104 protein-coding genes and 1 pseudogene (1 of these 105 cut by a window edge) are annotated in these 113,808 nt (G+C 69.7%); 63 read left to right on the top strand and 42 right to left on the bottom strand.

What is annotated here, in order from left to right:
- The 4 genes from MRBLWO14_RS07250 to MRBLWO14_RS07235 all read left to right on the top strand — a co-directional run.
- A protein-coding gene (locus MRBLWO14_RS07250) for a hypothetical protein (protein WP_341935782.1) crosses the window boundary here: on the top strand, positions 1-430 show its 3' portion. 14 nt of this gene lie to the left of the window's left edge; only the last 430 of its 444 coding nucleotides appear in the window; its start codon lies off the left edge, out of view; its stop codon occupies positions 428-430.
- Positions 427-1,107, top strand: coding sequence for a polysaccharide deacetylase family protein (locus MRBLWO14_RS07245; RefSeq protein ID WP_341935781.1), 681 nt, complete (start codon positions 427-429; stop codon positions 1,105-1,107). Before MRBLWO14_RS07250 ends, MRBLWO14_RS07245 begins: the two co-directional genes overlap by 4 nt.
- A 138-nt stretch (positions 1,108-1,245) precedes the next feature.
- Positions 1,246-1,557 carry a hypothetical protein gene (locus MRBLWO14_RS07240; RefSeq protein WP_341935780.1) on the top strand — a complete coding sequence of 104 codons (312 nt, stop codon included), beginning with the start codon at positions 1,246-1,248 and terminating at the stop codon, positions 1,555-1,557.
- Positions 1,550-2,146, top strand: coding sequence for a DUF559 domain-containing protein (locus tag MRBLWO14_RS07235; RefSeq protein ID WP_341935779.1), 597 nt, complete (start codon positions 1,550-1,552; stop codon positions 2,144-2,146). Before MRBLWO14_RS07240 ends, MRBLWO14_RS07235 begins: the two co-directional genes overlap by 8 nt.
- Positions 2,147-2,216: 70 nt before the next feature.
- Here the strand turns inward: MRBLWO14_RS07235 and MRBLWO14_RS07230 are convergent, their stop codons facing one another.
- On the bottom strand, positions 2,217-2,894 hold the full coding sequence (locus MRBLWO14_RS07230; RefSeq protein ID WP_341935778.1) for a hypothetical protein: 678 nt from the start codon (positions 2,892-2,894) through the stop codon (positions 2,217-2,219).
- 70 nt (positions 2,895-2,964) lie between these two features.
- Here MRBLWO14_RS07230 and MRBLWO14_RS07225 point away from each other — a divergent pair, with 70 nt between their 5' ends.
- From MRBLWO14_RS07225 to MRBLWO14_RS07205, 5 genes are read left to right on the top strand one after another with little or no spacing between them, the layout of a single operon-like run.
- On the top strand, positions 2,965-3,804 hold the full coding sequence (locus tag MRBLWO14_RS07225) for a fumarylacetoacetate hydrolase family protein (RefSeq protein WP_341935777.1): 840 nt from the start codon (positions 2,965-2,967) through the stop codon (positions 3,802-3,804).
- A 25-nt stretch (positions 3,805-3,829) separates the two neighbouring features.
- The gene (locus MRBLWO14_RS07220) at positions 3,830-5,200 is read left to right on the top strand and encodes a hypothetical protein (protein WP_341935776.1); all 1,371 of its coding nucleotides are present in this window, start codon (positions 3,830-3,832) and stop codon (positions 5,198-5,200) included.
- Positions 5,197-7,014, top strand: a complete 1,818-nt coding sequence (locus tag MRBLWO14_RS07215; RefSeq protein ID WP_341935775.1) for an IlvD/Edd family dehydratase — start codon at positions 5,197-5,199, stop codon at positions 7,012-7,014. The genes MRBLWO14_RS07220 and MRBLWO14_RS07215 overlap by 4 nt, the downstream gene beginning before the upstream one ends.
- Before the next feature lie 10 nt (positions 7,015-7,024).
- Positions 7,025-7,492, top strand: coding sequence for a hypothetical protein (locus MRBLWO14_RS07210; RefSeq protein WP_341935774.1), 468 nt, complete (start codon positions 7,025-7,027; stop codon positions 7,490-7,492).
- Positions 7,474-8,403 carry a PfkB family carbohydrate kinase gene (locus MRBLWO14_RS07205; protein WP_341935773.1) on the top strand — a complete coding sequence of 310 codons (930 nt, stop codon included), beginning with the start codon at positions 7,474-7,476 and terminating at the stop codon, positions 8,401-8,403. The genes MRBLWO14_RS07210 and MRBLWO14_RS07205 overlap by 19 nt, the downstream gene beginning before the upstream one ends.
- Here the strand turns inward: MRBLWO14_RS07205 and MRBLWO14_RS07200 are convergent.
- Both MRBLWO14_RS07200 and MRBLWO14_RS07195 read right to left on the bottom strand, forming a co-directional pair.
- Positions 8,372-9,586 (bottom strand): amidohydrolase, encoded by a 1,215-nt coding sequence (locus MRBLWO14_RS07200; protein WP_341935772.1) that lies wholly within the window; start codon positions 9,584-9,586, stop codon positions 8,372-8,374. The two genes, MRBLWO14_RS07205 and MRBLWO14_RS07200, sit on opposite strands and share 32 nt — an antisense overlap.
- A gap of 40 nt (positions 9,587-9,626) precedes the next feature.
- Positions 9,627-10,277 carry a TetR/AcrR family transcriptional regulator gene (locus MRBLWO14_RS07195; protein WP_341935771.1) on the bottom strand — a complete coding sequence of 217 codons (651 nt, stop codon included), beginning with the start codon at positions 10,275-10,277 and terminating at the stop codon, positions 9,627-9,629.
- 152 nt (positions 10,278-10,429) lie between these two features.
- Here MRBLWO14_RS07195 and MRBLWO14_RS07190 point away from each other — a divergent pair, with 152 nt between their 5' ends.
- The 6 genes from MRBLWO14_RS07190 (at position 10,430) to MRBLWO14_RS07165 (ending at position 18,330) form a co-directional block, all read left to right on the top strand.
- Positions 10,430-12,094 carry an ABC transporter substrate-binding protein gene (locus tag MRBLWO14_RS07190; RefSeq protein ID WP_341935770.1) on the top strand — a complete coding sequence of 555 codons (1,665 nt, stop codon included), beginning with the start codon at positions 10,430-10,432 and terminating at the stop codon, positions 12,092-12,094.
- 154 nt (positions 12,095-12,248) lie between these two features.
- Entirely contained in the window at positions 12,249-13,073 is an 825-nt protein-coding gene (locus tag MRBLWO14_RS07185) for an ABC transporter ATP-binding protein (protein WP_341935769.1), read from the top strand.
- Positions 13,070-13,891 carry an ATP-binding cassette domain-containing protein gene (locus tag MRBLWO14_RS07180; protein ID WP_341935768.1) on the top strand — a complete coding sequence of 274 codons (822 nt, stop codon included), beginning with the start codon at positions 13,070-13,072 and terminating at the stop codon, positions 13,889-13,891. Before MRBLWO14_RS07185 ends, MRBLWO14_RS07180 begins: the two co-directional genes overlap by 4 nt.
- Entirely contained in the window at positions 13,888-14,988 is a 1,101-nt protein-coding gene (locus tag MRBLWO14_RS07175) for an ABC transporter permease (RefSeq protein ID WP_341935767.1), read from the top strand. Before MRBLWO14_RS07180 ends, MRBLWO14_RS07175 begins: the two co-directional genes overlap by 4 nt.
- 1 nt (position 14,989) lies before the next feature.
- The gene (locus MRBLWO14_RS07170; RefSeq protein WP_341935766.1) at positions 14,990-16,084 is read left to right on the top strand and encodes an ABC transporter permease; all 1,095 of its coding nucleotides are present in this window, start codon (positions 14,990-14,992) and stop codon (positions 16,082-16,084) included.
- Positions 16,084-18,330, top strand: coding sequence for a glycoside hydrolase family 3 N-terminal domain-containing protein (locus MRBLWO14_RS07165; RefSeq protein WP_341935765.1), 2,247 nt, complete (start codon positions 16,084-16,086; stop codon positions 18,328-18,330). The genes MRBLWO14_RS07170 and MRBLWO14_RS07165 overlap by 1 nt, the downstream gene beginning before the upstream one ends.
- A gap of 255 nt (positions 18,331-18,585) precedes the next feature.
- Here the strand turns inward: MRBLWO14_RS07165 and soxR are convergent, their stop codons facing one another.
- Entirely contained in the window at positions 18,586-19,059 is a 474-nt protein-coding gene (soxR, locus tag MRBLWO14_RS07160) for a redox-sensitive transcriptional activator SoxR (RefSeq protein WP_341935764.1), read from the bottom strand.
- 74 nt (positions 19,060-19,133) lie between these two features.
- On the opposite strand from soxR, the gene fdxA reads away from it, so the two are divergent.
- The 3 genes from fdxA to MRBLWO14_RS07145 are packed head-to-tail and all read left to right on the top strand — an operon-like array spanning position 19,134 to position 20,640.
- Positions 19,134-19,460: a ferredoxin gene (fdxA, locus tag MRBLWO14_RS07155; protein WP_341935763.1), complete on the top strand. Its 327-nt coding sequence runs from the start codon at positions 19,134-19,136 to the stop codon at positions 19,458-19,460.
- Positions 19,457-19,975 (top strand): flavin reductase family protein, encoded by a 519-nt coding sequence (locus MRBLWO14_RS07150; protein WP_341935762.1) that lies wholly within the window; start codon positions 19,457-19,459, stop codon positions 19,973-19,975. The genes fdxA and MRBLWO14_RS07150 overlap by 4 nt, the downstream gene beginning before the upstream one ends.
- A 38-nt stretch (positions 19,976-20,013) precedes the next feature.
- Positions 20,014-20,640, top strand: a complete 627-nt coding sequence (locus MRBLWO14_RS07145; RefSeq protein WP_341935761.1) for a superoxide dismutase — start codon at positions 20,014-20,016, stop codon at positions 20,638-20,640.
- Between the two features lie 132 nt (positions 20,641-20,772).
- On the opposite strand, the gene MRBLWO14_RS07140 is transcribed toward MRBLWO14_RS07145, so the two are convergent.
- Positions 20,773-21,177: an arsenate reductase ArsC gene (locus tag MRBLWO14_RS07140; RefSeq protein ID WP_341935760.1), complete on the bottom strand. Its 405-nt coding sequence runs from the start codon at positions 21,175-21,177 to the stop codon at positions 20,773-20,775.
- 206 nt (positions 21,178-21,383) lie between these two features.
- On the bottom strand, positions 21,384-23,045 hold the full coding sequence (locus MRBLWO14_RS07135; protein ID WP_341935759.1) for a glycoside hydrolase family 13 protein: 1,662 nt from the start codon (positions 23,043-23,045) through the stop codon (positions 21,384-21,386).
- Between the two features lie 430 nt (positions 23,046-23,475).
- On the opposite strand from MRBLWO14_RS07135, the gene MRBLWO14_RS07130 reads away from it, so the two are divergent.
- Positions 23,476-24,711, top strand: a complete 1,236-nt coding sequence (locus tag MRBLWO14_RS07130; protein ID WP_341935758.1) for a hypothetical protein — start codon at positions 23,476-23,478, stop codon at positions 24,709-24,711.
- Between the two features lie 449 nt (positions 24,712-25,160).
- Positions 25,161-25,520, top strand: a pseudogene (locus tag MRBLWO14_RS07125) (ROK family transcriptional regulator); the annotation flags it as partial.
- Between the two features lie 178 nt (positions 25,521-25,698).
- Here the strand turns inward: MRBLWO14_RS07125 and purQ are convergent.
- The 3 genes from purQ to MRBLWO14_RS07110 form a co-directional block, all read right to left on the bottom strand.
- Positions 25,699-26,406 (bottom strand): phosphoribosylformylglycinamidine synthase subunit PurQ, encoded by a 708-nt coding sequence (gene purQ / locus MRBLWO14_RS07120; protein WP_341935757.1) that lies wholly within the window; start codon positions 26,404-26,406, stop codon positions 25,699-25,701.
- Positions 26,403-26,651, bottom strand: a complete 249-nt coding sequence (purS, locus tag MRBLWO14_RS07115) for a phosphoribosylformylglycinamidine synthase subunit PurS (protein WP_341935756.1) — start codon at positions 26,649-26,651, stop codon at positions 26,403-26,405. Before purS ends, purQ begins: the two co-directional genes overlap by 4 nt.
- Positions 26,652-26,731: 80 nt before the next feature.
- Entirely contained in the window at positions 26,732-27,262 is a 531-nt protein-coding gene (locus tag MRBLWO14_RS07110) for an adenine phosphoribosyltransferase (RefSeq protein WP_341935755.1), read from the bottom strand.
- Positions 27,263-27,503: 241 nt separating this feature from the next.
- Here MRBLWO14_RS07110 and MRBLWO14_RS07105 point away from each other — a divergent pair, with 241 nt between their 5' ends.
- The 6 genes from MRBLWO14_RS07105 (at position 27,504) to MRBLWO14_RS07080 (ending at position 34,139) form a co-directional block, all read left to right on the top strand.
- Complete coding sequence (locus MRBLWO14_RS07105) at positions 27,504-28,811, top strand: ABC transporter substrate-binding protein (protein WP_341935754.1); 1,308 nt, start codon at positions 27,504-27,506, stop codon at positions 28,809-28,811.
- 76 nt (positions 28,812-28,887) lie between these two features.
- Positions 28,888-29,925, top strand: coding sequence for a sugar ABC transporter permease (locus MRBLWO14_RS07100; protein ID WP_341935753.1), 1,038 nt, complete (start codon positions 28,888-28,890; stop codon positions 29,923-29,925).
- Complete coding sequence (locus MRBLWO14_RS07095; RefSeq protein ID WP_341935752.1) at positions 29,922-30,809, top strand: carbohydrate ABC transporter permease; 888 nt, start codon at positions 29,922-29,924, stop codon at positions 30,807-30,809. Before MRBLWO14_RS07100 ends, MRBLWO14_RS07095 begins: the two co-directional genes overlap by 4 nt.
- A 5-nt stretch (positions 30,810-30,814) precedes the next feature.
- Positions 30,815-32,245 carry a GH1 family beta-glucosidase gene (locus MRBLWO14_RS07090; protein ID WP_341935751.1) on the top strand — a complete coding sequence of 477 codons (1,431 nt, stop codon included), beginning with the start codon at positions 30,815-30,817 and terminating at the stop codon, positions 32,243-32,245.
- A gap of 56 nt (positions 32,246-32,301) precedes the next feature.
- Positions 32,302-33,297, top strand: a complete 996-nt coding sequence (locus MRBLWO14_RS07085; protein WP_341935750.1) for a LacI family DNA-binding transcriptional regulator — start codon at positions 32,302-32,304, stop codon at positions 33,295-33,297.
- Between the two features lie 179 nt (positions 33,298-33,476).
- Positions 33,477-34,139, top strand: a complete 663-nt coding sequence (locus MRBLWO14_RS07080) for a TetR family transcriptional regulator (RefSeq protein ID WP_341936176.1) — start codon at positions 33,477-33,479, stop codon at positions 34,137-34,139.
- Positions 34,140-34,218: 79 nt separating this feature from the next.
- Here the strand turns inward: MRBLWO14_RS07080 and MRBLWO14_RS07075 are convergent, their stop codons facing one another.
- Together MRBLWO14_RS07075 and MRBLWO14_RS07070 are read right to left on the bottom strand one after the other, a co-directional pair.
- Complete coding sequence (locus MRBLWO14_RS07075) at positions 34,219-35,574, bottom strand: solute carrier family 23 protein (protein ID WP_341935749.1); 1,356 nt, start codon at positions 35,572-35,574, stop codon at positions 34,219-34,221.
- A 198-nt stretch (positions 35,575-35,772) separates the two neighbouring features.
- The gene (locus MRBLWO14_RS07070) at positions 35,773-36,663 is read right to left on the bottom strand and encodes a phosphoribosylaminoimidazolesuccinocarboxamide synthase (protein WP_341935748.1); all 891 of its coding nucleotides are present in this window, start codon (positions 36,661-36,663) and stop codon (positions 35,773-35,775) included.
- 101 nt (positions 36,664-36,764) lie between these two features.
- Here MRBLWO14_RS07070 and MRBLWO14_RS07065 point away from each other — a divergent pair, with 101 nt between their 5' ends.
- The 3 genes from MRBLWO14_RS07065 to MRBLWO14_RS07055 all read left to right on the top strand — a co-directional run bounded on the left by MRBLWO14_RS07065 (position 36,765) and on the right by MRBLWO14_RS07055 (position 39,229).
- Entirely contained in the window at positions 36,765-36,980 is a 216-nt protein-coding gene (locus tag MRBLWO14_RS07065; protein ID WP_341935747.1) for a DUF2945 domain-containing protein, read from the top strand.
- 66 nt (positions 36,981-37,046) lie between these two features.
- Positions 37,047-37,670, top strand: a complete 624-nt coding sequence (locus tag MRBLWO14_RS07060; protein WP_341935746.1) for a PadR family transcriptional regulator — start codon at positions 37,047-37,049, stop codon at positions 37,668-37,670.
- The gene (locus tag MRBLWO14_RS07055; protein WP_341935745.1) at positions 37,667-39,229 is read left to right on the top strand and encodes an MFS transporter; all 1,563 of its coding nucleotides are present in this window, start codon (positions 37,667-37,669) and stop codon (positions 39,227-39,229) included. Before MRBLWO14_RS07060 ends, MRBLWO14_RS07055 begins: the two co-directional genes overlap by 4 nt.
- A 21-nt stretch (positions 39,230-39,250) precedes the next feature.
- Here the strand turns inward: MRBLWO14_RS07055 and MRBLWO14_RS07050 are convergent, their stop codons facing one another.
- Together MRBLWO14_RS07050 and MRBLWO14_RS07045 are read right to left on the bottom strand one after the other, a co-directional pair.
- Positions 39,251-39,505 carry a hypothetical protein gene (locus tag MRBLWO14_RS07050; protein WP_341935744.1) on the bottom strand — a complete coding sequence of 85 codons (255 nt, stop codon included), beginning with the start codon at positions 39,503-39,505 and terminating at the stop codon, positions 39,251-39,253.
- 870 nt (positions 39,506-40,375) lie between these two features.
- Positions 40,376-41,317: a helix-turn-helix domain-containing protein gene (locus MRBLWO14_RS07045; protein WP_341935743.1), complete on the bottom strand. Its 942-nt coding sequence runs from the start codon at positions 41,315-41,317 to the stop codon at positions 40,376-40,378.
- Between the two features lie 107 nt (positions 41,318-41,424).
- On the opposite strand from MRBLWO14_RS07045, the gene MRBLWO14_RS07040 reads away from it, so the two are divergent.
- The 4 genes from MRBLWO14_RS07040 to MRBLWO14_RS07025 all read left to right on the top strand — a co-directional run bounded on the left by MRBLWO14_RS07040 (position 41,425) and on the right by MRBLWO14_RS07025 (position 44,896).
- Positions 41,425-41,736 (top strand): antibiotic biosynthesis monooxygenase, encoded by a 312-nt coding sequence (locus MRBLWO14_RS07040; protein ID WP_341935742.1) that lies wholly within the window; start codon positions 41,425-41,427, stop codon positions 41,734-41,736.
- Positions 41,737-42,071: 335 nt separating this feature from the next.
- Positions 42,072-42,626 carry a GNAT family N-acetyltransferase gene (locus tag MRBLWO14_RS07035; protein ID WP_341935741.1) on the top strand — a complete coding sequence of 185 codons (555 nt, stop codon included), beginning with the start codon at positions 42,072-42,074 and terminating at the stop codon, positions 42,624-42,626.
- Between the two features lie 54 nt (positions 42,627-42,680).
- Complete coding sequence (locus tag MRBLWO14_RS07030; protein ID WP_341935740.1) at positions 42,681-44,171, top strand: amino acid ABC transporter substrate-binding protein/permease; 1,491 nt, start codon at positions 42,681-42,683, stop codon at positions 44,169-44,171.
- On the top strand, positions 44,168-44,896 hold the full coding sequence (locus MRBLWO14_RS07025) for an amino acid ABC transporter ATP-binding protein (protein WP_341935739.1): 729 nt from the start codon (positions 44,168-44,170) through the stop codon (positions 44,894-44,896). The genes MRBLWO14_RS07030 and MRBLWO14_RS07025 overlap by 4 nt, the downstream gene beginning before the upstream one ends.
- A gap of 158 nt (positions 44,897-45,054) precedes the next feature.
- On the opposite strand, the gene MRBLWO14_RS07020 is transcribed toward MRBLWO14_RS07025, so the two are convergent.
- From MRBLWO14_RS07020 to MRBLWO14_RS07005, 4 genes are all read right to left on the bottom strand, one after another.
- Positions 45,055-46,365 carry an MFS transporter gene (locus MRBLWO14_RS07020; protein WP_341935738.1) on the bottom strand — a complete coding sequence of 437 codons (1,311 nt, stop codon included), beginning with the start codon at positions 46,363-46,365 and terminating at the stop codon, positions 45,055-45,057.
- Positions 46,362-46,829 (bottom strand): helix-turn-helix domain-containing protein, encoded by a 468-nt coding sequence (locus tag MRBLWO14_RS07015; protein ID WP_341935737.1) that lies wholly within the window; start codon positions 46,827-46,829, stop codon positions 46,362-46,364. Before MRBLWO14_RS07015 ends, MRBLWO14_RS07020 begins: the two co-directional genes overlap by 4 nt.
- Positions 46,830-46,980: 151 nt before the next feature.
- On the bottom strand, positions 46,981-48,258 hold the full coding sequence (gene purD / locus MRBLWO14_RS07010) for a phosphoribosylamine--glycine ligase (protein WP_341935736.1): 1,278 nt from the start codon (positions 48,256-48,258) through the stop codon (positions 46,981-46,983).
- Positions 48,259-48,308: 50 nt separating this feature from the next.
- Positions 48,309-48,989, bottom strand: a complete 681-nt coding sequence (locus MRBLWO14_RS07005) for a CoA pyrophosphatase (protein ID WP_341935735.1) — start codon at positions 48,987-48,989, stop codon at positions 48,309-48,311.
- A 151-nt stretch (positions 48,990-49,140) separates the two neighbouring features.
- Between MRBLWO14_RS07005 and MRBLWO14_RS07000 the strand changes: the two genes are divergently transcribed.
- A complete protein-coding gene (locus MRBLWO14_RS07000; protein WP_341935734.1) occupies positions 49,141-49,512 on the top strand; it encodes a sterol carrier family protein in 372 nt (123 codons plus the stop codon).
- Between the two features lie 86 nt (positions 49,513-49,598).
- Here the strand turns inward: MRBLWO14_RS07000 and MRBLWO14_RS06995 are convergent, their stop codons facing one another.
- The 3 genes from MRBLWO14_RS06995 to MRBLWO14_RS06985 are packed head-to-tail and all read right to left on the bottom strand — an operon-like array spanning position 49,599 to position 52,569.
- The gene (locus MRBLWO14_RS06995; protein WP_341935733.1) at positions 49,599-50,387 is read right to left on the bottom strand and encodes a heme ABC transporter ATP-binding protein; all 789 of its coding nucleotides are present in this window, start codon (positions 50,385-50,387) and stop codon (positions 49,599-49,601) included.
- Positions 50,384-51,457: an iron ABC transporter permease gene (locus MRBLWO14_RS06990; RefSeq protein ID WP_341935732.1), complete on the bottom strand. Its 1,074-nt coding sequence runs from the start codon at positions 51,455-51,457 to the stop codon at positions 50,384-50,386. The genes MRBLWO14_RS06995 and MRBLWO14_RS06990 overlap by 4 nt, the downstream gene beginning before the upstream one ends.
- Complete coding sequence (locus MRBLWO14_RS06985; RefSeq protein WP_341935731.1) at positions 51,454-52,569, bottom strand: ABC transporter substrate-binding protein; 1,116 nt, start codon at positions 52,567-52,569, stop codon at positions 51,454-51,456. Before MRBLWO14_RS06985 ends, MRBLWO14_RS06990 begins: the two co-directional genes overlap by 4 nt.
- 161 nt (positions 52,570-52,730) lie before the next feature.
- On the opposite strand from MRBLWO14_RS06985, the gene MRBLWO14_RS06980 reads away from it, so the two are divergent.
- Together MRBLWO14_RS06980 and MRBLWO14_RS06975 are read left to right on the top strand one after the other, a co-directional pair.
- Complete coding sequence (locus MRBLWO14_RS06980) at positions 52,731-56,603, top strand: HtaA domain-containing protein (protein ID WP_341935730.1); 3,873 nt, start codon at positions 52,731-52,733, stop codon at positions 56,601-56,603.
- A gap of 95 nt (positions 56,604-56,698) precedes the next feature.
- On the top strand, positions 56,699-57,013 hold the full coding sequence (locus MRBLWO14_RS06975) for a potassium transporter Trk (protein ID WP_341935729.1): 315 nt from the start codon (positions 56,699-56,701) through the stop codon (positions 57,011-57,013).
- 27 nt (positions 57,014-57,040) lie between these two features.
- Here MRBLWO14_RS06975 and MRBLWO14_RS06970 read toward each other — a convergent pair whose 3' ends face one another.
- The 3 genes from MRBLWO14_RS06970 to MRBLWO14_RS06960 are packed head-to-tail and all read right to left on the bottom strand — an operon-like array spanning position 57,041 to position 59,736.
- Positions 57,041-57,673, bottom strand: coding sequence for a zinc-binding alcohol dehydrogenase (locus MRBLWO14_RS06970; RefSeq protein WP_341935728.1), 633 nt, complete (start codon positions 57,671-57,673; stop codon positions 57,041-57,043).
- A gap of 48 nt (positions 57,674-57,721) precedes the next feature.
- Positions 57,722-58,066 (bottom strand): UBP-type zinc finger domain-containing protein, encoded by a 345-nt coding sequence (locus MRBLWO14_RS06965; RefSeq protein WP_341935727.1) that lies wholly within the window; start codon positions 58,064-58,066, stop codon positions 57,722-57,724.
- Between the two features lie 23 nt (positions 58,067-58,089).
- Positions 58,090-59,736 (bottom strand): FAD-dependent oxidoreductase, encoded by a 1,647-nt coding sequence (locus tag MRBLWO14_RS06960; protein WP_341935726.1) that lies wholly within the window; start codon positions 59,734-59,736, stop codon positions 58,090-58,092.
- 144 nt (positions 59,737-59,880) lie between these two features.
- Here MRBLWO14_RS06960 and purM point away from each other — a divergent pair, with 144 nt between their 5' ends.
- Genes purM through MRBLWO14_RS06945 form a run of 3 tightly spaced genes read left to right on the top strand, consistent with a single transcriptional unit; the run spans position 59,881 to position 63,829 of the window.
- Entirely contained in the window at positions 59,881-61,008 is a 1,128-nt protein-coding gene (purM, locus tag MRBLWO14_RS06955; RefSeq protein WP_341935725.1) for a phosphoribosylformylglycinamidine cyclo-ligase, read from the top strand.
- A 6-nt stretch (positions 61,009-61,014) separates the two neighbouring features.
- Positions 61,015-62,487 carry an amidophosphoribosyltransferase gene (gene purF / locus MRBLWO14_RS06950; RefSeq protein ID WP_341935724.1) on the top strand — a complete coding sequence of 491 codons (1,473 nt, stop codon included), beginning with the start codon at positions 61,015-61,017 and terminating at the stop codon, positions 62,485-62,487.
- Between the two features lie 40 nt (positions 62,488-62,527).
- Positions 62,528-63,829, top strand: coding sequence for an MFS transporter (locus MRBLWO14_RS06945; RefSeq protein WP_341935723.1), 1,302 nt, complete (start codon positions 62,528-62,530; stop codon positions 63,827-63,829).
- Positions 63,830-63,941: 112 nt separating this feature from the next.
- On the opposite strand, the gene MRBLWO14_RS06940 is transcribed toward MRBLWO14_RS06945, so the two are convergent.
- Entirely contained in the window at positions 63,942-64,130 is a 189-nt protein-coding gene (locus MRBLWO14_RS06940) for a DUF3073 domain-containing protein (RefSeq protein WP_096716204.1), read from the bottom strand.
- A 150-nt stretch (positions 64,131-64,280) separates the two neighbouring features.
- On the opposite strand from MRBLWO14_RS06940, the gene MRBLWO14_RS06935 reads away from it, so the two are divergent.
- Positions 64,281-64,823, top strand: a complete 543-nt coding sequence (locus MRBLWO14_RS06935) for a universal stress protein (protein WP_341935722.1) — start codon at positions 64,281-64,283, stop codon at positions 64,821-64,823.
- A gap of 214 nt (positions 64,824-65,037) precedes the next feature.
- On the opposite strand, the gene MRBLWO14_RS06930 is transcribed toward MRBLWO14_RS06935, so the two are convergent.
- The 7 genes from MRBLWO14_RS06930 to MRBLWO14_RS06900 form a co-directional block, all read right to left on the bottom strand.
- On the bottom strand, positions 65,038-65,664 hold the full coding sequence (locus tag MRBLWO14_RS06930) for a PadR family transcriptional regulator (protein WP_341935721.1): 627 nt from the start codon (positions 65,662-65,664) through the stop codon (positions 65,038-65,040).
- Positions 65,661-66,503 (bottom strand): DUF4097 family beta strand repeat-containing protein, encoded by an 843-nt coding sequence (locus MRBLWO14_RS06925; protein ID WP_341935720.1) that lies wholly within the window; start codon positions 66,501-66,503, stop codon positions 65,661-65,663. The genes MRBLWO14_RS06930 and MRBLWO14_RS06925 overlap by 4 nt, the downstream gene beginning before the upstream one ends.
- Before the next feature lie 75 nt (positions 66,504-66,578).
- Entirely contained in the window at positions 66,579-67,004 is a 426-nt protein-coding gene (locus MRBLWO14_RS06920; protein WP_341935719.1) for a hypothetical protein, read from the bottom strand.
- A gap of 97 nt (positions 67,005-67,101) precedes the next feature.
- Entirely contained in the window at positions 67,102-67,356 is a 255-nt protein-coding gene (locus tag MRBLWO14_RS06915) for a hypothetical protein (protein WP_341935718.1), read from the bottom strand.
- Positions 67,307-68,818: a hypothetical protein gene (locus tag MRBLWO14_RS06910; RefSeq protein ID WP_341935717.1), complete on the bottom strand. Its 1,512-nt coding sequence runs from the start codon at positions 68,816-68,818 to the stop codon at positions 67,307-67,309. The genes MRBLWO14_RS06915 and MRBLWO14_RS06910 overlap by 50 nt, the downstream gene beginning before the upstream one ends.
- Positions 68,815-69,537 (bottom strand): ABC transporter ATP-binding protein, encoded by a 723-nt coding sequence (locus MRBLWO14_RS06905; protein WP_341935716.1) that lies wholly within the window; start codon positions 69,535-69,537, stop codon positions 68,815-68,817. Before MRBLWO14_RS06905 ends, MRBLWO14_RS06910 begins: the two co-directional genes overlap by 4 nt.
- A gap of 65 nt (positions 69,538-69,602) precedes the next feature.
- Positions 69,603-69,845 carry a hypothetical protein gene (locus MRBLWO14_RS06900; protein ID WP_341935715.1) on the bottom strand — a complete coding sequence of 81 codons (243 nt, stop codon included), beginning with the start codon at positions 69,843-69,845 and terminating at the stop codon, positions 69,603-69,605.
- Between the two features lie 196 nt (positions 69,846-70,041).
- Here MRBLWO14_RS06900 and MRBLWO14_RS06895 point away from each other — a divergent pair, with 196 nt between their 5' ends.
- From MRBLWO14_RS06895 to MRBLWO14_RS06885, 3 genes are all read left to right on the top strand, one after another.
- Positions 70,042-70,830 (top strand): MerR family transcriptional regulator, encoded by a 789-nt coding sequence (locus tag MRBLWO14_RS06895; protein WP_341935714.1) that lies wholly within the window; start codon positions 70,042-70,044, stop codon positions 70,828-70,830.
- A gap of 118 nt (positions 70,831-70,948) precedes the next feature.
- On the top strand, positions 70,949-71,323 hold the full coding sequence (locus MRBLWO14_RS06890; RefSeq protein ID WP_341935713.1) for a hypothetical protein: 375 nt from the start codon (positions 70,949-70,951) through the stop codon (positions 71,321-71,323).
- A 4-nt stretch (positions 71,324-71,327) separates the two neighbouring features.
- Complete coding sequence (locus MRBLWO14_RS06885; protein ID WP_341935712.1) at positions 71,328-72,143, top strand: nitroreductase family protein; 816 nt, start codon at positions 71,328-71,330, stop codon at positions 72,141-72,143.
- Between the two features lie 5 nt (positions 72,144-72,148).
- Here the strand turns inward: MRBLWO14_RS06885 and MRBLWO14_RS06880 are convergent, their stop codons facing one another.
- Entirely contained in the window at positions 72,149-73,675 is a 1,527-nt protein-coding gene (locus MRBLWO14_RS06880; protein WP_341935711.1) for an FAD-dependent oxidoreductase, read from the bottom strand.
- 110 nt (positions 73,676-73,785) lie between these two features.
- On the opposite strand from MRBLWO14_RS06880, the gene MRBLWO14_RS06875 reads away from it, so the two are divergent.
- From MRBLWO14_RS06875 to MRBLWO14_RS06840, 8 genes are all read left to right on the top strand, one after another.
- A complete protein-coding gene (locus tag MRBLWO14_RS06875) occupies positions 73,786-74,175 on the top strand; it encodes a CrcB family protein (protein WP_341935710.1) in 390 nt (129 codons plus the stop codon).
- Positions 74,172-74,531, top strand: a complete 360-nt coding sequence (locus MRBLWO14_RS06870; RefSeq protein ID WP_341935709.1) for a CrcB family protein — start codon at positions 74,172-74,174, stop codon at positions 74,529-74,531. The genes MRBLWO14_RS06875 and MRBLWO14_RS06870 overlap by 4 nt, the downstream gene beginning before the upstream one ends.
- 98 nt (positions 74,532-74,629) lie before the next feature.
- The gene (locus MRBLWO14_RS06865) at positions 74,630-75,901 is read left to right on the top strand and encodes a sugar ABC transporter substrate-binding protein (RefSeq protein ID WP_341935708.1); all 1,272 of its coding nucleotides are present in this window, start codon (positions 74,630-74,632) and stop codon (positions 75,899-75,901) included.
- Between the two features lie 4 nt (positions 75,902-75,905).
- Complete coding sequence (locus MRBLWO14_RS06860; protein WP_341935707.1) at positions 75,906-76,865, top strand: sugar ABC transporter permease; 960 nt, start codon at positions 75,906-75,908, stop codon at positions 76,863-76,865.
- Positions 76,858-77,751, top strand: coding sequence for a carbohydrate ABC transporter permease (locus MRBLWO14_RS06855; protein ID WP_341935706.1), 894 nt, complete (start codon positions 76,858-76,860; stop codon positions 77,749-77,751). Before MRBLWO14_RS06860 ends, MRBLWO14_RS06855 begins: the two co-directional genes overlap by 8 nt.
- A 3-nt stretch (positions 77,752-77,754) precedes the next feature.
- Positions 77,755-78,816 (top strand): LacI family DNA-binding transcriptional regulator, encoded by a 1,062-nt coding sequence (locus MRBLWO14_RS06850; RefSeq protein WP_341935705.1) that lies wholly within the window; start codon positions 77,755-77,757, stop codon positions 78,814-78,816.
- Between the two features lie 44 nt (positions 78,817-78,860).
- Positions 78,861-80,042 (top strand): Gfo/Idh/MocA family oxidoreductase, encoded by a 1,182-nt coding sequence (locus MRBLWO14_RS06845; RefSeq protein WP_341935704.1) that lies wholly within the window; start codon positions 78,861-78,863, stop codon positions 80,040-80,042.
- Positions 80,043-80,135: 93 nt separating this feature from the next.
- Complete coding sequence (locus tag MRBLWO14_RS06840) at positions 80,136-81,137, top strand: IS481 family transposase (protein ID WP_341933284.1); 1,002 nt, start codon at positions 80,136-80,138, stop codon at positions 81,135-81,137.
- A gap of 3 nt (positions 81,138-81,140) precedes the next feature.
- On the opposite strand, the gene MRBLWO14_RS06835 is transcribed toward MRBLWO14_RS06840, so the two are convergent.
- Complete coding sequence (locus MRBLWO14_RS06835; protein WP_341935703.1) at positions 81,141-82,535, bottom strand: FtsX-like permease family protein; 1,395 nt, start codon at positions 82,533-82,535, stop codon at positions 81,141-81,143.
- A gap of 2 nt (positions 82,536-82,537) precedes the next feature.
- A complete protein-coding gene (locus MRBLWO14_RS06830; RefSeq protein WP_341935702.1) occupies positions 82,538-83,275 on the bottom strand; it encodes an ABC transporter ATP-binding protein in 738 nt (245 codons plus the stop codon).
- 176 nt (positions 83,276-83,451) lie between these two features.
- On the opposite strand from MRBLWO14_RS06830, the gene MRBLWO14_RS06825 reads away from it, so the two are divergent.
- Both MRBLWO14_RS06825 and MRBLWO14_RS06820 read left to right on the top strand, forming a co-directional pair.
- The gene (locus MRBLWO14_RS06825; protein WP_341935701.1) at positions 83,452-84,048 is read left to right on the top strand and encodes a TetR family transcriptional regulator; all 597 of its coding nucleotides are present in this window, start codon (positions 83,452-83,454) and stop codon (positions 84,046-84,048) included.
- Between the two features lie 19 nt (positions 84,049-84,067).
- Complete coding sequence (locus tag MRBLWO14_RS06820; protein ID WP_341935700.1) at positions 84,068-87,238, top strand: efflux RND transporter permease subunit; 3,171 nt, start codon at positions 84,068-84,070, stop codon at positions 87,236-87,238.
- A gap of 16 nt (positions 87,239-87,254) precedes the next feature.
- Here MRBLWO14_RS06820 and MRBLWO14_RS06815 read toward each other — a convergent pair whose 3' ends face one another.
- Complete coding sequence (locus MRBLWO14_RS06815; protein ID WP_341935699.1) at positions 87,255-88,151, bottom strand: aldose 1-epimerase family protein; 897 nt, start codon at positions 88,149-88,151, stop codon at positions 87,255-87,257.
- A gap of 273 nt (positions 88,152-88,424) precedes the next feature.
- On the opposite strand from MRBLWO14_RS06815, the gene MRBLWO14_RS06810 reads away from it, so the two are divergent.
- Entirely contained in the window at positions 88,425-90,623 is a 2,199-nt protein-coding gene (locus MRBLWO14_RS06810) for a DEAD/DEAH box helicase (RefSeq protein ID WP_341935698.1), read from the top strand.
- A gap of 224 nt (positions 90,624-90,847) precedes the next feature.
- Here MRBLWO14_RS06810 and MRBLWO14_RS06805 read toward each other — a convergent pair whose 3' ends face one another.
- Together MRBLWO14_RS06805 and MRBLWO14_RS06800 are read right to left on the bottom strand one after the other, a co-directional pair.
- Entirely contained in the window at positions 90,848-91,387 is a 540-nt protein-coding gene (locus MRBLWO14_RS06805) for a YaeQ family protein (RefSeq protein WP_341936175.1), read from the bottom strand.
- Positions 91,388-91,448: 61 nt separating this feature from the next.
- Positions 91,449-92,567 (bottom strand): Rv2578c family radical SAM protein, encoded by a 1,119-nt coding sequence (locus MRBLWO14_RS06800; protein WP_341935697.1) that lies wholly within the window; start codon positions 92,565-92,567, stop codon positions 91,449-91,451.
- Positions 92,568-92,649: 82 nt separating this feature from the next.
- Between MRBLWO14_RS06800 and MRBLWO14_RS06795 the strand changes: the two genes are divergently transcribed.
- Positions 92,650-93,585 (top strand): M15 family metallopeptidase, encoded by a 936-nt coding sequence (locus tag MRBLWO14_RS06795; protein ID WP_341935696.1) that lies wholly within the window; start codon positions 92,650-92,652, stop codon positions 93,583-93,585.
- A 151-nt stretch (positions 93,586-93,736) separates the two neighbouring features.
- Complete coding sequence (locus MRBLWO14_RS06790) at positions 93,737-94,900, top strand: acyl-CoA dehydrogenase family protein (protein ID WP_341935695.1); 1,164 nt, start codon at positions 93,737-93,739, stop codon at positions 94,898-94,900.
- 108 nt (positions 94,901-95,008) lie between these two features.
- Here MRBLWO14_RS06790 and MRBLWO14_RS06785 read toward each other — a convergent pair whose 3' ends face one another.
- The 5 genes from MRBLWO14_RS06785 to MRBLWO14_RS06765 all read right to left on the bottom strand — a co-directional run bounded on the left by MRBLWO14_RS06785 (position 95,009) and on the right by MRBLWO14_RS06765 (position 99,964).
- Positions 95,009-95,665, bottom strand: a complete 657-nt coding sequence (locus MRBLWO14_RS06785; RefSeq protein WP_341935694.1) for an ECF transporter S component — start codon at positions 95,663-95,665, stop codon at positions 95,009-95,011.
- The gene (locus tag MRBLWO14_RS06780) at positions 95,662-96,537 is read right to left on the bottom strand and encodes a siderophore-interacting protein (RefSeq protein ID WP_341935693.1); all 876 of its coding nucleotides are present in this window, start codon (positions 96,535-96,537) and stop codon (positions 95,662-95,664) included. Before MRBLWO14_RS06780 ends, MRBLWO14_RS06785 begins: the two co-directional genes overlap by 4 nt.
- Before the next feature lie 11 nt (positions 96,538-96,548).
- Entirely contained in the window at positions 96,549-97,364 is an 816-nt protein-coding gene (locus MRBLWO14_RS06775; RefSeq protein WP_341935692.1) for an energy-coupling factor transporter transmembrane component T, read from the bottom strand.
- The gene (locus tag MRBLWO14_RS06770; RefSeq protein ID WP_341935691.1) at positions 97,361-99,121 is read right to left on the bottom strand and encodes an ABC transporter ATP-binding protein; all 1,761 of its coding nucleotides are present in this window, start codon (positions 99,119-99,121) and stop codon (positions 97,361-97,363) included. Before MRBLWO14_RS06770 ends, MRBLWO14_RS06775 begins: the two co-directional genes overlap by 4 nt.
- Before the next feature lie 300 nt (positions 99,122-99,421).
- Positions 99,422-99,964, bottom strand: a complete 543-nt coding sequence (locus MRBLWO14_RS06765; RefSeq protein WP_341935690.1) for an ECF transporter S component — start codon at positions 99,962-99,964, stop codon at positions 99,422-99,424.
- A 196-nt stretch (positions 99,965-100,160) separates the two neighbouring features.
- On the opposite strand from MRBLWO14_RS06765, the gene MRBLWO14_RS06760 reads away from it, so the two are divergent.
- From MRBLWO14_RS06760 to MRBLWO14_RS06730, 7 genes are all read left to right on the top strand, one after another.
- On the top strand, positions 100,161-102,443 hold the full coding sequence (locus tag MRBLWO14_RS06760; RefSeq protein WP_341935689.1) for a carbon starvation CstA family protein: 2,283 nt from the start codon (positions 100,161-100,163) through the stop codon (positions 102,441-102,443).
- A 14-nt stretch (positions 102,444-102,457) separates the two neighbouring features.
- Positions 102,458-102,703 carry a YbdD/YjiX family protein gene (locus MRBLWO14_RS06755; RefSeq protein WP_341935688.1) on the top strand — a complete coding sequence of 82 codons (246 nt, stop codon included), beginning with the start codon at positions 102,458-102,460 and terminating at the stop codon, positions 102,701-102,703.
- A gap of 286 nt (positions 102,704-102,989) precedes the next feature.
- The gene (locus MRBLWO14_RS06750) at positions 102,990-104,174 is read left to right on the top strand and encodes a histidine kinase (protein ID WP_341935687.1); all 1,185 of its coding nucleotides are present in this window, start codon (positions 102,990-102,992) and stop codon (positions 104,172-104,174) included.
- Positions 104,175-104,199: 25 nt separating this feature from the next.
- Positions 104,200-104,916 carry a LytTR family DNA-binding domain-containing protein gene (locus MRBLWO14_RS06745; protein ID WP_341936174.1) on the top strand — a complete coding sequence of 239 codons (717 nt, stop codon included), beginning with the start codon at positions 104,200-104,202 and terminating at the stop codon, positions 104,914-104,916.
- The gene (locus MRBLWO14_RS06740; RefSeq protein WP_341935686.1) at positions 104,913-105,287 is read left to right on the top strand and encodes a heavy metal transporter; all 375 of its coding nucleotides are present in this window, start codon (positions 104,913-104,915) and stop codon (positions 105,285-105,287) included. Before MRBLWO14_RS06745 ends, MRBLWO14_RS06740 begins: the two co-directional genes overlap by 4 nt.
- A complete protein-coding gene (locus MRBLWO14_RS06735) occupies positions 105,284-106,741 on the top strand; it encodes a cation acetate symporter (protein WP_341935685.1) in 1,458 nt (485 codons plus the stop codon). Before MRBLWO14_RS06740 ends, MRBLWO14_RS06735 begins: the two co-directional genes overlap by 4 nt.
- Before the next feature lie 188 nt (positions 106,742-106,929).
- A complete protein-coding gene (locus tag MRBLWO14_RS06730; RefSeq protein ID WP_341935684.1) occupies positions 106,930-113,715 on the top strand; it encodes a PA14 domain-containing protein in 6,786 nt (2,261 codons plus the stop codon).
- Positions 113,716-113,808 lie beyond the last annotated feature (93 nt).

Here is a 113,808-nt window from a genome sequence, read left to right as displayed (position 1 = left end):
GCAGGGGCCGTCGTCGCACGACGGCGAGCCCAGCGCCGCCGCACTGCTGGAGGCCGGCGACATCGTCGGGCTCATGCGTGCCTGTCACGACCGTCGCCTCGAACGAGAGGGCATCCCCATGGTGCTCGGCCTCGCCGACGAGCGCGGCACCCCGATCCCGGTCGCGGGGAGCGCCGCCCAGAGGGCGGAGGGCCGGGACTTCCTCGCCGTGCTGGACCGCTACCGCGACGCCCTCGTGCCGTGGGCCCGCGACGAGGACGAGGGGGCCGTGATCACGGCGATGCAGGTGCTCGCGTATACGCATTTCGCCGCGGGCGCTGAGCCGTTGCGGGATGCTCCGTCCGGTGCCGCCGATGCGGCATCCGTCGCCGCCGACGCGGCATCCGCTCCGCTCGATCCGGTCTCGACCGGGGAAGGACGACTCTCATGACCACTCCCTCCTTCACGGCGCAGCGGCAGCAGCTCGCGGACGGGCATTTCATCCGCGTCGTGAACTACCACTCGACCCCGCGCGCCGCACGCGACGAGCTCGCCCGCGAGCTGGCGGGATTCGCGAAGGACTACGCCCCTGTGACGCTCGACGACCTTGACCGCCTCTTCGAGACCGGGACCTGGCACAAGGACCGGCCGGGCCTCATCCCGGTGTTCTACGAGGGGTACCGCAATTCGATCTCGGTCGCGGCGCCCCTGTGCGACGAACTCGGGCTCACGGGGTGGTTCCCGATCGCGACGTCCTTCGTCGACTGCGATCCCGAGCATCAGGAAGCCTTCGCGCGCGCGCACTGGATCTCCCTCGTCGAGGAGGACACCAGGGGCGGGCGCATCGCGATGAGCTGGGACGAGGTCGCCGAAGTGTCCCGCCGCCATGTCGTGTTCCCGCACACCGCGCACCACGAGGGCTTCGACACGGTGCTGTCCGACGAGGACATCCGTCGCGAGGTCGTGGAGTCGAAGGCGCAGCTCGAGGCGGTCACCGGTCAGGAGGCTCCCGTGTTCGTGTGGCTGCACGGCTCCTCGTACGGGCAGAATCCCCGGCATGACCGGGCCGTCAAGGAGGCCGGCTACCGGTACCAGTTCGCCAACACGATGATCCATCGCGTGAACTGAGTCTCGGCCGTCTCGCAGAACGACACGGATCTCGCACGTTTCTCGGCGAAACCTGCGAGATCCGTGTCGTTCTGCGAGCTTGTTCCTTCCTCCCCAATGGGTCCGCAGCGGGGCTCCTCCACAGATCGTGGACAGCGGATGCCGGGACGGCCTCCCCTCCCCTCCGACGCGGGATGCTCGGGCGATGCCGCCCCGCACCCCCCCGTCCGACAGACCATCCACGCCGTCGTGCGGGAGCGTGGCGGTGTCGTCCGCGTCCGCGACCTCGCGGAGCTCGGCTTCCGCCGGGCGGCGACCGAGTCGGCTCTGCGTGAGGCCCGGCTGCTGCGGGTGCGTCCCGGATGGGTGGCCGTGCCGGACGCGGATCCTCTGCTGGTCGACGCCGCCCGCCACGGGGTCGTCCTGTCCTGTCTGACGCAGGCCCGACGGCTCGGCCTTGTGGGTGCATGACGAGCGACCCGGCATCCATGTCGCCGTCACGCCGGGGAGCGCGGGCGGCCGGTCGACCGGCATCCGCGTGCACTGGGCGAAGCCCCTGATCCCGAGACCGCCCGGGCTTCTCGTCGATCCGATCGAGAACGTCCTCGCCCTCGTCGCCGAGTGCGAGCCGCACGAGCAGGCGCTCGCGACGTGGGAGTCGGCGCTCAACCGAAGACAGGTGGAGCGCGACGTCCTGAGCAACCTTCCGCTGCGTCCGCGTGCGCGTCGGCTGCTCGACGAGGCGTCTCCGTTCGCGGATGCGGGACTCGAGACGTACGTGCGGATCCGGCTGCGGTGGCTCCGGCTGCCGATCCGCGCGCAGATCTGGATCGCCGGGCATCGCGTCGACATCCTCGTCGGCGAGCGGCTGGTGATCCAGATCGACGGCGGTCACCACGTCGGGGCGCAGCGGGCCGAGGACATCCGGCACGATGCGCAGCTGCGGCTCATGGGCTACCACGTGATCCGGGTCGGCTATCACCAGGTGATGCAGGAGTGGGCCCTGGTGCAGGATCTCGTCATGCGGGCCGTCGCGCAGGGGCTTCACCGGGCGCGCTGATCTCGCAGAACGACACGCATCTCGCAGGATCTCGCACGGAACCTGCGAGATCCGTGTCGTTCTGCGAGATTCAGTCGGGGATGCCGAGGTGGCGGATGCCGCCGTCGGCGTCGCGCCACGTGAGCTCGGTCGTGCCGCCGTCGCGTGACGACCTCGCAGATCGGACGGTTCCGGGCTGGGCGTCGCGGATGCCGTGCGCCGCCAGCATCCCGGCGGCGTCGTCGTCGAGGGGTGCCGCACCGTCGCACGCGCTCCAGAACCGCTCGGGGTACCCGATCGCGGGCGAGACGATCAGCGACCGCCCGCCGTCGAGGCTCTCGACCGCGACCTCCAGCTCGCCGTCGCGATGCGTCAGCCGGAACGCCCGGATGCCGTCGGCGACGACAGGGGCGCGCCGCTGGAACCCCGGACCGGGTGACCAGTACCAGCTCTCCAGGACGCCCCCGGCCGTGAGGGCGACGACCTCGAGGTGGTCGGGACCGAGCGTCGACTGCACGATCTGGGCGTCGACGTAGCGGGACCCGTCCGCGAAGCCGAGCCCACTGCTCCATGCCCCGGGCGGCACGTCGGGGGTGGTGAGGGGGTCGTCGGCGGAGTCGGCGTTGAACCAGAAGACCCAGAGGCCCTCGGCGGCGTCGCAGGCCACGAGTTCGAGGTTGCCGCGGGTGCCGTACACGCCCTGGGTGAGGCCGGCGGGTCCCCACGTGTCTCGGTCGCGGCCGACGAGGATGATGTTCCGTGAATGCATTTGCTTATTCTTGCTCATTCGTGGAAGTTTGTGACAGCATGTGTGCGACGGATCTTTTCGAAGGAGAACAATGAGAATCGCCAGAACCCTCATCGACGGACGGCCCCGCATCGTGGTGATCGACGCCGATGCCGCGCACCTCGCGCCCGTCGAGCACGCGGACGACGCCCTCGTCGCGATCGCATCGGGGCGTTCCGGCGAGCACTCGACCTGGCCCCTGATCGACCTCGACGCGTATGAGCTCCTCGCACCCGTCGCGACGGCGGGCAAGATCATCGCGGTCGGACTCAACTACGTCGACCACACCGCGGAGACCGGCTTCGCACAGCCGGAGCGGCCACTCACGTTCGCGAAGTACACGACCTCGCTCACCGGCCCCTACAGCGACGTCGTGATCCCCGACCACATCGCACAGGGCGTCGACTTCGAGGCGGAGCTCGCACTCGTCATCGGTCGCCGATGCGGCGGCGACACCCCGGCCACGCTCGACGACGTCGCGGCCTACACGGTCGCGAACGACGTCTCCGCCCGTGACGTGCAGTTCGGCGACGTGCAGTGGACGCGCGGCAAGTCCTTCGACACCTTCACCCCGCTCGGGCCGTGGCTCGTGACGCCCGAGGAGTTCGGCGAGCCCGGCGGACACCGCATCCATGCCTCCGTCGACGGCGAGCTGCTGCAGGAGGACGACACGGCCGAGATGATCTTCGACGTCCCGACGATCCTCGCGTTCGTCAGCGACGGCGTCACCCTCGAGCCGGGCGACCTCATCCTCACCGGCACCCCCGCCGGCGCGGGCGGGTTCCGCACCCCGCCGCGCTACCTTCAGCACGAGCAGGTCGTCGAGGCGGGCGTCGAGGGCATCGGCGTCCTGCGCAACCGCTTCGTGCACCGCTCCCGGCTCTCCGCCTGATCCTCCCCGCAGATCGGAACGAACCATGAACACCACCGACCGTCGAGTCCTCGTCCTCATCGGCGCCGGCTCCGCCGTCTTCACCCGCGGTCTGCTCGCCGACCTCATCGGCGCGGAGGATCTCGGCGCCTGGGAGATCCGCCTCGTCGACGTCGACACCGTCGCCCTCGACGTCGCCGCCGACCTCGCCGAGGCGATGGTCGCCTCGCGCGGCGTCGGCGACAGCATCCGCGTCGTCCGTTCCTCGGACCGCCGCGCCGTACTCCCCGGAGCCGACTTCATCGTGACCTGCGTGGGCGTCGGCGGTCGTCCCGCGTGGCAGCTCGACCACGAGATCGTCCAGCGCCACGGAGTGCACCAGCCGGTCGGCGACTCCATCATGCCGGGCGGGATCTCGCGACTGCTGCGCACGACCCCTGTGCTCGTGGAGGTCGCGCAAGACATCGCCGACCTCGCGCCCGACGCCTTTTTCTTCAACTACTCGAACCCGATGACGGCGAACATCCAGGCCATCCACCAGCAGACCGGTCTCGACGTCGTCGGTCTCTGCCACGGCATGCACCACATCCAACGCGAACTCGCGCAGCTCATCGATGCCCCGTTCAAGGAGACGTCGACGCTGTACGCCGGCATCAACCACCTCACGTTCATCTACGACTTCCGCTGGAACGGGCGCGACGCGTGGCCGCTGATCCGCGAGCGCGTCCACCGCGAACTGGCTCAGGCACCGGACCCCGCCGACATCGGGAACATCTTCTACGAGACGCCGACCGCATGGCACAACCCGTTCGCGTGGGAGCTGTTCGACCGCTACGGCGCCTTCGCGGCCGCGGGCGACCGCCACGTCGTCGAATTCTTCCCCGAGCGATTCGCCACCGGCGACTACTACGGCAAGAAGCTCGGCATCGATGCGTTCAGCCTTCCCGAGATCCTGGAATGGGGCGAGAACCGCTACCAGGGGATGAAGCGCCAGGCGACGGGCGAGGATCCGCTCGACCAGTCGATCTTCGAACGCTCCGGAGGCGAGCAGGAGCAGCTGATCGCGATCATCCGCTCGATCACGTTTGACTCGCGCGAGATGTTCAGCTGCAACGTCGTGAACGGCGGCGCGGTGCCCGGGCTGCCGGAGTGGTCGGCCGTGGAGATCCCCGGTGTGGCCACCGCCCGCGGCATCCGACCGGTCGTCGTCCCCGACCTCGGGAAGCCGCTGACCGCGATCCTCGCCCGGCGGCTCACCTCGGTCGACCTCGCGGTCGAGGCCGCCCTGACCGGCGACCGGGGACTCGTCGTCGAGGCGATGATCGCCGACGGTGCGGTCGTCGACGCCGATCGCGCCGCGGCGCTCGCCGACGACCTCATCGCCGCGCAGGCGACGCATCTTCCGAGGTTCTCATGAGCGCCGAGAATCTCGGCTCGACCTCGGAGCCGTTCGACCCCGCCGTGCCGCACGCGCCGTTCGACCGCTTCGCCCCCGACGGTGAGCACGACTGGGGCACGGGTCTGCGCAGTCAGAAGTGGTTCGGCGCCGAGGGCAAGACGGGCTTCATGCACCGCTCCTGGCTGCGCAGCGAGGGGCTACCGGACGACTCCTTCCGCGGTCGGCCGATCATCGGCATCGCGAACTCGTGGAGCGAGCTCACGAGCTGCAACATCCACCTCCGCGCCCTGGCCGAGCACGTCAAACGCGGCATCTGGCAGGCCGGCGGAGTCCCGTTCGAGTTCCCGACGACCTCCGCGGGCGAACCGCTCGTGCGTCCGACGGCGATGCTCCTGCGCAACCTCATGGCGATGGACCTCGAGGAGACCCTGCGCGCCAACCCCCTCGACGGCGTCGTGCTGCTCGCCGGGTGCGACAAGACCACGCCCGCGTACCTCATGGGCGCGGCGTCGGTCGACCTGCCCGCCCTGCTCATCACGGGCGGCCCGATGCTGAACGGCAAGCACCGCGGCGAGGACATCGGCTCCGGCACGTCGGTGTGGAGGTTCACCGAGGCGTACCGGGCGGGGCTCATCGACGAGACCGCCATCACCGAGGCCGAGGGCTGCATGGCCCGCAGCCAGGGGCACTGCCAGACGATGGGCACCGCGTCGACGCTCGCGAGCGTGTTCGAGCTCATGGGCATGCAGCTGCCCGGCTCGTCGTCGCTCCCGGCGAACGACTCGCGCCGCGCTGTCGCCGCGCATCTCGCCGGTCGCCGCATCGTCGAGATGGTCGCCGAGGATCTGCGCCCGTCGACGATCCTCACGCGCGAGGCGTTCGAGAACGGCGTGCGGGCGAATGCCGCGCTCGGAGGATCGACCAATGCCGTGATCCATCTCCTCGCTCTCGCGCGACGGGTGGGAGTCGAGCTCACCCTCGACGACTTCGATGCGCTGGTGCGGGACGTGCCGGTCATCGCCGACCTGATGCCGAGCGGCCGCTTCCTCATGGAGGACTTCGAGTACGCGGGCGGCATCGCCGGATTCGCCGAGACGCTCGGCGACCTCCTGAACCGTAACACGCTCACGGTCACCGGTCGCAGCCTGGGCGAGAACTACACCGGGGCCGAGGTGTTCGACCGCGAGGTCATCCGTCCGCTCGACAACCCCGTCAAGCCGGTCGGATCGGGCATCGCCGTGCTCACGGGCAACCTCGCTCCGCGCGGCGCCGTGATCAAGCAATCGGCCGCCGCTCCCGAGCTCATGCAGCACACCGGGCGGGCTCTCGTGTGGGACTCGCTCGAGGACTATCTCGCCGACGCGGAGGACCCGGCCCTCGACGTGCACCCCGAGGACATCCTCGTCGTGCGCTACGTGGGCCCGAAGGGCTACCCGGGCATGCCCGAGGTGGGCAACCTGGCCCTGCCCCGGAAGATCCTCGAGTCGGGCGTGACCGACATGGTGAGGATCTCGGACGCCCGTATGAGCGGCACCTCCTACGGCACCGTCGTGCTGCATGTCGTCCCCGAGGCCGCGGCAGGCGGTCCGCTCGCGTTCATCCGCACGGGCGACACGGTCACGGTCGACGTGGCGGGGCGCTCGCTGCACCTCCACGTCGACGACGAGGAGCTCGAGACACGACGCGCCGGCTGGGTCGCCCCGGTCGTGCCGGGCAGCGACCGCGGGTGGACGCGTCTGTACGTCGAGCACGTCACGCAGGCCGACGAGGGCCTGGACCTCGACTTCCTGCAGGGACGCTCGGGCGCCGCCGTCGGGCCGAAGGCCTTCTAGGGTGGACCCCATGGACGCCGTTCTGATCGTCGGCGCCGGCGGCATCCTCGCTCCCGCTGCGGCCGCTCTCGTGGCCCGCGGGGCCGCGGTGACCGGCGTCGGCCGCTCCAGGGCGATGCCGCAGGGGGTTCTCCCCGTGTTCGTCGACGCGCAGGTGTCCGAGGATCTCGATCGCGCGCTCGGCCGCCGCCGTTGGTCGGCCGCGATCGTCTACCTGCCCGCCGTGTCGGATGCGTCGGCGGCTCGGATCGCGGAGGCCGTCGACGGTCGCCTCGTGCGCGTGCGGATGAGTGCGGCAGCAGATCCCGCGTCCGGCGAATTCACGCTGCCCGCCGACACGCTGCAGCTCGGCTGGACCGACGAGACCCGGCCCCGCTGGCACACTCCGGACGAGGTCTCGGCAGCGGCGCTCGCCGTGTTCGAAGACGGCGCCTCCCGGGTGCTCGGCGCGGTGCGTCCGTGGGAGAGGCGCCCGTGATCGCGGTGCTCGCACTGTCGCCCGCGGTCGACGTGACCTACGACGTCGACCGGCTCCGAGCGGGCGAGATCAACCGTCCCCTCGCCACCACGGTGGTCGCCGGCGGCAAGGCGCTGAACATGGCGCGCGTGGCGTCCGCGCTCGATGCCGAGGTGCACGTCACGGTCGCGCTCGGCGGTGCGAACGGGGAGCGGGTGGCCGCGCGCCTCGTCGAGACGCCGATCGCCACGACCGTCATCCGTCTCGCCGCCGAGACCCGCAGCTGTCTGGCGATCGTCGAGGGCCTCGGGAGTGCGACGAGCACCGACCTGTACGAATCGGCGGCCCCGCTGACACCCGCGGAATGGGCCGGGTTCGCGGATGCCGTGGCCCGCGGGCCCGCGTCGCAGTGGCTCGCCGTCTCCGGCTCGCTGCCTGAGGGTGTGCCCGCTGAGGAGCTCGCCGAGGTGCTCGCCGTGCGACGCTCGAGGGGCTCCCGCGTCGCGGTCGATGTCGCGGGCGAGGCGCTCGTGGCGCTGATCGCCGTCGCCGACCTCGTGAAGGTCAACCGGCAGGAGGCCGCCGAGGTGCTGGGCCGCGACCTCGACGACGCGGCCCACGCATGCCGCGCCCTGCACGAGCGGTTCGGGGTCGACAGCGTCGTCACCGACGGGGTGCACGGAGCCGCGGCCCTCGTCGAGGGGCGGATGCTGCCGGTCGCCGCTCCACGGACGCACGGCCGTTACCCCGCGGGCAGCGGCGACGCGTTCTTCGGCGGACTGCTCGCCGGGCTCGACGGGAGTCTGCCGTTCGCCGAGGCCCTGGATCTCGGCCGTCACGCCGCGGAACGCAACGCGCGGAGGCCGGGCCAGGGTCTCCTTGCGGAGGAGCCGGCCGTCGTCAGTCGAGGAACTCGCGCGCGGCGGCCGTGAGCGCCGTGACGCCGACCTCGATCGTCGGGTGGATCTCGGGCGCGAAGAACGGCGAGTGGTTGGTGGGGATGTCCTTGTCGAGCGTGCCCGCCGCCATCGCCGCCTGGAACTTCGCGGCGTCGATGCCGCCCCAGAACCAGAACACGAGCGGGGTGCCGGTGTCGCGCGCGAACCACGACACGTCCTCACTGCCTGTGAACATGCCCGGGTCGATCACCGACGTCTCGCCGAGGGCGCGCTGCAGCGCCGCGGTCACGCGCGCCGTGGCATCCTCGTCGTTGATCGTGGGCGGGAGCGTGTGGTCGGTGCGGATCTCGGGCTCGCGCTCGGCGCCGGATGCCGCGGCCTCGGCGCGCACGATCCGCTCGACGCTCGCGAGCACCTTGTCGCGCATCTCGTCGGTGGGGTAGCGCAGGCTCAGCTCGAGCTTCGCCTCGGCCGGGATGATGTTGTTCTTGAGCCCGGCGTGGATGGAGCCGACGGTCACGACGGCGACGTCGCGCGGGTCGACCTCGCGGGAGGTGACGGTCTGGAGGCGCATCACGGTCGCCGCGGCCATCACGACGGGGTCTATCGTCGCGTGCGGACGCGAACCGTGCCCGCCGCGGCCGTGCAGCGTGACGGTGAGCCCGTCGGATGCCGCCATCTGCGTGCCGGGTCGCACGCCGATCGTGCCGGCGGGCAGCGGGGTCACGTGCTGGCCGAGCACGATGTCGGGACGCGGCACGATGTCGAGCAGGCCGTCGTCGAGCATCGCCCTCGCGCCCGCGCCGTATTCCTCGGCCGGCTGGATCAGCACGACCAGCGTGCCCGACCAGTCGCCCCGGTCGGCGACGAGCTTCTCGACGGCGCCGATCATCGCGGTGACGTGCATGTCGTGGCCGCACGCGTGCATGACGGGCACGGTGTTGCCGCCGGGGTCGATGCCCGTGGCGGTGCTGGCGTAGGCGAGGCCGGTCTCCTCGCCGACGGGCAGCGCGTCCATGTCGGCGCGCACCCAGACGACGGGGCCGTCGCCGTTCTCGAGCACGCCGACGACGCCCGTGACGCCGACTCCTTCGCGCACCTCGAGCCCGAGGTCGCGCAGGTGGCCGGCGGCGATGCCCGCGGTGCGCGTCTCCTGGAACGAGAGCTCAGGATGCTGGTGCAGGTCGATGTACAGCGCTTCGAGGTCGATCGTCATGGCCCCGAGCCTACTCGCGCGCCGCCGCGCGGCATCCCGGTCAGGGGGCGTGGCTGTACGAGGAGAGCGACGGGCCGGGATGCAGCACGCCGTTCACGATCGCGCGGATCGCGAACTCGCTCGCCTCGCCCAGGTCGAACACGTCGCGGTGGAGGAGCCACTGCAGCTGCAGTCCGTCCATGACGGCGAGGATGCTGGCCGCCGCCGTCGCGATCGTGTCGGGCTCGGTCACGCCCTCCTGGGCGCACAGTTCGCGGAACGCCTCGGTGACCTCGCGGCGGAGCGTGGTGTAGCGCTCCTCGAAGTACTCGCGTCCCGGATGGTTGTCGGTGACCGACTCCGAGGAGAGCACGGTGTACGCCTGCACGATCCCGGGTCGGCGCTCGTTGGCGATGGCCGTGCGCACGAGGTGCAGGAAGAGCTCGGGTCCGCCCGGGATGTGCTTCTCGGCGAGGTTCTGCACGTCGGCCTGGTCGCGGTAGGCGAGCACCTCGAGCAGCAGCTTCTGCTTCGATCCGAAGTGGTGGAGCACTCCGGCATGCGTGATGCCGACCTGCTCGGCGACGTCGGCGAGGGTGCCGTTCGTGGAGCCCTTGTTGCCGAAGATCTCGACGGCGGCCTTGAGGATCTGCTCGCGCTTCTCACGCGTGGCAGGGCGGACGGGCGCTTTCGCGACGGCATCCTTCGGCATGGCTCCTCCTCTCGTGCACGACCCTACTTGCCAACCTTACTTACTAACGAGTAACCTCGCACCAGCTTACTTTCTCGCCAGTAAGCAAAACAGGAGCGGATGCCCGAGCATCCGTCGCCCACAGCACAACGACCCGTGCCCAAGGAGAAGCAATGAAGCTCAGAAAGTCCCTCATCGCCGCGCTCGCGGTCGGCGCCCTCGGCGCCACGGTCCTCGCAGGATGCTCGTCGGACGGAGGGTCCGGCGACGACTCCGACGGCGGCGCCGCCCTCACGATCGCGAAGCCCGACGGCGCGATCACCACCGAGTCGAACAACCCCTTCGTCGGCGACTCGTCGGCGTCGAAGTACGGCTACGGCAAGGTCATCTTCGAGACCCTCGGCCTCGTCAACCAGACCGGCGACCGCGGCGTCACCCCCTGGCTCGCCGAGAGCATCGAGTGGAACGACGACTACACCGCGCTGACCGTCGTCCCCCGCAAGGACGTCACCTGGAGCGACGGCGAGCCCTTCACCGCCGACGACATCGTCTACACCTACGAGCTCGTCTCGACGCCCGCGCTCGACACCGCCGGCCTGAAGTTCGAGAGCGCCACCGTCGACGGAGACGCCGTGACCCTCACCTTCGGCGAGTCGAAGTTCGTGAACCAGGCGCGCGTGCTGCACGTGCCGATCGTTCCCAAGCACATCTGGGAGAACCTCGACGACCCGGCCACCGACCCCGTCAAGGGCGACGACCTGGTCGGCACCGGACCCTACGCGCTCTCGAACTGGTCGACCGAGTCGGTCACCCTCGAGGCTCGCGACGATTACTGGGGCGGCGACCTGGCCGTGCCCGAGCTGCACTACGTCTCGTACGGCGACAACACGGCGCTGACGACCGCGCTGTCGCAGGGCGAGGCTGATTGGGCGCAGGCGTTCATCCCGCAGATCCAGGAGCAGTTCCTCGACGCCGACCCCGAGCACAACAAGTTCTGGGCGGCCCCGACGACGGGTTCCGCGACCCTGTTCATGAACCTGCAGCAGAAGCCGTTCGACGACGTCGTCTTCCGCCAGGCGCTCGCCTGGGTCATCGACCGCGACGCCTACGTCGACATCGCCCGCGAGGGTGCGAGCGAGCCCGTGTGGTCGGTCACCGGTCTGTCGTCGATCCTCGACGACGAGATCCAGCCGGAGTTCCAGGGCCAGGACTACTCGGTGGATGCCGAGAAGGCGCGCGATCTGCTCGAGTCCGCCGGCTACACGTGGAAGGACGACGCGCTGATCGACCCCGACGGCACCCCCGTCTCGTTCACCCTCTCCGTGCCCTCCGGCTGGAGCGACTGGAACACCGCCCAGGAGCTCATCGCCGAGGACGTCAAGGAGGGCATCGGCGCCGAGGTCAAGATCGACATGCCCGACTGGGGCGGCTGGGCCGACCCGCGCGACAACGGCACGTTCTCGGCCATCATCCACTGGCTGGAGGACAGCGGCACGGCCTACGGCCTCTACACGTCGACCATGGACCCGCGCTGGATCTCGCCCGAGGGCGTCGCCGGCTTCAACTTCGGCCGCTTCGACGACCCCGCCGCGACCGAGGCGCTGAACGCCTACGCCAACGCGTCGTCCGACGAGGAGCGCACCGCCGCCCTCGACATCCTGCAGAAGACGTTCGTCGCACAGGTGCCGGCGATCCCGCTCGGAGCCCACCCGCTGCTCGGCGAGTTCAACACCCGCAACTACGTGGGGTGGCCCTCGGAGGAGGACCCGTACGCGTCGGCCGACCCGACGCAGCAGAACATCGTGCAGATCCTCACGAAGCTGAAGCCGGCCGAGTAAGAAGCAGCCTCACCCGGTCGTTGAGCGAGGACCGAAGGACCGAGAGGAAACGCGTCCGCCCCGGTGCGGAACGTCGCACGCAGGCGCAGCGCGTCTCGTCTCGCTCCGCTCGCTCAACGACCGGGTGTTCAGCACCCGACGAAGGACACCACTCATGTCAGAACCCCTGCTCAGCGTGCGCGACTTCTCGGTCGTGTACGACGTCGATCCACCCGTCGAGGCGGTGAGGAACGTCACGCTCGAACTGCAGCGCGGCGAGATCCTCGGCCTCGCCGGAGAGAGCGGATGCGGCAAGACCACCCTCGCGTACGGCGTGCAGCGTCTGCTGCGGGCACCGGCCGTGATCGCCGGAGGCAGCGTGACGTTCCACGATGCATCCGGGGTCGACGTCGACGTGAACGCGCTCGACGTCGAGGCGATGCAGCGTTTCCGCTGGGACAAGGTGTCGATGGTGTTCCAGGGCGCGATGAACGCCCTGAACCCCGTGGCGACGATCGGATCGCAGCTCGAGGACGTCTTCGAGATCCACCGCCCCGACATGACCAGGCGCCAGCGGCGCGCAGAGGCCGAGGACCTGCTCGAGATCGTCAAGGTCGGCCGTCAGCGCATCGCCTCGTTCCCGCATGAGCTGTCGGGCGGCATGCGGCAGCGCGTGATGATCGCGATGGCGCTCGCGCTGCGTCCGCAGCTCATGGTCATGGACGAGCCGACCACCGCGCTCGACGTGCTCGTGCAGCGGGAGATCCTCAAGCAGATCTCGCAGCTGCGGCACGAGTTCGGCTTCTCGGTCATCTTCATCACCCACGACCTGCCGTTGCTGCTGGAGATCAGCGACCGCATCGCGATCATGCGGGCGGGCGAGATCGTCGAGCTGGCGCCGGCCGAGCAGATCTGGACCGACCCGCAGCACGAGTACACGAGGACGCTGCTGTCGTCGTTCCCGCGGCTGACGGGCGAGAGAGGAGTGCTGACGCGATGACCACCCTCGAATTCGCGAACGTCACGAAGGTCTACAACGTCCGAGGAGCCGGGCAGCTCAGGGCCCTCGACGACGTCAGCTTCACCCTCACCTCCGGCCGCACGATCGGACTCGTCGGGCAGTCGGGCAGCGGCAAGTCGACGATCGCGAAGATCCTGACCCAGCTCGAGACGCCGACCAGCGGAGAGGTGCGCCTCGACGGCAAGCCGATCCCGCGGCGCGGCAAGGGCCTGCGCGCCTACCGTCAGCAGCTGCGCATGGTCTTCCAGGATCCGTTCGCCTCGCTCAACCCGTACCACTCCATCCGGTACCACCTGGAGCGCCCCATCCGCCTCGACGACGTCGTGCCGAAGAAGGAGACCGAGGCCGAGGTGCGCCGCCTCCTCGAGCGCGTGCGCCTCGACGCGGATGCCGTGATCGACCGCCGTCCGCACGAGCTGTCCGGCGGTCAGCGTCAGCGGGTCGCTATCGCGCGCGCCCTGGCATCCCGCCCGACACTGCTCGTCGCCGACGAGCCCGTGTCGATGCTCGACGTGTCGATCCGCCTCGGGGTGCTCACGCTGCTCGCCGACCTGCAGCGCGAGGAGGGGCTCGGGGTGCTGTACATCACGCACGACCTCGCGACGGCCCGTCACTTCAGTGACGAGATCATGGTGCTGAACCAGGGTCGCGTCGTCGAGTACGGCGACGCCGACGACGTCATCCTCGACCCGCAGGACCCGTACACCCGCGAGCTGCGGGCGGCATCGCCCGATCCCGAGAAGCACTTCGCCTCGGCCGGACACCACGGCGTCGGCAACCCAGGAGGAGCCCAGTGACCACCGCATCGCCCGAGCTCGGGCAGACCGGGTTGAATCCCGAGGACGGCAGGCCGGACGCGCTGGAGGTCGGCACCACGGCGACCGCCGCCCGGAAGGGCCGCAAGATCGTGCCGTGGCGCTTCTTCGTGGGGCGCGCCGGCTTCTACCTGTTCACCCTGTGGGCGGCCATCACGATCAACTTCTTCCTGCCGCGGTTCATGAAGGGCGACGCGGTCAGCTCGTACCTCGCCCGCAACCGCAACGTCAGTCCCGAGGCGGCGGAATCCCTCCGCATCCTGCTCGGCATCGACTCCGACAAGTCGCTGTGGCAGCAGTACGTCGAGTACTGGGCCACCCTGCTCCGCGGCGACCTCGGCATCTCGACGCTGCACGGCCTGCGGCCCGTGGCCGAGGTGCTCGGTGCCGCGCTGCCGTGGACCCTCGGCCTCGTCGGCCTCGCGACGATCATCTCGTTCGCGCTGGGCACGGTGGGCGGCGCGATCGTCGGGTGGAAGCGGGGGAGCCGGCTCGACGCCCTCATCCCGATCACGACGTTCTTCAACACCATCCCGTACTTCTGGCTCGGTCTCATCGCGATCGCGGTGTTCTCGTCGACCCTGAAGTGGTTCCCGTCGTCGCACGCCTACGACAAGGGGCAGTCGCCGGAGTGGAGCCTCGACTTCATCGGCCAGGTCATCGTGCATGGCACGCTGCCCGCGGTCACCATCATCATCGCCTCGCTCGGCGGCTGGATGCTGGGCATGCGCAACATGATGCTGACCGTGCTCGACGAGGACTACATCACCGTCGCGCAGGCCAAGGGCATGCCGAACCGCCGGGTGCTGTGGGCCTACGCCGCCCGCAACGCGGTGCTGCCGCAGATCCAGAGCTTCGCGCTGTCGATCGGCTTCATCGTCGGCGGCACCATCGTCATGGAGATGGTGTTCAGCTACCCCGGCGTCGGCAAGCTGCTGCTCGACGCCACCAACGCGAAGGACTTCGCTCTCATGCAGGGCGTGTTCCTCGTGATAACCCTGTCGGTGCTGATCGCCAACATCCTCGCCGACATCGTCTACGCATACCTCGACCCGCGCACGCGCCAGACGGAGGCCTGACATGAGCGTCCCCACCCAGTCGGACACCACCGCACCCGACGGCAGCGCCCTCGCCACCGGGATGCCGGAGACGGCGACCTTCCGCACGGCCGGCGCCGACCAGCCCCCGCGCAAGACGTTCTGGTCGCAGTTGGCGCAGGCGTTCGCGATGTTCCGCAACCGCAAGTCCATCGCCGGCCTGATCATCCTCGGGGTGTTCGTGCTCGTGGCGATCTTCGCTCCGCTCATCGCGCCGTACGGGGCGACGCAGAAGGACCGCACGGCTCTGCGCCAGCCGCCCTCGTTCGAGCACTGGCTCGGCACCACCCACATGGGAGAGGACGTGCTCAGCCAGATCATCTTCGGCACCCGCGGCGTGGTCGTGGTCGGCTTCCTGTCGGCGATCATCGCGACCCTCATCGCCATCACGATCGGCGTGATCGCCGGATACGTGCGCGGGTGGAAGAGCGAGTCGCTGTCGGCGCTGACCAACGTGTTCCTCGTGATCCCCGGCATCCCGCTGATCATCATCGTCGCGTCGCAGTTCGAGAACCCACCGCTCATCGTGATCGCCGCCGTGCTCGGGCTCACCGGCTGGGCATGGGGCGCGCGCGTGCTGCGCGCGCAGACCATGTCGCTGCGCAACCGGGACTTCATCCAGGCGGCCCGTGCGAACGGCGAGCCGCTGCGGCGCATCATCACGGTCGAGATGCTGCCGAACCTCATGGCGCTCATCGCGTCGAGCTTCGTCGGCACCGTCACCGCCGCGATCCTCGGCCTCACCACGCTCGCCTTCATCGGCGTGATCCCCGTGAGCAACCTCAACTGGGGCACGATCCTCTTCTGGGCGCAGCAGAACGGCGCCTTCCCGCGGCTGTGGTGGTGGTACGTGCCGGCCGGACTCTGCATCGCGATCATCGGCGTCGCGCTCTCGCTCATCAACTTCGGCATCGACGAGTACGTCAACCCGCGACTGCGCTCCGCGGGCGAGCGGGCCCGAGCCATGAAGAAGAAGGGCTTGAACGTGAACGACCCGGTGACGGCGGTGCGCAGCATCCCGACCCCGGCGTCCGCGCCGCCCGCCCCGAACGACCCGCACACCGAGAACCCCAAGTGATGACCTCTCCCACCCTGACCGAATCCCTGCCCTACCTCGACCCCGAACTGCCCATCGCGGCCCGCGTCGCCGATCTCCTCGACCGCATGACGGTCGAGGAGAAGGTCGGGCAGATGCTGCAGCTCGACGCCCGCGACGATCTCGACGACCACGTCCTGCGTCGTCATGTCGGGTCGATCCTGCACACCTCGCCCGAGCGGCTGATCCGCGCGAACGAGCTGACGGCGCAGACGCGGCTGCGCATCCCGCTGCTCGTCGGCGAGGACTGCATCCACGGGCACTCGTTCTGGCCGGGCGCCACGATCTACCCGACCCAGCTGGGCATGGCGGCGTCGTGGGATGCCGAGCTCGTCGAGAGAGTGGCTCGCGCCACCGCGGTCGAGGTCGCCGCGACCGGCATCCACTGGACCTTCTCGCCGGTGCTGTGCATCGCCCGCGATCTGCGCTGGGGTCGCGTCGACGAGACGTTCGGAGAGGACCCGTTCCTCATCGGCGAGCTCGCCTCGGCCATGGTGCGGGGGTACCAGGGCGATGGTCTCGACGACCCGACCGCGATCCTCGCGACCGCCAAGCACTTCGCCGGATACTCCGAGACGCAGGGCGGACGCGACGCGAGCGAGGCCGACATCTCGCGGCGCAAGCTGCGCTCGTGGTTCCTTCCGCCGTTCGAGCGCGTCGCGCGCGAGGGATGCCGCACCTTCATGCTCGGCTACCAGACCACCGACGGCGTGCCGATCACCGTCAACGACTGGCTGCTCAGCGACGTGCTGCGCGGCGAGTGGGGGTACACCGGCACGCTCATCACCGACTGGGACAACGTCGGCCGCATGGTGTGGGAGCAGCAGGTGCAGCCCGATTACACGCACGCCGCCGCCGCGGCGGTGAAGGCCGGCAACGACATGGTCATGACGACGCCGGGGTTCTTCGAGGGGGCGCTCGACGCGGTCGCCCGGGGGATGCTGTCGTCCAGCGACTTCGACACCGCGGTCGCCCGCATCCTCACGCTCAAGTTCGAGCTCGGCCTGTTCGAAGATCCGCGGCTGCCGCAGGACGGACGGGATGCCGTCGTCGGCAGCCCCGCGCATGCCGACCTGAACCTCGAGATCGCCCGGCGCTCGCTCGTGCTGCTCGAGAACGACGGCACACTGCCGCTCTCGCCCGCCGCCCCGCTGTCTGTGGCGGTGGTCGGTCCGCTCGCCGACGACGCGCAGACGCAGCTCGGCGACTGGGCGGGAGGGTCCGGCCAGGCAGGGTGGCTCGACGGCCAGCCCCGCGACATGATCACCACCGTGCTCGACGGCCTCTCCGGCGTCGAGGGCTGGACCGTGACGCACGCGCGCGGCGCCGACATCCTCACGCTCGAGGAGGACCCCCGCGGGTCGACGTTCCCCGACGGGCAGCCGCGCCCTCCGGTCGTCGTGCCCGCCACACCCGACGAGGCGCTGATCGCCGAGGCGGTCGCCGCAGCCTCGGCATCCGATGTCGTCGTCGCCGTCGTGGGAGACCGCATCGAGCTCGTGGGAGAGGGCCGCTCGACCGCGACGCTCGAGCTGATCGGGGGGCAGAACGCCCTGCTCGACGCGTTGATCGCGACCGGGAAGCCCGTCGTCGTCGTGCTGCTGGCGTCGAAGCCGCTCGTGCTTCCCGCATCCGTCTCGCAGGCCGCAGCCGTCATCTGGGCGGCGAATCCCGGCATGCAGGGCGGCAGGGCGCTCGCGGAGATCGTCACGGGAGCCGTCGAGCCGTCTGGACGCCTGCCGATCTCGTTCGCGCGTCACGTGGGACAGCAGCCGACGTACTACAACCAGATCCGCGGGCAGCACGGCGACCGGTACGCCGACCTCACGCAGTCGCCCGCCTGGGCGTTCGGCGAGGGGCTGTCGTACTCGACCGTGGCGTACTCGGATCTCGTGGTGTCGGAGGGGCCGCTCGCGCTCGGCGACACCGTGGTGGCGGAGGTCACCGTGACGAACACCGGATCGCGTCCGGTGCGCGAGACCGTGCAGGTGTACGTGCGCGACGTCGTGACGAGCGTCAGCTGGACCGACCGCGAGCTCAAGGCCTACCGACAGGTCGACCTCGCGCCGGGGGAGAGCCGCATCGTGCGGGTAGACCTGCCCGTGGCCGAGTGCTCGATCGTCGACGCGGCCGGTGTGCGCCTCGTGGAGCCGGGGGAGTTCGCCCTGCTCGTCGGACCGAGTTCGCGCGAGCAGTCGCTGCTGTCCGCGTCGTTCACGGTGGTGTAGCCCGGCGCCGGGGCCCACCGCCCCCGCGTCGAGGCCCACCACTCCCGTCGAGGCCCACCACTCCCGCCGAGGCCCACCGCCCGCGACGAGTGGCGTGGTGGGCCTCGACGCGCAAGGTGGGTTTCGGCGACCGGGGCCCACCGCCCCGCCGAGGCCCACCCTTCCCGCCGAGGCCCACCACCCGCGACGAGTGGCGTGGTGGGCCTCGACGCGCGAGGTGGGTTTCGACGGCGCGGGCGGGAGGGCCGACCCGCCTCAGTCCTGCAGGCGCTGAGGCCCCGCGCCCTGGCTGCCGAGCGCGTCGTCGGGGTTGAGCAGGCCGCACGCCTTCATCGACAGGCAGCCACAGCCGATGCATCCGGTCAGCTCGCGTTCGAGGCGCTCGATGCCCTCCCGGCGCTTCTCGAGCTCGCGCTTCCACCGGCGCGATGCGCGCTGCCAGTCGTCGTGGCTCGGGGTCTGCGTGAGGGGGACGTCGGCGAACGCCTCCTGCACGTCGGAGAGGGGGATGCCGAGGCGCTTCGCGACCGTGATGAGCGACACCCGGCGCAGCATGTGCCTGGCGTACCGGCGCTGGTTGCCCGGCGTGCGGGTCGAGGCGATGAGGCCCAGACTCTCGTAGAAGTGCAGGGCCGAGGAGGCGACGCCGGTGCGCCGGCTCATCTCGCCGATCGTGAGCGGCTCGTCGGCGGCGTGCGGCGCGCGGTCGGGATCGCTGTGCGCTGTCAAGGGGTCTCCATGATTTGACCTCAAGTGTACTTGAGGTCTTACGGTGGAACCGTGCCTCGGAGGAAGACCACTCGATGACCTACGTGATCGCGCTGCCCTGCGTCGACGTCAAAGACCGCGCCTGCATCGACGAATGCCCAGTCGACTGCATCTACGAGGGCGAGCGCTCGCTCTACATCCACCCCGACGAATGCGTCGACTGCGGAGCGTGCGAACCGGTCTGCCCCGTCGAGGCGATCTTCTACGAAGACGATCTGCCCCCAGAATGGCAGGACTACTACAAGGCGAACGTCGAGTTCTTCGACGACATCGGATCCCCCGGTGGCGCCGCCAAGGTCGGCATGATCGAGCACGACCACCCGATCATCGCCGCACTCCCGCCGCAGGAGGCACACGAATGACCACCACACCGCCGCCCGCACCGGTGCCCTCGCCCGTCGGCGAAGGACTCAAGGCCGCGTTCCGACAGCATCCCGCCGGCGTCGCCATCATCACGGCGACGACCCCCGACGGACCGGTGGGGCTCACGGCATCCAGCGTTGCGTCCGTCGCGGTCGACCCCGCGGCGATCGTGTTCTCGGTGACCCGCGCCACCGGCAGCGCCGGGGCGATCCTGTCGTCCGACAGCTTCGTCGTGCACCTGATCGACGACGAGCACTCCGACCTCGCGCAGAGCTTCGCGATCAGCGGCGCAGAGCGCTTCACCGACGCGCAGGGCTGGAGCGCCCTGCCCACCGGCGAGCCGTACCTGCGCGAGGCGCGCGTCGCTATGCGCTGCCACCCGATGACCACGGTGGCCGTCGGATCGTCGACCGTCGTCATCGCCGAGGTCGACGAGGTGCTGCTCGGCCGCCCCGGTCGCCCGCTCGTCTACATCGACCGCCGCTTCCACTCGCTGCCGGGCGCGCAGGACTGACCGGCTCCGTCTCCAGACCATCGAAGGAAGGAATCACCATGTCCACTCCGTACACCCTCCCCGAGCTGCCGTACGACTACTCGGCGCTCGCCCCGCACATCTCCGGCAAGATCATGGAGCTGCACCACTCGAAGCACCACCAGGCCTATGTCACCGGTGCGAACACGGCGCTCGAGCAGCTGGCGGCCGCGCGCGACGCGGGCGACCTCGCCGCCGTGAACAAGCTCGAGAAGGACCTCGCGTTCAACCTCGGCGGGCACATCAACCACTCGGTGTTCTGGCAGAACCTGTCGCCGGAGGGTGGCGGCAACCCCGAGGGCGAGCTGTCGGCGGCGCTCGACGACGCGTTCGGCTCGATCGACGCGTTCCGCGAGCACTTCACCGCCACGGCGCTCGGCGTGCAGGGATCCGGCTGGGCCGTGCTCGCCTGGGACTCGGTCGGCGCCCGCCCCGTGATCTTCCAGCTGTTCGACCAGCAGGGCAACGCTCCTCTCGGCGTCACCCCGCTGCTGCAGCTCGACGTGTGGGAGCACGCCTACTACCTCGACTACCTCAACGTGCGCGCCGACTACGTGAAGGCGTTCTGGGAGATCGTGAACTGGGAGGACGTGCAGCGTCGGTTCCAGCTCGCGCAGGAGAAGACCGAGGGACTCATCGTCCCCTGACCCCCGTCGTCACCGGTCGCCGCGCGCTCGCCGAGCCACCCCGTTATCGCCGAACCCCCCCCCGGTACGTACCGCACGTATCGGGGGGTTTCGGCACGAAAGGGGTGGCTCGGCGGAGGAGATCAAGAAGAGTCAGGCGAGCAGCTCGGCGGCCAGCGTCTCGATCCGATGGCGGATGTCGTCGCGGATCGGCCGCACGGCGTCGATGCCCTGCCCGGCGGGATCGTCGAGCTCCCAATCCTCGTAGCGCTTCCCCGGGAAGAACGGGCACGCGTCCCCGCATCCCATCGTGATCACCACGTCGGATGCCTGCACGGCATCCGTCGTCAGCACCTTCGGGGACTGCGCGGTGATGTCGATGCCTAGCTCCGCCATCGCCTCGACCGCGACCGGGTTGATGTGCTCGGCGGGCAGCGATCCGGCCGAGCGCACGTCGATGCGGTCGCCCGCGACGGCGCGCAGGAAGCCGGCCGCCATCTGCGAGCGGCCCGCGTTGTGCACGCACACGAACAGGACGGAGGGGATGCCGGGCGCCATGCGTCCAGCATCCCACGCCGCGTCCGTCGATTCCCGCCCCCGCCCCGCCCCCGCTTCCCGCCCCCGTCCGCGTCCCCGCTTCCCGCCCTCCTTGCGTCGAAACCCACCTCGCGCGTCCAGGCCCACCACCCCGTACGGGGCTGCTGATGGGTCTCGACGCGGGTGGTGGGTCTCGACGAGAGAGGCGGGAAGAGAGCGGATGCGGGTCAGGCCGTCGTGTACCAGACGGCCGTGTCGACGGGCAGCGCGTCGCCGTCGAACGGCTGACTCGCGACGATCACCGTGGCGCCGGCGGGCAGGTCGAGCGGCTCCGTGCCGAGGTTCGCGACGACGTGCACGGCCCCGCGGCGGAAGGCGACGGCATCCGGCCCCGCGTCCTCCCAGACGAGCGAGCCCGAACCGAAGCCGTTCTCACGGCGCACCGCGAGCAGCTGCGTGTAGAGGGCGAGGGTCGACGTCTCGTCGCCCTTCTCGACGTCGCGCGCGTAGGTCGCCCACTCCGCGGGCTGCGGCAGCCACGAGGCGCCGGTCTCGTTGAAGCCGAACGCCGGGGCGTCGGCCTCCCACGGGATCGGCACGCGGCATCCGTCCCGCCCGTAGCGCTCGCCGTTGGTGCGGAACCAGGTCGGGTCCTGGCGGAACGCGTCGGGGATCTCCATCGCCTCGGGCAGCCCGAGCTCCTCGCCCTGGTAGATGTACGCGGACCCGGGCAGTGCGAGCATCAGGGTCGTCGCGGCGCGGCCCCGGGCGAGACCGATCGCGGTGTCGGGCTTGTTCGGGGTGTTCGGGCCGATGCCGTCGCCCTGCGGGTTCTCCTCGGTGAGGGCGAGGCGCGTCGCGTGGCGCACGACATCGTGGTTCGACAGCACCCAGGTGCTGGGAGCCCCGACGGCGCCGAACTCCTCGAGTGATTCGCGGATGACGTCGCGCAGCGCCTCGGCATCCCACTCGGTCATGAGGTACGGGAAGTTGAACGTCTGGTGCATCTCGTCGGGGCGCACCCAGAGCGCGGTCTGCTTCAGCGTCGGCATCCACGCCTCGCCGCACAGCGCACGGTCGCCGTCGTACTCGGCCAGCACGCGGTGCCAGTCGCGGTAGATGTCGTGCACACCGTCCTGGCCCCAGTAGGGGACGTCGGCCTCGCCGCCGCCCATCGAGTCGGCGTCGGCCGGCGGGGTGTAGTCGGGCAGGCCGTCGGCCTTGATCATGCCGTGCGCCACGTCGACGCGGAAGCCGTCGACCCCGCGGTCGAGCCAGAAGCGGAGGATCGAGCGGAACTCCTCGCGGACCTCCTCGTTCGTCCAGTCGAAGTCGGGCTGCGTGGGGTCGAAGATGTGCAGGTACCACTGGCCGGGCGTGCCGTCGGCCTCGGTCACGCGCTCCCACATGCCGCCGCCGAACACCGACTCCCAGTTGTTGGGCGGGAGCTCGCCGTTCTCGCCCTTGCCGTCGCGGAAGATGTAGCGCGCGCGCTCGGGGCTGCCCGGCGCCGCCCGCAGCGCGGCCTGGAACCAGGCGTGCTGCGCGGAGGAGTGGTTCGGCACGAGGTCGACGACGACGCGGATGCCGCGGCGGTGCGCCTCGTTCAGCATGGTGTCGAAGTCGTCGAGGGTGCCGAACAGCGGGTCGACGTCGCGGTAGTCGGCGACGTCATAGCCGGCGTCGCGCTGCGGGCTCGTCATGAACGGGCTCAGCCAGATCGCGTCGACGCCGAGCTCCTTGAGCGAGTCGAGTCGGCTCGTGATGCCGGGCAGGTCGCCGATGCCGTCGCCCGATGCGTCGGCGAACGAACGGGGATAGATCTGGTAGATGACCGCGCTGCGCCACCACTCGGAACCGGGGGCTGCGATCTGCTCAAGCTGTGCCATGCGATCAGGCTATTGCACACGTCGTCGCCAACACCACGCGGGGATCGAATCGTTTCGGGACTGACACGTTCCGGGCTGTCGCGTGCGTGCCCCGCGCCCGGACCCACCACCCGCGCCCAGCGTGTGCATCCTGCCCGCCGAGCGTGCGCCCAGCCCGCCGAGACCCACCCAGCCCGCCGAGACCCACCACCCGCGCCGAGACCCACCACCCGCGACGTCGGCGAGAGTGGGTCTCGGCGCGCGGGGTGGGCCTCGGCACCGTGCGAGTCCAGACGAATGGATGCAGAGACATAGACCTTCGCCACTACTGCGCCCCCATCCGGAATGCCAAGATTCTGCCGTGACCTGCAGGTCGCCCGCGCTGTCGCATCGCGCGGTTCCGACCGAGGGGGTCATGATGTCCGGTACCGCGCGCCGTCCCGTGAGACGGATGGTCGCTGCGATGGTCGTCGCGACGACCGTGCTCGCCGGTGCCGCGACCGTCATCTCCACCGCCGTCGCCTCGGCCGACGATCCGACCCCCGACGGCAGCGCACCCGACCCGAGCCTCTCGGTCGCGCGGGCGTACGAGTTCCTCGACGGACGCGTCGACGAGTTCTGCGACGGGGCGGGCATGTGCCTGCCGCGCAGCTACCAGGGCGGATTCTTCACAGATCTCCCGACCTGGGACTTCACGCCCTCGTTCGTCTACGACGACGCCCTGGTCATCATCGCGTACACCGCACGCGGCCTCCCCGACGACCTTCGCCGCGCGCAGGCCGTCGGAGACACGCTCCTCTTCGTGCAGGAGAACGACCCGATCGGCGACGGACGGGTGCGCACCTCGTACGAGCCGCACGGCATCCGTCAGGGGCGGATGGAGATCACCGGTCCCGGCACGTTCACCGGCAACCAGGCCTGGGTCGGGATGGCGCTCGCGCGTCTGTTCCACGCGACGGGCGAGCAGAAGTACCTCGACGGCGCTCTCGATATCGCGCAGTGGATCCAGACGAACACCGCCGACATTACCCGTGCCCCGTACGGCTACACGGGCGGGCAGCTCGAGGACGGCACTTCGCTGGTCTGGAAGTCCACCGAGCACAACAGCGACATCGCGGGCTTCTTCGGCCAGCTCGCCCAGCTCACCGGCGACCCGCTGTGGGCGCAGCGCGCGGATGTCGCTGCGGACTTCGTCGCGGCCATGCAGGCGGCCGACGGCCACGTCGACACCGGCACCCTGCTCGACGGCAGCACCGTCAACACCCACCCCAAGCCGCTCGATGCCCAGACCTGGAGCTACCTCGGCACCGGCGACGCCCGCTTCGGCACCGCCCTCGACTGGACCCTCTCGAACCTCATCGCCACCGACGGCCCGTACAGCGGTCCGTCGATCAGCGACGTGGACGTGTCGAAGGTGTGGTTCGAGGGGGCAGGGCACCTGGCGCTCTCGTTGAGACTGCGCGACGGGGCCGGTGATGCGGATGCCGCGGAGTCGCTGCTCAGCAGCATCCGCCTCGCGCAGCGGGATGCGCCGAACGGCGACGGCAAGGGTATCGTCGCGACGTCAACGGACGGCCTCGACTCCGGATTCGGCGACCTGTACTACGCGAGTCTGCACACGGGTACGACGGCCTGGTACCTGCTCGCCGCCGCCGGCGACAACCCGTTCGCGCTCCCCGCGCCCTGACCCGTCCCCGCCCGGCCCCGCCCCCGCCTTCCATCCGCGAGCCACCCCTTTCGCGCCGAACCACCCCCGCATGTGCCGTACTCACGGGGGTGGCTCGGCGCTAGAGGGGTGGCTCGGCGCTAAGGGGGTGGCTCGACGGTAAGGGGAGGCGGGCTCGCGCGGGGATGCCCGCGCCGCTCAGCCGATGTTGGCGGTGATGCGGGCGAGGTGCGCGGCCGCCTCCTCGACCGACCGCGTCCGTCCGCTGACGCCCGGACGCTCCTGCCACGGACGCGGCCCGTCGGCGTGCCGGTACTCGACGCCCGCGGCGGCCAGACGTGCGAGGTGCTCGGCCAGGCGCGGTGCGAACTCCTCGTAGTCGCGGCCGCCGGTGGGGCCACCGCGCCTCGGCGACGGCTGAGAGGCGGGGGAACGCGCGGTAGTCGAGGCCGCTCGTCGACGAGGGCGGCGAGGTGTGCCGCTGCGGTCGGCGCGGATGCCTCGAGGTCGTCGCGGCGACCCCGTTCCTGCGCCGCCGACTGGCGGATGCCGGAGACGGCACCGACGCCGTGCTCGCTGCCGCCGGTCAGGCGCTCGGACGGGTGCTCACGCCGGTCGTGGCCGCTCTCGGTCTCGAGCAGGTCGTGCTGTCGGGACCTCCGGACGTGGTCGGCGACGTGTTCCTCGAGGCGGCGAAGGCGGCGATCGAGCACGAGGCGCTGGCAATCGTGACCGACGACTTCGAGATCCGCGTGGCCGTGCGCGGCGACGACATCGTGCTGCTCGGCGGCACTGCCCTCGTAGTCGCCGAGGAGCTCGGCATCCGCTGACGAGTCACGCTCTCGTCCCGCCCCGCGCCCCCGTCTGCCCCCCGCCCCCCGCGCCCCTGCGCCGAACCACCCTTCTCGCGCCGAGCCACCCCCGTTTGCACCGTACGCACGGGGGTGGCTCGGGCGAAAAGGGGTGGCTCGCGTGGGAGGGGTGGGGCCGGGGCGGTTCGCGCCGGCGTCAGGCGGCGGCGCGGGCGACTGCCGCGACGGCGCTCGTGAAGAAGTCGAGGCCGTCGACACCGCTGCGCATCGCGGCGGTCGTGTCGGGGCCGAAGCCCGGCTCGGTGGCGTGCTCGGGGTGCGGCATGAGACCCACGACGTTGCCCGCCTCGTTCGTCAGACCCGCGATGTCGCGCAGTGACCCGTTGGGGTTGACGCCCGCGTAGCGGAACGCCACGAGCCCTTCGGCCTCGATGCGGTCGAGCGTCTCGTCGTCGGCGATGTAGCCGCCGTCGGCGTTCTTCAGCGGGATGACGATCTCCTGGCCGGTGCGGAACCGGTTGGTCCACGCGGTGTCGGAGTTCTCGACGACGAGCCTCTGGTCGCGACGCACGAAGTGCTGGTGGTCGTTGCGGATCAGGCCGCCGGGCAGCAGGTGCGCCTCGACGAGCATCTGGAACCCGTTGCAGATGCCGAGCACGGGCATGCCCTTCGCCGCGGCATCCTTCACCTCGGCCATGATCGGCGAGAGCGCGGCGATCGCGCCGGCGCGCAGATAGTCGCCGTAGCTGAAGCCACCGGGCAGCACGAGCGCGTCGACGCCTTCGAGGTCGTGCGATCCGTGCCACAGGGCGACGGGCTCGGCTCCGGCGATGCGGACGGCGCGCTGCGCGTCGCGGTCGTCGAGCGAACCGGGGAACGTGATGACCCCGATGCGCGTGGTCATTCGGCGACCTCGATGCCGACCACGTCCTCGATCACGGAGTTCGACAGCACGTCGTCGGCGATGCGACGGGCCTCGGCGAGCACCTCTTCGGTGACCTCGCCCTCGACGGTGAGCTCGAAGCGCTTGCCGATGCGGACGTCGGTGAAGCCCTCGACGCCGAGGCGCGCGAACGCTCCGGAGACGGCCTTCCCCTGCGGGTCGAGCAGTTCGGGCTTGGGCATGACGTCGACGACGATGGTGGGCATGACGGCTCCAAGAGTCGCGGGCGGACGGGCACCGTCAGTCTACCGGCTCGCCGGCGCGTCGATTCGCGAGCGGGCGCGGGTCAGGCGTGGAAGACGGTGTGCAGGTCGCCGATCGCCTCGCGTCCGCCCAGGCCGTCGATCTCGAACAGCACCGAGATGCCGACGACGTGGCTGCCGAGGCGCTCCACGAGCTCGCGTCCGGCCGCGAGCGTGCCGCCTGTCGCGAGCACGTCGTCGATCAGCAGCACGCGTGACCCCACGGGCAGGTCGTCGTGCATCTCGATCGTCGCCGTGCCGTACTCGAGGGCGTAGTCGACGGATGCCGCGGGGCGCGGCAGCTTCCCCGCCTTGCGGATCGGGATGAGGCCGACACCCGCAGCGATGGCCGCGGCGCCGGCGAGGATGAACCCGCGTGCCTCGATGCCGGCGACCACGTCGAACTGACCGGCGAACGGCTCGACGATCGCGTCGGTCGTGGCCTTCAGCGCCTCGGCATCCGCCAGCAGCGGCGTGATGTCGCGGAAGATGATGCCCGGTTCCGGGTAGTCCGGGATGCTGCGGATCAGCGACTCGGCGCGGGTGAGGGCGGGGGAGAGTTCGGTGTCGGGCACCGGTCAAGGGTACGCCGTCTCCGCACCGTCGAGAATTTCGGACGGGAGCGCCTTCTGCGGCCTGGAACCCCAGTGTCGGGCCGCAAAAGGTGGCGATGGCCGCAGAAGTTCGCACCAGGCCCGCGCTTGACATTCGTGGGAGCGCTCCCATAGAGTCGCCACCACTGCCCGTGGGAGCGCTCCCACAGCATCCACGACCTTGCACCACCCCACCGCACGACCCACCACGAAGGAGTGACCTGTGAACACACGTGCCCGCACCCGGATCCTGACGGCGACAGCCGCGGCATCCGTCTCCGCCCTCGCCCTCGCCGGCTGCGCAGCGACCGGATCCGGCGACGCCGAAGGAGGCGACGGCGACATCACGCTCACCGTCACCACGTTCGGCACCTTCGGCTACGACGACCTCTACGACGAGTACGAGAAGGCGCACCCGAACATCACGATCGAGGCGACCAACATCGACACCGGCGGCAACGCCCGCACCGACGCGTTCACCAAGATCGCCGCCGGCTCCGGCCTCAGCGACATCGTCGCGATCGAGGAGGGGTGGCTCGGCGCCATCATGGACGTGTCCGACACCTTCGTCGACCTGCGCGACTACGGCATCGAGGACCGCAAGGGCGACTGGGTCGACTGGAAGTACGGACAGGCGACGGATGCCGAGGGCCGCGTCATCGGCTACGGCACCGACATCGGCCCGAGCGGCATCTGCTACAACGGCGCCGCGTTCGAAGCAGCGGGCCTGCCGAGCGACCGCGAGTCGGTCGCCCAGCTGCTCGACGGCGACTGGGAGAACTACTTCGCCGTCGGCGCCGACTACACCGCCAAGACCGGCAAGGCCTGGTACGACCACTCCGGCTTCGTGTGGAACGCCATGGTGAACCAGCTCGACGAGGGCTACTACACCGCCGACGGCGAGCTCAACGTCGAGGGCAACGCCGAGCTGCAGGAGCGCTTCGAGCTGCTCGGCGCGGCGACCGAGGGCGGACAGTCGGCCGCGCAGACCGCGTGGGACTGGAACGGGGGCAAGTCGTTCGTCGACGGCACCTTCGCCACGTTCGTCTGCCCGGGCTGGATGCTGGGCGTCGTGCAGGGGCAGGTCGAGGCAGGCGGCGGCGACGCGACCACCGGCTGGGACTTCGCCGACGTCTTCCCCGGCGGCGCGGCCAACTGGGGCGGTGCGTTCCTGTCGATCCCGGAGTCGTCGCAGCACAAGGAGGCGGCGGCCGAGCTCGCCGACTGGCTGACGCAGCCCGAGCAGCAGGTCAAGCAGTCTGCGGCAGCGGGCAACTTCCCGTCGACCGTGAAGGCACAGGAGACGCTCGCCGCGGATGCCACACCCAACGCGTTCTTCAACGACGCCCCGACCGGTGCGATCCTCGCCGAGCGTGCCAAGGGCGTGGTCGCGCAGTTCAAGGGCGCCGACGACTCCGTCATCCAGGAGAACGTGTTCGGGCCCGCACTCAGCGCACTCGACCGCGGTGAGACCGACACCCAGGGCGCCTGGGAGCAGGCGATCGGTCTGCTGAACGAGCTCGTCGGCTGACCCGAGACCACCCTTCGACAGGCTCAGGGACCCATGGGTTGCTGAGCCTGTCGAAGCCTCTGGAGAAGGAACCCCCATGACTCTGACCGAAGAGCGTCCGGCGACGGCATCCGTCGCGTCGAAGGCGGATGCCGTGCCACCGCGCTCCTGGCGCCATCGCCTCTCGCGGTTCGACCAGAACGCCTCGCCGTACTTCTACATCTCGCCGTTCTTCCTGCTGTTCGGCCTCGTGGGGCTCTTCCCGCTGCTGTACACGGTGTGGGTGGCGGTGCACGAGTGGGATCTGCTCAAGGGGCAGGGCGAGTTCGTCGGCGCAGGCAACTTCGCCGAGATCCTCGCCGACGGCATGTTCTGGAACTCGGTCGGCAACACCCTGAGCATCTTCGTGCTCTCGGCCGTCCCGCAGCTGGCCGTTGCTCTGCTGATCGCCTACCTCCTCGACCGGGGTCTGCGGGCGCCCACGTTCTGGCGCATGAGCGTGCTGATCCCGTTCGTGGTGACGCCGGTCGCGGTGGCGATCATCTTCTCGAGCATCTTCAACGAGGCCGACGGCCTCGCGAACAACCTCCTCAACCTCATCGGGGTCGCCGACCAGCAGTGGAAGCACGACACGTTCCTGTCGCACATCGCGATCGCGGTGATGGTGAACTTCCGCTGGACGGGCTACAACGCGCTGATCCTCCTCGCGGCGATGCAGGCCGTGCCCCGAGACCTGTACGAGTCGGCGGCGCTGGATGGCGCGGGAGCGGCTCGGCGGTTCTTCTCGATCACGATCCCGACGATCCGGCCGACGCTGATCTTCGTGATCATCACGGCCACGATCGGCGGCCTGCAGATCTTCGCCGAGCCGCGGCTGTTCGACGTGTCGACGGCCGGCGGCATCGGCGGCAGCGACCGGCAGTTCCAGACGACCGTGCTGTTCCTGTGGGAGATGGCGTTCTTCCGCCGCGACCTCGGCGAGGCGTCGGCGGTCGCCATCCTGCTGTTCCTGCTGATCGTCGGCATCGGTGTAATCAACTTCCTGATCTCGCGACGGATCTCGACGGGGGACGGACCACGGACCCGCTCGGCACGACGACGCGCTCGCACCACGACCTCGGAGGACGCACGATGACCGCCACGCAGGCACTCAGCGTGCCCGAGAAGATCCGTCGGCGCCGGGCCGCCGGCGGCAACGCGGGCATCGGCAGCCGTCCCGGCTTCCTCACCTACGGGCTGCTCGCGGCATTCATCATCGGCAGCGTGTACCCGCTGTGGTGGTCGATCGTCGTGGCCAGCGGCACCAACGCGACGCGCGGCGAGACGCTGCCGCTCGTCCCCGGCGGCAACTTCTTCGCCAATGCCGCGAAGGTGCTCGACGCCATCCCGTTCTGGCTCGCGCTCGGCAACTCCTTCCTCATCTCCGCGATCATCACGCTCTCGGTCGTGACGTTCTCGACGCTCGCCGGCTACGCGTTCGCGAAGCTCCGGTTCCGCGGCAGGGACGGGCTGATGGTCTTCGTGATCGCGACCATGGCGATCCCCACGCAACTCGGCATCATCCCGCTCTTCATGCTCATGCGCGAGCTGGGCTGGACCGGGTCGATCGGCGCCGTGATCGTGCCGACCCTGGTGACGGCGTTCGGCGTCTTCTTCATGCGGCAGTACCTGGTCGACGTGATCCCCGACGAGCTCATCGAGGCGGCGCGGGTCGACGGCGCCAACCAGTTCCGCACGTTCCTCACGGTGGGCGTGCCGGCGGCTCGTCCGGCCATGGCCATTCTCGGACTGTTCACGTTCATGACCGCCTGGACCGACTATCTCTGGCCGCTGATCGTGCTGTCGCCGCAGAACCCGACCCTGCAGACCGCGCTCAGTCAGCTGCAGTCTGGCTACTACATCGACTACTCGATCGTGCTCGCGGGTGCCGTGCTCGCGACGCTCCCGCTGCTCGCGCTGTTCGTCGTCGCGGGGCGCCAGCTGGTGAGTGGCATCATGGCCGGCGCGGTGAAAGGATGACGTCCATGACCCGAGCCTTCCCCGAGGACTTCCTGTTCGGAGCCGCCACGGCGGCCTATCAGATCGAGGGGGCGGCGTTCGAAGACGGCCGGACGGCGTCGATCTGGGACGCGTTCAGCAGGGAGCCCGGTGCCGTGGTGCGCGGCGACAACGGCGACGTGGCCTGCGACCACTACCACCGCTACCCGCAGGACGTCGCGCTGATGAAGGAGCTCGGGCTGCAGACCTACCGCTTCTCGACCTCGTGGTCGCGGGTGCGTCCGGACGGGGGCGCCGTGAACCCGCAGGGCGTCGACTTCTACGACAGGCTCGTCGACGAGCTGCTCGGCGCCGGCATCCTGCCCTGGCTGACGCTGTACCACTGGGACATGCCGCAGGCGCTGCAGGAGTCGGGCGGCTGGACGAATCGCGACACCGTGGGGCGGTTCCTCGAGTACGCGGGCACGATGCACGACGCGCTCGGCGACCGCGTGAACGTGTGGACGACGCTCAACGAGCCGTGGTGCTCGTCGTTCCTGTCGTACACGGGAGGGGAGCACGCACCCGGCCACACGAGCATCGCCGAGGGGCTGCTCGCCTCGCACCACCTGCTGCTCGCGCACGGCGAGACGGTGCGCGAGCTGCGCGGGCGCGACGCGAGCCTCAACCTCGGCATCACGCTCAACCACACGGTCGCGGATCCGGCCGACCCCGCGAACCCGGCCGACGTCGACGCCGCGCGGCGGGTCGACGGGCAGTTCAACCGCTGGTTCCTCGATCCCATCTACCTGGCGCAGTATCCCGCCGACATCGTCGAGGACATCCGTGCGGTCGACGCCGGGGCGGTGGACCGCTTCGAGGATGCCGTGCACGACGGCGACCTCGCGACCATCGCGCAGCGCATCGACACGCAGGGCGTGAACTACTACCACGGAGACCTCGTGGCAGGAGAGCCGCAGGCCGTGCCGCCGCAGGTCAGTGGACCGGCGACCGACCGGCCCGGCCGCAGCCCGTACCCGTCGAGCGCCGGCATCCACCCGGTGGAGCGCGGTCTGCCGCGCACGGCGCAGGATTGGGAGGTGCAGCCCGAGGGTCTCACGCGTCTGCTGCAGCGTTTGTGGACGGAGTACGCCGAGCCCGCCGGCACCGTCCTCTCCGTCACGGAGAACGGCGCCGCCTACGACGACGTCGCCGTGATCGAGGACGGCGAGACCCGCGTGCACGACGAGGACCGCGCGGAGTTCCTCCGCCTGCACCTGGATGCCGTGCTCGACGCGGCGGACGCCGGGGTCGACGTGCGCGGTTTCTTCTACTGGTCGCTGTTCGACAACTTCGAGTGGGCCTGGGGCTACGACAAGCGCTTCGGCATCGTACGGGTCGACTACGACACGCAGGAGCGCAGTGTGAAGGACTCGGGCCGGGAGTACGCTCGGATCATCGCCGCCCGAGCGCTCTGACGCCGGGTCGGCGGATCTGGGAAGACCCGACCGTCGGCCGGGTGGAGGGGAGAGCCGTGACGACTCGCGCGACCATCGAAGAGGTGGCCTCGGCGGCCGGGGTGTCCCGATCGACGGTGTCCCGTGTGGTGAACGGCTCGACCGCGGTGAGCCCCGAGGCGCTCGACGCCGTGCAGCGTGCCATCGCCGAGCTCAACTACGTGCCCAACCGTGCGGCGCGATCGCTCGCGTCGCGGCAGACGCACGCGATCGCCCTGATCGTGCCCGAGGACACGACGACGTTCTTCGGCGACCCCTTCTTCGCGGCGATCGTCGCCGGCATCACGGGCGCGCTGCGCGGTTCGGACTACCTGCTCAACCTGCTCATCGCGACCGACGACCCCGGCGACAAGATGGCCAGCTTCGTGCGCAACGGCGGGGTCGACGGCGCGCTGATCGTCTCGCACCACACGAGCGACGCGTTCATCGAGCGCGTGGCAGACGCCGTGCCCGTGGTGTGGGGCGGTCGCCCGATGCAGCGCCGCGACGGCGACTTCGTGGTCGACGTCGACAACGTCGCGGGCGCCCGCACCGCGACGCAGCATCTGCTCAGCACCGGTCGCCGTCGCATCGCGACGATCACGGGTCCGCTCACCATGGTGTCGTCGGGGGACCGCCTGCAGGGCTTCCGCGACGCGCTGGCGGATGCCGGGCTCGCGCCCTTCGCGGAGGAGGCCGGCGACTACAGCGAGGCCAGCGGGGCGGATGCCGCGCGCCGCATCCTCGCGACGGGCACCCCCGACGCGATCTTCGTGGCGAGCGACCTCATGGCGAGGGGGGCGCTGACGGCGCTCCGCGCCACCGGCATCCGCGTGCCCGACGACGTGGCGCTCGTCGGATACGACGACTCGTCGGTCGCCCTGACGACCGATCCGCAGCTGACGACCGTCCGGCAGCCGATGTACGCGCAGGGCGAGGCGATGGCGGGCGTGCTGCTGTCGAACCTCGCCGGTGAGGCGCCCGAGACGACGACCATCCTGCCCACCGAACTGGTCGTGCGCGGCTCCGCCTGACCCGAGCGGGAGATACACGGGTGCGGACCCGACGCCCCTCCAAGGGGGCCCGCACCCGTGTGGCGTGCGCGGGCGGACTGACATATGACCGAACGCGAAACGCTGAATGCTCGTTCAAAGATTAGTATAGAGGTTTGGCGTCGATTTCGATGTCGTCCGATCCTGGGGAAGTGGACACCATGGCCCGTTCCGACGAGCAGAACAGGCAAGCCCGTGAGCGGGCGCGCGAGAAGATCCTCCTCGCGGCGATAGAACTCTTCGGGGAGAAGGGCGTCGCGGGCGCCAGCATCTCCGACATCACCCGCCGCGCCGGCGTCGCGCAGGGACTCGCCAACTACCACTTCGGCGGCAAGGACCAGCTGATCTCCGCCGTCATCGACCGGTGGTTCGAGACGCTGTTCGGCATCCCGCAGGTTCCCGGCACCCCCGACGAGCGTCTCGCCGGCATCATCGACGGCGTCTTCATGGCGACAGGTTTCGCGATGCCCGTGCAGCGTGCCGTGCTGTCGATGCAGCAGCAGCCGGTCACGCACCGCCTCTTCGCGGAGTCCGAGCAGCGCTTCGGACAGCAGGCCACGGAGTCCGAGAACATCGTGCGCGAGCTCTTCCGCGAACGCGGCGCCGACGACCCCGCTCTCGAAGAGGTCATGCTGCGCAGCACCCTCGAGGGCGCGATCATCAAGTACGCCGTGTACGGCGAGTCGTTCCCGCTCGAAGACGCCCGGCGCTGGATGCACCGGCTCTACGGACTCCCCGAGCCCGCGGCACCGCTCGCCCTCGACCTGCCCCCGCGCGATGAGGACCTGCGCATCCGCGCGATCCGCGCCGTGCGCAGCTGCTGAGGAACGGACGACGGCTCGGACTCCGGATGCCGCTGCGCGCAGCATCCGGAGTTCGAGCCATCGTCTGTGTCCCGAGTCGTCAGGCGGGGTCGCCGCCGAGCGGTCCGACCGCCTCGAGGGGCTTCGGGTCGTCGGCGCCCGTCTTGCGCGCCCGGGCGATGAGGTTGCCCAGGTGGTAGATGAGCAGAGCGGCGACCGTGCCGAGTACGATGCCGCCGAACGCGAAGTCGCCGAGGTTCATCGAGAAGCCGGCGATGCCGATCACGAGCGACACCGCGGCCGTGTACTGGTTCACGGGGCGTGAGAAATCGACCTTGCTGTCGACCCAGATCTTGATGCCGATGATGCCGATCAGGCCGTAGAGCGCGGTCGTCGCTCCGCCCAGCACGCCCGCCGGGATCGAGTTGAACACCTCGCCGACCTTCGGCGAGAACGCCAGCAGGATCGCGAAGAGGCCGGCCACCCAGTACACCGCTGTCGAGTAGACGCGGGTCGCGGCCATCACGCCGATGTTCTCGCCGTACGTCGTGGTGCCCGAGCCGCCGAAGCCGCCGGCGATGGTCGTCGCGACGCCGTCGGCGATCAGCGCGCGGCCGGTCTGCTTGTTGATCGACGCGTCCTCGGTCATGGTCGCGACGCCGCGCACGTGGCCGACGTTCTCGGCGATGAGCACGAGCACGACGGGCAGGAACATCGCGATCGTCGACCAGGTGCCCGGCTCGACGAAGTCGGGGAGCTGGAAGTCGGGGAGGCCGACCCAGGGGGCGTCGGCGATGAGCTCGGCGGGAGTCTTGCCGTCGCGGAGCGCGTTCGGCACGTCGAACGACCCGTTGAACGCGGCCCAGACGAAACCGACCGCGACGCCGAGGAAGATCGAGATGCGGCCGAGGAACCCGCGGAACAGCACTGCGAACAGGATGATCGCGACGAGCGTGATGGTCGCGGTCACCGGGTCGAGCTGGAAGTTGTTCCACGCCGTCGGCGCGAGGTTGAAGCCGATCAGCGCGACGATCGCGCCGGCGACGACCGGGGGCATCAGCGCGTCGACCCAGCGCAGGCCGGCGAACTGCACGACCAGGCCGACGACCGCGAGCAGGATGCCGACGGCGACCACGCCCGCGAGGGCCGACCCCGTACCGCCGGCGGCGACCGCGGCGGTGATCGGCGCGATGAACGCGAACGACGAGCCGAGGTAGCTGGGCAGCTGGTTCTTCGTGATCAGCAGGAAGATGAGGGTGCCGAGACCGCTGAACAGCAGGGTCGTCGAGACGGGGAATCCGGTGAGCGTCGGCACGAGGAACGTGGCGCCGAACATGGCGACGACGTGCTGGGCGCCGATCGCGATCGTGGCGGGCCAGTTCAGGCGCTCACCCGGGGTGACGACGGCGCCTGGTTCGACCGTGCGGCCGTTTCCGTGGATCTTCCACAGGGGCATGCGGGCTCCTCAGTGATCGGGGGGTGTGGGAGTGCTGGAGCAACCCTATCGATTCCTGAGTGTTCCCTGGGTGCGGGCGGCCGCTCGACCGCTCGCACGTGATGAAGGAGATCTCTCGTATCGAAGGACCGAAACCGGGAGCGGGTCCTTCGTTGCGTGAGATCTCCTTCGCAGCGTGTGAGCGAAGACGGGCGCGCGTCAGGCTCCCAGGCGGTCGATCAGCTCGCGGTAGCGGTCGGCGGTGCGCTCCACGACATCCTCGGGGAGCACCGGCGGCTCGCCCTGCTTGTCCCAGTTCGCGGCGAGCCAGTCGCGCACGATCTGCTTGTCGAAGCTGGCCATGCGCTCGCTCGGGGTCGTCCCGGTGCGCCAGGCCTCGGCATCCCAGTACCGCGACGAGTCGCTGGTGAGCACTTCGTCGGCCAGACGCAGCACGCCGTCGACGTCGGTGCCGAACTCGAACTTCGTGTCGGCGAGGATGAGGCCGTGCTCCTCGGCGATGGCCGCGGCGCGGGCGTAGATCGCGAGGGACGCGTCGCGCAGCTCGGCGGCGCGCTCGGAGCCGACGAGCTCCTCGACCTTCTCGAAGGTGATGTTCTCGTCGTGCTCGCCCATCGGAGCCTTGTACGCCGGCGTGAACAGGGGCTCGGGCAGGCGATCGCCGTTCTGCAGACCCTCGGGAAGGGGGATGCCGCAGACGGTGCCGCTCTCGGTGTACTCCGCCCATCCGGAGCCGGTGATGTATCCGCGCACGACGCACTCGATCGGCAGCATCTCGAGCGACTGGGCGAGCATGGCGCGGTCGGCGACCGACGCGGGCACGTCGCCCTCGGCGAGGTGGTTCGGCACCTCGAGGCGGTCGAACCACCAGCGGCTCAGCCGCGTCAGCAGGGCGCCCTTCTGCGGAATGCCGGGCGACAGCACGACGTCGAACGCGCTGACACGGTCGGACGCCACGACGAGGATGCGTGTGTCTCCCGGGTCGGCGGAGGCGTACAGGTCGCGGACCTTGCCCGAGTAGAGGTGACGCCAGCCGGGGATCGTCTGCGCCGCGCCGTCGGAACCGGTGCTGTCGGAAGGTGTGCTCACCCGCCCATTATCGCGGGTCGTCGAGCGGCCGTCGGCCCCGTGTCAAGGGCTGGTGTCGGCATCCGCTGTCCGCGACGCTCGAAGGGACGAGCGGAGGAATCATGTCGAAGAACCTGTCCAAGGGCGACCGGGTGAGCTGGAACACCTCGCAGGGCCGCACCCGCGGCACCGTGCAGCAGAAGAAGACCGCCGACTTCGAGTTCGCGGGGCAGCATTTCACGGCATCCGCCGACGAGCCGGCGTACATCGTGAAGTCGGAGAAGAGCGGCGATGAGGCGGCGCACAAGGGGTCGGCGCTGCGCAAGCTCGCGAGCTGACGCAGGTTGTGATCCATCCTCGATCAGGCGTATAGTCCACGTGGACTAGTCGAGATGGAGGATGCGGTGAAGAGCCCGGTCGACACACTCACGCCCATGGGGGTCATGGTGCTCGCGCTGCTGCGCGAGAGCGACATGCACCCCTATGAGATGGTGCGTCTGCTGCGCGCCCGCCACGACGACCGCCTCATCGCCATCACCAACGGGACGCTGTACCACACCGTCTCCCGGCTGCAGAAGAACGGGCTGATCGACGAGATCGGCATCGACCGCGACGGCAACCGCCCCGAGCGCACCACCTACACGCTAACGGATGCCGGGCGCGACACCGTCATCGCGTGGGTGCGCCGCGAGCTGCCGCGCGTCGATCGGGAGACCGACTTCCGCATCGCGCTCGCTGAATCCCACAACCTCGAACGAGACGACGTGCGCGCGCTGCTGCGGGAGCGTCGCGCCGCACTCGTCGAGACCCACGACATGCACCGCCACGGCCTCGACAAGGCCAGGGCGAAGGGCGTCCCCGCCCAGGTGCTCGTCGAGATCGAGAGGGAGGAGATCCTGCTCGGCGCCGAACTGCGCTGGCTCGACTCGCTCCTCGCCCGACTCGACGGCGACGACCTCCCCTGGGGGCCGACCGCCTTCACCGACACAGATCGCTACCTCGCTCAGCGGAAGGCTGCACAGCAATGACCGAATCCCGTCAGGCGACAGGACCCGACACCGGGACCTTCGCCGCCGGACAGCGCCCCTCGAGCCCCTGGCCCGCCCTGTGGGCGCTCGTCATCGGCTTCTTCATGATCCTCGTCGACACGACGATCGTCTCGGTCGCGAACCCGGCGATCAAGGCCGCGCTCGACCCGAACACCAACAACCTCGACAACGTCGTGTGGGTCACCAGCGCCTACCTGCTCACCTACGCCGTGCCGCTGCTCATCACCGGACGCCTCGGCGACCGCTTCGGCCCGAAGAACATCTACCTCATCGGCCTCGCGATCTTCACGCTCGCGTCGCTCTGGTGCGGTCTGTCCACCTCGCTCGAGGGGCTGATCGTGGCGCGCGCCGCGCAGGGACTCGGCGCGGCGTTCATGACGCCGCAGACGATGGCGGTCATCACGCGCACGTTCCCGCCGAACCGCCGGGGCGCCGCCATGGGCCTCTGGGGTGCGACCGCCGGTGTCGCGACGCTCGTCGGCCCGCTGCTCGGCGGCGTCCTCGTCGACGGCCTCGGCTGGGAGTGGATCTTCTTCGTGAACCTCCCCGTCGGCGTCATCGCGTTCATCGCCGCGTGGATCCTCGTACCCAAGCTGCAGACGCACCCGCACCGCTTCGACATCCTCGGCGTCCTGCTCAGCGCGGCCGCCATCTTCCTCGTCGTCTTCGGACTGCAGGAGGGCGAGAAGTACGACTGGGGCGTCATCTGGGGCCCGATCTCGGTATGGGGCCTGATCATCGCGGGCATCGTCGTGATGGGACTGTTCATCCTGCAGCAGTGGAAGACGAAGAGCGAGGCGCTCGTGCCCCTCGAACTCTTCCGCGACCGCAACTTCTCGGGCGCCAACATCGCGATCGCCACCGTCGGCTTCGCCGTGACGAGCATGTCGCTGCCGCTGATGTTCTTCCTGCAGATCGCGCGCGGACTCGCGCCGACCCAGGCGGCGCTGCTGATGATCCCGATGGCCGTGTTCTCGGGCGTGCTCGCTCCACTGGCCGGGAAGATCCTCGACCGCACCGACCCGCGGTTCATCCTCATCCCCGGTCTCGTCATCTTCGCGTCGGCGCTCGCCTGGTACTCCTCGCTCGTGCGCATGGACACCGAGATCTGGATGTTCCTGTTCCCGTCGGCGCTGCTCGGCATCGGCAGCGCGGGCATGTGGGGGCCGCTCGCCACCACGGCCACGCGTCGCCTCCCGATGCGTCAAGCAGGGGCCGGCGCCGGCATCTACAACACGACCCGCACGATCGGCTCGGTCATCGGATCGGCCGCGATCGCGACGTTCATGCAGGCGCGGCTCGAGGCGAACCTGCCCGGCATGGGCGATTCCGCCGGGTCGATCAGCTCGGGTGGCACCCTGCCCCCGCAGGTCGCCGACGGGTTCGCCGCGGCCATGTCGCAGGCGATCCTGCTCCCGGCGAGCGTGATCGTCATCGGATTGATCGCGGCGTTCTTCCTGCGCGGAGCGCCCAAGGCGACGGATGCCGGTGCGCCCGCCGCATCCGCTCCTGCCGCCGACCCCGCGCCGACGGCCTGACGGGGAGCGGCCTGCAGCGCGTCATCTGTCGCGGAGAGCCGCCTCCCGCAACAAATCCGGGTAGGCATCCGCCACTTCGTCGGAGTCGATTGACGTGATCATCCACGGCAGTTCGTCGTAGGGTTCTGCCTCCAATAGTCTCGCGAGCTCACGCTTCAATCTTCCTGTTATCTCAGAATCTGCGATGAGCGCGATTCGAAACTCCACGACATGGGCTTCAGATGAATTCGCCATAATGCGCCTCTTCTCAGAATCGACGTCCGCCAGGACGACCACTGCGTGAAGACACATCGACTTGGCAGTGGCGCTTGTACTGCCCAGTCTCAATCCGAGTATCGACGTCCTTCAGCGCGGCCGAACGGGCGTTCAGTTCGCTGTTACCCTCACCGTAGCCTTCGACGTAGCCCAAGACGCTATGAGGCTTGATCTGCACCACCTGGCATTTCGCGGTTGCCTTGCACGGCAGCTTCCGCAGCCGTGGGAAGGCTGAACCCGAGAAAGGCAACCAGTGCGAGGCTAAGAAGAGCTATGCGCCGCTTGGTTTTTGGGGACATGTTGAACTCCTTGTCGTCTGAATCACGCGAGCCTCAGTCGCTCGCGTCACCAGTGAAATGGAGAGCAAAGGTCCCGAAAAGAGGATGAGACCGCTCTATACCGAGATAGCGACATCCTCGGTGCCTCTTTACCTCTAACGAGGAGTCGCTCATCCCGCCCTACCTGCACACGGCGTCTGACCGGATGACAAGACGGCTCGGCACGTTTCGTGGCTCTTCCCAGATGAAGGTGTAGGTCGGTCCGCAGATAGACGTCGAGGTCTCCCGACGATGGAGGTTCCTACGCCATCCATCCGAAAGACCTCGACGTGCCCGACGCTACCCCGCCGGCCGGCTTCGGCCGCCCTGACCTAACCGCCTTCGCGGCTCATCCCAATCGGCTCTGATCGGGTCTGCTGACCCTCTCGACGAGAACGCAGCGACATCACAGCCACCCAACCCCGACCGTCCGGGAAGCCGGGGCACGTCACATGGGCTGTGCTGCGGGCGTGTCGAGTGGGTAGTCCAGGGGCGACGCAGGAGCGTCGACGCGACGTGCTGAGAGGTGGTTCCAACCGAGCGCTAGGACACAAGCTGCAGGCATGGCGATAGGTCAGGAACGGCGTCGCTCCCTGCGCAGGAGGGAGCGCAGAGTCTCGGCGTTTGCGTAGCCGACCCGTAGCGCGATCTCGGCGGAGGTGAGGTCCGTGGTTGCTGAGAGGTGTCGAGCTCGTTCGGTGCGAAGCCGTTGGACGAAGCCGAGCGGAGTGAGGTTGAGCGCCGCACGGACTCGTCGTTCGAGGGTGCGCCGGCTGGTGCCGAGCGACTGCGCGACGAAGGCGACGTTGAATGGTTCGTCCAGGCGGGCGCGCACGAAGCGTTCGAACTCGACGACGATCGGGTCCTCGTGCCGGAGATGTTCGTAGGCGACGAAGGCCGCCTGCGACGGGCGCTCGTCGATGATGAGGAGCTTGGCGACATGTTGGGCCAGGTCGGGGCTGATCGATCGCACGAGTGAGAGCGCGAGGTCGATGTGGGCGAACGCGGCGCCGGCGGTGACGAGGTTCCCGTCGACCACGACCATGCTGTCGAGATCGAGGGCGACGGTCGGATAGCGCTTCAGGAACTCCGGCCCCAGGAACCAGCTGGTCGTCGCCCTCCGATGATGCATCCGTCCGGTCTCGGCGACAGCGAACACGCCGGTGCACGCCGCGGCGATCCGGGTGGTCGCCTCGTCGAGGCGCTCGAGCGAGGCGATGACCGAACGAGCATCTCGACTCTGGAGGGCGTCGTGGGTCGCGGCGGCCGTGAGGGTTCCAAGCGCAGGGACGACGACCACGTCGAACTCCCCGGACTCCGGCAGCGGGTGGTCCACCGACAGGGTCATCGATGCCGTCGTGGTCACTCGCCGTTTCGGTCCGAGGATGGCGAGTTCGATCGGATCGATCCGCGGGTCGACATCGCCGCGGACTCCGTCGGCCACCCGCACGATGTCGATGATCGACGCGACCGCCGAACCGAAGCAGCCGTCGATCGCGATCAGTCCGATACGCATGACGTAAACAATAGCAATACTGCCGTATACGCCACTCCCCACCGGCCCTCGCTCGTCATACGCTGAACTCGTCCCACGAAGAACCCCGACGTCAAGGAGAACCACTCATGTCCACACCCGCATCACTTCCGTATGCCTTCGTCGCCAAGATCGTCGCGGCCGATGGACAGCACGACGCGGTCGCCGATCTGCTCGCCGGCGCTGTCGCACTCGCCAACGAAGAAGTAGGAACGATTGTCTGGTTCGCGGTCAGGACTCACGCCGACACCTTCTGGATCTTCGATGCATTCCCCGACGAAGCCGCTCGCGACACCCACGCCAACGGCGCCATCGTCGCAGCCCTGACGGCCAACCAGCATCTCCTCGGCGCAGCACCCGAGATCCTGCCGGCCGACGTCCTCGCGTCCAAGCTCCCGTAGTCCGCCCGCGCACGTTCGCAACGCGAAGCACAACACGAGCGCTGTCGGTCACAAACTCAACAGGTAAACCAACGGGCGGCTCTGGAGCGGCTCGCGATCAACGGCCGGCTCGAACACCTCCGCGGCTCAGCCCTCGGGTTCCGCAACCTCACCAACTACATCGCCAGGTCCCTGCTCGAGACCGGCGGCTTCAGACCGCGACTACACCCTGGAATCGGATGAGCCCGTTTCGTCTCGCTTCGCTCGCTCAACGACCGGCGGGATGCTGCTCATCCGACGCCAGCCGTCGCGGCGCGCGGTTTGGCGGGCGGGACGGGGTGTGATTGCATCGGGCGATGAGCGTCGAACTCGTCCGCCCCACGTCCGCCCTCTTCGACTCCTGGGCCTCGGCCGTCGCCGAGTTCGGTGAGGGTCACATCGACGGATCGGGTCTCCACGCGCCGGTCACGCCCGACCGGGCCACGCTCGATGCCCTCATCGCGAAGTCCGAACTGCTGGCGGACACGTCGGCCGAACTGCCCGCCGACTCCGTGCACAACGACCTGTACTGGATCGTCGATGACGGCGAGGTCGTCGGGTTCGTCTCGTTCCGGCACGAGCTCAACGAATGGCTGCGCGAGGTCGGCGGCCACATCGGGTACGCGGTGCGCGCATCGCGGCGCCGCGAGGGGTACGCCTCGGCGGGCCTCGCGCTCGCACTGGATCGCGCCCGCGAACTCGGCCTCGATCGGGTGCTCGTCACCTGCGACGACGACAACGTGGGGTCGTACCGCACGATCGAGCGGGCGGGCGGGGTGCTGCAGGACGTGACGGACCAGAGCGCTCGCGGCCACTCGATGCTGCGCCGGTACTGGATCGACGTCGCGGAGCCGCAGGCGCGCGCCAAGTAGGGTGGAACCTCGGCGGCTGTCCGGTCGCAACATCCGATCCGAGGAGCATCCGTCGTGATCCCGAATCCCTTCCCCGCGACCGCGCGCCTGCGCCGACTCGGTCGCACCGTCGGCGCGATGGCGCTGACGGCGTTCGTCGCCGCGGGCGCCCTGCTCGGCGGCGCGACCGCCGCCACGGCCGACACCACCGGCGAGACCTACGTCATCGGCACCGACACCACGTTCGCGCCGTTCGAGTTCACCTCGCCCGAGGGCGACCTCGTCGGCATCGACATGGACCTGCTCCGCGCGATCGCGGAGGACCAGGGGTTCGAGGTCGAGATCCGCCAGCTCGGCTTCGACGCCGCGGTCCAGGCGCTTCAGGCCAACCAGGTCGACGCGGTCATGGCCGGCATGTCGATCACCGACGAGCGCAAGCAGACCTTCGACTTCAGCGACCCGTACTTCACCAGCGGCATCCAGCTCGGTGTGCTCGACTCCAGCGACATCCAGTCGCTGGACGACCTCGACGGCAAGGCCGTGGCGGTCAAGACTGGCACGCAGGGTCAGACGTTCGCCGAGGAGAACCAGGACGAGTACGGCTTCCGCATCACGCCGTATCAGGACACGACCGACATGGTGGATGCCGTGAAGGCCGGCCAGGCCGTCGGATACTTCGAGGACTTCCCGGTGCTCGCGTACGGCATCCAGCAGGGCTCGGGCTTCCGCCTGGTCGGCGACCCGGAGCTCGGCGGCGAGTACGGCTTCGCCGTGAACAAGGGGATGAACCCCGAGCTCATCGAGATGTTCAACGCGGGGCTCAAGAACCTGCAGGACTCGGGCGAGTACGACGAGATCGTCGACCGCTACCTCGGCGACGCGGAGGCCGGCGAGGGCGGACAGGCCCAGGCCACCGACATCATCTCGGTCGCCGTGAAGTACTGGCCAGCGCTCATGCAGGGCCTGTGGCTCACGATCCTCGCGACGCTCGTGGCGATCGTGGCGGCCTTCATCCTCGGGCTCGTCTTCGGGTTCGGGCGCATCTCGCGCATCGCGCCGTTCCGCTGGATCGCCACGGCGTACGTCTTCGTGTTCCGCGGCACCCCGATCCTCGTGCAGGCGTTCTTCGTGTTCTTCGCCATCCCGCAGCTGATCCCTGGCCTCACGTTCGACCCGTTCGTCGCGGGGGCGATCACCCTCTCGCTGAACACCGGCGCGTACATGACCGAGATCATCCGCGGCGGCATCCAGGCCGTCGACCCCGGCCAGAACGAGGCGTCGCGGTCGCTGGGCCTCAGCCACTGGAAGACGATGCGCAAGGTCGTGCTGCCGCAGGCGTTCCGCATCATGATCCCGTCGTTCGTGAACCAGGGCATCATCACCCTCAAGGACACGTCGCTCATCAGCGTCATCGGTCTCGCGGAGCTCACGTTCCAGTCGCGGCAGATCATCGCCTCGACCTACCTGTCGGCCCAGGTGCTGACGATCGTCGCCATCATCTACTTCGTCGTGATCACGCTGCTGACGCTGCTCGCGAACCGCCTGGAGAGGACGTTCAACGCATGAGCAAGATCGAGGTCAAGGACCTGCACAAGTCCTTCGGCGACAACGAGGTGCTCAAGGGCATCGACCTGACCATCGAAGACGGCGAGGTCATCGCGGTGATCGGCCCGTCGGGCTCGGGCAAGTCGACGCTGCTGCGCTGCCTCAACAAGCTGGAGGAGCCCACGTCGGGACACGTCGTCATCGACGGCGTCGACCTCACCGACAGGAGCGTCAAGCTCGACGAGGTGCGGCAGCGCATCGGGATGGTGTTCCAGCACTTCAACCTCTTCCCGCACATGACGGTGCTCGAGAACATCACGCTCGCGCCGGTCGAGACGGGGCAGATGACGAAGGCGGAGGCCCGCGAGCGCGCCCTCGCGCTGCTCGACCGGGTCGGTCTCTCGGAGAAGGCCGGTGCGAAGCCGGCATCCCTCTCCGGCGGTCAGAAGCAGCGTGTGGCGATCGCCCGCGCGCTCGCGATGGACCCCGAGATCATGCTCTTCGACGAGGCGACCAGCGCACTCGACCCCGAGATGGTCGGAGAGGTGCTGCAGGTCATCCGCGACCTCGCGTCCGGTGGCATGACCATGGTGCTCGTCACCCACGAGATGGGCTTCGCGCGCGAGGTCTCGGGCCGCACGGTGTTCATGGACGGCGGTGTCGTCGTCGAGCAGGCGCCTCCCGCCGAGCTGTTCGGAGCCCCCAAGAACGAGCGTCTGAAGGACTTCCTCTCGAAGGTGCTCTGACTCGCCCCTCCTTCCCTTCCCGCGAACCACCCCTTTCGCGTCGAACCACCCCCTCGCGCACCGTTTGCGAGGGGGTGGTTCGGTGAGAAGGGGGTGGCTCGGCGTGGTGGCGCGGGCGGGGGCGGGGGCGGGCGGGCGCCGGCGCGCGCGCGGGCGCGTCAGGGGAGCGGGGTGGGGGCGGGATGCCGGCGGATCGTCGCGCTGACCAGCGCAGCGACCGCGCAGAGCCCGGCGGCGGCGAACCAGGCGATCGTGTACTGGCCGGTCTGGTCGCGCACGATGCCCGCGAGCACCGAGGCGATGCCGGCCCCGATCTGGTGCGCGGCGAACACCCATCCGAAGACGAGCGGTCCGCGGTCGCCGAACACCTCGCGGCACAGCGCGATCGTCGGCGGCACGGTCGCCACCCAGTCGAGGCCGTAGATCACGATGAACACGACGATGCTCGGCTGCACCTCGGCCGACAGCAGGTTCGGCAGGAACAGCAGGCTCACACCGCGCAGTGCGTAGTACGCCGCGAGCAGGATGCGGGGGTTCACCCGGTCGGTGAGCCAGCCCGAGAACACGGTTCCGACGATGTCGAAGATCCCGACCACGGCGAGGAGCCCGGCGGCGGTGGTCGTCGGCATCCCGTGGTCGTGGGCGCTGGGGATGAAGTGCGTGCCGATGAGTCCGTTGGTCGAGGCGCCGCAGATCGCGAAGCCGATCGCGAGGGCCCAGAACGTCTTCGTGCGTGCGGCGTCGCGCAGCGTCGTCACGGCGAGGCGGGCCGCACCCCAGGCGTTGCCGCGCGGTCTCGGCGCGGCCGGAGTCGTCGGAGCCGCCTCGCCGTAGCGTCCGACGCCGAGATCGCTCGGGCGGTTGCGCAGGAAGATCCAGACGAGCGGCACGACCGCGAGCGCGCCGCCGGCGATGATGAGGGAGGCGCCCCGCCATCCGATCTGCTCGGCCGACGTCGCGATCACGGGCAGGAAGATGAGCTGACCGGTCGCGCTCCCGGCGGTGAGCACACCCGACACGAGTCCGCGGCGGGTGGCGAACCACGTGTCGGTGATGGTCGCGGCGAACACGAGGGCCATCGACCCGGTGCCGAGTCCGATCAGCACGCCCCAGGTGAGGATCAGCTGCGCGGGCGTCGCGACGAACACGCTCAGCGCTGCGCCCGCGCCGATCACGAACAGCGCCGTCACGGTGACCGCCCTGATGCCGAAGCGCTGCATGAGCGCTGCCGCGAAGGGAGCGGTGAGCCCGAACAGCAGCAGGTTGACGGTCACGGCGAGCGACAGCTCGGCGGTGGTCCAGCCGAACTCGTCCTGCAGCGGGAGCATGAGCACGCCCGGCGCGGCGCGGAACCCGGCGGCGCCGATCAGTGCGATGAGGGCGACGAGCGCGACGATCCACGCCGGATGCACACGACGCGGGCGGGATGCCGAGGTGCCGGCGGGCTCCTCGACCGATTCGGCGGTCACGCGGGAACTCCTGTGACCAGCGCGAACGGCTCGCCGCCCATGCTGCGCCGCGCCCACCGGGTCGACGCCGCGTCGAGCGGGGCCGCGCAGTGCGTGCACCAGTCGACGGATGCCGCGGCGCGGCCGCACCGGGCGCACGAGGTCTGCAGACCCCAGGGGCCATCGGGGTCGGTCACGCGGGAGAAGCGCGCGAACGCGTGGAGGATCGGAAGCGTCTCGCGTCCGGCATCCGTCAGCGCGTAGCCGCGCTCGGCGTCGCGGGCGAGGAGCCCGGCCTCGGCCATCGCGCTGAGGCGACGGGCGAGCACGGAGTCGGCGGCGCCGGTGGCGTCGCGCAGCTCGTCGAAACGGGAACGCCCGGAGAAGAGCTCGCGCAGGATCAGCAGGACCCAGGGGTCGGCGAGCACATCGGCGGAACGGGCGATCGGGCACGTGGCGGTCGACCAGTCGGAGCGGAGCGGCATCCTCATACTTTCTTGAAGAAAGTGGATGCTGTCAAGCGCGCGCCCCCGCCACTTCGCCGAACCACCCCTCTCTGCGCGAACCACCCCCCTGCGAACGCGTCGCAGAGGGGTGGGTCGAACGCAGAGGGGTGGTTCGGCGGAGAGGAGAGCGTTACTCCGCGACGCGCGCGGCGATGTCGGTGCGGTGGTGCGAGCCCTCGAGGCGGATGCGTCCAATGGCCTCGTACGCGCGGTCGCGCGCGGTGCGGAAATCGGATGCCGTCGCCACGACGTTCAGCACACGTCCGCCCGTCGCGACGAGCGAGCCGCCAGGAGCGTCGGGACTCGCGGTCGCCGCGTGCACGAGACGGACACCCTCGACCGACGCCGCCTCGGCCAGACCCTCGATCGGGCGGCCGGTCTGCGGCGCCTCGGGGTAGCCCTCGCTCGCCACCACGACCGTGATCGCGACGTCGTCGCGGAACTCCGGGTCGGGCTGATCCTCGAGGGTGCCGGATGCCGCGGCCAGCAGCAGCTCCGACAGCGGCGTCACGAGGCGCGGCAGCACGACCTGCGTCTCGGGGTCGCCGAAGCGGGCGTTGAACTCGATCACGCGCACGCCGGCCGGCGTGAGGATGAGCCCCGCGTAGAGCAGACCGATGAACGGGGTGCCCTCGCCGTCGAGCTGACGGATCACGGGCAGCGCCACGTCGCGCGTGACCTCATCGACGAACGCCTGCTCGCTGCCGAACTGCTCGGCGAGCCAGGGCAGCGGCGAGTACGCGCCCATGCCCCCCGTGTTGGGCCCTTCGTCGCCGTCGAGCGCACGCTTGAAATCCTGCGCGGGGCTGAGCGCGCGCACCGTGTCGCCGTCGCTGAGGAAGAAGAGCGAGACCTCGGGGCCCGACAGGAACTCCTCGACGAGCACCGGACCCGACGGCAGATACTGCTCGGCGTGGGCGAGGGCCTCGGCGCGATCGGAGGTCACGATGACGCCCTTGCCTGCCGCGAGGCCGTCGGCCTTCACCACGTGCGGGGCGCCGAGATCGTCGAAGGCCGCCTCGACCTCGGCGGTCGTCGCGGCGCGCACGGCGCGGCCGGTGGGCACGCCCGCGGCATCCATGATCCGCTTCGCGAAAGACTTCGATCCTTCGAGCTGTGCGGCCGCCCTGCCAGGACCGAACACCGGGATGCCGCGCTCGCGCAGCACATCGGCGACACCCGCGACGAGTGGCGCCTCCGGGCCGACGACCACGAGGTCGACGGCGTTCTCGTTGGCGAACTCCGTGATCGCCGCGCCGTCGAGCGGGTCGAGGCTCACCGGGGTGGCATCCTGGGCGATGCCCGCGTTGCCGGGGGCGACGAAGATCTCGTGCTCCGTCTGCTCCGCCCGCAGGCCGAGGATGATCGCGTGCTCACGGGCACCGGAACCGAGGACGAGGATCTTCACCCGACCAGCCTACCGACGCGGTGCGCGGCGTTTCGGTCGGATCCGCCGCCTCAGAGGTCGATCGGGCGCTCGACGGAGCGGTCCCAGTCCTGCGTCCACCCCGCCGCGTCGAACAGCGCGTCGAGCACCATGGCCGTGAATCCCCACACGACCGTGCCGTCGACGTCGAAGGCGGGGCCGCGCCAGGTGCGGCCGAACCGGTGCAGACGGGACGTGAAGCGGGTCTCCGGATCGAGCAGCTGCGCGACGGGTACGCGGAACACCTCGACCGTCTCGGCGTGGTCGACCGCCGCGACGCGCGACGGAGACCGCCACCAGGCCAGCACGGGCGTGACGACGTGGTTGCTCGCGGCGAGGGGCAGCTCGCCGAGCGTGGCGAGCACCTCGACGCCCGCGGGGTCGAGGCCGGTCTCCTCCTGCGCCTCGCGCAGCGCGGTGGCGACGGCGTCGGCATCCTGCTCCTCCCGGCGTCCGCCGGGGAACGACACCTGTCCGGGATGCGACGACAGCGTCGCGGCACGTCGCTGCAGCAGCACGTCGAGGTCGGCGGCGACCGTGGCCTCGTCGGTCCGCGCGGGGGTGCTGTCGAGGCGTCCGAACAGCACGAGCACGGATGCCGGATGCGCGTCGCCCACGAGCGGCGGGAACGGCTTCGCCCACCCGTCCGCACGCTGCGCCGCGGCGATCAGCTCGGCCCGCGCGCCGTGCAGGGTCTCGGGGTTCTCGGTCATCGTCTCGAGCCTATGCCCGCGGCGAGCCCGGGCGGCGTGCGCCCTGGTCGCAGAAACGCGCCCGCGTCGCACGGACAAGCCTGATTCCTGCGACACGGGCGCGATTCTGCGACGGGAGAGGGATGCCGAGGCGCGGCGTACCCTGGATCCCATGCCCCCTCGCAAGATCGACATCATCGACGGACGCACCGCGCTCGACGCCGTGCGGGCTGCGGAGTCGGCGGGGGAGAAGCCGGCCAGGAACGACCTCGCCACCGCCGTGCGCTACCTGCTGCAGCTGCTCGACGAGAAGGCGCCGGGCAACAGCGTCGAGGTGCGCGTCCCGCCGTTCGGGGCCGTGCAGGTCATCCAGGGTCCGCGCCACACCCGCGGCACTCCTCCGAACGTCGTCGAGATGGATGCCGCGACCTGGATCGCCGTCGCCACGGGCGTCGAGCACTGGACGGATGCCGAGACCGCCGGCCGCATCCACGCCTCCGGCACGCGGGCCGACCTGCTCGACGTGCTGCCGCTGCGTCCCTGACCCCCCCCCGGGGTTTCAGATCGCTTGATTTACCGTTGTGGCGGCGTCGGAGTTGCACATCAAGCGATTCGAAACCGCCCGGAGGGTCACCGCCGGGCGACGACGAGAGGCACGCCCGTGACAGGATGCGGGAAGACGTCGACCGGCTGACCGTAGACGGCCTGGATCCGCTCGGCGGTCAGCACCTCGGCCGGGGTGCCCGTGGCGGCGACGCGTCCGTCGGCGAGCAGGGTGACCCGGTCGGCGTGCGCGAGCGCCGCGTTGAGATCGTGCAGCACGAGGGCGACGGCGTCGCCGGCATCCGCCTGTCCGCGCACGAGTCGCATGACGTCTTCGTGATGCTTGAGGTCGAGTGCGGCGGTCGGCTCGTCGAGCAGCAGGATGCCGGTGCTCTGAGCGATCACCCTGGCGAGCGCCACGCGGGCGCGCTCTCCGCCCGACAGCGAGGTCACCGGGCGCGTCGCGAGCGCCGTGACCTCGGTCGCGGCCATCGCGGCGGCCACGCGCTGATCGTCGTCCTCTGCGGCGTCGGTGCGCGCCCACGGCGCCCGTCCCATGCGCACGACCTGCTCGGCGGTGAACGGGAACGAGACCGCGTTCTCCTGCAGCAGCACCGCGCGGGCGCGGGCGAGGTCGGGCGAGCGGATGCCGGCGAGCGGCGTCCCGTCGAGGAGCACGTCTCCCGCGAGCGGGACGAGGTCGCCGGCGAGCACACCGAACAGCGTCGACTTGCCGGCTCCGTTGGGTCCGACGAGGGCATGGATCTCGCCCGCCCTGACGTCGATCGACGCATCGTCGAGGATGGCGCGCGCTCCTCCGATGCGCATCGTCACACCGCGAGCCTGCAGCCGCACGGCGCCCTCTGTCGCGTTCACGCCCAGCCGCCCGAGCGACGGCGCGTTCGTACGAGCAGCCAGAGGAAGAACGGCCCGCCGACCAGCGAGGTGATCATGCCGATCGGTAAGTCTGCCAGCGGCACCGCGGTGCGGGCGACGAGGTCGGCGAGCGCGATCAGCAACGCCCCGCCGAGCGCCGACGAGATCACGAGCGGCAGGTGGGCCGGACCGATCAGCATCCGCATGAGATGGGGGACGACGAGCCCCGCGAACCCGATGATGCCCGCGAAGGCGACCGCCGCGCACACGAGCACCGCCACCGTCACGATGACCACCATCCGCAGAGCCTCGACGTTCACGCCGAGGTGCCGTGCGGTGCGCTCGCCGAGGGCGAAGAGGTCGAGGCGCCCGGCGACGAGCAGCGCCACGATCACCCCGACCGCGACCAGGGGGGCGACGAGCGCGGCGTTCGACCAGAGGGCGCCGTTGAGCGAGCCGAGCTGCCAGAACACGATCTGCTCGCGTGTCGACGTGGTGCCCAGGAACGTGAGGAAGGCCATGCCGGCTCCGGCGATCGCGTTGATGGCGATGCCGGTGAGCAGCAGCGTGACGACTTCGGTCCGTCCGCCGGATCGGCTGATGAAGTAGACGGCGAGCACCGCGGCGAGCCCGCCGAGGAACGCGAACACGGGCGTCGTCCACATGCCGAACGACGCGAGTCCGAGGGTGATGCTCGCCGCCGCTCCCAGTGCCGCGCCGGAGGAGACTCCGACCACTCCGGCATCCGCCAGCGGGTTGCCGAAGATCGCTTGCATGAGCACGCCGGAGACGGCGAGGGCGGCCCCGACGAGGATGCCGAGTGCGAGCCGCGGCAGTCGGAGGTTGTAGATGACTCCGTAGTCGGCGGCCGAGGTCGGCGCCCACGCGGTGTCGATGCCCACGCCCTTGAGGAGTACGCCCAGGAGGTCGGTGGGGGAGAGGGCGTACTGACCGCTCGTGATCGAGGCGATGCAGGTGACGACGAGGGCTGCGACGAGTCCGACGACGACGAGGGTGAAACGCAGACCCCGATGGGTGGCCGGGGTGCGGGTGACGACTTCGCCGGTCACTTCGCGGACTCGGCGGCATCGGGAGCGTAGAGCGCGCGAGCGATCGCGCCGATCACCTCGGCCGACCGCGGTCCGAAGCTGAGGATCTCGCTGTCTGCCATGTCGATCACGCGACGGTTCGCGCCGGCTGGAGTCTGCGCGATCGCAGGGATGCGCTCCAGGAGCCCGTCGACGCCGCCGACGGATTCGAGCCCGTCGGTCATCATCACCAGCACATCGGGCTGGGCGGCGACGAGCGCCTCGGCGGTCATGGGCTTCATGCCCTGCCAGCCGATCTCACCGGCCACGTCGACTCCGCCGACCGCGTCGATGAGCGAGTCGGCACCGGAGTCCTCGCCGAAGATGTAGTACACGTTCGCGCTCCCGCGCACGTAGAGGAACAGCATCCGTGCGCGGTCGTCGACCGATGCGGGGACCACCTCGGCGATCTCGGCGAGGGACGCCTCGAGATCGGCATCCAGCCGTTCGATGAGGGCCTCGCCTCGCGACGGCACTCCGAGCGCTGCGGCGATCTCGGTGACGAGCTCGTCGGTGGTGTCGAGGCGTCGATCGCCGGAGATGACGACGACCGCGATGCCCGCGTCGCGCAGCTGCTGGCGAACCTCCTTGGGGCCGATCGTGGTGTCGGTGAGGATGACGGTGGGGGCGAGCTCGAGGATCGCCTCGGCGTTGAGCGTGTGACCGGTCTTCGTCACGACCGGAAGGTCCTCCGTGCCGGCGAACTGCGTCGACGAGTCGCGTCCGACGACCTGGTCGCCGAGTCCGAGGGCGAACACGGTCGACGCGATCGTGCCCGAGATGTCTATCGGCAGGATGCGGTCGACCTCGCTGATCTCGACCTCGCGCCCCTCGGCGTCCGTGACCGTGACCGGCAGGGCGGGCGCGGTGTCGTCGGCGACCGGCTCGATCGCGTGACTGGAGAGGCAGGCGGTCGAGACGCCGGTCGCGGAGCGCACGTCGTCGACGAGGTCGAGGGACGAGAGCGGTGCGGATGCCTGGGGGCAGGCGTCGACCTCTTCCGCGTGCTGCGGCGTCGCGGGTCCGGGCGTCGCGCAGGAGGCGAGACCGAGGGCGAGCGCGGCAGCGAGGAGGACGGCAGGGATGCGGCGCATTAGGCAAGGCTATCCTAAAACTTGACGGGATCTCATCGCCGCCTCTAGTCTCGGGACCAGCGCTTACTTAGCTAAGCCTAACCAACAATCACCCTTCGCTCGACTGCACAGCGGCACCGCTGGCGCGTACCCCCTTTCGCGCGCCCGGCGCCTGGAGAACCGTGAACGACACAGCCATCGCATCCCCGGGGAGCAGCCGCATCCGCGTGCTTCTCGCCGCCCTCGTCTCCTTCCTCCTGATAGCCGCCGGCGCGGTGATCGTGCCCCCGGCGCACGCCGCGAGCGGGTCGGTCGCGGCCTCCGTCACCTCCGCCGGCACGAGCGGCCTGACCGTGCAGGTCGAGGCGAGCGGACTCCCCGACGTCGCCAGCGTCTACGCCGCCCTCATCGTCAAGGGCACGGAGAGCGGACTGTCGGGCCCTGGTGGCGGCTACGCCGCATTCGCGACGCCGTTCCCCGCGGTCGACGCCGGCGCGAGCTCCTTCACGCTGACCGCTCCGGCCGACAAGCTCGACCGCACGCAGGTCTACGAGGTGCTCGTCTGGCAGCAGCACTCCGTGCCGAACGCCGACACCATTTACGCCCGCGGCGACGTCGCGATCTCGGGCTCGCAGTGGGATGCCGTGTTCCCGCCCGCGACGCCCGCCCCCGGGACGGAACCGGGCACCGATCCCGGGACGGACCCGGGCACCGACCCCGGGACGGACCCGGGCACCGATCCCGGCACGGACCCGGGCACCGATCCCGGGACGGACCCGGGCACCGATCCCGGCACGACTCCCGAGCCGGCCGCTCCCTCGATCGCGGTGTTCCTCGCCGACGGCACGACGCCTGTGGGCACCGCGGCGCTGAAGACGGGTGACACCGTGGTCGTGAAGGGGTCGGGTTACGACCCGATGGCGAACGTCGGCGGCCGGGGCGTTCCGATCCCCGCGACGCTTCCGCAGGGCACCTATGTCGTGTTCGGCAACTTCGCGTCGCAGTGGCAGCCCTCGACGGGCGCGGCGTCGTCGACCCGTTCGGTGGGTTCGCAGGCGTGGGCGCTCGCCGAGTCTGTGCTCGACCAGGTTCCTGCGCAGTACCAGGCCGCGATCCGCGGGCAGTGGGTCGACATCGCCGCGGACGGCACCTTCCAGGCCACTCTGACGCTCCACGACACCAAGACCACCCCCGGCGCCTACGGCATCTACACGTACGGCGCAGGTGGCGTCACGAATGCCGCGCAGGAGCGCAGCGTCGCCCTGAACTACTCGGTCGCCCCGAAGATCACCGCCGCAGCCGCGCTCGCGACAGGCGATCCCGGCGTCACCACGACCGTGACCGGTTCGGGCTTCGGCAGCGTCACCGGCGTGTACGCGGCGGTCATCGAGACCGGCACCGAGGCTCAGGTCACCGCGGGCGGGGGCTTCGCGGCCATGCAGTACGTCCGCTCGGTCTCGGGCGGCGCGTTCACCGTCGACCTCACGGCGAAGGCGGCCTCCCTCGACCGCACGAAGACCTACGAGGTCATCGTCTGGCAGCAGCACACCATGCCGAACGCGCAGACGATCCTCGCCCGCACTCCGGTCGCGATCAGCGACGCGATCTGGAACACGATCGCCCCCGCGGAGCCAGCGATCACGGTGTTCCTCGCCGACGGCACGACGCCGGCGGGCACCACGGCGCTGAAGGCCGGCGACACCGTGGTCGTGAAGGGCACCGGCTACGACCCGACGGCGAACGTCGGCGGCCGCGGTGTCCCGATCCCCTCGAACCTCCCGCAGGGCACCTACGTCGTGTTCGGCAACTTCGCGTCGCAGTGGCAGCCCTCGACCGGCGCAGCCGGCTCCACCCGCTCCGTCGGAGCACAGGCCTGGGCGCTCGCCGAGTCGGTGCTCGACCAGGTGCCGGCCCAGTACCAGGCCGCGATCCGCGGACAGTGGGTCGACATCGCCGCCGACGGCACCTTCCAGGCCACTCTGACGCTGAAGGACGCCGCAGCCGCCCCCGGCGCGTACGGCGTGTACACCTACGGAGCAGGCGGCGTGGTCAACGCGGCGCAGGAGCGCAGCGTGCCGCTGAACTACGGCACCGCGCCGACGATCACCTCGACCGTCACCTCGGCGACCGCCGCGGGCGGACTCGTCGTCCACGCGACGGGCTCTCGGCTCGGCGCCGCCACCGGCGCCTACGTCGCACTCATCGAGACCGGCACCGAGGCCGACGTCACCGCCGGCGGCGGCTTCGCGGCCATGCAATACGTGCGGCCGATCACCGGCGGCGAGTTCTCGGTCGACCTCACGGCCGCCGCGAAGCTGCTCGACCGCGCCAAGACCTACGAGGTCATCGCCTGGCAGCAGCACACCATGCCGACCGCGCAGACCATCTACGGACGCAGCGCCGTGACCATCACGCCGCAGCAGTGGGACGCCCTGCTCGGACCGATCGTCGAGGTGCCGCCGACGACCCCGCCGACGACGCAGCCCACGGCGCCCGGCGTGCCCGTGCCCGGCGGGTCGCTGCGGTGGGCGATCTCGTCGTCGTTCACGAGCTACGTCACAGGCGGGATCGCCAAGGGCGCGATCGAGGTCTCCGGCGGGGCGACCCGATCGGGCGGGATGTTCCAGTTCGGACAGACGGTCGGCGGCGACTACAGCGCCGCCAGCGGGCTCGGCAGCGTCGTCTACCAGGGCGCGGTGCGCTTCACCGGTCACGGCGGCGTGCTCGACGTCACGGTCTCCAACCCGCAGATCACCGTGACCTCGGCGACCGCGGCGACGCTGTCGGTGACGCACGCCGGCGCCCAGGTGCCGTTCGCGACGCTCGATCTGTCGCGCGCCGTCGTCGTGACCGCGAACGGTGCGGTCACCTACTCCGGCGCTCCCGCGACGCTCACGGCCCAGGGGCGTGACCGCGTGCTCTCGGGCTACTCGACCTCTCTCGACCCGGTGACGTTCACGATCGGCTCGGTCGCGGCAGCCCCGGCGGGGACCACGGGCACCGTCGCGGCGGCGGTCACCAAAGCCAAGACCGCGATCCCCGCGACGCCTCCGGCGACCACCGGCATCCAGATCGACGAGGCGAACCTCGCGGCGCTGCAGTCCGGCGGGGCGGCCACGATCTCGGCATCCGGGTTCCGTCCGAACGAGACGGGCATCCAGGTCGTGGTCTATTCGACGCCCGTGCTGCTGGGGTCCGTCGACGCCGATTCCTCGGGCGTCGCGACCTGGTCGGGCTCACTGCCGGCGACGCTCGAGGACGGGGCGCACACGCTGACGCTCCAGGGCTCGGTCTCGCACGGGCTCGAGTTCACGCTCACCCGTGCGACGGCCGCGATCGGGCAGTGCACGGTCGAGGGCGCGACGCTGCAGTGGGGCTTCAAGGAGTCCTTCCGCACGTACATCGAGGGCATCGCCGCCGGCGGCTGGACCCTCACCGACGTCGACTACCGCTACCCCGAGTACGTCTGGGAGAACGGCACCGGCTCGTTCGACGACCAGACGCTCACCGGACTCGTCGGGTTCGGGGGGAGCATCGCGTTCACGGGGCACGGCGGCGCCCTGAACACGACGCTGTCGAACGCGCGCCTCGAACTGGCCGGAGACACCGGCTACCTGGTGTTCGACGTGCTCGGCACCACCCAGGACGGGCAGGGGGTCGATCAGCAGGGCGTCCGCTTCGCGGAGTTCGCGCTCGGCGACTCCGCGGTCGTCGACGGGATGCTGTCGCTCACCGCGCTGCCGGCCACGCTCACCGAGGCAGGGGCCGCCGCCTTCGGCACATACGGCGCCGGCGAGGAGCTCGACCCGGTGACGGCGTCGATCCCGGTCCCCGCGGCGTGCGGCGTCGCGGCGGAGGACGAGCCGGAGGAGGAGTCGCAGGGCACCGCAGCCGCGGCATCCGTCACCGCCGTCGCCGACGTGGAGGGCGCACCGGTATGGCCGTGGATCGTGGGCGGTCTCGTGATCGTCGCCCTCGGTGCCGGCGCCGGCGTGCTCATCGCCCGACGCAACCGGGCGAACGCGGAGGGCGCGGACGCCACGACGGGAGCCTGACCAGCAGACCGCACCGCCCTTCCCGCAGCGGACGCGGGGAGGGCGGTGCTCTGCATCCGGTGCCGCTGCACAGCCGACGGTGGGACAATGGACGCATGGCATCCCAGCACTCCCCCGAGACGGTCGAGGCGACTGTCCGTCGCGTACCGCGCTACGGCGTGTTCATGGGGATCGGCGTCGTCGTCGGCATCATCGTGGCCGGCATCCTCACGCTCATCGGCAGTTACGAGCCGTCCGACGCCGTGAACGTCGTCTACCCGCCCGGCCAGGTCTTCGGGTTCCTGCTGCTGTGGACCGTCCCGATCGGACTCGCCCTCGGCGGTGTCGTCGGTCTGATCTTCGAGCGGATGTCCCGTCGCCACGACCGCGTCGTGCGCGTCGAGCACGAGACCATCGTCACGAACGACTGACCGCGCGCCGCATCGCCGGAGCACCCGTCAGGCGAGCTCGGCGATGATCGGCCTGATCGCCGAGTCGAACGACACGACGTCGCGGCGCAGCCCGTCGGTCACGGCCACGGTGAGCGCCCCGATCCACCAGATGCCGCGCTGCGAGAACGGCAGCACCTGCACGTTCAGCTCGAACGAGTGCGCCCGTCGCCCGATGTCGCGCTCGAACTCCGCGATCGCGCTGGCGTAGGCGCGGTAGGACTCTCCGTTCGCCGTGCCCCCGGCCGTGCGGGTGCCCACCGAGCTGCGGATCGACGACAGGTAGCGGTCGTGCGCGACCCGGGCGAAGTGCAGGGCGGATGCCGCGTGCGGCCCGATCGCGTCGACCAGCTCCTCCGCGCCCGATGCGGGGAGGGCGACGAGCGTGTCGAACCCGTCGACGAGTTCCAGCGGAACGCCGGACGGATGCGCGCGCGGCTCGACCGTCATGTCCCAGTAGTCACGCCACTGCTTCTCGAGAGCGGGGGTCACATCGGTCGCGTCGGGAGCCCGCACCGGCAGGTCGCGGAGGCTGGGCAGATCGTCGGGGGCGCGGATGCCGAGGGCCTGACGCAGTGCGAGCGCGACCAGCACGGGGACGCTCGCGTCCTCGCGGATCAGCCACTGCGGCTTGTCGGCCATGGCCCCATCGTAGGCGGCGCTCGGCGCCGCGCGGCAGTCCCGGGTCGGTCAGGTGTGGATGAGCTCGCGCCAGTTGACGGGCACGCGGCCGGCGGGTCCGGGGGAGGGCTGGTCCTGCGGCCTGCTGGTCGGTGCCGCGAGCTCCGGCCCGTCGACGACTGTCTCGTCGGTGTAGTCCCAGTACCAGTCCTCGCCCGGCTCGAAGCTCTGGATGAGCGGGTGGCCGGTCTCCCGGAAGTGCGCCGTCGCATGCTGACCGGGGGAGGTGTCGCAGCATCCCACGTGCCCGCACGCCGCGCAGCGGCGCAGATGCACCCAGAAGCCGTCCTGTCGGTCGCACTCGACGCATCCGGTGCCGGACGGTGCGACGTTCACATCGATGTCGGTGCTCATCTCTCTCCTCGGTAGACCGGTCCTCAGTAGGCCAGCGCGCGGTGGACGGACGCCACCGCGCTCGATCCCTCGCCGACCGCCGCGGCGACGCGCTTCATCGATCCCCTGCGCACATCGCCGGCCGCGAACACGCGCGGCGCCGACGTCTCGAAGGGGAGCGGTTCGCGACCCAGGCCCTGCCACTGCGCGAGGGTCTGCACGGCGACGTCGGTGCCGGTGCGGATGAAGCCCTCGGGGTCACGGTCGAGCGCCGGCAGCCAGGAGGTGGCCGGCGTCGCGCCGATGAAGCAGAACAGGCCGCGGGCGTCGACGTCGCCCACGGTGTCGATCCTCACCGATTCGAGCGTGTCGTCGCCGTCGAGTCCGACGACGTTCGACGAGGTGTGCACGCGCACCCGCGGGTCGTCGGCGAGCCGGTCGGCGAGGTAGCTCGACATCCGGGTGCCCAGCTGCTCCCCGCGGACGACGAGGTGCACGGGGGATCCGTGGGCCGACAGGTAGAGCGCCGCCTGGCCGGCGGAGTTCGCGCCGCCGACCACCACGACGGGCTTGCCCTGCACCTGACGCAGCTCGAGCGGCGTCGCGGCGTAGTAGACGCCGGAGCGCTCGAAGTCCTGCCAGCGGTCGAGGTCGAGGCGGCGGTACGCGGCACCCGACGTGACGATCACACTGCGCGCGCGGATGAGGCGACCGTCCGAGAGGGCGACGTCGAGCAGGTCGGGGGTGATCCGCGTCAAGCCCGTCGCCTCGCACGGCGCGTACACGCGCACGCCGAACTTCAGCGCCTGCAGGATCGCCTGCCCGATGAGGTCGCCGCCGCTCACGCCGAACGGGAAGCCCAGGAAGTTCTCGATCCGCGAGGTCGCGGCGGCCTGACCGCCGGGCGCGACGGCGTCGAGCAGCACGGTGCTGAGCCCCTCCGAGGCACCGTAGATGGCGCCCGCGAGACCGGCCGGGCCTCCGCCGACGACGACGATCTCGTCGGCCTGCGCCTGATAGCTCAGCCCGAGCTGCTCGGCCACGAGACCGGGGGTGGCGCGCAGCAGCGGCTCGCCCTGGATGAACGCGACCGGCAGATCGTCGACCGTGATCTCGTGGGTGTCGAGGGTCCCGAGATCCCCGGGAGGCAACGCCACGGCCTTGTGCACGAGATCGAGGCGCTCGGCGAAACGGCGCAGCGCCAGGAAGTCGTTCGAGGAGCCCGTGCCGACGAACTTCAGTGTCATGGCCGCAGGGCCCGTGCGCAGCGACTCGCGCCTCGCCCACAGCGCGTGCAGGATCAGGTCGCACAGCTCGTCGTCCTCGTTCATGAGGGCGCGCAGCTGCGCTCGCGTCACACGGTGGACGCGGCCCGGCTTCGTCACCCGAGCGGACAGGAAGGCGCCCTGACCGTTGAGCAGACCGAGCTCCCCGGCGAAGGTGCGCGGACCCATCGTCGTGATGACGACCTCGCTGACCCAGCGCAGCGCGTCGCGGACGACTTCGACCTCCCCCGACTCGATGACGATCAGGTCGTACCCCGACTCCCCGGTGCGGAACACGTAATCGCCGACCGCGACGTCCTCCGGGGTGCCGGCGGCCACCAGGCGGTCCCACTGCTCGTCGCTCAGCGTCGGCGACATCACAGCATCCATCTCCACGGCGTCGACCTGCTCCTCCGCTGCTCCCACCTGGTCTCCCTCCGGGCGTATCGGATGCCAGTCTCGCCCGTGGCGGCGGTTCTGTCCATGGATGATCCGTCGGTCGCGCCGGCAGCGCCCGAGCGAGCTTCCGCCCCGGCGATCCAGGGCCTCGACGGGCGGTAGTCTTGACGGGTGGCTGCCTCCCCCACCAACCCCTATTCCGAAGCCGGCGTCGACACCGCTGCCGGTGATCTCGCGGTCGAACTCATGAAGTCGTCGGTCCGTGCGACGCACGGGCCGGAAGTGCTCGGCGGCGTCGGCGGATTCGCCGGCCTGTTCGACGCCAGCGCCCTGCGCGACTTCCGTCGTCCGCTGCTCGCGACCAGCACCGACGGCGTCGGCACGAAGGTCGCGATCGCGCAGGCGATCGACAAGCACGACACGATCGGCCAGGACCTGGTCGGCATGGTCGTCGACGACATCGTCGTCATGGGAGCGAAGCCGCTCTTCATGACCGACTACATCGCCTGCGGCAAGGTCTTCCCCGAGCGCATCGCCGACATCGTCCGCGGCATCGCAGAGGCCTGCGCCGCGACAGGCACCGCTCTCGTCGGCGGCGAGACCGCCGAGCACCCCGGCCTCCTCGGCCCGCGCGACTACGACGTGGCGGGAGCAGCGACGGGTGTCGTCGAGGCCGACCGCATCCTCGGCGCCGAGCGCGTGCAGGACGGCGACGTCGTGCTCGCGATCGCCTCGAGCGGTCTGCACTCCAACGGCTACTCGTTGGTGCGCCACATCGTCACGAACGCCGGCATCGGCTACGGCGACAACGCCGCCGACTTCGGCACGACGTGGGGCGAGGCCCTGCTCGAGCCCACCCGCCTGTACACGTCGCCGCTGCTGCGTCTCATCGATCGGCTCGGTTCCTCGACGAGCTCGGGCGTGCACGCTCTCAGCCACGTGACCGGCGGCGGCATCGCGGCGAACCTCGCACGCGTCCTTCCGCAGGGCAGCTGGGCGGAGGTCGACCGCAGCACGTGGTCGCCGAGCCCCGTCTTCCGCGTGCTGAGCGACATCGCCGGATCGACGCTGGAGTCGGCGGAGGGCACCTGGAATCTCGGGATCGGATTCCTCGCGGTCGTCGCGGCGGACGAGAAGGATGCCGCGATCGCGGCGCTCGACGCAGAGGGTCTGCCCGCGTGGCAGGTCGGCACGGTCGGCTTCGGGCAGCGCCCGAGCGGCGAATTCGAACAGGGCGCCAAGGGCGTCGACGGCGGAGCGGTGCGCCTGGTCGGCGCCTACGCGGACGGAGCGAAGTAACCACCCATGTGCGGCATCGTCGGAATGGTCGGGACGGCCCCGGTCAATCAGGACATCTACGACGCTCTCCTCCTGCTGCAGCACCGCGGCCAGGATGCGACGGGCATCGCCACCGCCGAGGCGAACGGCGTCATGCACAACGCGAAGGCGCAGGGCATGGTGCGCGAAGCGTTCCGCACCCGCGACATGCGCGGACTGCTCGGCAACGTCGGCCTCGGGCACGTGCGCTACGCCACCAAGGGCACGGCCTCGAGCGAGGAGGAGATGCAGCCGTTCTACGTGAACGCGCCCTACGGCATCATCCTCATCCACAACGGCAACCTCACCAACACGCGTGAGCTCACCGCCGACATGGCGAAGCGCGACCGCCGCCACCTGAACTCGTCGAGCGACACCGAGCTGCTGCTCAACGTGCTGGCGGGCGAGCTGCAGAACACCACCTCGACCGTCGACCTCGACCCGGAGCGCGTGTTCGAGGCCGTCGCCCGCACGCACGAGCGCATCGAGGGCGCGTACGCGGTCATCGCGGTGATCGCCGGATACGGTCTGCTCGCGTTCCGCGACCCGTTCGGCATCCGACCCCTCATCCTCGGGCGTCGCCCGTCGACCGTCGCCGGCGCAGAGGGCAAGGACGAGTGGGTCGTCGCGAGCGAGTCGCTCGTGCTCGAGAACGGCGACTACGACATCGTGCGCGAGGTCGAGCCCGGCGAGGCCGTGTTCATCACCAACGACGGCGAGCTGCACACCAAGCAGTGCGCGACCGACGCGACGCTCGCGCCGTGCGCGTTCGAGTACGTCTACCTCGCTCGCCCCGACTCCGTCATGAACGGCATCTCGGTGTACGAGTCCCGCCTGCGCATGGGCGACCGTCTCGCTGACACGATCGCCAAGCACGTGCCGATGGACAAGATCGACGTCGTCATGCCCATCCCCGACTCCGCGCGGCCTGCGGCCATGGAGGTCGCCCGCAAGCTCGGGATCGAGTACCGCGAGGGGTTCTACAAGAACCGCTACGTCGGCCGGACGTTCATCATGCCCGGTCAGGCGGTGCGCAAGAAGAGCGTGCGGCAGAAGCTGAACGCCATGTCGACGGAGTTCCAGGGCAAGAACGTGCTGCTGATCGACGACTCGATCGTGCGCGGCACGACCTCGAAGCAGATCATCCAGATGGCTCGGGATGCCGGCGCGACCTCGGTCACGTTCGCCTCCGCGGCGCCGCCCGTGCGGCATCCGCACGTCTACGGAATCAACATGCCCTCGCGGCACGAGCTCATCGCGCACGGCCGCACGATCCCCGAGATCGCGGAGGAGCTGGGCTGCGACCACCTCGTGTATCAGGAGGTCCACGACCTCAAGGCCGCGATCACCGAGGGATCGGTGCTGACCGACCTCGACATGAGCTGCTTCGACGGCCGCTACGTGACCGGCACGGTCTCCGACGAGTACCTCGCGTGGGTGGAGGGGTCGCAGACCTCGTGACGGCGGGGTCCCTGCCCTTCGACGGGCACAGGAACCGCTCATGAGCAGTCAGCCGCTGTGGCGGGGGCGGGCCCTCGCGCTGATCGGCATCGTGCTGGTCGCATTCTCGCTGCGCTCCGCCGTGGCATCCCTCTCGCCGGTCATCGACCACATCGCTGAGGACTTCCCGGTCTCGCCCGTCGTGGTCGGACTCATCGGCGCCGCGCCTCCGGTGTGCTTCGCCGTCTTCGGGCTCGTGACCCCGCTTGTCGAGCGGCGGTTCGGGCTCGAGCGCGTCGCGGTCGCTGCGCTGGCGCTCATGTCGCTCGGTCTGCTGCTGCGCGGTTTCGCCGCGGACTCGACGAGCCTGCTCGCCGCCACCGTCGTCGTGTTCGCGGGGGTCGGTGCGGGCAACGTGCTGCTGCCGCCGCTGGTCAAGAAGTACTTCGCCGACCGACTCGGCGTGATGATGACCCTCTATTCGACGACGCTGTCGATCTCGACGTTCGTGCCGCCGCTCGTGGCCGTCCCGCTCGCGGACTCCCTGGGCTGGCGGGTCTCGCTGGGTCTGTGGGGCCTGTTCTCGGTGCTCGCACTGCTGCCCTGGATCGGAGTGCTGATCGGCGATCGACGACGCCCTGCCGCTCCGGCTGTCGCCGCGCCCCCGCTGCCCGACCACGAGCCCGTCGACGAGCGCCTCGACGCGGCCGTCGTCGGCACCGGCCCGATCACGACGGTGCCCGCGAACCCCCGGGTGTTCGGGCGGCTGTGGCGTCTTCCCCTCGCGTGGGCACTCGCCCTCGTGTTCGGCACGTCGTCGACCGTGGCGTACGTCGCGTTCGCCTGGCTGCCGACCCTGCTCGTCGACATCGCCGGGGTCACCCCCGCATCGGGCGGCTTCCTGCTGTCACTGTTCGCGCTCGCCGGTCTGCCGTGCGGACTGCTCGTGCCCGTGCTCGTCGTGCGGTTCCAGGCGACGCGGCCGCTGTACCTGTTCGCGGTGGCGGCGGGCATCGCCGGTCTTCTCGGACTGCTGTTCGCGCCGACCGCCGCCCCCGCGCTCTGGGTGCTGATCTACGGCCTCACGGCCATCCTGTTCCCGCTCAGCCTCGTGCTGCTGAGCGTCCGCGCACGTACTCCCGAGAGCGCCGTCGCACTCAGCGGGTTCGTGCAGAGCATCGGCTACGCCATCGCGGCGGTGTTCCCGCTGCTCATCGGCCTGCTGCACGAGACCACCGGCGGCTGGACGGTGCCGATCCTCGTCGTGATCGCCGTGCTCGTGCTGTCGATCCCGGCAGGTCTCGTCGCCGGACGGCGCCGCACGATCGAAGAGGACTGGGAACGCCGCTACGGCCGGTGGTGAGTGATCGCCGGCCGTGCAGGAGCGCGGTGACCACTCACGGACACTGCAGCGCGCCCGGACACGACGAAACCCCCGTGCGGTGCACGGGGGAGACGACGAGACGAGAGGGCGGTCAGGCCTTCTCTAGTTCGTCCTCGTCTTCGTCGGCGTACTCGTCAGCCCACTTGTCGACGTACTCGTCTTCCGAGTCGCTCGGGTGACCGAGCTCTCGTTCGAGCGCCGAGTAGTTGACGGACGGACTGAATGACTTCAGTTCGCGGGCGATTTTGGTGTGCTTCGCCTTCTGACGGCCACGGCCCATGCCAGAGACCCCCTCACGAGTTGAGCTGCGGGCTAGCTGGGGCCCGATGCATTCACGACACCGGCTCGAGGCCGGTAAGAGTAGCATTCAGAATAGCACGCGGGTAGACCGCACTGCCTGATAGCCAGGCTGGTGAAGGGAGCGATCTCGATGACCGACAACACCTCTTCTCCCTCGGACGAGGCCGTCCAGAACGCGACGCTGCAGAAGGCGGTGATCGTCGGCATCCAGCCGGGTCAGAGTCCTCGCGTCATCCAGGAGGCGTCGCGGTTTGCGCGCCTGCTGCGGGTGCCGCTCGTCGTCGTGCACGTCGACGTCACGCGCTTCGTGACCTACGAGGATCCGGACGGCTACGTGCACTCGGCGCCCATCGACATCAACTTCGACGCGGGCACCGCGGAGTTTGAAGCCGTGCAGGCCGAGGCCGCTCAGGCCCTCGACGGCACGGGCCTGACCTGGACCGCACGCCAGCTCGTCGGTGACCCGGCACTCGCGATCAAAGCCCTCGCGAACAAGCTCGACGCCCAGCTGATCGTGGTGGGCACCCGCAAGCGCGGCATCGGGGAGTCGATCCGGGAGTTCTTCACCGGATCGGTGGCCGCGCGCCTCGCTCACCGGCAGCACCGGTCTGTGCTCGTCGTGCCGCTGGAGGAGCCGGTTCCCGACTCGCAGCCCGAGATCTGGACGGAGTAGCGTCGCGCGTCGTTCGGCGCGTTTCGTCTCGCTTCGCTCGCTCAACGACCCGGTGGGGCTTTGCTCGCGCGGTGACCCGGTGGGTCTCCGGTCGTTGAGCGAGGACGGCGGAGCCGACCGAGACGAAACGCGGTGACCCGGTGGGGCTTTGCTAGCGCGGTGAAACGCGTCGACCCCCGCGGAAGGTTCCGCGGGGGTCGACGCGTCGGGCGAATCAGCGCGACAGCGCGGCGAGGGCCGTCGTGATGCCGCGGGCCGCGGCATCCAGTCCGTCCTCCAGCTCCGAGACGACGGAGGCCGGGAGCACGCCGCCCCTCGCGACGTGCGTGCGGAGGTCGGTGCGGATGCGGGCACGGAATGCGTTGATCACGGCGTCCGCCCGGTGGAGCTCCTCGCGGCTGACGATGCGCTCGTCGTCACCCGGCGTGCGCGGGCGGGACTTGGATGCTGCGCGGTCGTCCTTCTCGGCGGTGGCGAAGTCGGCCCTCAGGCTCTTCATCGCCTCCTTGACGCTCTGGCGCACCTCGTTCGCGATCAGGCGCACTGAATCGGTGAGCCCCGCCTCGATGCCCGCGAGGTCGCCCTCACGGGACGACAGCTCGGCGCGTCCGGCATCGGTGATCGCGTAGATCGTGGTGCGGCCGTCGACGGTCTTCGAGACGAGGCCCTCCTCTTCGAGCTTCGCGAGTCGCGGGTAGATGGTGCCGGCGCTCGGCGTGTACGTGCCGCCGGTGCGGTCGGTGAGCGCCTGGATGATGCCGTACCCGTGCTGGGGGGATTCGGCCAGCAGCGAGAGCAGGTAGAGGCGCAGGTCTCCGTGGGAGAAGACGGCGGGACTCATGCTTCCTCCCATTCGGCGTCGTTCTCGATCGATGCGGGCGTGCGGCGCAGCACCGTCACGCCGCCCGAGACGGAGTTGGCGCGCAGGTCGACGAATCGTCCGGCGAGCTCGCCCGTGGAGCCGGTGTAGTTGTTGATGCCGGAGGAACCGCGCTCGACGCCGTCGATGAGAAGTCGTCCGCTCAGCGAGCGGATCACGTAGTTCGCGGCCAGCGACTCGTCGAGCCGCACGGTGGTGCCGCCCGAGACCGAGTTGATGTTGATGGTGTTGACGTCGCCCGCGGCGTCGACGAGGGTCGATCCCGAGACGATGTCGACGGTCGCCTTGCGCACGGTGCCGGTGACGGCGACGTCGCCCGAGACGCTGTTCGCGGTGATGGAGCCGGTCAGTCCGCGCACCTGCACGTCGCCCGACACCGAGTTCACGGTGAGGTCGCCGATGAGCGTGTCGACGATGATGTCGCCCGAGACCGTGTTCAGACGGGCGTCGTTGCGGATGCCGGAGACGAGGGCGCCGGCGCTGACGACGCCCAGGGTGAGGGCGATCGCGCGGGGCACGGCGATGCTGACCTCGGCCTTGGGGCCGCCCGAGCCGAAGTTCCGGAACACCTCGAGGAAGTTGTCCCATCCCAGCTGCGGGTGGTCGATCTCGACCTCGCCGTCATGGGATTCGATACGGAGGTCCTTGGTGGTGACGCCGTGCACCTCGATGCGGATGCCGGGTTCGTCGTGGGCGATCACGTCGACCTGCCCGCCGACCAGACCGACCTTCAGCCTGCTGACGTTCTCGATGTCGATGACGCGTTCCTCGCCCGGGGCGATGAGCCACTTCTCGGTCATGTCTGCTTCTCCTGTGTTGAGACGGATCACGATATATCGTGTTGCGACAGAGTAACACGATATATCTCGATCGTGTCAAGGGGTGATCTCGCCGAGGCGTCGATCCCACCGTCGCGCGCCCGAGATCAGCGCGCGTCCGTCGCCGAAGACGGGCAGCAGGAACACCGCATGCGCGAAGAACCACACGTGAAGCAGGGCGTGCGGGCAGGCAAGCAGAAGGATGCCGCCGGCGACCGCGCATCCGCCCGGTCCGGCCAACGCCGCGAGGAAGGCGTCCCGGCCCCGAATCGCGCCGGTCGCCCTGACCGAGATGCGCCAGGCCGTGCGTTCGAGCGTCACGCTCGTGCCACCGTCTGCGCGGAGGAGCACGAGCGCATGACCGAGCTCATGCAGCGCGAATGAGCCGCAGAGTCCGACGATGTAGTGCAGGCACAGCGTCAGCAGCGCGGTGACGACGGCGGACTGGGACGTGATGATCGCGAAAACCCCCGTGGCCGACACGCACACCGCGAATGCCAGATGGCCCGGCCACCCTGCGGGGAGAAGCCAACGGGCGGTCGCTCCCGCGGTCAGTCTGTCGACCGTCGCCGCCCACACGTCAGTCGGTGCCGGAGAGCAACTGGCGGCGCCTCTCGAGCAGCACGTCGTAGACGGCGAACACCGCCAGCAGCAGCACGACGATGATCACTCCCGTGACGACGAGGGGCAGCGGGTCGTGCAACCCGACCCCGAGTCCGGCCGAGCCGTCGACCCGCTGGTCGACCTCGACGAAGAGCGAGCCGAACCAGCCGAGTCGCCGTCCCTCAGTCGACCCGGCCGAGAACATGAGCCACACGAACGTCGTCACCACCACCCCGGCGAGGATCACGACCGCGCCGACCGCGCTTCCGAGCACTCTGAACAACCACTTCATGACGTTCCGTCCTTTCGATTCTCTGCATTCCGACAAGCGACAGGGCGGCGGCGCCGACCCCGATGACGATGAGCGCGGTGATGCTCGCCCAGGCGGGGAGTCCGAGCAGGTTCGTGCCGAGCAGCAGCGCCCCGGTCGCGAGACCCGTCGTCACCACGCCGACGACCACCGAGAACGGATTGCCCTTCTCGGGCGGGAACGTGATGCCGGCCAGCGTCAGCACCACGATGTTGACGACCCCGAAGCCCACGACCGCGAGGATCGACACGATGTCGATTCCGGTGACCGCCGACATCACGCCGGTCGGCACAGCGCACAGCAGGAACGCCACGAGCTGCGGCCCGAGCAGCAGCAGGTACCGCACGAGCGGGTCGTGCCGTCGCGGACCGCAGGCTCGCAGCGGCTCGGTCGACACGTAGGCGTACACCGACTGCACGGTCACCGCGAGCAGCAGGAAGGGTGGCAGGGCGATGTCCAGCAGCAGCAGGGCGTAGGAGCCGGCCAAGGCGAGCCCGTAGACCGTCATGGTCTCGATGGCGCGCAGGTGGGCGTCGAAGTAGGCGCCGAACTCCGAGCCGCCCAGGAGCCGCGGGGCGGCGGCGAAGCGTCGCGTCGGCTCGAACGAGCGCGGATTGACGACGAGCACGATCGCCGCGGCGAGGACGACCGCAGCGAGCCAGCAGAGTGTCGCGAGGAGCAGCCCCTGCGCCTCGGCGATATCGGCGAACACGAGCGGCAGGGCGAAATGCGTGCCCTGTCCGACCGAGGCGAAGAGCACCGCCTCGGACTGCGACGACACCCACGCGTACAGGGCGACGAGCGTCGCCGCGAGCACGATCGGCACGAGGAACGAGCGCAGGCGGGCGAGGCGTAGTCTCATCAGCATCCGCTCGAGCGCGAGGTAGTAGGCGCTCGCGAGCAGGTAGGCGACCACCGCCGGCATCAGGAGACAGGTCGTGATGTCGTCGAGGACGCCGGGGCCTCCGATCGACAGGGATCCGCAGATCAGGGCGCCGAGGATCAGCACCAGCCCGCCGCCGACGAGGAGCGCCTCGAACAGCATGAATCCCAGCATCCGCGCCCGGTTCGTGATCGGCAGGCAGTACGTCAGCTCCACGAGATCGCCGGATTTCAGGAAGAGGATCCTGACCAGGGTGAAGAGCGCGACCACCCACAGCGGCACGGCTGCTCCCGCCACGCGGAGCAGGGGCCGCAGCATCTCGGGATCGACGATCAGCTGGCGCAGGGTGACCACGCCGAAGGCGAACAGCGCGACGACCGCCATGACGATCACTACGACCAGGGTCCATCGCACGAGGGGCACCTGCAGGGCTCCACGGCGCAGGACTCGGCGGACGAGGAAGAGCGTGAGGAAGCGCGCGAGCGTCAGCGAGGGAGTCATGATCGCGAGGATGCCGAGGAGTCGCCTGTCGTCTGCTTCACCAGGGCGTCGACGGACCCGAAGCGCGCCAGCACCTCGTCGAGCGACAGGTCGTGGCGGAGTCGACCGTCCAACAGCACGATGACCCGGTCGCAGGTCGCCTGGATCAGCCGGAAGTCATGGCTGCAGAAGAGGAGCGCGGTGTCGTCCGTGAGAGTCCGCGCATCCTCGGTGAAGGCACGGAGGGCATCGGCATCCACTCCGTTGAGGGTCTCGTCGACGATCGTCAGCGGCCGCCGGACCAGCAGGCTGGAGATGACCTGCACCTTCTTGCGCATGCCGTGCGAATAGTCCTCGATGAGATCGGACTCCCGTGAGGCCATCTGATAGCGCGCGAACGCCTGCGCCACCTGATTCTCGTCGGCCCTGAGTCCGTACAGCCGGTGCATCAGGCCGACGTACTCGGCGCCGGTGAGGAACTGGGGGAGGAAGTCGTTGCTGGCGACGTACGCCACGCTCTGCCTGGCATCACGATCCTGATGCGAGCGCCCGTCGACGCGGATGCTGCCGCCGCGAAGCTGCAGCAGATCGGCCAGCAGACGGATCAGCGTCGATTTGCCCGAGCCGTTGGGGCCGACGAGCGCGACCCGCTCGCCGCGGTCGATCGCGAACGACACGTCTCGGAGGACGGGAGCCCGCTTCGCGTACGCGAAGGAGACGGAGGAGACCTGGAGGAGCATGCTGCGCCTTTCACTTCACTGCGGGTCCCTCGGCGCCGGGAGGCGACGCCGAGGGACGTTGTTCATCAGATGCACTCGATCCAGACGGATACGCCGCTCTTTCCCCACTTCCAGTTGCCGCTGAAACGGCGTCCGCCGTTGGAGAAGAAGCACCACAGCGCGAGCGCTGCGAGGAACGCGACGCCGAACACGATCAGCGCGGCGATGAGCACCAGCCACCAGCCGTCGAGGCGCACGAGCGCGTCGTCGAGTGCATCGCTCACCCGTCGACGCATGAGCGTCGGTTCCATGAGAGTCATCACAGACATGAATCACCTCCTTTCGTCGATTCGTCCCGATGCTCGCAGTCCGCACGTCGACAGAACAAGTCATTCGACTCTTTAATGCCGTCATATGAGTCGTATATGCCGGATCGACTACCTCGGACAGAGGGTTTGACCTTGACGCAACGTCAACCTCTACCGTGGAGATATCACCCGGACGACGTGGCTGAAGGAGGAGGAGATGGCACGGAGGGACTGGTCGATCCAGGAGATCGCACGCCTCGCCGGCACGACCAGCAGGACGCTTCGCCACTACGGCGACATCGGATTGCTGCCGCCCTCGCGCATCGCCGGCAACGGGTACCGGCACTACGACGAGGCGGCTCTGATGCGTCTGCAGCGGATCCTGCTGCTGCGCGAGCTCGGACTCGGGCTCCCGCAGATCGCGGAGGTGCTGCGCGCCGGTGCGCAGGGGAGCACGGAAGAGGCGGCCCTGGAGACCCATCTCGCGGTGCTGCGCGAGGAGCAGGACAGGCTGGCGCGGCAGATCGCGTCGGTGGAGAAGACCATAACTGCATTGAGAGGAGGTGAACAACTCATGGCAGAGGACATGTTCGACGGCTTCGACCACACCCGGTACAAGGACGAGGTCGAGCAGCGCTGGGGCAGTCAGGCCTACGCCGACGGCGACCGCTGGTGGCGCGGGATGACCGAGGCCGAGCGCGCCGACTGGCAGCAGCGCGTGTCCGACCTCGGACGCGACTGGATCGCCGCCGCCGAGAGCGGCAGCGACCCGGCATCCGCAGAAGCGCAGCAGCTCGCCCGCCGTCACGTCGACTGGCTCACCGGTGTGCCAGGCACCCCGGCGTCGGCGCCGGGCGGAGACGTCAAGGCCTACGTGATCGGTCTCGGCGAGATGTACGTGGCCGACCCGCGCTTCGGTGCGAACTACGCGACATCGTCGGGCGGGACGCACGGGGCGGAGTTCGTGCGCGACGCGCTTCGCGTGTACGCGGAGGCGAACCTCTAACGACCCCGCCGACACACCCCCTTGGGTGCGAGCCACCCCCTTGTGGCTCCTATCCAAAGGGGTGTTTCGCGCGCAAGGGGGTGGCTCGGCAGAGGGTGTCCGGGCGTAGTGTCGTGCCATGGCCCCCCGTCGGAAGCGCACGAACGCGGCTCCGCTGTTCGTCGCGGCCGCCGTCGCATATGCCGCGAACGCCGCGCTGGGCACCGCCGTCGCGACGAAGACGATCGACACGAGCGGGTGCCGCTGGCTCCACCACGCGCTCTACATCGCCACGTTCGCCGCGACCGGAGCCGCGGTCAGCGCCGCGTTCTGGGCCCGACCGAGGATGGCGAGTCGTCGGGCCGCGGCATCCCTCGTCCCCGCCGTCGTGCCCCTCGCGGCGATCCCGTATCTCGGCACGCACACGCGTCGGCATCCGCTGGTCGCGCTCGCCGCAGCCCCCTTCCTCGTCGCGGGCCTGGTGTGCTCGCGCATCCCCTCCGACCGGAAGTGAACGCATGGAACTGCTCGATGTCATCCGCCGCCGCAAGACCACGAACGGGCCGTTCCTGCCCGACCCCGTGTCGGAGGAGCATCAGCGCATCCTGCTGGAGGCGGCGGGCCGTGCGCCCTCGCAGCTGAACAGCCAGCCCTGGCGGTTCGTCGTGATCGAGAACCGCGAGACGATCGACAGGATCGCGCAGATCTCGGGCGAGAGCATGACGGAGGCGATGTCGAATGGCACGTTCTTCGAGCGCTACAAGCCGTACTTCCGCTTCAGCCAGGCGGAGATGGAGGAGAAGCGCAGCGGGATGCTGTTCGACAAGCTGCCTGCGGCCCTGCGGCCCTTCACGAGTCAGGTGTTCACGAAGCGCGGACAGAAGCTCATGAACACGTTCGGCGTGCCGAAGACGCTCGGCGAGGAGAACCACAAGCTCGTCGCCGGGTCGCCGCTGCTCCTCGGGGTCATGCTCGACCGCAGCGAGTACCGGCCCGGACAGCTGTCGTCGTTCTACTCGGTCTTCAGCATGGGCGCCGCGATGGAGAACGTGTGGCTCACGACGGTGGAGCTCGGCATGGGGATCCAGTTCATCTCGTTCCCCATGGAGGTGCCGGGCAAGTGGGAGGAGATCATCGACCTCCTGCACGTGCCGGACGACCTCGAGCTCATGGCCGTGTACCGGCTCGGGTATCTGCCCCCTGACCAGCGTCGTCCCGCGATCGACTGGTCGAGTCATCAGCGCAAGCTCGTGTCGCAGTACGTGTTCCGCGAGACCTGCGAGCAGCCCCAGCAGGGGTGGGATGCGCCGCCGGCCGATGCCGCCCGCGACTGACGGGCTCAGGCCTTCGGGGTGCGGGGCAGCTTCTTCAGATCGCTGAGCGCCGGTCCTTCGATGCGCGTCCCGTCGGCGGTGAAGCGGGAGGCGTGCAGCGGGCAGTCCCAGGTGCACTCCGCGTCGTTCCAGTCGAGGACGCCGCCGAGGTGCGGGCACACGGCGTCGACGGCTCTGGTGACGCCGTCGACGGTCGAGATGCCGACCGGGAGCCCTCCGCGGTTCGCCACGACGCCCTCGCCCTCGGCGGGCTGAGGCACGGGCACGGGGGTCTTCTCGGCATCCACCCATCCCTTGGTGGCGGCGGCCGCGACCTTCACGCCCTCGACGGCGCCGCGGGCGAGGTCGGCGGGCACGGTCAGACGGGTGCCGATCTTCACCATCCACCCCGGACGATCGTGCCAGCTCGCGCCGAGGATCTCCGTGGTCAGTCGCAGCGCCGCGGCCGGCGCGTTCGACAGTCCCCACTTGGCGTAGCCGGTCGCGAACCGGATGCGGCCGAGACCCCGCGGCATCGCGCCGACGAACGGGATCTGGTTGTGCGACTCGTAGTCCTGCGCCGACCAGCGATGCGTCTCCTCCGCGCCGGGGAAGTACTTCTGCGTCCACTCGACGAGCTCGTCGACCGCGGCGCGCTCACCGTCGGACCGCCCGACCGGGTGCCCGTTGCCGCCGACGACCAGCTGCGCCGCGGAGGCAGGGCCGTCGGACGCGGACACGGGGCGGATGGACCGCGTCGGCTGGTCGGTCGAGATGAACGTGGAGTCGGGGATGCCGCCGGGTACCCGGAACGACACGCAGTACGACCGGAACGCCCGCATCTTCGAGAAGTACAGACCGCGGTCGAGGATCGGATACCCGGTCGCGATGACGATGTGCTGGGCGAACAGGGGGCCGGTGGTCGTCTCAACCCGCGGGTCGGGAAGCGCGTGCGTCGCCGTCACCCGCACGCCGGTGTGCAGCGTGCCGCCGGCGGAGAGGAGCTCCAACGCCAGCGCCTCGGTCACCCGCATGGGGTCGATCGTGACCTGGTCGTCGAGGGCGACGGCTCCCACGGCCGGGAAGTCGACGCTAAGCTCGCCTCGTGTGAGCATGCGCGTCGGGAGTCCCGCCTCCTGGGCGGCGGCATGCTGCGCGCGCACCGATTCGAGTCCGTCTGCCGATTGCGCGTAGGTGTGATCGATGCGTCGTTCGTACGGCACTCCGGCGTGGTCGGCGAACGCGGTGAGCCAGTCCATGCCCGCGCGGTTGCCGTCGACGTAGGCCTGCAGCAGCGTCGCCGAGTGGTGGCGGCGGATCTCGGCGAGCCGCTGCGCCTGCAGCAACGACAGCTTGCCGGTGTTGCCTCCGGACGCGAGCTCGCCGACCGATCCCGACTCCAGCACCGCGACGTCGAGTCCCGCTCTGGTCAGCATCACGGCGGTCGAGAGGCCGGTGAGACCGGCGCCGACGACGATGACGTCGTGTCGTGCTCCGGGGTCGAAGGGGGTGCCTGTGGGCGGGGTGCGGTCGAGCTTCCACAGCGGCTTCATGGCACAAGTGTTCGCCTCGCATCGCCCGGCTGCACAGCGGGTTGACATTCCGCGGTGGTCCTGCGACGGTCCGACCCTGAGGCGGCCGAGGTCGGGGCTAGAGTTGCCGGGTGACTCCCCGCCGCGTGCTCCTCGTCTTCCTCGGGGGCACCGCGGGTACGGCGGCCCGCCTCGCGGTGGGCCTGTGGGTGCCGGATGCCGGCGGCATCCCCCTGGCGACTTTCGCCGTGAACATCGTCGGCGCGTTCCTCATCGGGCTCCTCGCGGCCCGGATGCCGCAGACCACCGACCTGCGCGTGCTGCTCGGCACCGGGGTGCTGGGCGGATTCACGACCTACAGCGCCTTCATGACCGGCACGGTGGAGCTCTGGGCCGCCGCGCCCGCCCTCGCCGCGGCGTATGCGGTCGGGAGCCTGGTTCTCGGACTCGCGGCCGCCGCGCTGGGGCTGCGCCTCGGCCGGCCGAACGACTCCACCGCCGGGGCGGGGGCTGCGTCGTGAGCCCGCTGCTGTTCGTGGCGGCGGCGCTCGCCGGGGGAGCGGGCGCGGTGCTCCGGTACGTCCTCGACCTCGCCGTGGGATCGATCGCGGGTCGGCGGTTCCCGTGGGGCATCCTCGTGGTGAACCTCACCGGCTCGTTCGCCCTCGGCGTGGTGACCACCGCGCTGCCCGACGCTGCCTTCCTCGTCGGCGCCGGTCTGCTCGGCGGATACACGACCTTCAGCACCGCCATGCTCGACGCCGTCGCGCTGTGGCGGGACGGCGAGCGCGCGGCATCCCTCTTCGACGCTGTCGGGATGCTGGTGCTCGGCCTCGCGGCCGCAGCGGCCGGGCTGCTGCTCGGCGCACAGCTCTGACACCTCTTGCGCGCCACGCGGGTGCCCGGCTACTCTCTTGCTAATCGTTTAACTGCTAAACGTTTAACACAGACCTGCACCCGTCGAAGGAGACACCGATGCCCCGCACCTCCCGCCGCGCCCTGGGCGCCCTCGCCGCCGCCACGGCGGCCGTCGTCTCGCTCACCGCCTGCTCCTCGTCGACCGGGGGCGGCGAGTCCTCCGGGGGCGATGTCACCCTCAGTCACGCGATCTGGGACGAGAACCAGAAGCCCGCGATGGAGGAGATCGCCGCAGCCTTCGAGAAGGAGAACCCGAACGTCTCGATCGACATCCAGGTCACGCCGTACAAGGAGTACTTCACGAAGCTGCAGACCGCGGCGACCGGCGGCTCGGCGGCAGACGTGTTCTGGATGAACGGTCCGAATTTCCAGCTGTACGCCTCGAACGGCCAGCTCGCGCCGCTCGACGACGCCGGGGTGGATGCCGCGGACTACCCCGAGGGACTCATCGACCTCTACACGTTCGACGGCACGCTCTACGGCGCCCCGAAGGACTTCGACACCGTGGCGCTCTGGTACAACAAGGCGCTGTTCGACGCGGCAGGAGTCGCCTACCCCGCGGCGGGGTGGACGTGGGACGACTTCACCGCCGCCGCCGCAGCCCTGACCGATCCCGCGACCGGCCAATACGGCGTCGCGGCGAGCCAGTACGGTCAGGAGAACTACTACAACTCGATCGCGCAGGCCGGCGGCGAGGTCATCTCGGCCGACGGCACGGAGTCGGGCTACGGCAGCCCCGAGGCACTCGAGGGCATCGAGCTGTGGACCGATCTCATCGAGGCGGGGTCGTCGCCGACCGCGCAGCAGATGACCGACACCAATCCCGAGGACCTCTTCCTCTCGGGCAAGGTCGCGATGTTCCAGAACGGCTCGTGGGCCGCGATCGCCTACGGCGAGAACGCCGACATCTCCGACCAGGTCGACGTCGCGCCGCTGCCGGAGGGGCCGACGGGGAACCAGAGCGTGATCCACGGAGTCGGCAACGTGGCGAACGCCAAGAGCCCGCACCTCGCCGAGGCGAAGGCGTTCGCCGCATTCGCGAGCGGCGAGCAGGCCGCGAAGATCCAGGCCGAGACCGGCACCGTGATCCCCGCGTTCCACGACACGCAGCAGGCCTGGGTCGACGCGCAGCCGCAGTTCGACCTGCAGGTCTACATCGACGCGCTCGACACCGCCGTGCCCTACCCCGTCTCGAAGAACACGTCCGCGTGGACGAGCATCGAGAGCGAGGTGCTGTCGCAGGTCTGGTCGGGTGCCGTCACGCCCGAGGCGGGCCTGAAGGACCTCGCAGCGCAGATGCAGACGGCGCTGGACGCCGAGCAGGAGTGACCTCATGACCGTCGTCGCCCCGCGCGAGGCCGCGCAGGCGGCGCGGATGCCCGAGGCGCAGAGCCCCGGCATCCGTCGCCGCCGGCGCGCGCCGGGCGCCTCGCCCTGGTGGGCGCTCGTGTTCCTCGGCCCCACCGCCGTCGGCATCGCCGTCTTCTATCTGTGGCCGACCGTGCGCACGCTCATCATCTCGTTCACGAAGTCCGGGCCGTTCGGCGGGTCGGAGTGGGTGGGCGTCGAGAACTACGCGCGTCTGTTCGAGGACCCCGAGCTGATCGGCGCGCTGCGCAACACCGCGATCTACACGGTCATCGCGCTCATCGGCATCCCGCTCGCCGTCGCCATCGCCGCGCTGCTGAACACCACCGGTCTCACAGGCCGCAGCGCCTACCGCACGCTGTACTTCATCCCCGTCGTGACGATGCCCGCGGCGATCGCCCTCGTCTGGCGCATGATCTACAACGGCGACTACGGCGTGCTCAACGCGGCGCTCGGCGCCGTCGGCATCGACGGCCGCAGCTGGCTCACCGACCCGAGCACCGCGCTCGTGGCGATCGCGGTCGTCGGCATCTGGGCGGGACTCGGCACGAACATCGTGATCTTCCTCGCCGGTCTCCAGGGCATCCCCGACACGATCATGGAGGCGGCCGACCTCGACGGCGCCGGTCCCGTGCGCAAGTTCTTCTCGATCACGATCCCACTGCTGTCGCCGTCGATCTTCTTCGTCAGCGTGATCAGCGTGATCGGCGCGCTGCAGGTGTTCGACCTCGTCTACATGATGCTCGGCCGCAACAACCCGGCGATGCCGAACACCCGCACGGTCGTCTACCTCTTCTACCAGGCGGGCTTCCTCGACAACGACCGCGGCTACGCGGCAGCCGTCGCGTTCCTGCTGCTCCTCATCATCCTCGTGCTGACGGTCGTGCAGTTCCGTCTGCAGAAGAAGTGGGTGCACTATGAGTGACCTCTCCCTCGACACCCGCGCGATCGTGGGCGCCGACGCATCCCGTCGCCGCCGCGCGGCCGGGACTCCGAAGAACCGCGGACTGTGGATCGTGCACCTCGTGCTGATCGTGGGCGCCGTGCTCATGGTGTTCCCGTTCATCTGGCAGCTGCTGACCTCGTTCAAGACCCTGTCCGACTCGGTGCAGGTGCCGCCGAGCCTGCTGCCGCGCGAGTGGGTGTTCACGAACTTCGCCGAGGTGTTCGACTCGATGCCCTTCGCGCAGATGTTCGCGAACTCGGTGCTGCTCACGGTCGGCCGCACGGTCGGGCAGGTCGTGCTCTGCACCATGGCCGGATACGCGTTCGCCCGCATCCCGTTCCCCGGCCGCAACGCCCTGTTCGTCGTGTTCCTCTCGGTGCTCATGGTGCCCTCGCAGCTCTACCTGCTGCCGCAGTACGAGATCATCCAGTCGCTCGGCTGGCTCAACACGCTGCAGGCGCTGATCGTCCCCGGCATCTTCAGCGCCTTCGGCACGTTCCTCATGCGGCAGTTCTTCATGTCGATGCCCGCCGAGCTCGAGGAGGCGGCGCGCATCGACGGCGCGAATCCGTGGCAGACCTTCTGGCGGATCATGGTTCCGCTCGCGAAGCCTGGCATCATCGCACTTGTGGTGTTCACCGTGCTGTGGTCCTGGAACGATCTGCTCTGGCCCCTGATCGTGACGACCGACCCTGCCAGGATGCCGCTGTCGGTCGGGCTGTCGCAGCTCGTCGGCATCCACGGCACCGACTACCCCGTGCTCATGGCCGGTGCGCTGCTCGCGACCCTGCCGATGCTGGTGACCTTCATGATCCTGCAGCGGCAGTTCATCCAGGGCATCGCGTTCAGCGGATCGAAGGGCTGAGCGATGGCGGAGCGCAGACAGCATCCTCCCCGGCGTCCGACGCTGCGGATGGTCGCCGAGCGGGCCGGGGTCTCGACCGCGACCGTCTCGTACGTGTTCTCGGGACGCGCGGGCGCCGCATCCGGTTCCGGTGTCGCCGAGGCGACCGCCGCCAAGGTGCTGGCCGCGGCCGACGAGCTCAACTACCGCCCGAACAGTGCGGCGCGGGCGGTGCGCACGGGACGCAGCGGCATGGTGCAGCTGTCGCTGCACATGCTCAGCGACCCGTGGTCGCTCGCCGTGTCCGACGCCGTGAACGCGGAGGCCAACAAGCACGGATTGACGACGCTGATCCTCGCGGACGGCGACTGGCACGCAGCCCTGGACCGCGTCGAGAGCGACGTCGCCTACCTCGACGGCATCGGACTCGGAGCGGATGCCGCGGGCAAGCTCGGCGACCTCGTGCAGCGCGGGCAGCGGCTCGTCGTCTTCACCGAGAGCCCGCTCGACCCGGCCGGGTTCGACGTCGTGCGGTCGGACGCGATCCCCGGCTGCGGGATCGCGATGGACCACCTGCTCGAACGGCACACCGAGATCGGATGCCTCGCGGCCGAGGGCGCCGTGCGCCTCGCCGCCACCCAGGTCACGCGGTACACGCCGTACCTCGAGCGCCTGGAGGCCGCGGGGATCGACGCCGATCCCGGCTGGACCGTCACGTACGGGGACACCCAGTCGAGCGCGTTCGAGGCCGCCGTGCGGCTGCTGTCGCGCGAGCGGCGTCCGTCGGCGATCTACGCCACGACCGACTTCGCTGCGATCGCGGCCATCAACGCCGCGCACATGCTCGGTCTGCGGGTGCCGCACGACGTGGCGGTGATCGGCGTGGGCAACACCCCCGACGCGCAGCGCGTCGCCCCCACCCTCACCACGGTGGGCCCGACCGACTTCTTCGAGGATCAGGCGCGGATCATCGTCGACCGAGCCCTCGCCCCCGACGACTCTCCTGCCCGGCTGCACGAGTTCCCCTGGTCGCTCTTCCCCGGGGCGTCGACGGATCTCGACGCCCCGGCATCTCGCATGCGCTGACGTCGACGTCTCGCACACCGCACTCCAACCCCAGAAGGACCACCGTGGATCTCACCATCGGAATCATCGGCTTCGGCGCGCGCGCCACTCTCCGCGAAGAAGTGCACCGCCCCGGCCGCGGGTCGCGCATCACCGCGGTGTGCGACCCCTCGGAGCGGGCGCGCGACGACGCGCGCCGTCTGCTGCCCGACGCCCTCGTCACCGACTCGCTCGACGAGCTGCTCGCCTCGGGGGTGGATGCCGTGATGGTGCTGACGCCGGACGACACCCACGCCGCGCTCAGCATCCGCGCCCTCGAGGCCGGTGTCGCGGTGTTCTGCGAGAAGCCCCTCGCGATCGACCTCGCCGACGCCGACGCCATGCTGCGCACCGCGCGCCGCACCGGCAGCCGCCTCTACATCGGCCACAACATGCGGCACATGCCCGTGATCACGCTCATGCGCGGCCTGATCCAGGACGGGCGCATCGGCGACGTCAAGGCCGTCTGGGTGCGGCACTTCGTCGGGCACGGCGGCGACTACTACTTCAAGGACTGGCACGCCGACCGCCGCCGCACCACCGGGCTGCTGCTGCAGAAGGGTGCGCACGACATCGACATCATCCACTGGCTCGCCGGCGCCTACACCGAGCAGGTCGCGGCGATGGGCGAGCTCAGCGTGTACGGAGCGATCGCCGACCGTCGGGAGCGGCCGGGGGAGCGGATGCCGGACTGGTTCAGCGTCGACAACTGGCCGCCCGCCTCCCTCACCGGACTCAACCCCGTGGTCGATGTCGAGGACATCTCGATGGTGAACCTGCGGCTCGCCGGCGGCATCCTCGCGTCGTACCAGCAGTGCCATTTCACGCCCGACTACTGGCGCAACTACACGGTGATCGGCACGGAGGGGCGCATCGAGAACGTCGGCGACACCGCCGGCAGCGAGGTGCGGCTGTGGAACCGCAGGCATCGCGGTGCCGCCGCCGCCGACGAGACGTTCATCGTGCCGGAGGTCGTCGATGCCGGACACGACGGCGCCGACGCCCTGCTCGTCGCCGAGTTCCTGCGGTTCGTGCGCGACGGCGGCCTCACCGAGACGTCGCCGGTCGCCGCCCGTGAGGCGGTCGCGGCCGGCATCCTCGCGACGGAGTCGTTGCGCGCAGACGGCTCGGCGATCGAGGTCCCCGCGCTGGATGCCGACCTCGTCGCCTACTTCGAACGCGGTCAGGTGGAGGTCTCCGCCGCCTAGCTGTTCTTCCCCGGGACGTTGTGATCGTTTGATGTAGCGAAGACCTCCGGGACGATGTGGGTACCACCCTCACTTCGTTCACCGGAGGTCTTCGTGACTCACGCTAATGCTCCCTTGACGCCTGAAGGGCGTCGTCGTCTCGCGTCGTCGATTGTTGATCATGGTTGGTCGGTCCGCGTCGCCGCGCAACGGTTCCAATGCTCGCCCGCGACGGCGTCGCGGTGGTCGCGCCGTTATCGGGCCGGGTTGCCATTGACGGATCGCAGCTCACGGCCGGCTTCGTCACCGAACCGGGTGGCGCTGCGATTGGAGCGTCGCATCATCGCGCTGCGATTCACGAGACGATGGGGTCCGCACCGGATCGCTTGGCATCTGGGGGTTCCGCGCTCGACGGTCGGCCGGGTACTGACCCGCTATCGGATGCCGTTGCTGCAGCACCTGGATCAAGCCACCGGCCTGCCCGTTCGCAGACCGAAGGCGCTTCGTTACGAGATGAGCGTCCCGGGCGAGCTGGTTCACGTCGATATCAAGAAGCTCAGCAGGATCCCTGACGGTGGCGGCTGGCGTGCTTATGGTCGAGGGTCCCAGCAAGACCGCCGAGCCGGCGTCGTCCGTGATCGCGCTGCCCGTCGAGGCGCGTCACCGTCGCGCGGATACGTGTTCCTGCATCACGCGGTCGACGACCACAGCCGACTGGCCTACTCCGAACGGCTGGGCGACGAACGCGGCGACACAGCCGCCGCGTTCTGGAGTCGAGCCCGCAGCTTCTTCGCTGAACACGACATCACGGTCGCTGCGGTGATGACGGACAACGGCGCCTGCTATCGCTCACGAGCCTTCGCCACAGCACTCGGAGACGGCGTCAAGCATCGACGCACTCGACCGTTCCGCCCCCAATCGAACGGCAAGGTCGAACGCTTCAACCGCACCCTCGCCGCCGAATGGGCCTACGCCCGCCCCTACACATCCGAGACCGAACGCGAAGCCGCCTATCCCGAGTGGCTTCATCACTACAATCACCACCGACCCCACAGCGGAATCGGCGGACTCACACCCTCAGCCCGCGTTCACAACCTGCCGGAGAAGAACACCTAGCGCTCACTCGGCGATCGCGATGCGCTCCCGAGCGGCGTGCGCGATCACGGTCGGGATCAGCGTGGCGGCGACGTTGAGAACGAGCAGCGCAGCCGTGACACCGAAGAAGTGTCCCCAGGACACGTTCATCGACAGATGGCCGACGGCCAGGATGATCGCCGGCTGCATGACCGCGATCATGGCCACGGAGAGACCGAGGCCGATGCCGCTGCCGGTGGCCACGACGATCAGCGCTTCGAAGAGAGCCTGACGTCTCTGCTGCGCGGGAGTGGCGCCGGCGAGCTCGGCCAGGTGGATCTCCCGCTCCCGCTGCTGGCCGGCCATGAAGACGAGCACGATCGATCCCGAGGTCGAGATGAACAGCGGGAATCCTACGAGGAGCACGAAGCCGTTGATGTCCGTGTCGCCGCCGATCGCGGTCTGCATCGAGAAGACGCCCGTGAAGAGGAAGACGGCGACGGAGATCGACCCTGCGGCTGCCACCGTCCGCGCGCTTGCGGCAAGCAGCGTCTGCCGGGCGAGGAACCACGACGCGGACACGTGCTTCGGCACCGACCGGGTCCAGGCGCCGACGAGACCGACCATGATCAGCGGACCGCCGATGTTCACAGCGACGATCGCGAGGATGCCGCCGTAGAGAGCGAGGTTGAGAGCGGCGTCGAGGCGGGTCATGGTGGAGGCGAGCACGAGCAGGGTGATCGCGATGGCGCCCCAGATGAGCATCCCCACCCACTTCCGTCTGGTCATGGGGATCTCCCGTACGCCCTCGGATCGCATGGCCTCGAGCGCGCTGATCGACCTCAGCTCTTTGCTGACGCCGCGCACCGCGAACACGCTGATGGCCAGGCCGATGACACCACCGATCGGATAGCCGAGGTAGACGCCTTCGGTGGACATCGGCGGCGTGAAGAGGATGTCGGTGTCTCTCAGCACACTCAGGTTCCACTCCGTGCTCAGCGTGGCGGCGACTCCCGCGATGACGAGCGCGAGCAGCGACAGCAGCGCCACCTGGCCGCGCAGGATGCGCAGGGTCTGCCGCTCGGTCATCCCCGCCAGCTGCCAGAGGGCGATGACCCGGCGGCGCTGGTAGACGATCGCATTGACCACGTTGCGCACCGTGATGCCGCCCACGATGAGGGTGATCGTGAGCGCGAAGCTCGTCGCGGTGACGATCCCGGAGCTGAGAAGCGCGAGGTCGTCGGGAGTGAGCGGCGTGCCCGCCGCATCCTGGAGGGACCCAGGAGCTGCCGAGGCGTAGTCAGTCGCGGAGTTCGTGATCCCGACCATCATCAGGCCGACCACCCACATGGAGCAGAGCTGCACGACGGAGAGCACGAGGAGCGATCCGGCCCAGATCCGGATCGAATGCCGGAGGTCGGCGATGACGAGGTTCTTCATGCTCAGGCCGCTTTGCGCAGCTCGACGAGCTTCTCGGCGACGCTCTCGGCCGTGGGGGCGGCCATCTCGCCGAAGAGCGAGCCGTCGCGCAGGAACACCACGCGGTCGCACTGCGCAGCGACGGTCGGATCATGCGTGGCCATCACCACGCACTGACGGTGCTGCTTCGCCGAGCGCTGAAGGAGTCGAAGGACGGCCTCGCCGGTGACGGTGTCGAGCGCGCCCGTCGGCTCATCCGCGAACACGATCTCCGGGCGCGACGCGATGACCCGCGCGATGGCGACGCGCTGCTGCTGTCCACCCGACAGCTGACTCGGCTTCCGGTTGTCCTTGCCGGCCAATCCGACCTCGGCGATCGTGCGTCGGATGTGCTCGGCGTCGACCCTCCTCTTCGCCAGCCGCAGCGGCAGGGCGACGTTCTCGAACGCGCTGATCGAGGGAATGAGGTTGTACTGCTGGAAGACGAAGCCGACGTGATCGCGGCGGAACTCGGCGAGCTGTGCGCGGTTCAGCACGGCGATGTCGACGCCCTGCAGCAGTGATCGTCCGCTCGTCGGGGTGTCGAGGCCGGCGAGGTTGTAGAGAAGGGTCGACTTGCCCGAGCCGGACGGGCCCATGAGCGCGGTGACCGTCGCGGGCTCGAACTCGATGTCGATGCCCCGAAGGGCGTGCGTGACCTCGTCGCCCGAGCCGAATCGTTTGGTCAGGCCTTCGGCGCGGATGATGGGGGATTCGGACATGGCTGACTCTCGGCAGGCGGCGGGGGACCGTCCCACGTTAGGAGCGGGGCGTTCACAGCATCCGTCCGGTGCGCGTGAACACGCTCGGCCTCAATCCCAGTGCGGGCGCCGGGCGAACGCTCAGCTTCGACGGGCAAGATGTACAAACGTACATGTACGCCCGTACAGGAGGTTCGATGAGCGAGGTCACCCGACGCCGTCGCGACCCCGAGGCGCGTCGCCGCGAGATCGTGACCGCCGCCGCGGAGCTCATCGTCGAGATCGGCGTCGACGCCCTCACGCACCGCAAGGTGGCGACGCGGGCGGGCGTGCCGCTCGGCGCCACCACGCAGTACTTCGCGACCCTCGACGATCTGCGCGAAGCAGCCCTCGATGCGCTCGCCGCCGAGATCCAGGGACGCATCGAAGAGACCAGGCAAGCCGTCGTCGCGGAGGGCGTGACGCCGGCCGGCATCGCCCGTCTTGTGCGTCAGGCCCTCGACGACGCCCGCGCCGTTCATGCCGATCGCGCGGTCGTCACCGCCGCCGTGCACGACCCCCGCGTGCGGGCGTTCGCGCGCCAGTGGTCCGACGAGATCGTCGGCTTCATGGCGCCCGTTCACGGCCGCGACCGCGCCAGGGCGGCAGCCGTCTTCATCGACGGCGTACTCTGGCACGCACAGATCCACGACGAGCCGCTCGACGAAGAGCTGATCCGAGACGCCCTCGCCGGGATCCTCTGTCCCGTACCCGCGTCCGCACCCGCATCCACCGCCGCTGCAGCATCCGCCTGACCGACAGAGAGAGAATCCCGTGTCGAAACTCGCCGTCCTGAGTCTGAAGAACCGTGCGCTGATCGCCCTCATCACGATCGTCGCCGCGGTGTTCGGCGGACTCGCTCTCACGAACCTCAAGCAGGAGCTCATCCCGTCGCTCGAGCTGCCGAACCTCGTCGTCACCGCGACCTACCCCGGCGCCTCGCCCGAGGTCGTCGAGAACGACGTGTCGACGCCGATCGAAGCGGCGATCCAGGGCGTGCCCGGTCTCGAGAGCACCACCGCGACGAGCACCACCAATGCGTCGGTCGTGCAGGCGACGTTCGCCTACGGCACCGACCTCGCGACGGCCGAGCAGAAGATGCAGCAGGCCATCAACCGCATCTCGGCGCAGCTCCCAGAAGGCATCAGTCCGCAGGTGCTCGCGGTGTCGGTCGACGACTTCCCCGTCATCCAGGTCGCGGTGACCGGCTTCGAGAACGCGCAGGAGGCGCAGACCCAGCTCGAGAACGTCGCGATCCCCGACCTCGAAGACGTCGACGGCGTCAACGCGGCGCAGATCATCGGTGGCGTCGGACAGCGCATCACCATCACGCCCGACGTCGCCGCGCTCGCCGCGCAGGGCGAGAGCACCCAGGCGATCAGCGACGCGCTCGAGCAGAACGGCACCCTGTTCCCGGGCGGCGACATCACCGAGAACGGTCAGACGCTCACCGTGCAGACCGGCGCGAAGATCACCTCGGTCGACGAGATCGCCGCACTCCCCATCGTCGGCACCGACGTCACGATCGGCGACGTCGCGACGGTCGTGCAGCAGGCCGATCCCGTCTCGTCGATCTCGCGCGTCGACGGCGAGGACGCCCTGTCGATCTCGATCACCAAGCTCCCCGCCGCGAACACCGTCGAGGTGTCGAAGGGCATCATCGCCGCGCTCGACGAGATCGGCGAGGCGCTGCCGGATGCCGAGTTCACGATCATCTTCGACCAGGCGCCCTTCATCGAGCAGTCCATCGAGACGCTCGCCACCGAGGGACTCCTGGGTCTGGCGTTCGCCGTGATCGTGATCCTCGTGTTCCTGCTGTCGATCCGCTCGACGCTCGTGACCGCGATCTCGATCCCGACGAGCGTGCTCATCACCTTCATCGGACTGCAGGCGTTCGGCTACTCGCTCAACGTGCTCACCCTCGGCGCCCTCACCATCGCGATCGGACGCGTCGTCGACGACTCGATCGTCGTCATCGAGAACATCAAGAGACACTACGTCGGAGACGCCGACAAGGGCGACGCGATCCGGCTCGCCGTGCGCGAGGTCGCGATGGCGGTGACCTCGTCGACCATCACCACCGTCGCCGTGTTCCTGCCGCTCGTCTTCGTCGGCGACGCCGTGGGCGAGCTGTTCCGGCCGTTCGCCATGACCGTGTCGATCGCGATGGTCGCCTCGCTGCTCGTGTCGCTGACCATCGTGCCGGTTCTCGCCTACTGGTTCCTGCGCCCCGGCAAGCCGCTGCTCGACGAGGACGGCGTGCAGATCGACCCCGAGCACCCGGATGCTCCGCCGACCCGCCTGCAGCGCGGCTACCGTCCGATCCTCGGCTGGACGCTCAAGCACTCGTGGATCACCGTGCTCCTCGCCGTGATCGTGCTCGGCGGCACGATCGCCGCCGCACCGCTCATGAAGATCAACTTCCTCAGCGACTCCGGCCAGAACACCATGACGGTCACGCAGGACCTCGGTCCGACCGCCAGCCTCGAGACGAAGTCCGATGCGGCGATCGCCGTCGAGGACGCCCTGCTCGACATCGACGGCGTCGAGCACGTGCAGGCGTCGATCGGCTCCAGCGGCTCCGCGCTGCGCGACGCGTTCTCGGGCGGCGCCGGAGTCACCTACTCGGTGCTCACCGACAGCGACGCCGACCAGGAGGCCCTCCGCGCCGAGGTGCAGGACGCGATCGAGAAGCTGACCGACGTCGGAGAGGTGTCGGTCGCGGCATCCGCCGGCCTCGGATCGAGCGACATCGAGATCACCGTCACCGCCTCGAGCAGCGACGACCTCGCCACAGCCACCTCTGCCGTGGTCGACGAGCTCGACGGCCGCGACGGCATCGGCCAGGTCACCGACAACCTCGCCGCCGCCCTGCCCTATCTCGCGGTGGTCGTCGATCGCGACGCCGCCGCGGCGCGCGGGCTCTCCGAGGTCGCCGTCGGTGCGATCGTGTCGAACACCATGCGTCCGCAGCAGCTCGGATCCGTCGAGATCGACGACTCCTCGCTGACCGTCTACCTCGCGAACGCCACCCCGCCCACGACCGCCCAGGCGCTGCGCGAGCTCACGATCCCCACCCCGACGGGCGTCGTGCAGCTGCAGGACCTCGCGGCCGTCGAGGAGCGCAACGGCCCCACCTCGATCACCACCGAGCAGGGCCGTCGCACCGCCACGATCACCGTGCCCCCGGCATCCGAGAACCTCGCCACCGCGACCCAGTCGGTGACCGAGGCGCTCGCCGCGGTCGACCTGCCGGACGGCGCGTCTGCCGAGGTCGGCGGCGTCGCCTCGCAGCAGGCCGACTCGTTCTCGCAGCTCGGACTCGCGATGCTCGCGGCCATCCTCATCGTGTACGTCGTGATGGTCGCGACGTTCAAGTCACTCCGTCAGCCGCTGCTGCTGCTGATCTCGGTGCCGTTCGCGGCGACCGGGGCGATCCTGCTGCAGATCGTGACCGGCGTGCCGCTCGGCGTCGCCTCGCTGATCGGAGTGCTGATGCTGATCGGCATCGTGGTGACGAATGCGATCGTGCTCATCGACCTCGTGAACCAGTACCGGGAGAAGGGTCTGTCGACCGCCGAGGCGGTGATGGCGGGTGGTGAGAAGCGCCTTCGGCCGATCCTCATGACCGCTCTCGCGACGATCCTCGCGCTCACCCCGATGGCGCTCGGCATCACCGGTCACGGCGGCTTCATCTCGCAGCCGCTCGCGATCGTCGTGATCGGCGGGCTCCTGTCCTCCACGGTGCTCACCCTGATCGTGCTCCCGACGCTGTACAACCTCGTCGAGGGGGCGAAGGAGCGGCGCCGGGCCCGGAAGCACGGAGGCGGGAAGGATGCCGGCGACTCGCCCGCGTTGGTGGACGCCACGGCATCCGCATCCGCGTCCGCGCTCCCGCACGCCCCGCAGCTCACGCGACGCGAGCTGCGCGAGCGCGGCGAGTAGGGCAGGGGGCTGCGGGTCAGTCGAGCGTGATGCCCCAGTGCAGGGTCCAGGTCTCGCCGGGGGCGAGGCGCCGCAGTCCGGTTCCGCTGTTGAACGCATCGGCCGGCGCCGTCATCGGCTCCATCGCGACGGCGAGCGGGCGCCCGGGGTACTTGTCGGTCGTGAAGACCTGCACGACCTCGTAACCCTCGCCCTGCCAGAGCGTCAGACGGCGGCCGTCCGGTGCGGTGAGCGAGTGGCGCGCGAGGCCGTCGGCATCCCGCTCGAGGTCGATGAATCCCGTGTCGAGCGAGACGTCGCCGAGGCGCACGCCCTCCCGCACGGCCGCGTCGATCGGGCTCGTGCCGACCGGCAGCATCCGCTCGTCGGTCTCGATCGCCGTGCGTGCCGAGACGCGCAGCACGAGGTCCTCCTCGGCGACGTCGCCGATCGTGAGGAACGGGTGCGAACCGACGGCCACAGGTGCCGGCGTCGCCGACTGGTTCGTGATGACGTGCTCGACGTCGATGCCGTCCACGCGCAGCGTGTAGGTCACGCTCGTCTCGAGCAGGTACGGGTAGCCGGTCTGCGGCACCACCGACGTGCGCAGGGTCGCCGACGACGCGCCCTCCGTGACCTCGTAGGCCGTGAACCTCAGCAGGCCGTGGCTGGCGTTGCCGAACTTCGGCTCGGTGATCGCCAGCTGCCGGTCTGTGCCCTCGTCGTCCCACCGACCGTCGCGCACGCGGTTCGGCCAGGGCACGAGCACGACGCCCGAGCACGACGGCGTCGGCGCGTCGAGCGGGTACGGGGCGATCAGATCGACCGATCCGATGCGCAACGAGCGCAGCGAGGCGCCCACCTGCGCGATCTGCGCGGACACCTCGCCGAGCTGGAGATGGACCTGGGTGCCGGTGGGGGATGCGGTGCTCATGCCGCCATCGTAGGGCGGAGGGCGTCCTCCCAGGTGCGACCGGTACACTGGTGTGGTCGGCTTCGGGCACCCGCGTATGGACGCGGACGTTTTTGTGCAAGAAGTGTGAGCCCAGGGGCCGATGGTGAGCGTCGATCGACGTAAATCAACCATCACATGAATGGCCCCGGCCGCTGACAGTCCGGACTCGCAGCACGATCACTCGATCGGATGCCGGGTGCTCGCGCGTGTGCGCGGCGCTGTTCTCGTGCGAGAACCCAGAAGGACACACCCATGCCCAAGAACAAGAAGCCCCGCGGCGGACGCCCCGCTGCCAACTTCGAGCCGCGCTACGGCGCCAAGAAGACCTCGTTCCACGACCGTCACGCCGGCGGCCGCGACGGAGCCCGCGACACCCGCGGCGGACGTGCGGATGCCGGGGAGCGGCGTCCTGCGGCGGCCGGCTTCGACCGCCGTCCCGGTAGCCGCAGCCCCGGCCACCGCGGTTACCGTGCGACCGACGAGGGTGGTGCTCCCAAGCAGCGCTGGTCCTCGCAGGAGCGCGCAGGCCGCGACGAGGCCCGCAGCATCCGCAACCGCGCCGAGTCCGGACGCCGCGAGGCGCCGCATCGTCGTGACGACCGCGAGCGCCCCCGTTCCGACGAGCGCCGTTTCGACGAGCGCCCCCGGTTCGACGACCGCGCCGGTGGGCGTCGCTTCGACGACCGTCCGCGTCGGGACGACCGCGGTTCCGACCGTCCCCGTTACGACCGCGACGACCGCGGCGGGCAGCGTTACGACCGCGACGCGCGTCCGCAGCGTGACGACCGCCCCCGGTACAGCGATCGCGATGATCGTCGCACGCCGCGTTTCGACCGCGATGCGCGTCCGCAGCGCGACGACCGTGGGTTCGGCGACCGCGCCGGCCGTGGCGGCGACCGCCCCCGGTACAGCGACCGCGGCGCCGAGCGTCCGCGTTTCGACCGCGATGCGGGTCCGCAGCGCGACGACCGCGCAGCATCCGACCGTCCCGCACGGTCCTACGACGCCGACCGTGCCCGTCGCGCCTTCGACCGCGACCGCACTCAGCGTGCGATCGAGGGCGGCCGCGACGAGCGTTCGCGTCCGTCGACCGGCGGCGCGTACCGCACCGAGCGTCCTCGTCGCGACGACCGCACCGGCCGCGACGCGCGTCCGAGCCGCAGCGACTGGAACGCCACCCCCAAGGCCGCTTTCGAGCCGACCGAGGACGTCGTGCATGAGCGCCTCGAGGCCAAGGCCGTGCAGGCGGTCGAGGTGACCGATGTGACGTTCGCCGATCTCGGACTCGGATCGAACATCGTCGAGACGCTTGCCAACATGGGGGCGGCCAGCCCGTTCCCGATCCAGGCGGCCAGCATCCCGGCCGTGCTCGAAGGACGCGACGTGCTCGCCCGCGGCCGCACCGGCTCGGGCAAGACCATCGCGTTCGGCGCTCCGCTCGTCGAGAAGGTGCTGCAGTCGCAGGCCGGCAAGCGCCGTGAGTTCGGACGGTCGCCGCGCGCGATCATCCTCGCCCCGACGCGTGAGCTCGCCCTGCAGATCGACCGCACGATCCAGCCCATCGCCCGCAGCGTGGGGCTCTTCACGACGCAGATCTACGGCGGTGTGCCGCAGGGTCGCCAGGTGGGTGCCCTGAAGAAGGGCGTCGACATCGTCATCGGCACGCCTGGACGCGTCGAGGACCTCATCAACCAGGGCAAGCTCGACCTCTCCGACTGCCGCATCGCGGTGCTCGACGAGGCCGACCACATGTGCGAGCTCGGCTTCGTCGAGCCCGTGCAGCGCATCCTGCGTCACACGGCCGACGGCAGCCAGAAGCTCCTGTTCTCGGCGACGCTCGACCGCGAGGTCGCCGCGCTCGTCGACGAGTTCCTCGTCGACCCCGCCGTGTACGAGGTCGCCGGCGAGGACCAGGAGTCCAGCACGATCGAGCACCGCGTGCTCGTGATCGAGCACCGCGACAAGGCCGACATCCTCACCTCGCTCGTCGACCGCGAGGGCAAGACCCTCGTGTTCGCCCGCACGCGCGCCTACGCCGAGATGCTCGCCGAGCAGTTCGACGACGCCGGCATCCCGGCGGTCTCGCTGCACGGCGACCTGAACCAGGGCAAGCGCACGCGCAACCTCGAGCGCCTCACCTCGGGTCGCGTGAACGTGCTCGTCGCGACGGACGTCGCCGCCCGCGGCATCCACGTCGACGACATCGACCTGGTCGTGCAGGCCGACGCGCCGGACGAGTACAAGACGTACCTGCACCGCTCGGGCCGCACCGGCCGCGCCGGTCGCTCGGGCCGCGTCGTCACGCTCATCACCCGTCAGCGTCAACGCCGCATGAGCGAGCTCCTGGACCGCGCCGAGATCGAGGCGCCGTTCGAGAACGCGCGCGTCGACGACGACCTGATCGAGGAGATCGCCGGACGGATGCCGTCGGCCGCCGACCTCACCAGCTGACGCCAGGCGTCCGCGGGTCGCGTTGCGTTTCGTCTCGCTTCGCTCGCTCAACGACCTTGTGTCTCCCGTGGGTCGTTGAGCGAGGAGCGCAGCGACGAGACGAAACGGGGTGAGGCGTCCGCGGGTCGCGTTGCGTTTCGTCTCGCTTCGCTCGCTCAACGACCTTCGTCTCTCCCGTGGGTCGTTGAGCGAGGAGCGCAGCGACGAGACGAAACGGGGTGAGGTCAGCCGATCGAGTGCTCGTGCACGGCTGTCGTCAGGCTCGTGCCGTTCAGCGTCAGGTAGAGGGTCTGCTCGGTGACGGTCATGGTCACCGCGTTGCGGCGTTCGAGCAGCGGTGCGGCCGACTCGATGAACCCGGGGTCGAAGCTGTACACGCGGACGTCGTCGGCGCGGTGGATGCGCTTGTCGGCCCACGGGGCCATGACCTTGACCGGATCGCGATGCGTGTAGACGACGACGCGGTCGGCGAGGCGGGTCGCGTGGTGCAGCCGTTCGGCGTCGGGGGCTCCGACCTCGATCCAGGCGGTGATGCGCCCGGTGAGGTCGCGCACGACGACGGCGGGTTCCTCGGTGTCCGACACGCTGCCGCCGAACGCGATGCCCTCCGCGTACTCGAGGCCGAGGGCGAGCAGCCGGGTGAGCAGGTAGGCGTCGGTCTCGGAGGGATGCCGCGCCGCGCGGAGGGAGTAGTCCTCGTAGACGCCGCGATCCGTGTCTGCCAGTTGCACGTCGAACGTGTGGATTGTCGAGCCGATCGCCATAGTCATCGAGCCTACGGGCTGCGGTGCGGCGGGCCGGACGAGCGGATGCCGATGATGGCCGTCAGAACAGCATCGGCTGTGCAGGGGCCTCCCCGCTCGATCCTGTGGTGCGGAACCCGACGGACGTCGTCGCCCGGGCGCCGCCCTGCGACTCGTTCTGACTCCAGATCGAGTCGACGTGCCCCTGCCCGGGGCGGGTGCCGCGGCGGGGGTAGTCGTTCTCGTCGCGCCCGTCGAGGCCGTGCATGCGGATCAGCGGGCGTGCGCGCTTGGCGAGCCACTGGCGGTAGCCCTTCGGCGCCTCGACGGACACCCCGGGGTACAGTCCGAGGTACGACGACACGAGATCGGGTCGCGCTTCGCCCAACCACTGCATGAACCAGGGCTTCACACCGGGCCGCAGGTGCAGTGCGCCGTAGATGACGCGCCGCGCTCCGGCATCCTTGATCCGTCTCAGCGCGGTGTCGATCGCGTCGACCGAGTCGGTCATGTGCGGCATGATCGGCATCAGGAAGACGGTGACGGGGAATCCGGCATCCGTGAGTGCCTTCACCGTGTCGAGCCTCGCCTGAGTGGTGGGGGCGCCCGGCTCGATCGCCTTCTGCAGATCGTCGTCGTACATCGCGATCGACATCTGCACGTCGACCGGAACACGCTGCGCCGCCTTCACCAGCAACGGGATGTCGCGTCGGATCAATGTGCCCTTGGTGAGGATCGAGATCGGCGTTCCCGAGGCGGCGAGGGCGTCGATGATGCCCGGCATGAGCTTGTACCGGCCCTCGGCGCGCTGGTATGGATCGGTGTTCGTGCCGAGAGCGACCGTCTCGTGCCGCCAGCTGCCTTTGCGCAGCTCCCGCTGCAGCACCTCGACGATGTTGGTTTTCACGACGATCTGCGAGTCGAAGTCCGATCCGCCGTCGAGGTCGAGATACTCGTGCGTCCCGCGGGCGAAACAGTAAGTGCACGCATGGCTGCATCCGCGATAGGGGTTGATGGTCCACGCGAACGGCATGCGTGAAGCGCCCGGCACGTGGTTGAGTGCCGACTTCGACAGCACCTCGTGGAACGTCATCCCTGCGAACTCGGGGGTCGTGACGGAGCGCAGCATGCTCGACCGGTCTTCGAGTCCGGGCAGCGCTGCGGTGTCGACGTCACCGACCTTCTGACCCTGCCACCTCATCGGATTATTCGAACATATGAACGAGGAAGATGTCAATCACAGGGGGAACTGTGTTCGATTCGAGTTAAGAGACAATGGACGGATGACCAGCACGCCGCAGCCTCGGCATGCGGCCCCGCGCTCCCCGATCAGCGGACCCGCACTGCCCCTCGGACTCGCGGTGACCGCTGTCGGCATCCTGCTGTCGATCGCGAGCGCTCCCGTCACGACGTCCGCGCCCTCGAGCGCGCCGATGCCGGAGCCGGTCGTCGTGGCCGAGGTCCCCGCCGTGCAGGTGGGGGCGACGACGGCCGCCGACCCGTGCTCGGAGCCGTCGGTGCTGGAGGCGATCTCCGTCGCCGACGATGCGGCGATCATCGCCGGATTCGGCGGAGGCGAGAGCTTCCGCGCGGCAGTGGTCGCCGGCAACGCGCCCTGCATCGCTCTCGACGACCCCGCGCACGTCTGGGTCGTCGTGAACAAGGCGCGACCGCTGAACCCGATCACGTTCGCGCCCGGATCGCTCACCGACATGCCGCTCGAGATGACCACGCGCTCGGGTCAGGCGCGCACCGACGTCTCCGCCGCGATCGGCGAGCTCGCCGCCGCAGCCGCCGCTGAGGGCGCGGGTCAGATCGGTGCGAACAACGGCTACCGCTCGTACGACCTGCAGGTGTCGACGCACGCGTCTCACGTGCGCAGCAGTGGCCAGGCCGGAGCGGATGCCGCGTCGGCGCGCGCCGGGCACAGCGAGCATCAGACGGGTCTCGCGCTCGACGTCGTGGCGTGCAGCCCCGAGTGCGGGGAGATCGACGCTTTCGGCGCGACGCCGCAGGGGGCATGGGTCGCCGAGAACGCCTGGGAGTACGGGTTCATCGTGCGGTACGAGCAGGTCGGCAGCGGGATCACCGGATACAAGCCGGAACCGTGGCATCTGCGGTACCTCGGCACCGAGCTCGCCGCCGCGTACCATCACGGCGGCTATCACACGCTCGAGCAGTTCTTCGGGCTCCCCGCGGCCCCCGATTACGCGCACTGACGGCTGTCGGGCGCCGTCTGGCGGCATCCGACAATCGCGGTACCCAGTGTCACCGAATGTGGGATGCATTCTCACAACGCACTGTGCTGTCGTCACGGCAGCGGCATATGATCGCCGGAGCAACGACGCACGAGACGTTCGGGAGGACGGCATGGAACGCGACATCTACGAAGAGGATCACGAGGCATTCCGCGACCTCGTCAAGGATTTCGTCAAGCGCCACGTCACGCACGAGGCGATCGAGAAGTGGGACGCCGACGGAGAGGTCGATCGAGCGACCATGCTCGCCGCGGGCGAGGCCGGCATCATCGGGCTCTCCGTGCCGGAGGAGTTCGGCGGCGCGGGCATGCTGCAGGACTACCGCTTCCGCGCGATCGTCAACGAAGAGGTCATCGCCGCGGGGGCCGGTTCTCTCGCGGGCGCCTTCGGCATCCAGGACGACCTGGCCGTGCCGTACCTCGTGCACATGGGCACGCAGGAGCAGAAGCAGAAGTGGCTGCCGCGCATGGCCACCGGAGAAGTCATCGGCGCTCTCGCGATGACCGAGCCGGGTGCGGGCTCCGACCTGCGCGGCATCAAGACCACTGCGAAGAAGACCGACGGCGGGTACATCGTCAACGGCGCGAAGACGTTCATCTCCTCGGGCGCGACCGCCGACCTCGTCGTGACGTTCGTGAAGACCGGCGAGGGGAACCGTCCCGACGCCTTCAGCCTCGTGCTGATCGAGAACGGCATGGAGGGCTTCGACCACGGCAAGAAGCTGCACAAGATGGGCTTCCAGGGTCATGACACGGCGGAGCTCTCGTTCAGCGACGTGTTCGTTCCCGACGAGAACCTCATCGGCGGCGAAGAGGGCAAGGGCTTCATCCAGCTGATGATGAACCTGCCTCTCGAGCGTCTGTCGATCGGCGTCGCGGGTGCGGCGGCCGCGCAGGCAGCCCTCGACTGGACCGTCGCCTACACCAAGGACCGCGAGGCGTTCGGCGAGCGGATCATCGACTTCCAGAACAGCCGGTTCCAGATCGCCGACATGGCGACGACCGTCGACGCGCTCTGGGCGTACATCGACCGCGCGCTCCTCGCGTACTCGAAGGGCAAGCTCTCGGCGGAGGAGGCCGCGAAGGTCAAGTTCTGGGCGACAGAGCGCGAGTGGGAGGTGCTCGACGCCGGAGTGCAGCTGCACGGCGGCTACGGCTACATCACCGAGTACCCCATCGCCCGCGCGTTCCTCGACGCTCGCGTGCACCGCATCTACGGCGGCACGAACGAGATCATGCGCGAGATCGTCGGGCGCCAGATCGCCGGCAAGCGCTGACTCACGCAGAAAGGCCCCGGGTTCGCCCGGGGCCTTTCTGCGTGCACCTGCTGCATACCCGTCGGCCCGGTGCGGCGGAACAGCCTGGTCGGATGCGACGGGCGCGACTCAGTGCGGGAGGCGACGGCCGACTCCGGCCTTCTTCAGACGGTCGGCGATGAGGATGCCGAGGGCCGTCGCGCCCATGCAGCTCGCCAGGATCACTGCGAAGAACGCGATCTGGATGCCGAGCCCGAAGCTGCCGAGGTCGAACGACGCCCACGCCATGATCGGGTACACGACCGAGACGATGATCGCCCCGAGGTAGTGCAGCCAGGTTCCCCAGTAGCGCCACAGCACGAAGAGGAACGGCAGCTCGGTGAAGGCCGCCCACCACAGGTTCGTGGCGACGCTGCCGAACCCGTATCCCGAGAACGGCACGATCACGAGGCCGGCGAGCAGCCCGACGAGCAGGCCCACGAGAGGGCGCTGCAGCAGCCGCAGGGCGATGACCGACGGCAGGAGCCACAGTCCGGCGATCGCGACGCTGACGAACGGAAGCCCGCCGAACAGCAGTGTGGAGACCCAGTTCGCGGGGGCGAGCAGGATGCCGCCGGCGACGCCGAGTGCGGCGCAGGTCAACAGGATAGCGGTGGGGAAGCGGAAGCGACGGCGCGGAGCGGCACCGACGACCGCGGTCGAGTCGGTGGTGGTGGAGCCGGTCGCGGTCGCGCCGGTGTCGGCCTTGTGCGCGGCGTCGGCTGCGCCGGCATCCGTCCCGCTCACGCGAGCGGCTCCGCCGCGGCATCCCGAGCCGCCTTGGATGCCGGCGACGCGGCGCCGAGCTTCCAGTAACCGCAGAAGCTCACAGCGTTCTTGTCGACGCCGCGCTCGCCGACGAGGTGCTTGCGCACCCCCGATGCCAGGGACTGCTCCCCGGCCGCATACGCGTGGAAGGGCGCCTCGGGCAGTGCCAGGTCGTGCAGTTGAGACAGCGCGCGCGATCCCGGCGGGAACTCGTGCGGACGGGTGAGCCACACGACGTCGACGCCCGCTGGGTGCGGGAAGTCGAGGGCGTCCTCGTCGGAGGGGACCTCGATGATCGCCGTGCCCGTCGCGCCCTCGGGAAGCGACGCGCAGATCGACGCGATGGCGGGCAGTGCCGTCTCGTCGCCGATGAGCACGACCCGGTCCGTCCCGCGCTGCGGGTTGAAGGTCAGGCCCTCGTCGATGATGAGGACGTTCTCGCCCGGCGCGCAGGTCTCGGCCCAGCGTGACGCCGGCCCGGCCGTCCCGTCTGCCGCGGAGCCGTGCAGCACGAAGTCCACGTCGATCTCGGCACCGGTGTCGCCGGTCGCAGGCCGGTACGCCCGCACGGTGTAGTTGCGCATCACGGGTCGCTCGCCGTCAGGGATGCGCAGGAACTTCAGGTACCCGAACATCTTGTTCGCCTTGGCGGGCACGCGGTCGAGACCGGCATCCCCTCCGATCGGGAGGAAGAGGCGGAACCACTGGTCGAAGCCCATCGGGCGGAACTTCGAGACCTCGCCGCCGCCGAGCGTCACCCTGATCCAGTGCGGGGCGAGGCGCTCGGTGCGGAGCACCGTGAGGTGCAGGAGCTCGGACGACTCGGGCTTCACGAGCTTGCTGTATGCCATGGGTACGCCTTTCAGGGCAGCTGCCAGGGGAAGAACGCCGCGAACACCGCGGCGGAGATGACGAGGCACAGGACGACGAATACGGTGTCGCGTGCGCGGAACGGCACCAGGTGTCGTTCGGTGCGGGTCGGGTGGGCGCCGAAGGCGCGGGAGTCCATCGCGAGGGCGACTCGTTCGGCGTGGCGGATGGCGCCGGCCAGCAGTGGCACGATGTATCCCCAGCCGCGGGCGATCCGGGCGAACGGGCCGCTGCCGCCGTGGTGCCCGCGCACCCGATGGGCGGCGCGGATGACCGACAGCTCGTATCCGAAGCGGGGCACGAACCGGAATGCCGCGAGCGCCGTGTATCCGATGCGATAGGGGACCCGCAGCTGCTGCACGGTCGCGCGTACGAGGTCGGGACCGGTCGTCGTGAGCCCGCCGATCAGCGCGAGGGCGATGATCGCGCCCAGTCGCAGTCCGGTCGCGAAGCCGATCGCGAGGGCTCCCTGGTGGAGGGTCCATGCCCCGATCTGCACCACGGCGGGGGTGTCGGCGACGAGAGAGGCATCCACCCACAGCGAGAAGCCGACGCCGATCGCGAGGATGCCGAGCGGCAGCGCTCCGAAGAGCAGCGCCGCCGTGCGGGCCGTGAGCCGTGCGCCGACCGCGATCACCGCCATCGCGAGCACAAGGAACGTGGCGGGAGTCGCGAGATCCCGCACGAAGATCAGCAGCACCATCGCCGGGACGACGCCCGCGATCTTCGCGAGCGGATTGAGCGCGTACAGGAACTGGCGACGTGAGGTCTGCGCCAGGGCTGCATACGGGTCGACGATCAGGCTCATGCGATCGCCCACCCGGATGCCGCGAGCACGCGCTGCAGGGGAGGGAGCCGCAGCCCTGCGTCCGTGAACGTCCGCTCGTTGCGGAACAGGTCGGCGGTGGTGCCGGCCGCGTGCACGCGCCCGTCGCGCAGGACGATCGTGTGCGAGGTGTGCTCGGCGACGAGCTGCAGGTCGTGCGTCACGACGAGGATCGTCGTCCCCTCGTCGCGGAGGTCGTGCAGCAGGGTGAGGAGTTCGGTGGCCCTGGCGCGGTCCTGGCCGAAGGTGGGCTCGTCGAGTGCGAGCACCTGCGGCCGAGTGATGAGCGCGGTGCCCACCGACAGCCGCCGCTTCTCGCCGCCCGACAGCAGGAACGGATGCACCTGCGCCTTCGACTCGAGCCCGAAACGGGACAGCATCGACTCGACGCGCTCGGCGATCTCGGCATCCGGTGTGCGGCGCAGGCGGAGTCCGTGGGCGAGCTCGTCGAAGACCGTGTGTGCGATGAACTGGTGCTCGGGATTCTGGAAGACGAACCCGATGCGGCTCGCGAGGTCGCGTGGTGAGGCCGCGCCGGGGTCGATGCCGCAGACCGTCACGCGGTGCTTCGGGGGAGGCACGACACCGGCGAGCGACTGCAGCAGCGTCGTCTTGCCCGCGCCGTTCGCGCCGACGATCGCCGTGAACGAGCCGGGCGCGATGTCGAGATCGACGCCGTGCAGGATCTCGGTGCGTCCGCGTCGCACCGTCAGCCCGCGGGCGCGGACGATCGGCTGGTGACTCGCGCTCTGCTCCTCGGTCGTCGAGCGAGCGGAGCGTTCCTCCTCGGTCGTTGAGCGAGCGGAGCGTTCCTCCTCGGTCGTTGAGCGAGCGAAGCGAGACGAAACGCGGTGAGGTGTTCCGGGGTCGGTGTCGCTGCCCTTCTCGCTCGACGACCCGGGCGGCGGTTGCGCTGCGGCGAGCGCTGCGCCGAGTTCGTCCGGCGTCAGGGGCAGTGGGTCGAGCGTGGTTCCGGCATCCCGCATCCTGAGCGCAGCGATCGTCGCGGCCGGCAGCCACACGCCCATGGCGATGAGCTCGTCGACGTGTGCGCGGATCACGTCGGCGGGCTCTCCGTCGAACACGACGTGCCCGGAGCGGTCGAGCACGATCGTGCGCGTGACGAAGCCCATTGCGGCGTCGAGGTTGTGCTCGACCAGGAGGATCGCGCGGTCTCCTGCGGCGACGACGTCGGCGAGCGCCGCGTACACGTCGTCGACCCCCTGCGGATCGAGGTTGGCGGTGGGTTCGTCGAGCACGATCAGCGGCGACCCCATCGCGAGTGCGCAGCCGATCGCGAGGCGCTGGCGCCCGCCGCCCGACAGGCGGTCGGGGTTCTCGTCTCGGCGCTCCCACAGGCCGACGCGGCGCAGGGCGTCTTCGGTCCGCGCGCGGACCTCGTCGAGCGGCAGCAGCAGATTCTCCGGTCCGAAGGCGACTTCGTCGTACACCGTGCCGGTCACGATCTGCGCATCGGGATCCTGGAACACCATCGCCACCCGGGTGCTGAGCGTCGCGGTCGGAACGTCGGTGGTGTCGAGTCCGCCGGCGGTCACGGTGCCCGTCATCGTGGCGGGGACCGCGTGCGGGATGAGCCCGTTCAGCGCGAGGGTGAGCGTGGATTTGCCGGATCCCGAGGGGCCGAGCAGCAGGACGACCTCACCAGGGTGGATGTCGAAGTCGACCGCCGTGGGGGAGGGGTGCGCAGCATTGGCGTGGGTGATCGAGAGGTCACGCACGCGGAGCAGAGGCGCTGATGAGCGCACGGCATCACCCCGGATCGGCGGATCGGTACACCTCTAACTTAGCCGAGCCTTACCTACCTCTCGATGCCGCGCTCGCACCCTCCTCCGCGCCCCCAGCCGCCGAGACCCACCACCCGCGTCGAAACCCACCGTGGCGCACGGTGCGCGTGGTGGGCCTGGGCGCGCGTGATGGGTCTCGGCGCAGAAGGGGAGGGGAAGGTGAGGGAGGGAGGGGGCGTGAGGGGCAGAGGCAGGGACGGGAGGGGGAGAGGCAGGAGGGGGCGGGGCGCGAGGTCAGCGACGCGCGACGCCCGCGCGACTCAGCGCCGAGCCGATCGCGAGCCCGACCGCGGTCCACGCCACCGGGCCGAGCACCGACACCACGAGATACGCGATCTGCGCCCACGGCGGCAGCGCCCCGAGGTGCGCCGCGAAGAACACGACCACGGCGACGAGGATGCCGATCACCCCCGCCGACAGGAAGAACCGCCATGCGCCCCACGCACGGTAGCGGGTCAGCGCGGCGATCCCCTCCTGGATCGCTCCGAACAGCAGCGCCGTGCCGATGAAGCGCAGCGACCATGCCGGATTGAACGCGCTCGAGATGAGCGCGGCGATCACGTGCGTCACGAGCGCGACGAGCGGCCTGCGCAGCACCTCCTGCGCGATGATCCCCGGCAGGACGTGCGACCCGAGCACGAGGCCGTAGAGGTAGGGCGTGAGCACCAGCACCCCCGGCGTGACGAGCCCGGCGATGCCGCCCAGGATGCCGGTGGCGACGCCGATCGCGGCGCAGACGAGCAGCACGCGCGTCGACAGGAGAGGGGTGCGGGCCACGGTTCCAGACTACTTGCGGAGGGATGCCGCGAAGGCCGCGAGCCGCCGTGCAAAACCGGTCGCCGCATCCGTTCGACGCACCGCTCGTCGCATCGTCCGCACCGCTCGTCGCACCGTTCGGCCGCCGGCATCCGTCCGACCGCCGTCGATCCCTAGCGTGGGTGAACGCAATGACGCGCATCCCGAGGAGAACCCCATGACCGCATCCTCGCCGCACAGCCGCGGCGCCGCGACCACCGACGACGATCCCGTGATCGTCACAGACCCGACGCTTCCGCCGGTCGCCCTGACCGACGAGCACCACGAGCGTTCGAGCCGCTGGACTCTGCCGAAGATCCTGCTCTGGACCGCCATCGCCCTGCTCGGCGGCGTGGCCTGGGTGATGCTGGCCATCGTCCGCGGCGAGACCGTCAACGCGATCTGGTTCGTGTTCGCGGCGGTCTGCACGTACCTCATCGGCTACCGCTTCTACTCGAAGGTCATCGAGCGCTACATCACGCGTCCCGACGACCGTCGGGCCACGCCCGCCGAGGTCAAGCAGGACGGCAAGGACTACGTCCCCACCGACCGCCGAGTGCTCTACGGCCACCACTTCGCCGCCATCGCCGGCGCCGGCCCGCTCGTCGGCCCCGTGCTCGCCGCGCAGATGGGCTACCTGCCCGGGACGATCTGGATCATCGTCGGCGTCGTGCTCGCCGGAGCCGTCCAGGACTACACGGTGCTGTTCTTCTCGATGCGCCGCGGCGGCCGCACGATCGGCCAGATGGCGCGTCAGGAACTGGGGAGGATCGGCGGCACGGCCGCGATCGTGGCATCCCTCCTCATCATGCTGATCATCGTCGCGATCCTCGCGCTGGTCGTGGTGAACGCGCTCGGAGAGAGCCCCTGGGGTGTCTTCTCGGTCGCGATGACCATCCCGATCGCCCTGTTCATGGGCGTGTACCTGCGCTACCTGCGCCCTGGCAAGGTCACCGAGGTGTCGATCATCGGCTTCGTGCTGCTGATGGCCGCGATCATCGCGGGCGGCTGGGTCGCCGGAACCGAGTGGGGTCAGGCGATCTTCCACCTCGACCGCACGACGATCGCCTGGGGGATCATCATCTACGGCTTCATCGCCGCGGTGCTGCCCGTCTGGCTGCTGCTGGCCCCGCGCGACTACCTCTCGACGTTCATGAAGATCGGCGTGATCGTCATGCTCGCCGGGGCGATCGTGCTCGTGCGTCCCGAGATCTCGGTCCCGGCCGTCAGCATCTTCGGCGAGAACGGCATGGGGCCGGTGTTCGCCGGTCCGCTCTTCCCGTTCCTGTTCGTGACGATCGCCTGCGGCGCCCTGTCGGGTTTCCATGCGCTGATCGCCTCGGGGACGACGCCGAAGCTCGTGGAGAAGGAGCGTCAGACGCGCTTCATCGGCTACGGCGGCATGCTCATGGAGTCGTTCGTCGCCATCATGGCGCTCGTCGCGGCGATCTCGATCGACCAGAGCATCTACTTCGCGATGAACGCGCCATCCGCGGCGACCGGCGGCACCGTCGAGGGAGCCGTCGCCTTCGTCAACTCCCTGGGGCTGACGGGCGTGAATCTCACACCCGACATGCTCACGGGAACGGCCGCGGCGGTCGGCGAGGAATCGATCGTGTCGCGCACCGGCGGCGCGCCGACCCTCGCCCTCGGGCTCGCGCACATCATGCAGCAGGCCCTCGGCGGTCAGGCGCTGATGGCGTTCTGGTACCACTTCGCGATCATGTTCGAGGCGTTGTTCATCCTCACCGCGGTGGATGCCGGCACCCGCGTCGCACGATTCATGCTGCAGGACTCGATCGGCGCCTGGTTCCCCAAGTTCCGTGACGTCTCGTGGCGTCCCGGCGTGTGGATCTGCACCGCGATCATGGTGGCCGGCTGGGGAGCGATCCTCATCCTCGGCGTCACCGATCCGCTCGGCGGCATCAACACGTTCTTCCCGCTGTTCGGTATCGCGAACCAGCTTCTCGCCGCGATCGCGCTCGCCGTGGTGCTCGCGATCGTCGCGAAGCGCGGACGGTCGTACGTCAAGTGGCTGTGGATCATCGGCCTGCCGCTCGCGTTCACGGCCGTCGTCACGATCACGGCGTCGCTGTACAAGATCCTCTCGCCGGTCCCGGCGATCGGCTACTGGGCGAACCACTTCCGGTACCGCGAGGCGCTGAACTCGGGCGACACGTCGCTCGGTGAGCCGAAGGTGCTGGAGGCCGTCATCCGCAACACCGCGGTGCAGGGCACGCTGTCGATCATCTTCGTCACCCTCGCGATCGTGGTGATGATCGCGGCGGTCGTGGCGACCATCAAGGCGATCCGCAACGGCGGAGGGGAGAACAGCGAAGACGCGCCGGTCGCGTCGCGCCGTTACGCCCCCGCGGGCTTCCTCCCGACCGCTGAGGAGCGCGAGCTCGAGAAGCAGTGGGAGCCGATCCTCGCCGACGAGCGCAAGGCATCGACGCACTGAGATGACCGACTGAGATGACCGACACGATAAATCGGACGGATGCTGCGGCCACCGCCCTGCGGGCACTCTGGTGCACCGCGGGGCGGGTGGGCCGCGGCATCCGCTGGTACATGACGACGCTGATGGGCGACACCGCTTACGCGACCTATGTCGCCCATCACCGGCGCCACCACCCCGACGAGGAACCGTTGACCGAGCGTCAGTTCTGGCGGCAGCGCATGGACGACCAGGACCGCAATCCGGGCGCTCGCTGCTGCTGACTCCCGCGCGCTCCCCTGCTCCGCGTCCCGCGCGCTGCGTCCCCGCGCGCTGCTTCCCGCGCTCCCCTGCGCCGAAACCCACCATCCGCGTCGAGACCCATCACCCCGAGCGTCGCCCGGGATGGGTCTCGACGCGCGTGGTGGGTCTCGACGCTCCGGGGCGCGGGGCGCGGGGCGCGGGGCGCAGGGCGCGGGGCGCGGGGCGCGGGACGCGGGGCGCGGGGCGGGGTGCGGACACAGACGCGAGGGAGCAGGATGCAGGATGCAGGATGCCTAGGCTGAGGGCATGAACGACGTCGTCCTCGCCGCTGTGCTGGGTGCGCTCGGCGGCATCGTGCTGACGGTGCTCCTGCTGCTCGCGCGGCGGCTCGCCCGCGGGTCGGCCGACCTCGGCAGCGACGCCGAGCGCGCGGCGCTGCAGGCCCTGCATCAGGCGAGTCTCGCTGCGCCCCATCTACGGGCGGGGCTGGCGGGGCCAGACGTGGTCAAGGCCGCGCGGCATCTGCGGGTTCTGCTCGGGAGTGCGGCGGTCGCGATCGTCGGCGACGACGACGCGGTGTCGTTCGACGGGCCGTCCGACGGGTTGGAAGCGGCGGCGATGCGCATCGCAGGCCAGGTGCGCGCGTCGGGGCGGCGGCAGGTGTTCCGCTCTCCCGGCGGACGGTCGGACGACCTGGAGGGAGTCGGTGCGCCGATCGTCGTCGACGGACAGGTCGTGGGCGCGGTCGTCGCGTTCGCCTCTCCGGTGGGAGCGGCCCTCGTGCGTGCGGCGCAGGAGGTCGCGGACTGGTGCGCCGCGCAGGTCGAGCTGGGCTCCCTCGACGCCTCGCGCACGCAGTTGGCCGAGGCCGAGCTGCGGTCGTTGCGCGCGCAGATCTCCCCGCATTTCATCTACAACGCGCTCACCGCGATCGCCTCGTTCATCCACACCGACCCGATGCGCGCCCGCGACCTCGTGCTCGAGTTCGCGGACTTCACGCGGTACTCCTTCCGTCGTCAGGGGGAGTTCACGACGCTCGCGGAGGAGCTCGGCAGCATCCACTCCTTCCTCGAACTGGAGCGCGCGCGGTTCGGCGAGCGTCTTCGTGTGACCCTGCAGATCGCACCGGAGACGCTCGCGACCGTGATCCCGTTCCTGTCGGTGCAGCCGCTCGTCGAGAACGCCGTGCGTCACGGCATCGAACCGGGAGAAGGGGGAGGGGAGATCCGCATCGTCTCACGCGACGACGGCACGCACACGGAGCTCACGGTCGAGGACGACGGCGTCGGCATGGACCCCGACGGGCTGCGCGCCACCCTGACCGCAGCGGACGACGGCCTGCACGTCGGCCTCCGAAACGTCGACACCCGTCTGCGCCAGCTTTACGGCCCGGATGGCGGCCTCGTCGTCGAGACCAACACCGGCGCGGGTACCCTGGTGCGCATGCGGGTGCCGAAGTCGCAACCGCAGCATGATCCCGACAACGACTGAGACTTCGATGACGACCGAGGTGCGCATGATCGACGTCCTCGTCGCCGACGACGAGAAGCCGGCGCTCGATGAGCTCGCGCACCTGCTGCGCCTCGACGCGCGCATCGGCGAGGTGCTCACGGCGACCTCGGGGGCGGAGGCGCTGCGGATGCTGTCGCAGCGCGCCGTGCGCATCGCCTTCCTCGACATCCACATGCCCGGACTGCTCGGCACCGACCTCGCACGCGCGCTGCTCACGCTCGCGACCCCGCCGGCGGTCGTGTTCGTCACCGCTGACGAGGCTCGCGCTGTCGAGGCATTCGAGCTGCGTGCGGCCGACTACCTGCTCAAGCCCGTGCGGGTCGAGCGGCTGCGGCAGGCGGTGGATCGAGTGATCGCTCTGGGCGAGGTCGCCGCCCCTGCCGACGATGAGGTGCTGCCCGTGACGATCGGGTCGACCGTGCGGTTCGTGCGGCGCAGCGAGGTGCGCTGGGTGCAGGCGCAGGGCGATTACTCGCGCCTGCATACCGCCGATGGCGGGCATCTTGTGCGCGTGCCGATCTCCGAGCTCGAGACCCGGTGGTCGGATGCCGGGTTCCTCCGCATCCATCGGTCCACCCTCGTCCGCTCGGCGGCGGTGACGGAGGCGCGTCTGTCGGGCGCGGAGCCGGCGGTCGTGGTGGATGCCGCTGTGCTGCCCGTGAGCAGACGCCTCGTCCCCGCGGTGCGCGACGCCCTCCTGCGGGTCGAGGGGGCGCCGTGACCGAGACCCCCAGACGCGTCCGCGTCACGGCCGAGACACCCGCCCGGCGTGCGACGCCCCTCACCCGCGGCATCGCTCTTCCCGGCTCGCCGGTCGATGAAGCGGATGCCGTGTTCACCCGTGCGCTCATGCGCAGCCAGCTGCGGCTCGCCCTCGGCACGGTCGCCGGCTTCGTGCTCGTGGTGATCGCGCTGACCCTCGCCGTCGCCCTGATTCCGGAGATCGACGAGCTGGTGGTGTGGGGGCTGCCGCTGTCGTGGCTGCTGCAGGCGTACGCGTTCTACCCGATCATCCTCGTGTTCGCGGTGCTGTACGTGCGCACGGCGGCGCGCAACGAACGTCGGTTCCGTGCGCTGCGGGATCGCGAGTGAACGCCGTCCTCGACCTCGTCGGCATCGCGCTCGTCGTCGTCGCGACGCTGCTGATCGGCGTCTACGGCCTGCGGATCTCGCGGACGACCGGTGACTTCTTCGTCGCGTCCCGCACGGTGCGTCCGGTGTGGAACGCCTCGGCGATCAGCGGCGAATACCTGTCGGCGGGGACCTTCCTCGGGCTTTCGGGCCTCGTGCTGCTCGATGGGGCGCGGGGGTTCTGGTTCCCGATCGGATACGCGGCCGGTTACCTGCTGGTGCTCGTGTTCGTCGCGGCTCCGCTCCGTCGCAGCGGCGCGTACACGATCCCGGACTTCATGGAGGCGCGGCTCGAGTCGACGGCCGCCCGCCGCGTCACGAGCATCGCGGTGCTGGTGATCGGCTGGCTGTACATCGTGCCGCAGCTGCATGGCGCAGGCATCACGCTGCTCGTCGTCGCCGGGGTGCCCGAGTGGGTCGGAGCTGTGCTCGTCGCCGTGCTCGTCGCGGCAGCGGTGGCGGCGGGCGGGATGCGGGCGATCACCTACGTGCAGGCGTTCCAGTACTGGCTGAAGCTCACGGCGCTGCTCGTGCCGGTGGTGTGCATCGGGTTCGCGCTGAGCGGCGGTCCGCACGACTTCGATCCCGCGCTGGTGTTCCCCGCGGAGGCGGGCCCCTCGGGGTTCGACGCCTATGAGACGGCATCCCTGCTCCTGGCGCTCCTGCTCGGCACGATGGGACTGCCGCACGTGCTGGTGCGTTTCTACACGAGTCCGACCGGGGTGTCTGCGCGACGGACGACGGTGATCGTGATCGGCATGGTGAGCGCGTTCTACGCCGTATCGAGCACGATGGGGCTGCTCGCGCGCATCGCGGCTCCCGACCTCGCGGTGCCGGGAGTCGCCGACACGGTCGTGCTGCTGCTGCCCTCGCGAGTGTTCCCCGGTATCGCGGGCGAGCTGCTCACCGCGCTCATCGTCGCCGGAGCCTTCGCGGCGTTCCTCGCGACGTCCGCCGGGCTCGTGGTGTCGCTCGCCGGGGTGATCAGCCAGGACGTGTTCTCGGGATCCGTCCGATCCTTCCGCCTCTCCGCCGTGCTGTGCGCGCTCGTGCCGCTCACGGTGGCGCTGCTGACCGCCCCCGCCGGGCTGGGATCGAGCGTCGGCGTCGTGTTCGTGGTGGCGGCGTCGACGCTGTCGCCGGTCGTGCTGCTCGGCGTCTGGTGGCGCGGCCTCACGTCCCGAGGAGCCGTCGCCGGGATGCTGTCGGGCGGCCTCGCCGCCGGGCTCGCGCTGCTCGTGCACGCCGCCATCGGCGGGGTGGGCGTCGCGGCTCCGTATCTGGCACAGCCCGCCGCGTGGACGATCCCGCTCGCCACGGCGGTCACGGTGGTCGTGTCGCAGCTCGATCCGTGGGGTCCGTCGCCGCGCACGGCCCGCTTCCTCGCCCGGGTGCACTCGCCGGAGCGGGGCTGAGACCGCTTTACGACGGTATTCCGGAATACGTTCGGCCCACGATCGCGCGGGACTGCGCGGAATACTGCGGGGTGCCGTAGCCCGTTACGCACTCGTGACGAAACATGTCTCGCACTGCGACCTGTCCATCCGCTATTCCTTGGCTATGTGGCGATGACGTCCGCGGTCCCCCTGCGGAAGGAACTGCGGTGCGCCGTATCTCTGCTGCCGTACTCGCCTGCGCGCTGGCGACGGTCCTCGCCGTCGTGACCCCCGAAGCGGCCGCGGTCGCCGACGTGCTGGTCAGCACCGCGAGTCCCGTCACGGCGGTGCCGGCGTCGCGGGATATCCCCGACAACGGCGAGCTGCAGGCGGACGACGTCGAGCGGCTCGGTGGCGAGCCAGCGGCACCGGAAGAAGTCGCCCCGGAGATGCCCACCGGTGATTTCTCCGAGCTCGTCGCTGATGCTGAGCCTGCGGTCGTGGAGAAGACGACCCCCGCTCGCTACTCGCGTCGGGCAGAGAAGGTCGAGACGGATGGCGAGGAGCTCGCCGAACGTGCGGAAGCGGGAGAGGTGGTCGAACGCGACCAGTTCTCGACAACGGTAGAGACCGATGAGGGATCGTTCGTCGTCAAGGAGTCCGAGGAGCCCCTGAACTATCTGACGCCGGAGGGCGACTGGAACGAGATATCCACCCAGGTCGTGAAGGACGGCGACCGATGGGTGGCGGAGCAGCATCCGCTCGCACCGTCTTTCGCAGACGAGACGGATTCGGGCGACGCCGTGTCGGTCGAGGTCAACGGCCACGATGTGTCGTTTTCGTTGGACGGGACCGCGAGCGTCCGCGCCGAGTCCGATTCGTCGGATGGCGAGACGACGGACGTCCTGCGTTTCTCGGATATCCGTGCGGGTGTGGATCTGGAGTACGAGGTCGAACCCGGCGGGGTGAAGGAGACGCTAATCCTCGCGTCGGCGCCAAGGGGGGCGGCGACATGGTCGTGGCGCCTGGACGTCGGCGAGTTGGTGCCGGTGCTCGCCGAGCGCGACGTGCTCGAACTGCGCGACGCAGGCGGCGCCGTGGTGATGCACGTTCCCACCCCGGTTGTCTGGGACTCCTCGGGCGAGGAGGGACAGAGCGAGGACACGCTCATCAACGCCGACGTCGCGATCGAACAGGACGTCGACGGGTCGTGGATCTACCGCATCGACGTCGACCGTGACTGGCTGCGGTCGGATGAGCGCACGTACCCCGTGTACGTCGACCCGACGATCCAGTGGGGTCCGCCGCATCAGCGGTCGTTCAAGTCCGACGGCGCGGTGTTCATCGACCAGTCTCATATCGGAAACACCCGCCAGAACAACCAGAACGTGTTCTGGCGCACGTACACGTGGTTCGATGCCACGCCCGCGTACAAGAAGTTCGTCGGCAACGCGCAGATGTATGCGGTGTACGCCGGGGCGGGCACGACTGCCGGGTATCACGCGGCGGTGAACAAGGGCACGGGCGACTGCTACAACTGTCGGGGTGATTGGCTGGCCGACTTCTATCTCACGAACGGCGACGCGTATACGTCGGGCGAGGGGATCGGGCGCCATATGGTCAACTACTTCGGGTCGAACATGTCCGCGATCCCCGTGCACATTCAGGGATGGGAGTCCTCGGCGTACACGTACAAGCGGATCGCCACCGCGATGTACATCGAGTACTGGGACTATCCCACGGTCAGCCAGGTGGCTCCGGCGAACGGTGCGACGGGGCAGTCGATCACGCCGACTCTGTCGGTGGCGACCACGAACTCCTCGCCGTACTCTCCCACGCAGCTGCAGTCGTTCGAGGTCTCGGCCAGCGCCGACATGTCGAACCCGGTGTGGTCGTCGGGGTGGATCGGGTCGAAGCAGGTGACGGTCCCCGAGAACAAGCTGCTCCCCGGTGCGACGTACTACTGGCGCGCGCGGACCGTCGACGGGCACAGCACCTGGCTCGGCCAGTCCACGGAGATCGTCTCGTCCGTGCGTTCGCTGTCGACCCAGCTCGTGCCGCCCACACCTCCGGAGGCGAGCGCATTCCCGGGCAATGCCTCGGGGATGCCGGAGACGATCGTGACGCTCACTCCGACCCTGCAGGTGGACGCGGTCACCGATCCCGACAACATCCCCGCGAACGGCACAGTGAAGTACGAGTTCAAGATCGCGACCGGCGCGGACGCGAAGTCCGGAGCGGTGTTCACCTCGGGCCTGGTCGCCGCGGATCCCGATGGCAAGGTGCGGTGGACCGTACCACCGGGCACACTGCGTGACGGGAACATCTACTCGTGGATCGTGCAGCCCACCGACGGGATCGGCAAGAACACGACACCCGCGTGGGTGAAACGCCTCAAGGTCGACATGCGGCTGGGGTCATCCGGCCCGTCCCCGTTCGACACGACCGGCCCGGTGACCGTCAACCTCGCGAACGGTAACGCGAACCTGTCGTTCTCCTCCCCGCTGATCAACACGCTCGGCGGCCCGATGGGCATGTCGTTCAGTTACAACTCCCTCGCCGCGGGGATCTCCAACATGGGTCTCACCGGCTCGTACTACAGCGGCAAAGACACTCTCGGGAACGTGCCGACGGCGCCCGCCGGGTACACGTTCACAGGCAAGACGCCACTCATGGTCCGCACGGACTCGGCGTTGTCGTTCGACTGGTCGACCGAGTCGCCCGGCCCGGCGCTCACCCGCGAGAACTTCATGGCGCAGTGGAACGGGTTCGTCCGTGTGCCGCATGCGTCGTCGCAGTGGCGGTTCGGGGTGCGGCACGACGACGGTGTGAAGCTGCGGGTCAACAGCGCGACGATCCTCGACAAGTGGGCCAACGGCGAGACCGGAATCGAGTGGTCGGGCAACCAGAACCTCTCCACCCAGGAGGTGCCGATCCAGCTGGACTACTACCAGGCATCAGCGGGAGCGTATGTCGAGCTGTGGGCTGACGATCTCGCCGATCCCGACGGTCCAGTGATCGTGCCGGCGTCGTGGTTCACGACCCAGCGCACGACGATGCGCGAGGGATGGACGGCATCCACGCCTATCGCCGGCGATGCGTCGGCATGGGCGAAGGCGACGATCGAGCCGCAGGCGATCGTGCTGACCGACGTCACCGGCGGTGCCCACACGTACACCCGCACCTCGACCGGCGGGTACACGCCCCCGGTCGGGGAGTACGGCGTCGTGTCGCTCGACGCCGCGGGCCGCGTGGTCTTCGCCGATGAGGGCGGCACCGTCTATCAGTTCGCGGCGAACGGCAGCGTCGAGTCGGCCACGTCGGTCGCGGACGGTCAGAAGCCGGCCGCCCCGATCTTGATCTACAACGGCGACGGCACCGTGAAGGAGATCGTCGACCCGCTGTCGAAGGACGGGGCGACCTATCACCGCAAAGTGTCGTTCGTCTATCAGGACGCAGCACAGACCGTGTGTCCGACGCTTCCGCCGAACTACTACCCGGCGCGCGCCGGCTCTCTCTGCCAGATCGTGTATCCGAAGCTGGCCCCGGATTACACACCGGTCACGAACCTCTATTACGCGGGCGGACAGCTCTGGATCATCGAGGACCCGGGCGGAGAGCGTACCGTTTTCGGCTACCGCGACGGGGTCATGCATTCGATCCTGGACTCGACCGCGAACGACTACCTCCTCGCGCAGCCGGTAGTCAGCGACTACGACCCGCCGTACGTCAACATCTGGCGGACGGACGGCCGCGTCTCCTCCATCGATCTCCCTTCCCCCGACGGTGGACCGACACCGGGCATGACCAAGACCTACGCCTACGACCTCGCGGCGCGAACGAGCGCCGTGTCTGTGAAGGGTGTGCCGAATTCGACGAGCACGGTCGCGTACGACGCGGTGTGGCGGCAGACGTCGGCGACGAGCCCCCTTGGTGTCACGGCGACGCAGGAGTGGCATCCGACGAAGGACCTGGTGCTGTCGGCGACGAACTCGCTGGGCATGAAGTCGACGACGGTGTACGACCCGGCGACGGATCGTGCAACGGACACGTATGGTCCCGCTCCGGGGGCGTGCTTCCAGGCGAACGGCCGGCCGGTGTCGAATCCGGTCGGGGTGAGTGGATGCGGCATCCTTCCCGCTCACACGGCGACGACGTACGACGACGGACTGCAGGGCCTGCAGGCGACCTACTACGCGAACCCGCATCTCGCCGGGAAGCCGGCGCTGATCGACCTCGGCATCGGCGGTGCGGACGGAGCGGTGGATCGCGCGTGGGGTGCGGCGTCTCCGGGCACGGGCATTCCGGCCGATAACTGGTCGCTGCGTCTGACGGGGTTGGTCACGTTCCCGGCGGCGGGGCAGTACACGTTCGTCACGAGCAGTGACGACGGTGCCCGCGTGTGGGTGGGTGACACGCTCGTGGTGGACAAGTGGGAGACCGGGTCGGCGGAGCGGGTCGGTGCGCCGGTCACGGTCGCGGCGGGGGAGAGTCGGCGTATCCGTGTGGAGTACCGCGACGACAGCTCGACGGCGACCCTGCAGCTGAAGTGGCGTACCCCGTCGTCGGGCACGACCGCGTCGGTGGTTCCCGGGAGCGCTTTGCGCCCGGACTACGGGTTGGTGACGAAGACGACGGCGGATGACTCGACGGCCGTGTCGGGGGCAGTGGCGCCGACGACGACCGCGACGATGACGTATCAGCATCCGTGGTTGGGGCAGGCGACAGCATCCACGGTGGATCCGGATGGGTTGGCGTTGAAGACGGCGACGACGTACGAGCAGCCGGGTGGGTCGGGCTGGTTGCGGCGTCTCACCCGGGCTCTCCCGGGGGCGACGGTGGTGGGTGCTCCGGCGTCCGCGCAGACGACATCGGCGTACTACGGGGATCTCGAGAACGCGCCGGCGGTGTGCGGGATTCCCGCGGGGACGAAGCAGGCGGGGTTGGTGAAGTCGACCACGGGTCCGACGCCGGCGGCGGGGTCGGCGATCACGACATCGTTCGCGTATGACGCGTGGGGTCGCACGGTGGCCACGAAGACGTCGGCGGATGCGGACTGGTCGTGCACCGCCTACAACGCGCGCGGATCGGTCTACTCGTCGACGGTTGTCGGTCCGACGGGCACGAACACGATCTCGTCGACCACCGACCAGATGGTGCGTCCCGTCGGTGGCGGGTACACGTATGCGACGACCGGCGTCACCGTCGCAGGGTCGCCGAACGATTCGACGATCACCACCCAGACCGACCTGTTGGGGCGGACGGTGAGTTACACGGACGTGTGGGGCACGGTCACGACCCCGACGTATGACCCGGTCTCGGGGCGGGTGTCGCAGATCTCCACGACTCCGGCGGGTGGGGTGGCGTCGGTGACGGCGTACACGTACGACGCGGACGGGAAGGTCCTCACGGTCACCGTCGACGGGACCCAGCTCGCGGGCGTGACGTATGACGCGCTCCAACGATTGGCGCAGGTCACTTACCCGGACGGGTCGGCGCTGACTCAGGTCGGGCGTGACAAGGCGGAGCGGGTCGTGTCGCAGAAATGGTCGGTGGGCGGGCAGACCGTCACTGACAGTGTGGTCCGGTCGCAGTCGGGGCGGGTGGTGCAGCAGACGTCGGCGTCGGGGTCGGTGTCGTATTCGTCGACGTACGGGTATGACGCGGCCGGCCGGTTGGTGACGGCGAAGATCCCCGGGCACGAGCTCACCTATGCGTTCGGCTCGTCGGGTGGGTGTGGTCCGAACACGTCCGCGGGTGCGTCGGGGAACCGGACGGGGCTGACGGACGTGTGGACGGCTCCCGGGCGGGCACCGGTGACGACGTCGACGGCGTACTGCTACGACTGGGCTGACAGACTCCTCTCCTCGACGGTGACGGGCGCGATCCCGGGGGCGTCGAGTGTGACCGACGGGGTTGCGGCATCTGAGATCGTGTACGACGGGCGGGGGAACACGACCCGTCTCGCGGATATGCAGTTCAGCTATGACGCGGCGAACCGGCATGTGGGAACTACGTACGACGACGGCATGACCGTGGCGATCGTGCGGGATGCGACGGGGAGGATCGTGTCCCGCACCACCAACCCCGCAGGTGCCGCTCCGGCATCCACGGTGAAGTACCTGTTCGCGGCGGGTGGGGATGCGGCGTGGGGGCAGAAGACCGGCACGGACCTCACCCGCAGCATCGGACTCCCGGGTGGGGTGTCCTGGACGAACCAGGCCGGGACGGCTACGTGGTCCTTCCCCGGGCTGGGTGGCCACGGATTGATCACCCGCGCGGGCGGTACGAACGGTGCGTTGTTGTTGTGGGATCCGTTCGGGCAGTCCGTCGACCCGACCACGTTCGCGATCGGCACGACCGCGGCGGATGACACGAACCAGGTCGCCGGCAACACCCTCTGGCACCAAGGCGCTCTCAAGCCGGCAGAGTCTGCGGGTTCAACGCTCGTGGTCGAGATGGGGGTGCGGCTGTATGTCCCCACCCTCGGACGCTTCCTCCAAGTCGACCCCATCGAGGGCGGCGTCGACAACGACTACGTCTGGCCCACCGACCCCATCAACAGCAGCGACTTGAGCGGCGAATTCGATTGGCTCTTCGCTCTCGATGTCGTGTCCACGGCGATTATGTTTATTCCGGGAGTTGGTACCGCGGCGGGGCTCGCCATCAAGGGCGTCACCCTGGGCGCTCGTCTGTTGATCAGCGCGCCTAGGATAATCAAGACTGCGATCAGTGTGGAGCGGGAGGCGTCGAAGCTCATTCAGATGGCGCGAGTTGTCCAACGCGCTGGGAAGAGCCCCGGGTTTCAAAGCACTAGCGTCAGGGCGGCGGTGCGCGCGACCAACAAGTGGGTCGGTCGGAGCCCCAGTCGCAGCACAACATCGCACGCTGGCTACATGCTTTCGGGTCGAAACGGAAATACTGCTCGATGGCATCCTCAAGCTGGCGGTCGTACGAAGATCAATCTCGGCACGAGAGGCAAGCGTCCCTCCCTTCACCTATGGGCGGAGTAATCAGATGAATCTAAACGAAAATATGCTGAGCGGCAGATCGGAGTTGATCGGGTTTTGTCGTTCGGGTCCATCTGCTGGGTTGTACGTGAGAGC

Origin of the sequence: Microbacterium sp. LWO14-1.2 (genome assembly GCF_038397715.1) — a bacterium.
Classification (GTDB): Bacteria; Actinomycetota; Actinomycetes; order Actinomycetales; family Microbacteriaceae; genus Microbacterium.
Note: the sequence above shows the minus strand (reverse complement) of the source record. Positions and strands in the feature narration are given on the sequence as shown.

Excerpts from the sequence above, each read along its gene's own strand:
- MRBLWO14_RS07245 (WP_341935781.1), top strand. The coding sequence starts at position 427 with ATGACCACTCCCTCCTTCACGGCGCAGCGGCAGCAGCTCGCGGACGGG.
- MRBLWO14_RS07240 (WP_341935780.1), top strand. The coding sequence starts at position 1,246 with ATGCCGGGACGGCCTCCCCTCCCCTCCGACGCGGGATGCTCGGGCGAT.
- MRBLWO14_RS07230 (WP_341935778.1), bottom strand. The coding sequence starts at position 2,894 with ATGCATTCACGGAACATCATCCTCGTCGGCCGCGACCGAGACACGTGG.
- MRBLWO14_RS07225 (WP_341935777.1), top strand. The coding sequence starts at position 2,965 with ATGAGAATCGCCAGAACCCTCATCGACGGACGGCCCCGCATCGTGGTG.
- MRBLWO14_RS07220 (WP_341935776.1), top strand. The coding sequence starts at position 3,830 with ATGAACACCACCGACCGTCGAGTCCTCGTCCTCATCGGCGCCGGCTCC.
- MRBLWO14_RS07215 (WP_341935775.1), top strand. The coding sequence starts at position 5,197 with ATGAGCGCCGAGAATCTCGGCTCGACCTCGGAGCCGTTCGACCCCGCC.
- MRBLWO14_RS07210 (WP_341935774.1), top strand. The coding sequence starts at position 7,025 with ATGGACGCCGTTCTGATCGTCGGCGCCGGCGGCATCCTCGCTCCCGCT.
- MRBLWO14_RS07200 (WP_341935772.1), bottom strand. The coding sequence starts at position 9,586 with ATGACGATCGACCTCGAAGCGCTGTACATCGACCTGCACCAGCATCCT.
- MRBLWO14_RS07195 (WP_341935771.1), bottom strand. The coding sequence starts at position 10,277 with ATGCCGAAGGATGCCGTCGCGAAAGCGCCCGTCCGCCCTGCCACGCGT.
- MRBLWO14_RS07190 (WP_341935770.1), top strand. The coding sequence starts at position 10,430 with ATGAAGCTCAGAAAGTCCCTCATCGCCGCGCTCGCGGTCGGCGCCCTC.
- MRBLWO14_RS07185 (WP_341935769.1), top strand. The coding sequence starts at position 12,249 with ATGTCAGAACCCCTGCTCAGCGTGCGCGACTTCTCGGTCGTGTACGAC.
- MRBLWO14_RS07180 (WP_341935768.1), top strand. The coding sequence starts at position 13,070 with ATGACCACCCTCGAATTCGCGAACGTCACGAAGGTCTACAACGTCCGA.
- MRBLWO14_RS07170 (WP_341935766.1), top strand. The coding sequence starts at position 14,990 with ATGAGCGTCCCCACCCAGTCGGACACCACCGCACCCGACGGCAGCGCC.
- MRBLWO14_RS07165 (WP_341935765.1), top strand. The coding sequence starts at position 16,084 with ATGACCTCTCCCACCCTGACCGAATCCCTGCCCTACCTCGACCCCGAA.
- fdxA (WP_341935763.1), top strand. The coding sequence starts at position 19,134 with ATGACCTACGTGATCGCGCTGCCCTGCGTCGACGTCAAAGACCGCGCC.
- MRBLWO14_RS07150 (WP_341935762.1), top strand. The coding sequence starts at position 19,457 with ATGACCACCACACCGCCGCCCGCACCGGTGCCCTCGCCCGTCGGCGAA.
- MRBLWO14_RS07145 (WP_341935761.1), top strand. The coding sequence starts at position 20,014 with ATGTCCACTCCGTACACCCTCCCCGAGCTGCCGTACGACTACTCGGCG.
- MRBLWO14_RS07140 (WP_341935760.1), bottom strand. The coding sequence starts at position 21,177 with ATGGCGCCCGGCATCCCCTCCGTCCTGTTCGTGTGCGTGCACAACGCG.
- MRBLWO14_RS07135 (WP_341935759.1), bottom strand. The coding sequence starts at position 23,045 with ATGGCACAGCTTGAGCAGATCGCAGCCCCCGGTTCCGAGTGGTGGCGC.
- MRBLWO14_RS07130 (WP_341935758.1), top strand. The coding sequence starts at position 23,476 with ATGGTCGCTGCGATGGTCGTCGCGACGACCGTGCTCGCCGGTGCCGCG.
- purQ (WP_341935757.1), bottom strand. The coding sequence starts at position 26,406 with ATGACCACGCGCATCGGGGTCATCACGTTCCCCGGTTCGCTCGACGAC.
- purS (WP_341935756.1), bottom strand. The coding sequence starts at position 26,651 with ATGCCCACCATCGTCGTCGACGTCATGCCCAAGCCCGAACTGCTCGAC.
- MRBLWO14_RS07100 (WP_341935753.1), top strand. The coding sequence starts at position 28,888 with ATGACTCTGACCGAAGAGCGTCCGGCGACGGCATCCGTCGCGTCGAAG.
- MRBLWO14_RS07095 (WP_341935752.1), top strand. The coding sequence starts at position 29,922 with ATGACCGCCACGCAGGCACTCAGCGTGCCCGAGAAGATCCGTCGGCGC.
- MRBLWO14_RS07090 (WP_341935751.1), top strand. The coding sequence starts at position 30,815 with ATGACCCGAGCCTTCCCCGAGGACTTCCTGTTCGGAGCCGCCACGGCG.
- MRBLWO14_RS07080 (WP_341936176.1), top strand. The coding sequence starts at position 33,477 with ATGGCCCGTTCCGACGAGCAGAACAGGCAAGCCCGTGAGCGGGCGCGC.
- MRBLWO14_RS07075 (WP_341935749.1), bottom strand. The coding sequence starts at position 35,574 with ATGCCCCTGTGGAAGATCCACGGAAACGGCCGCACGGTCGAACCAGGC.
- MRBLWO14_RS07065 (WP_341935747.1), top strand. The coding sequence starts at position 36,765 with ATGTCGAAGAACCTGTCCAAGGGCGACCGGGTGAGCTGGAACACCTCG.
- MRBLWO14_RS07055 (WP_341935745.1), top strand. The coding sequence starts at position 37,667 with ATGACCGAATCCCGTCAGGCGACAGGACCCGACACCGGGACCTTCGCC.
- MRBLWO14_RS07045 (WP_341935743.1), bottom strand. The coding sequence starts at position 41,317 with ATGCGTATCGGACTGATCGCGATCGACGGCTGCTTCGGTTCGGCGGTC.
- MRBLWO14_RS07040 (WP_341935742.1), top strand. The coding sequence starts at position 41,425 with ATGTCCACACCCGCATCACTTCCGTATGCCTTCGTCGCCAAGATCGTC.
- MRBLWO14_RS07035 (WP_341935741.1), top strand. The coding sequence starts at position 42,072 with ATGAGCGTCGAACTCGTCCGCCCCACGTCCGCCCTCTTCGACTCCTGG.
- MRBLWO14_RS07025 (WP_341935739.1), top strand. The coding sequence starts at position 44,168 with ATGAGCAAGATCGAGGTCAAGGACCTGCACAAGTCCTTCGGCGACAAC.
- MRBLWO14_RS07015 (WP_341935737.1), bottom strand. The coding sequence starts at position 46,829 with ATGCCGCTCCGCTCCGACTGGTCGACCGCCACGTGCCCGATCGCCCGT.
- MRBLWO14_RS07005 (WP_341935735.1), bottom strand. The coding sequence starts at position 48,989 with ATGACCGAGAACCCCGAGACCCTGCACGGCGCGCGGGCCGAGCTGATC.
- MRBLWO14_RS07000 (WP_341935734.1), top strand. The coding sequence starts at position 49,141 with ATGCCCCCTCGCAAGATCGACATCATCGACGGACGCACCGCGCTCGAC.
- MRBLWO14_RS06985 (WP_341935731.1), bottom strand. The coding sequence starts at position 52,569 with ATGCGCCGCATCCCTGCCGTCCTCCTCGCTGCCGCGCTCGCCCTCGGT.
- MRBLWO14_RS06975 (WP_341935729.1), top strand. The coding sequence starts at position 56,699 with ATGGCATCCCAGCACTCCCCCGAGACGGTCGAGGCGACTGTCCGTCGC.
- MRBLWO14_RS06970 (WP_341935728.1), bottom strand. The coding sequence starts at position 57,673 with ATGGCCGACAAGCCGCAGTGGCTGATCCGCGAGGACGCGAGCGTCCCC.
- MRBLWO14_RS06965 (WP_341935727.1), bottom strand. The coding sequence starts at position 58,066 with ATGAGCACCGACATCGATGTGAACGTCGCACCGTCCGGCACCGGATGC.
- purF (WP_341935724.1), top strand. The coding sequence starts at position 61,015 with ATGTGCGGCATCGTCGGAATGGTCGGGACGGCCCCGGTCAATCAGGAC.
- MRBLWO14_RS06945 (WP_341935723.1), top strand. The coding sequence starts at position 62,528 with ATGAGCAGTCAGCCGCTGTGGCGGGGGCGGGCCCTCGCGCTGATCGGC.
- MRBLWO14_RS06940 (WP_096716204.1), bottom strand. The coding sequence starts at position 64,130 with ATGGGCCGTGGCCGTCAGAAGGCGAAGCACACCAAAATCGCCCGCGAA.
- MRBLWO14_RS06935 (WP_341935722.1), top strand. The coding sequence starts at position 64,281 with ATGACCGACAACACCTCTTCTCCCTCGGACGAGGCCGTCCAGAACGCG.
- MRBLWO14_RS06930 (WP_341935721.1), bottom strand. The coding sequence starts at position 65,664 with ATGAGTCCCGCCGTCTTCTCCCACGGAGACCTGCGCCTCTACCTGCTC.
- MRBLWO14_RS06925 (WP_341935720.1), bottom strand. The coding sequence starts at position 66,503 with ATGACCGAGAAGTGGCTCATCGCCCCGGGCGAGGAACGCGTCATCGAC.
- MRBLWO14_RS06910 (WP_341935717.1), bottom strand. The coding sequence starts at position 68,818 with ATGACTCCCTCGCTGACGCTCGCGCGCTTCCTCACGCTCTTCCTCGTC.
- MRBLWO14_RS06905 (WP_341935716.1), bottom strand. The coding sequence starts at position 69,537 with ATGCTCCTCCAGGTCTCCTCCGTCTCCTTCGCGTACGCGAAGCGGGCT.
- MRBLWO14_RS06900 (WP_341935715.1), bottom strand. The coding sequence starts at position 69,845 with ATGTCTGTGATGACTCTCATGGAACCGACGCTCATGCGTCGACGGGTG.
- MRBLWO14_RS06895 (WP_341935714.1), top strand. The coding sequence starts at position 70,042 with ATGGCACGGAGGGACTGGTCGATCCAGGAGATCGCACGCCTCGCCGGC.
- MRBLWO14_RS06890 (WP_341935713.1), top strand. The coding sequence starts at position 70,949 with ATGGCCCCCCGTCGGAAGCGCACGAACGCGGCTCCGCTGTTCGTCGCG.
- MRBLWO14_RS06885 (WP_341935712.1), top strand. The coding sequence starts at position 71,328 with ATGGAACTGCTCGATGTCATCCGCCGCCGCAAGACCACGAACGGGCCG.
- MRBLWO14_RS06880 (WP_341935711.1), bottom strand. The coding sequence starts at position 73,675 with ATGAAGCCGCTGTGGAAGCTCGACCGCACCCCGCCCACAGGCACCCCC.
- MRBLWO14_RS06865 (WP_341935708.1), top strand. The coding sequence starts at position 74,630 with ATGCCCCGCACCTCCCGCCGCGCCCTGGGCGCCCTCGCCGCCGCCACG.
- MRBLWO14_RS06860 (WP_341935707.1), top strand. The coding sequence starts at position 75,906 with ATGACCGTCGTCGCCCCGCGCGAGGCCGCGCAGGCGGCGCGGATGCCC.
- MRBLWO14_RS06855 (WP_341935706.1), top strand. The coding sequence starts at position 76,858 with ATGAGTGACCTCTCCCTCGACACCCGCGCGATCGTGGGCGCCGACGCA.
- MRBLWO14_RS06850 (WP_341935705.1), top strand. The coding sequence starts at position 77,755 with ATGGCGGAGCGCAGACAGCATCCTCCCCGGCGTCCGACGCTGCGGATG.
- MRBLWO14_RS06835 (WP_341935703.1), bottom strand. The coding sequence starts at position 82,535 with ATGAAGAACCTCGTCATCGCCGACCTCCGGCATTCGATCCGGATCTGG.
- MRBLWO14_RS06830 (WP_341935702.1), bottom strand. The coding sequence starts at position 83,275 with ATGTCCGAATCCCCCATCATCCGCGCCGAAGGCCTGACCAAACGATTC.
- MRBLWO14_RS06825 (WP_341935701.1), top strand. The coding sequence starts at position 83,452 with ATGAGCGAGGTCACCCGACGCCGTCGCGACCCCGAGGCGCGTCGCCGC.
- MRBLWO14_RS06815 (WP_341935699.1), bottom strand. The coding sequence starts at position 88,151 with ATGAGCACCGCATCCCCCACCGGCACCCAGGTCCATCTCCAGCTCGGC.
- MRBLWO14_RS06810 (WP_341935698.1), top strand. The coding sequence starts at position 88,425 with ATGCCCAAGAACAAGAAGCCCCGCGGCGGACGCCCCGCTGCCAACTTC.
- MRBLWO14_RS06805 (WP_341936175.1), bottom strand. The coding sequence starts at position 91,387 with ATGGCGATCGGCTCGACAATCCACACGTTCGACGTGCAACTGGCAGAC.
- MRBLWO14_RS06800 (WP_341935697.1), bottom strand. The coding sequence starts at position 92,567 with ATGAGGTGGCAGGGTCAGAAGGTCGGTGACGTCGACACCGCAGCGCTG.
- MRBLWO14_RS06795 (WP_341935696.1), top strand. The coding sequence starts at position 92,650 with ATGACCAGCACGCCGCAGCCTCGGCATGCGGCCCCGCGCTCCCCGATC.
- MRBLWO14_RS06790 (WP_341935695.1), top strand. The coding sequence starts at position 93,737 with ATGGAACGCGACATCTACGAAGAGGATCACGAGGCATTCCGCGACCTC.
- MRBLWO14_RS06780 (WP_341935693.1), bottom strand. The coding sequence starts at position 96,537 with ATGGCATACAGCAAGCTCGTGAAGCCCGAGTCGTCCGAGCTCCTGCAC.
- MRBLWO14_RS06775 (WP_341935692.1), bottom strand. The coding sequence starts at position 97,364 with ATGAGCCTGATCGTCGACCCGTATGCAGCCCTGGCGCAGACCTCACGT.
- MRBLWO14_RS06760 (WP_341935689.1), top strand. The coding sequence starts at position 100,161 with ATGACCGCATCCTCGCCGCACAGCCGCGGCGCCGCGACCACCGACGAC.
- MRBLWO14_RS06755 (WP_341935688.1), top strand. The coding sequence starts at position 102,458 with ATGACCGACACGATAAATCGGACGGATGCTGCGGCCACCGCCCTGCGG.
- MRBLWO14_RS06750 (WP_341935687.1), top strand. The coding sequence starts at position 102,990 with ATGAACGACGTCGTCCTCGCCGCTGTGCTGGGTGCGCTCGGCGGCATC.
- MRBLWO14_RS06745 (WP_341936174.1), top strand. The coding sequence starts at position 104,200 with ATGATCGACGTCCTCGTCGCCGACGACGAGAAGCCGGCGCTCGATGAG.